This window comes from Pseudoalteromonas tetraodonis, from assembly GCF_002310835.1.
Lineage (GTDB): Bacteria > Pseudomonadota > Gammaproteobacteria > Enterobacterales > Alteromonadaceae > Pseudoalteromonas > Pseudoalteromonas tetraodonis.
The window spans coordinates 230,687-346,029 of sequence record NZ_CP011041.1; the positions used below are offsets into that span (position 1 = coordinate 230,687).

General features: G+C 40.9%; 91 protein-coding genes and 1 tRNA gene (1 of these 92 cut by a window edge). 58 read left to right on the plus strand and 34 right to left on the minus strand.

What is annotated here, in order from left to right; translation table 11 throughout:
* Both cysD and cysG read right to left on the minus strand, forming a co-directional pair.
* Positions 1-337: the start of a sulfate adenylyltransferase subunit CysD gene (cysD, locus tag PTET_RS01115; RefSeq protein ID WP_013463837.1), read on the minus strand. The gene continues 563 nt to the left of window position 1, outside the view; only the first 337 of its 900 coding nucleotides appear in the window; its start codon is at positions 335-337; the stop codon falls past the left edge of the window.
* Positions 338-380: 43 nt separating this feature from the next.
* Positions 381-1,802: a siroheme synthase CysG gene (cysG, locus tag PTET_RS01120; RefSeq protein ID WP_016900055.1), complete on the minus strand. Its 1,422-nt coding sequence runs from the start codon at positions 1,800-1,802 to the stop codon at positions 381-383.
* A 264-nt stretch (positions 1,803-2,066) separates the two neighbouring features.
* On the opposite strand from cysG, the gene deoC reads away from it, so the two are divergent.
* Both deoC and PTET_RS01130 read left to right on the plus strand, forming a co-directional pair.
* A complete protein-coding gene (deoC, locus tag PTET_RS01125; protein ID WP_013463839.1) occupies positions 2,067-2,819 on the plus strand; it encodes a deoxyribose-phosphate aldolase in 753 nt (250 codons plus the stop codon).
* The gene (locus PTET_RS01130) at positions 2,803-3,303 is read left to right on the plus strand and encodes a hypothetical protein (protein WP_013463840.1); all 501 of its coding nucleotides are present in this window, start codon (positions 2,803-2,805) and stop codon (positions 3,301-3,303) included. Before deoC ends, PTET_RS01130 begins: the two co-directional genes overlap by 17 nt.
* Before the next feature lie 56 nt (positions 3,304-3,359).
* Here PTET_RS01130 and PTET_RS01135 read toward each other — a convergent pair whose 3' ends face one another.
* Both PTET_RS01135 and PTET_RS01140 read right to left on the minus strand, forming a co-directional pair.
* A complete protein-coding gene (locus PTET_RS01135) occupies positions 3,360-4,490 on the minus strand; it encodes a CsgG/HfaB family protein (protein WP_013463841.1) in 1,131 nt (376 codons plus the stop codon).
* 133 nt (positions 4,491-4,623) lie between these two features.
* Positions 4,624-8,613, minus strand: coding sequence for a hybrid sensor histidine kinase/response regulator transcription factor (locus PTET_RS01140; protein ID WP_013463842.1), 3,990 nt, complete (start codon positions 8,611-8,613; stop codon positions 4,624-4,626).
* A 165-nt stretch (positions 8,614-8,778) separates the two neighbouring features.
* Here PTET_RS01140 and PTET_RS01145 point away from each other — a divergent pair.
* The 17 genes from PTET_RS01145 (at position 8,779) to modF (ending at position 32,249) form a co-directional block, all read left to right on the plus strand.
* A tRNA-Trp gene (locus PTET_RS01145) sits at positions 8,779-8,855 on the plus strand.
* 130 nt (positions 8,856-8,985) lie between these two features.
* Positions 8,986-9,363 carry a preprotein translocase subunit SecE gene (gene secE / locus PTET_RS01150; RefSeq protein WP_013463843.1) on the plus strand — a complete coding sequence of 126 codons (378 nt, stop codon included), beginning with the start codon at positions 8,986-8,988 and terminating at the stop codon, positions 9,361-9,363.
* A 4-nt stretch (positions 9,364-9,367) separates the two neighbouring features.
* Complete coding sequence (nusG, locus tag PTET_RS01155; protein ID WP_013463844.1) at positions 9,368-9,925, plus strand: transcription termination/antitermination protein NusG; 558 nt, start codon at positions 9,368-9,370, stop codon at positions 9,923-9,925.
* Between the two features lie 217 nt (positions 9,926-10,142).
* A complete protein-coding gene (gene rplK / locus PTET_RS01160) occupies positions 10,143-10,571 on the plus strand; it encodes a 50S ribosomal protein L11 (protein ID WP_008108462.1) in 429 nt (142 codons plus the stop codon).
* 4 nt (positions 10,572-10,575) lie between these two features.
* Positions 10,576-11,280: a 50S ribosomal protein L1 gene (gene rplA, locus PTET_RS01165; protein WP_013463845.1), complete on the plus strand. Its 705-nt coding sequence runs from the start codon at positions 10,576-10,578 to the stop codon at positions 11,278-11,280.
* Positions 11,281-11,600: 320 nt separating this feature from the next.
* A complete protein-coding gene (gene rplJ, locus PTET_RS01170) occupies positions 11,601-12,095 on the plus strand; it encodes a 50S ribosomal protein L10 (RefSeq protein ID WP_013463846.1) in 495 nt (164 codons plus the stop codon).
* 74 nt (positions 12,096-12,169) lie between these two features.
* Positions 12,170-12,532, plus strand: a complete 363-nt coding sequence (gene rplL / locus PTET_RS01175; RefSeq protein ID WP_013463847.1) for a 50S ribosomal protein L7/L12 — start codon at positions 12,170-12,172, stop codon at positions 12,530-12,532.
* Positions 12,533-12,801: 269 nt separating this feature from the next.
* The gene (gene rpoB, locus PTET_RS01180) at positions 12,802-16,827 is read left to right on the plus strand and encodes a DNA-directed RNA polymerase subunit beta (RefSeq protein WP_024602214.1); all 4,026 of its coding nucleotides are present in this window, start codon (positions 12,802-12,804) and stop codon (positions 16,825-16,827) included.
* A gap of 104 nt (positions 16,828-16,931) precedes the next feature.
* Positions 16,932-21,104, plus strand: a complete 4,173-nt coding sequence (rpoC, locus tag PTET_RS01185; RefSeq protein WP_096038092.1) for a DNA-directed RNA polymerase subunit beta' — start codon at positions 16,932-16,934, stop codon at positions 21,102-21,104.
* A gap of 194 nt (positions 21,105-21,298) precedes the next feature.
* Positions 21,299-21,673 (plus strand): 30S ribosomal protein S12, encoded by a 375-nt coding sequence (rpsL, locus tag PTET_RS01190; protein ID WP_002958885.1) that lies wholly within the window; start codon positions 21,299-21,301, stop codon positions 21,671-21,673.
* A 97-nt stretch (positions 21,674-21,770) separates the two neighbouring features.
* Positions 21,771-22,241 (plus strand): 30S ribosomal protein S7, encoded by a 471-nt coding sequence (rpsG, locus tag PTET_RS01195; protein ID WP_010392135.1) that lies wholly within the window; start codon positions 21,771-21,773, stop codon positions 22,239-22,241.
* Between the two features lie 27 nt (positions 22,242-22,268).
* Positions 22,269-24,383 (plus strand): elongation factor G, encoded by a 2,115-nt coding sequence (gene fusA / locus PTET_RS01200; RefSeq protein WP_016900051.1) that lies wholly within the window; start codon positions 22,269-22,271, stop codon positions 24,381-24,383.
* 62 nt (positions 24,384-24,445) lie between these two features.
* Entirely contained in the window at positions 24,446-25,630 is a 1,185-nt protein-coding gene (gene tuf, locus PTET_RS01205) for an elongation factor Tu (RefSeq protein ID WP_013463851.1), read from the plus strand.
* 563 nt (positions 25,631-26,193) lie between these two features.
* Positions 26,194-26,556: a hypothetical protein gene (locus PTET_RS01210; protein WP_013463853.1), complete on the plus strand. Its 363-nt coding sequence runs from the start codon at positions 26,194-26,196 to the stop codon at positions 26,554-26,556.
* Positions 26,556-28,886 (plus strand): fatty acid cis/trans isomerase, encoded by a 2,331-nt coding sequence (locus tag PTET_RS01215; RefSeq protein ID WP_016899318.1) that lies wholly within the window; start codon positions 26,556-26,558, stop codon positions 28,884-28,886. Before PTET_RS01210 ends, PTET_RS01215 begins: the two co-directional genes overlap by 1 nt.
* Positions 28,887-29,005: 119 nt before the next feature.
* Positions 29,006-30,730 (plus strand): response regulator, encoded by a 1,725-nt coding sequence (locus PTET_RS01220; protein WP_096038093.1) that lies wholly within the window; start codon positions 29,006-29,008, stop codon positions 30,728-30,730.
* A 67-nt stretch (positions 30,731-30,797) separates the two neighbouring features.
* Entirely contained in the window at positions 30,798-32,249 is a 1,452-nt protein-coding gene (gene modF / locus PTET_RS01225) for a molybdate ABC transporter ATP-binding protein ModF (RefSeq protein ID WP_013463856.1), read from the plus strand.
* A 6-nt stretch (positions 32,250-32,255) separates the two neighbouring features.
* Here the strand turns inward: modF and PTET_RS01230 are convergent, their stop codons facing one another.
* The 4 genes from PTET_RS01230 to PTET_RS01245 all read right to left on the minus strand — a co-directional run bounded on the left by PTET_RS01230 (position 32,256) and on the right by PTET_RS01245 (position 37,201).
* Positions 32,256-33,134, minus strand: a complete 879-nt coding sequence (locus tag PTET_RS01230) for a TraB/GumN family protein (RefSeq protein ID WP_013463857.1) — start codon at positions 33,132-33,134, stop codon at positions 32,256-32,258.
* Between the two features lie 100 nt (positions 33,135-33,234).
* On the minus strand, positions 33,235-35,169 hold the full coding sequence (locus tag PTET_RS01235; protein WP_013463858.1) for an LTA synthase family protein: 1,935 nt from the start codon (positions 35,167-35,169) through the stop codon (positions 33,235-33,237).
* On the minus strand, positions 35,160-35,531 hold the full coding sequence (locus tag PTET_RS01240) for a diacylglycerol kinase (protein WP_008112748.1): 372 nt from the start codon (positions 35,529-35,531) through the stop codon (positions 35,160-35,162). Before PTET_RS01240 ends, PTET_RS01235 begins: the two co-directional genes overlap by 10 nt.
* A complete protein-coding gene (locus tag PTET_RS01245) occupies positions 35,528-37,201 on the minus strand; it encodes a phosphoethanolamine transferase (RefSeq protein WP_096038094.1) in 1,674 nt (557 codons plus the stop codon). The genes PTET_RS01240 and PTET_RS01245 overlap by 4 nt, the downstream gene beginning before the upstream one ends.
* Before the next feature lie 529 nt (positions 37,202-37,730).
* On the opposite strand from PTET_RS01245, the gene ilvG reads away from it, so the two are divergent.
* From ilvG to PTET_RS01285, 8 genes are all read left to right on the plus strand, one after another.
* Positions 37,731-39,380, plus strand: a complete 1,650-nt coding sequence (ilvG, locus tag PTET_RS01250) for an acetolactate synthase 2 catalytic subunit (protein ID WP_024602119.1) — start codon at positions 37,731-37,733, stop codon at positions 39,378-39,380.
* Complete coding sequence (gene ilvM / locus PTET_RS01255) at positions 39,377-39,619, plus strand: acetolactate synthase 2 small subunit (protein WP_028834467.1); 243 nt, start codon at positions 39,377-39,379, stop codon at positions 39,617-39,619. The genes ilvG and ilvM overlap by 4 nt, the downstream gene beginning before the upstream one ends.
* 102 nt (positions 39,620-39,721) lie before the next feature.
* Complete coding sequence (gene ilvD, locus PTET_RS01260; RefSeq protein ID WP_096038896.1) at positions 39,722-41,578, plus strand: dihydroxy-acid dehydratase; 1,857 nt, start codon at positions 39,722-39,724, stop codon at positions 41,576-41,578.
* Positions 41,579-41,580: 2 nt separating this feature from the next.
* Positions 41,581-43,134: a threonine ammonia-lyase, biosynthetic gene (ilvA, locus tag PTET_RS01265; RefSeq protein WP_013463863.1), complete on the plus strand. Its 1,554-nt coding sequence runs from the start codon at positions 41,581-41,583 to the stop codon at positions 43,132-43,134.
* A gap of 144 nt (positions 43,135-43,278) precedes the next feature.
* Positions 43,279-44,262 (plus strand): ABC transporter substrate-binding protein, encoded by a 984-nt coding sequence (locus tag PTET_RS01270; protein ID WP_033104328.1) that lies wholly within the window; start codon positions 43,279-43,281, stop codon positions 44,260-44,262.
* Between the two features lie 133 nt (positions 44,263-44,395).
* Positions 44,396-45,580, plus strand: coding sequence for a methyltransferase (locus tag PTET_RS01275; RefSeq protein WP_096038095.1), 1,185 nt, complete (start codon positions 44,396-44,398; stop codon positions 45,578-45,580).
* Positions 45,581-45,590: 10 nt separating this feature from the next.
* Positions 45,591-46,256 carry a carbonate dehydratase gene (gene can / locus PTET_RS01280; RefSeq protein ID WP_024602124.1) on the plus strand — a complete coding sequence of 222 codons (666 nt, stop codon included), beginning with the start codon at positions 45,591-45,593 and terminating at the stop codon, positions 46,254-46,256.
* A 1-nt stretch (position 46,257) separates the two neighbouring features.
* Positions 46,258-46,902: an NAD(P)H-binding protein gene (locus tag PTET_RS01285; RefSeq protein WP_028834472.1), complete on the plus strand. Its 645-nt coding sequence runs from the start codon at positions 46,258-46,260 to the stop codon at positions 46,900-46,902.
* 48 nt (positions 46,903-46,950) lie between these two features.
* Here the strand turns inward: PTET_RS01285 and ubiK are convergent, their stop codons facing one another.
* Complete coding sequence (gene ubiK / locus PTET_RS01290) at positions 46,951-47,214, minus strand: ubiquinone biosynthesis accessory factor UbiK (RefSeq protein ID WP_008112735.1); 264 nt, start codon at positions 47,212-47,214, stop codon at positions 46,951-46,953.
* 113 nt (positions 47,215-47,327) lie between these two features.
* On the opposite strand from ubiK, the gene rep reads away from it, so the two are divergent.
* Entirely contained in the window at positions 47,328-49,346 is a 2,019-nt protein-coding gene (gene rep, locus PTET_RS01295) for a DNA helicase Rep (RefSeq protein ID WP_016899315.1), read from the plus strand.
* 13 nt (positions 49,347-49,359) lie between these two features.
* Here rep and PTET_RS01300 read toward each other — a convergent pair whose 3' ends face one another.
* The 3 genes from PTET_RS01300 to elbB form a co-directional block, all read right to left on the minus strand.
* On the minus strand, positions 49,360-51,924 hold the full coding sequence (locus tag PTET_RS01300; RefSeq protein ID WP_013463870.1) for a bifunctional diguanylate cyclase/phosphodiesterase: 2,565 nt from the start codon (positions 51,922-51,924) through the stop codon (positions 49,360-49,362).
* A gap of 174 nt (positions 51,925-52,098) precedes the next feature.
* Positions 52,099-52,491, minus strand: a complete 393-nt coding sequence (locus PTET_RS01305; protein ID WP_016899314.1) for a c-type cytochrome — start codon at positions 52,489-52,491, stop codon at positions 52,099-52,101.
* A 223-nt stretch (positions 52,492-52,714) separates the two neighbouring features.
* A complete protein-coding gene (elbB, locus tag PTET_RS01310; protein ID WP_028834474.1) occupies positions 52,715-53,362 on the minus strand; it encodes an isoprenoid biosynthesis glyoxalase ElbB in 648 nt (215 codons plus the stop codon).
* 510 nt (positions 53,363-53,872) lie between these two features.
* Here elbB and polA point away from each other — a divergent pair.
* From polA to PTET_RS01325, 3 genes are all read left to right on the plus strand, one after another.
* Positions 53,873-56,608 carry a DNA polymerase I gene (polA, locus tag PTET_RS01315; RefSeq protein ID WP_013463873.1) on the plus strand — a complete coding sequence of 912 codons (2,736 nt, stop codon included), beginning with the start codon at positions 53,873-53,875 and terminating at the stop codon, positions 56,606-56,608.
* A gap of 500 nt (positions 56,609-57,108) precedes the next feature.
* On the plus strand, positions 57,109-57,696 hold the full coding sequence (locus tag PTET_RS01320; protein WP_013463874.1) for a YceI family protein: 588 nt from the start codon (positions 57,109-57,111) through the stop codon (positions 57,694-57,696).
* Positions 57,693-58,211, plus strand: a complete 519-nt coding sequence (locus PTET_RS01325) for a DUF1285 domain-containing protein (RefSeq protein ID WP_013463875.1) — start codon at positions 57,693-57,695, stop codon at positions 58,209-58,211. The genes PTET_RS01320 and PTET_RS01325 overlap by 4 nt, the downstream gene beginning before the upstream one ends.
* Here the strand turns inward: PTET_RS01325 and yihA are convergent, their stop codons facing one another.
* Positions 58,212-58,868, minus strand: a complete 657-nt coding sequence (gene yihA / locus PTET_RS01330; RefSeq protein WP_013463876.1) for a ribosome biogenesis GTP-binding protein YihA/YsxC — start codon at positions 58,866-58,868, stop codon at positions 58,212-58,214.
* Positions 58,869-59,149: 281 nt separating this feature from the next.
* Here yihA and PTET_RS01335 point away from each other — a divergent pair, with 281 nt between their 5' ends.
* The 3 genes from PTET_RS01335 (at position 59,150) to PTET_RS01345 (ending at position 61,627) form a co-directional block, all read left to right on the plus strand.
* Positions 59,150-59,782 carry a c-type cytochrome gene (locus tag PTET_RS01335; RefSeq protein ID WP_013463877.1) on the plus strand — a complete coding sequence of 211 codons (633 nt, stop codon included), beginning with the start codon at positions 59,150-59,152 and terminating at the stop codon, positions 59,780-59,782.
* Positions 59,783-60,514: 732 nt separating this feature from the next.
* Positions 60,515-61,099, plus strand: a complete 585-nt coding sequence (yihI, locus tag PTET_RS01340; RefSeq protein WP_013463879.1) for a Der GTPase-activating protein YihI — start codon at positions 60,515-60,517, stop codon at positions 61,097-61,099.
* 12 nt (positions 61,100-61,111) lie between these two features.
* Complete coding sequence (locus PTET_RS01345) at positions 61,112-61,627, plus strand: DUF2489 domain-containing protein (RefSeq protein WP_013463880.1); 516 nt, start codon at positions 61,112-61,114, stop codon at positions 61,625-61,627.
* A 72-nt stretch (positions 61,628-61,699) separates the two neighbouring features.
* Here the strand turns inward: PTET_RS01345 and hemN are convergent, their stop codons facing one another.
* Positions 61,700-63,073 (minus strand): oxygen-independent coproporphyrinogen III oxidase, encoded by a 1,374-nt coding sequence (gene hemN, locus PTET_RS01350; RefSeq protein ID WP_013463881.1) that lies wholly within the window; start codon positions 63,071-63,073, stop codon positions 61,700-61,702.
* Positions 63,074-63,189: 116 nt separating this feature from the next.
* Positions 63,190-63,714, minus strand: a complete 525-nt coding sequence (gene yjgA / locus PTET_RS01355) for a ribosome biogenesis factor YjgA (RefSeq protein WP_013463882.1) — start codon at positions 63,712-63,714, stop codon at positions 63,190-63,192.
* A gap of 145 nt (positions 63,715-63,859) precedes the next feature.
* On the opposite strand from yjgA, the gene pmbA reads away from it, so the two are divergent.
* From pmbA to PTET_RS01370, 3 genes are all read left to right on the plus strand, one after another.
* Positions 63,860-65,209, plus strand: coding sequence for a metalloprotease PmbA (gene pmbA, locus PTET_RS01360; protein WP_013463883.1), 1,350 nt, complete (start codon positions 63,860-63,862; stop codon positions 65,207-65,209).
* 109 nt (positions 65,210-65,318) lie between these two features.
* Entirely contained in the window at positions 65,319-65,798 is a 480-nt protein-coding gene (locus PTET_RS01365) for a DUF721 domain-containing protein (RefSeq protein WP_013463884.1), read from the plus strand.
* Positions 65,799-66,037: 239 nt separating this feature from the next.
* Complete coding sequence (locus PTET_RS01370) at positions 66,038-68,110, plus strand: M13 family metallopeptidase (RefSeq protein ID WP_036955748.1); 2,073 nt, start codon at positions 66,038-66,040, stop codon at positions 68,108-68,110.
* 108 nt (positions 68,111-68,218) lie between these two features.
* Here PTET_RS01370 and mutT read toward each other — a convergent pair whose 3' ends face one another.
* On the minus strand, positions 68,219-68,617 hold the full coding sequence (mutT, locus tag PTET_RS01375) for an 8-oxo-dGTP diphosphatase MutT (RefSeq protein WP_016899312.1): 399 nt from the start codon (positions 68,615-68,617) through the stop codon (positions 68,219-68,221).
* A gap of 70 nt (positions 68,618-68,687) precedes the next feature.
* Positions 68,688-71,396: a preprotein translocase subunit SecA gene (secA, locus tag PTET_RS01380; protein WP_016899311.1), complete on the minus strand. Its 2,709-nt coding sequence runs from the start codon at positions 71,394-71,396 to the stop codon at positions 68,688-68,690.
* 621 nt (positions 71,397-72,017) lie between these two features.
* Between secA and PTET_RS01385 the strand changes: the two genes are divergently transcribed.
* Positions 72,018-72,788, plus strand: coding sequence for a Rossmann-fold NAD(P)-binding domain-containing protein (locus PTET_RS01385; RefSeq protein ID WP_016899310.1), 771 nt, complete (start codon positions 72,018-72,020; stop codon positions 72,786-72,788).
* On the opposite strand, the gene hutH is transcribed toward PTET_RS01385, so the two are convergent.
* Genes hutH through hutC form a run of 3 tightly spaced genes read right to left on the minus strand, consistent with a single transcriptional unit; the run spans position 72,785 to position 76,744 of the window.
* Positions 72,785-74,317, minus strand: coding sequence for a histidine ammonia-lyase (hutH, locus tag PTET_RS01390; RefSeq protein WP_013463891.1), 1,533 nt, complete (start codon positions 74,315-74,317; stop codon positions 72,785-72,787). The genes PTET_RS01385 and hutH overlap by 4 nt on opposite strands.
* Complete coding sequence (hutU, locus tag PTET_RS01395; protein ID WP_036955754.1) at positions 74,314-75,993, minus strand: urocanate hydratase; 1,680 nt, start codon at positions 75,991-75,993, stop codon at positions 74,314-74,316. Before hutU ends, hutH begins: the two co-directional genes overlap by 4 nt.
* A 22-nt stretch (positions 75,994-76,015) precedes the next feature.
* Positions 76,016-76,744, minus strand: a complete 729-nt coding sequence (gene hutC, locus PTET_RS01400; RefSeq protein WP_096038897.1) for a histidine utilization repressor — start codon at positions 76,742-76,744, stop codon at positions 76,016-76,018.
* Between the two features lie 110 nt (positions 76,745-76,854).
* On the opposite strand from hutC, the gene hutI reads away from it, so the two are divergent.
* Both hutI and PTET_RS01410 read left to right on the plus strand, forming a co-directional pair.
* A complete protein-coding gene (gene hutI / locus PTET_RS01405) occupies positions 76,855-78,102 on the plus strand; it encodes an imidazolonepropionase (RefSeq protein WP_096038096.1) in 1,248 nt (415 codons plus the stop codon).
* Positions 78,103-78,161: 59 nt separating this feature from the next.
* Positions 78,162-79,886 carry a GGDEF domain-containing phosphodiesterase gene (locus PTET_RS01410; protein ID WP_096038097.1) on the plus strand — a complete coding sequence of 575 codons (1,725 nt, stop codon included), beginning with the start codon at positions 78,162-78,164 and terminating at the stop codon, positions 79,884-79,886.
* Between the two features lie 6 nt (positions 79,887-79,892).
* Here the strand turns inward: PTET_RS01410 and PTET_RS01415 are convergent, their stop codons facing one another.
* Together PTET_RS01415 and rraA are read right to left on the minus strand one after the other, a co-directional pair.
* Complete coding sequence (locus PTET_RS01415; protein ID WP_096038098.1) at positions 79,893-80,942, minus strand: formimidoylglutamase; 1,050 nt, start codon at positions 80,940-80,942, stop codon at positions 79,893-79,895.
* 1 nt (position 80,943) lies between these two features.
* The gene (gene rraA, locus PTET_RS01420; RefSeq protein ID WP_008115004.1) at positions 80,944-81,441 is read right to left on the minus strand and encodes a ribonuclease E activity regulator RraA; all 498 of its coding nucleotides are present in this window, start codon (positions 81,439-81,441) and stop codon (positions 80,944-80,946) included.
* A gap of 428 nt (positions 81,442-81,869) precedes the next feature.
* Here rraA and PTET_RS01425 point away from each other — a divergent pair, with 428 nt between their 5' ends.
* Positions 81,870-83,750 (plus strand): methyl-accepting chemotaxis protein, encoded by a 1,881-nt coding sequence (locus PTET_RS01425; protein WP_033104303.1) that lies wholly within the window; start codon positions 81,870-81,872, stop codon positions 83,748-83,750.
* 70 nt (positions 83,751-83,820) lie between these two features.
* Here PTET_RS01425 and PTET_RS01430 read toward each other — a convergent pair whose 3' ends face one another.
* From PTET_RS01430 to priA, 5 genes are all read right to left on the minus strand, one after another.
* Positions 83,821-84,195, minus strand: a complete 375-nt coding sequence (locus tag PTET_RS01430) for a gamma-butyrobetaine hydroxylase-like domain-containing protein (RefSeq protein WP_008115008.1) — start codon at positions 84,193-84,195, stop codon at positions 83,821-83,823.
* A gap of 65 nt (positions 84,196-84,260) precedes the next feature.
* Positions 84,261-85,589 carry an HslU--HslV peptidase ATPase subunit gene (gene hslU / locus PTET_RS01435; RefSeq protein ID WP_013463899.1) on the minus strand — a complete coding sequence of 443 codons (1,329 nt, stop codon included), beginning with the start codon at positions 85,587-85,589 and terminating at the stop codon, positions 84,261-84,263.
* 12 nt (positions 85,590-85,601) lie between these two features.
* Positions 85,602-86,120: an ATP-dependent protease subunit HslV gene (gene hslV, locus PTET_RS01440; protein ID WP_008115012.1), complete on the minus strand. Its 519-nt coding sequence runs from the start codon at positions 86,118-86,120 to the stop codon at positions 85,602-85,604.
* An 80-nt stretch (positions 86,121-86,200) separates the two neighbouring features.
* Complete coding sequence (locus PTET_RS01445) at positions 86,201-86,728, minus strand: SPOR domain-containing protein (RefSeq protein ID WP_008115014.1); 528 nt, start codon at positions 86,726-86,728, stop codon at positions 86,201-86,203.
* A gap of 20 nt (positions 86,729-86,748) precedes the next feature.
* Complete coding sequence (priA, locus tag PTET_RS01450; RefSeq protein ID WP_024602143.1) at positions 86,749-88,932, minus strand: primosomal protein N'; 2,184 nt, start codon at positions 88,930-88,932, stop codon at positions 86,749-86,751.
* Positions 88,933-89,162: 230 nt separating this feature from the next.
* Between priA and rpmE the strand changes: the two genes are divergently transcribed.
* Both rpmE and PTET_RS01460 read left to right on the plus strand, forming a co-directional pair.
* Positions 89,163-89,378, plus strand: a complete 216-nt coding sequence (gene rpmE / locus PTET_RS01455; RefSeq protein WP_008115018.1) for a 50S ribosomal protein L31 — start codon at positions 89,163-89,165, stop codon at positions 89,376-89,378.
* A gap of 525 nt (positions 89,379-89,903) precedes the next feature.
* Positions 89,904-91,145 (plus strand): malic enzyme-like NAD(P)-binding protein, encoded by a 1,242-nt coding sequence (locus PTET_RS01460; RefSeq protein WP_013463901.1) that lies wholly within the window; start codon positions 89,904-89,906, stop codon positions 91,143-91,145.
* Between the two features lie 68 nt (positions 91,146-91,213).
* Here PTET_RS01460 and metJ read toward each other — a convergent pair whose 3' ends face one another.
* Entirely contained in the window at positions 91,214-91,534 is a 321-nt protein-coding gene (gene metJ, locus PTET_RS01465) for a met regulon transcriptional regulator MetJ (RefSeq protein ID WP_008115021.1), read from the minus strand.
* 198 nt (positions 91,535-91,732) lie between these two features.
* Here metJ and metB point away from each other — a divergent pair, with 198 nt between their 5' ends.
* Together metB and metL are read left to right on the plus strand one after the other, a co-directional pair.
* Positions 91,733-92,980, plus strand: a complete 1,248-nt coding sequence (metB, locus tag PTET_RS01470) for a cystathionine gamma-synthase (protein ID WP_033104302.1) — start codon at positions 91,733-91,735, stop codon at positions 92,978-92,980.
* A 49-nt stretch (positions 92,981-93,029) separates the two neighbouring features.
* A complete protein-coding gene (gene metL, locus PTET_RS01475) occupies positions 93,030-95,375 on the plus strand; it encodes a bifunctional aspartate kinase/homoserine dehydrogenase II (protein WP_036955953.1) in 2,346 nt (781 codons plus the stop codon).
* A gap of 48 nt (positions 95,376-95,423) precedes the next feature.
* Here metL and PTET_RS01480 read toward each other — a convergent pair whose 3' ends face one another.
* Positions 95,424-97,898 carry a penicillin-binding protein 1A gene (locus PTET_RS01480; protein WP_008115027.1) on the minus strand — a complete coding sequence of 825 codons (2,475 nt, stop codon included), beginning with the start codon at positions 97,896-97,898 and terminating at the stop codon, positions 95,424-95,426.
* 131 nt (positions 97,899-98,029) lie between these two features.
* On the opposite strand from PTET_RS01480, the gene PTET_RS01485 reads away from it, so the two are divergent.
* From PTET_RS01485 to PTET_RS01525, 9 genes are all read left to right on the plus strand, one after another.
* Positions 98,030-99,109 (plus strand): pilus assembly protein PilM, encoded by a 1,080-nt coding sequence (locus PTET_RS01485; RefSeq protein WP_013463905.1) that lies wholly within the window; start codon positions 98,030-98,032, stop codon positions 99,107-99,109.
* Positions 99,097-99,669, plus strand: coding sequence for a PilN domain-containing protein (locus tag PTET_RS01490; RefSeq protein WP_008115031.1), 573 nt, complete (start codon positions 99,097-99,099; stop codon positions 99,667-99,669). Before PTET_RS01485 ends, PTET_RS01490 begins: the two co-directional genes overlap by 13 nt.
* A complete protein-coding gene (locus PTET_RS01495; protein WP_008115035.1) occupies positions 99,659-100,261 on the plus strand; it encodes a type IV pilus inner membrane component PilO in 603 nt (200 codons plus the stop codon). Before PTET_RS01490 ends, PTET_RS01495 begins: the two co-directional genes overlap by 11 nt.
* Positions 100,261-100,797, plus strand: coding sequence for a pilus assembly protein PilP (locus PTET_RS01500; RefSeq protein WP_008115036.1), 537 nt, complete (start codon positions 100,261-100,263; stop codon positions 100,795-100,797). The genes PTET_RS01495 and PTET_RS01500 overlap by 1 nt, the downstream gene beginning before the upstream one ends.
* A complete protein-coding gene (locus PTET_RS01505) occupies positions 100,784-102,874 on the plus strand; it encodes a type IV pilus secretin PilQ (RefSeq protein ID WP_013463907.1) in 2,091 nt (696 codons plus the stop codon). Before PTET_RS01500 ends, PTET_RS01505 begins: the two co-directional genes overlap by 14 nt.
* Positions 102,875-103,321: 447 nt before the next feature.
* Positions 103,322-103,840 carry a shikimate kinase AroK gene (aroK, locus tag PTET_RS01510; RefSeq protein ID WP_008466255.1) on the plus strand — a complete coding sequence of 173 codons (519 nt, stop codon included), beginning with the start codon at positions 103,322-103,324 and terminating at the stop codon, positions 103,838-103,840.
* 29 nt (positions 103,841-103,869) lie between these two features.
* Complete coding sequence (aroB, locus tag PTET_RS01515; RefSeq protein WP_008115047.1) at positions 103,870-104,940, plus strand: 3-dehydroquinate synthase; 1,071 nt, start codon at positions 103,870-103,872, stop codon at positions 104,938-104,940.
* Positions 104,941-106,257 carry an SPOR domain-containing protein gene (locus tag PTET_RS01520; RefSeq protein ID WP_096038099.1) on the plus strand — a complete coding sequence of 439 codons (1,317 nt, stop codon included), beginning with the start codon at positions 104,941-104,943 and terminating at the stop codon, positions 106,255-106,257. It abuts the gene before it with no gap.
* Between the two features lie 53 nt (positions 106,258-106,310).
* On the plus strand, positions 106,311-107,162 hold the full coding sequence (locus PTET_RS01525; protein WP_008115051.1) for a Dam family site-specific DNA-(adenine-N6)-methyltransferase: 852 nt from the start codon (positions 106,311-106,313) through the stop codon (positions 107,160-107,162).
* Here the strand turns inward: PTET_RS01525 and PTET_RS01530 are convergent.
* Both PTET_RS01530 and PTET_RS01535 read right to left on the minus strand, forming a co-directional pair.
* Entirely contained in the window at positions 107,125-107,310 is a 186-nt protein-coding gene (locus PTET_RS01530) for a DUF2970 domain-containing protein (protein WP_096038100.1), read from the minus strand. The genes PTET_RS01525 and PTET_RS01530 overlap by 38 nt on opposite strands.
* 4 nt (positions 107,311-107,314) lie before the next feature.
* Positions 107,315-107,614, minus strand: coding sequence for a hypothetical protein (locus tag PTET_RS01535; RefSeq protein WP_008115055.1), 300 nt, complete (start codon positions 107,612-107,614; stop codon positions 107,315-107,317).
* A 297-nt stretch (positions 107,615-107,911) separates the two neighbouring features.
* Between PTET_RS01535 and rpe the strand changes: the two genes are divergently transcribed.
* From rpe to trpS, 3 genes are read left to right on the plus strand one after another with little or no spacing between them, the layout of a single operon-like run.
* On the plus strand, positions 107,912-108,595 hold the full coding sequence (gene rpe, locus PTET_RS01540; RefSeq protein ID WP_096038101.1) for a ribulose-phosphate 3-epimerase: 684 nt from the start codon (positions 107,912-107,914) through the stop codon (positions 108,593-108,595).
* Positions 108,595-109,260: a phosphoglycolate phosphatase gene (locus PTET_RS01545; protein ID WP_016900316.1), complete on the plus strand. Its 666-nt coding sequence runs from the start codon at positions 108,595-108,597 to the stop codon at positions 109,258-109,260. Before rpe ends, PTET_RS01545 begins: the two co-directional genes overlap by 1 nt.
* A 33-nt stretch (positions 109,261-109,293) precedes the next feature.
* The gene (gene trpS / locus PTET_RS01550; RefSeq protein ID WP_008115060.1) at positions 109,294-110,298 is read left to right on the plus strand and encodes a tryptophan--tRNA ligase; all 1,005 of its coding nucleotides are present in this window, start codon (positions 109,294-109,296) and stop codon (positions 110,296-110,298) included.
* 122 nt (positions 110,299-110,420) lie between these two features.
* Here the strand turns inward: trpS and PTET_RS01555 are convergent, their stop codons facing one another.
* Together PTET_RS01555 and PTET_RS01560 are read right to left on the minus strand one after the other, a co-directional pair.
* Positions 110,421-111,341: a TraB/GumN family protein gene (locus tag PTET_RS01555; protein WP_013463911.1), complete on the minus strand. Its 921-nt coding sequence runs from the start codon at positions 111,339-111,341 to the stop codon at positions 110,421-110,423.
* A gap of 27 nt (positions 111,342-111,368) precedes the next feature.
* Positions 111,369-111,719 carry a hypothetical protein gene (locus PTET_RS01560; protein WP_013463912.1) on the minus strand — a complete coding sequence of 117 codons (351 nt, stop codon included), beginning with the start codon at positions 111,717-111,719 and terminating at the stop codon, positions 111,369-111,371.
* A 284-nt stretch (positions 111,720-112,003) separates the two neighbouring features.
* On the opposite strand from PTET_RS01560, the gene PTET_RS01565 reads away from it, so the two are divergent.
* Positions 112,004-114,148, plus strand: a complete 2,145-nt coding sequence (locus tag PTET_RS01565; protein ID WP_016900314.1) for a winged helix-turn-helix domain-containing protein — start codon at positions 112,004-112,006, stop codon at positions 114,146-114,148.
* Positions 114,149-114,259: 111 nt separating this feature from the next.
* On the opposite strand, the gene PTET_RS01570 is transcribed toward PTET_RS01565, so the two are convergent.
* The gene (locus PTET_RS01570) at positions 114,260-115,321 is read right to left on the minus strand and encodes a hypothetical protein (RefSeq protein ID WP_096038102.1); all 1,062 of its coding nucleotides are present in this window, start codon (positions 115,319-115,321) and stop codon (positions 114,260-114,262) included.
* Positions 115,322-115,343: the final 22 nt, after the last annotated feature.

Sequence of the window (115,343 nt, forward strand, 5' to 3'; positions counted from 1 at the left end):
TTTTCATGATATCGGTATGTTTACCCGAACCATGGGTGAATGGGCCTACACCCATTTCGATGCCTTCAGGGTTTTTGTGTACAATTAAATCAAAGCCATACTCTTTGGCTAAACGGTCGCGAAACTCAATCATTTCACGAAACTTCCAGTTGGTGTCTACGTGTAATAACGGAAACGGAATTTTTGCAGGGTAAAATGCTTTACGAGCTAAGTGCAAAAGTACCGATGAGTCTTTACCGATTGAGTAAAGCATAACTGGGTTCTCAAACTCAGCGGCGACTTCGCGCATGATTTTGATACTTTCAGCTTCAAGTTGCTGAAGGTGAGTTAAAGCCATTGTTGGTCGTCCTACTAAAATGATTAAATTAAAATCTGTTAAACTACGCCACGTCTGTCAGCGGTTGAGCAAAGCTACTGATCTGTGCTTTTTCGCCAAACCAGTGTAATTCTTGATGCAGCGAAGCTACTTCACCAATAATCAGTAAAGCGGGTGAAATAATTTGATGCTGCTCAATGAGCTGTGCTAATTGGTCTAACTGTCCTGTGACAACACGTTGATTTTTGCGTGTGCCGTTTTCAATTATGGCCACTGGTGTTGTTGCTGCTCGCCCATGTTTTAATAGCTCGGCTTGAATATGCGGCGATTTAATTACCCCCATATAAATAGCCAGTGTTTGGTTTTTTTGTGCAAGCGACTGCCAATTAAGTTCTTGTCCTTCTTTTTTGCAGTGTCCGGTAACAAACTGAATAGCCTGAGCATGGTCGCGATGCGTTAAAGGAATACCTGCGTAGGCACTACATCCCGCGGCTGCCGTTATACCTGGCACTATTTGGTAATTTACGTTATTGGCTGCCAGTACTTGGACTTCTTCGCCACCACGGCCATAAATAAATGGGTCGCCCCCTTTAATTCGGCACACTTTTTTACCTTGTTGTGCTAAATCAACCAACATCTTATTTGTATCTTCTTGAGCTACGCTGTGATCGCCTAAGCGCTTACCCACACAGATTAAATCGGCATCGCGACGCACTAATTCCATGATCTCATCGGATACCAAGTAATCATATACCACCACATCGGCTTGTTGCATTAGTTGCAGCGCTTTTAGTGTGAGTAGCTCTGGATCGCCTGGGCCTGCACCGACTACGTATACTTCGCCTTCTGGTTCAACTTTGGCATCTAGCATTTGCTCTAGTTGTTGCTCAGCGCCATGGGTATCACCGGTTTGGACTTTGCTTACTACTGATGAATCAAACACGCCTTCCCAAAATTGGCGACGATCAGCAAAATGTTTAAAGCGTTGCTTTACTTTATGGCGAAAGCCACCGACCAAGTTAGCGAGTGGGCCGATATGCTGGGGAATAAGTGTTTCGAGCTTTTCACGTAAACGTCTTGCTAAAACCGGCGCGGTACCCGCACTTGAAATCGCAATGGTAATTGGGTTGCGATCAACAATAGAGGGGAAAATAAAGGTACATTTAGGTTGATCATCCACCACGTTCACAAACACATTACGCGCATTGGCGAGTTCAAATACGGTGTTGTTTACTTCATCGTTGTCGGTGGCGGCAATAATCAAAATTTTGCCATCAAGATGCGACTCTTCAAAATAGGCATCAATTAATGTTACTTCATTATTATGCGCATGTTCTTTTAATTCTTCGCAAAACCAAGGGGCAACTAGCGTTACATCGGCACGTGCTTTTAAAAACGCACGGCATTTTCGCAAGGCAACCTCTCCACCGCCAACAACCAATACGGGTTTGTTGTCGAGTTTGGTAAAGATAGGTAAATATTGCACTGAATAACGCCCCTAAAAAATAATAAAGTGTTTAACTGAGAAGCAGAATATAGTGGCTATTGATAAGTAAAAAATAATTAAATCTTAGTTGATATTCTTAAAAGTTATATTAATCATGTTTTTTAGGTCTAAATCGTATTTAGTAAGGGGTAGAGTGACATTTAGTATAGAAAACGCGCTTATAGTGTTTGGTTATGAGCTATAGCAAGTTTAAGCTATGATGCTCTTATATAGTTTAAGGTCACACAATTTCATAGGCATAAAATGACAAACAATACTCAAAACGCCACGCTAGCCGTTAGCTTAATGGACTTAACCAGTTTAAACACTGATGATAGTCAAGCCAGTATTAACGCATTAGTAAACAGTATAAACCCTAAGCTAGGCACGCCTGCTGCGCTTTGTGTGTTTAGTGAATTTGTTGATGACGCTAAAATAGCACTTGCTAATCGCTTATTGAGCCATGTAAAAGTGGCCACCGTAACTAACTTTCCCTCTGGTGATGCGCCACTCAATGAAGTACTCAATGAAACCCTGATAGCCATAGAGCGGGGGGCCGATGAAATTGACCTAGTTATTCCTTATAAAGCGCTTTTAAAAGGTGAAGCAGATACCGTGCTGGAATACGTGAGTGAGAGTAAAAAGGTATGTGGCAGCCGTGCTAAGCTCAAAGTGATCATTGAAACTGGCGAGCTAAAAACGGCAGCATTTATTACTCAAGCAACCGAACTTGCCATCCAAGGCGGAGCTGATTTTGTAAAAACCAGTACAGGAAAAGTAGCGGTAAATGCCACGCTTGAAGCGACTGAAATAATGCTTAAAGCCATCAAAAAGTCATCAAAGCGAGTTGGTTTTAAGGCTGCTGGTGGAGTCAATACTGCAGTAGATGCAAATGCTTATTTGCAACTAGCAACCGAGATTATGGGGCATGATTATTTAGCACCAGATACATTTAGGTTTGGCGCTTCATCGCTGTTAAATGACGTTTATAAGGTGTTGAATGAAGCGCAGCAGTGATGCCGAAAAACAACAATTAGAGCACGATGCGGCCAAGTTGTTTTTGCGATGTTATGAACAGCAAACGGGAATTCATATGCGCCATATTTGGCATAATGAACCAAATAGACCCGATGTAAGCTGTTATCAAGAAAATCAGCAACTCGATATAGAGGTGGCGCATTTATACGCCAGTGAAACGGAAGCCATGGCCGTGTTAGGCCGGCCACTGTCGATACAAATGCAGCGTGATTTAGCCGACATGGCGCAACAACCAAGCGAACACCGGTTGCAATCAGCGTTGGAGCGCTTATTAAAACAAAAAGCGACTAAGCGTTATTATTCAAAGCGTACGTGGTTGTTAATTCGTAACGCTAGTACTATTTGGCATAAGAGCGACTTTGAAGCGGCAGTCAAAAAAGTATGTTTTCCAAATACCCATCAATTTGAACAAATATGGTTACTGTGTGATTTTTATCGCGGTGAGTTATTACGAGTAGATTAAAAGCGGCTATAGAGTAGCCGCTTTTTTATTGCTTAATTAAAAATCAAAGGTGCTGATTAGTTAAACTTAAACATGTTGCCTAAGCTTTCTAGCCCTGACTGTTGAGTTTTTGCTAAACATTTTGAGTCATCTAAAGATTTCTTTGTTGTTTCATCGGCAAGGCCCGTTACTTTCAAGCTCTTCTCTTGTTGATACTCGCGCAGTGCTAATACAGTTTGACGGTCGTACTTAACGTCTTCAGTTTCAAACTCTTCATAATTAGGTTGGTTTTTTAAATACCCTAAGCAAACCAAGTTCATACGAGACATAGCCAAATCCATTTTTTCGTAATGTGGCATTCTATGATTCGGCACATCGACAGCGACGGCAGCAGGTGCTGCTTTTTTACTAGTTACTTTTGGCGGCGGTGGCGCTGTATAGCCTGCTGCAAGCGTGTTGTTTTGGTTATAACGATAGTAGGTATCTGGAATTTTAGTTTCTAAAAATTCAACGGCTTTAATTATTACTTCTCGTAGTGCCTTTTCTTTTGGAGTGTCTGACCAACCACTAAGGCTTCCTCCAACGAGTGCGCCACCAAAGTTAGTCGCTGCGCTGGTAAAATCAAAATCTTTGCTACCACCCTCAACGCTAGTAGCGGCCAGAATACGTGAAGTGCGCGTATCAATTAAGCGTAAGTCAATAGCCATATGCGATCCAGAAAAGCCAGCTGAAACAGAACTAAACACATCACCAATAAAGCCGCCTGAACCAACACTTGCCCCTGAACTGTCATCATCAAATTCAGTAACCGCTGCAACGACGACAATCTCAGCGCCTTCAATTTCGCCATACGCAGCACCGGATTGTGCACTCACTCTGCCTGATACAGCTAAATCTTGCTCTGAAAGTACAGCGTCTAGTGCTTGGCGCTCCAATACAATAAAGCGATTAGTGCCAACAAGGGCGGTGGTAAGTTGATCTGCCATACCTTCACCAATTTCTTTTCGCCACCACCTTGAGTTATTCGACTTATCAGTGAAACGTGCCACGGCGATACGTGCTTTAGGGCCATTGTATTGCTGTTTGCTTACTTCATTAATGTCAGGCGAGTTTTGATTTGAAGTAACGTTTGTTGAGGTGCTTTGGCATGCGCTTAAGCTGGTTATTAATGCTGTAGCTAGTAGCGTTTTTTGTATGGATGAGAGCATAGGATTTTCCTTAATTTATGTGCTTAATTACATTTGTAGTTATTTTTTTAGCAATGGCTAATTAAGGTTAATTTAAATAAATCAGTAGCTTAAAAATAGTACTCAGGCGAAAGCTTTGAGTACACACGCGAAGCTAATTACTTTTACATGTTTGTGCTTCTCTGTATTGTTTTGGTGTAAGTGAATATTTGGCTTTGAAGCAACGGGCAAAGTAACTTTGAGAACTAAAGCCGGTGTTATCTGCAACTAAACCTATGGTTAAGTCGCTATCAGTTAATAATTTTGCTGCATATTCTAAGCGGGTATTGCGAATGTAATCGCTGGGTGTAATGTCAAAAAGTGCTTTCATTTTTAATTGCAGTGCACGAGGGCTCAAACACATTGCACTGGCAAACTCTTCCACGCTAAACAGTTCATTTTGGTAATTTTCACGCAAGATTGTTTTTAAGCGTTCTGTAAACGTGTAATCTTTATTCTGCTCTATTTGTGCATCTAAGGTCACAGCATGTGCTTGGGCTGATAACTGTTTTATTAGGTGCTTATTTAACGCATCACGAATGCCTAATAAGCCATGAACCCGACTTTTTAATAATGATGCTTCAAAGGGTTTACACAGGTAGTCATCGGCCAGCAAATCAAGCCCCTTTATTCGACTGCGACTGTCTGCTTTGGCAGAGAGTAATAAAACAGGGATATGATTAATAGAGATATCTGAGCGAATGGCACTGAGAAGTTGATATCCATCCATCGTAGGCATCATTACATCACTGAGCACTATATCGGGCATTTGAGTTTGGCACAGCACTAGCCCTTCTTCTCCATTATTAGCGGTGAGGCAGGTGTAGTTATCACTAAATAATGAAACCAGTAACTCACGCATTTCCTCGTTATCTTCAACAATGAGTAGTTTTTTGTTGTTTTCTACCAGCATAGTTTGAGAGGACGCTAGTTGTTTATCCGTTAATAAGTTATCTGATTCACACAATGGCAACGTGACTGTAAAACAACTTCCTTTGTTTATTTTACTGGCTAATGAAATTTGCCCGTCGTATTGCTCTACAAGTTGCTTAACCAGAGCGAGACCTATACCACTGCCTGTTTGGTTGTGTGTTGCAATACGAGTAAAGCGTTCAAAAATAAGCGCTTGCTGGTGCTCTTCAATACCAATACCAGTATCAGATACCGTTATAACAACATTATTGTTTGTGTTAGAAAGCGTTAGATTAACGGTTCCATCTGATGGGGTGTATTTAAGTGCATTGGTCAATAAATTATCAATAATAGATAAAGTATGTTTAGTTTCTAAATTTATGTAACTAGGCTGTTGCGTCGTGTCGTTAAAGGAAAAATTAATATTTTTTTGGGCAAACAAAATAGCAAAGTCGTCTACTATTTGCGCTATAAAAGGGCTTAAAGAATAAGCGGATACATACTCTGTAGCCGAACTTGGACGCTGACTTAACTGTAATAACTCATTGATTAAATTAAGAAGGCGGTGCCCGTTGCGCTTAATTATAGAAACTTGTTGTTGTGCTTGAGCACCAAGTTGTTGCTGTTGTAAGTTTTCTACTGGCGCTAAAATTAAGCTCAATGGCGTTTTAAGTTCATGACTAATGTTATCTAAAAATTGGGTCTTTAGTTGATTGAGCTTTCTTTCTTGTTGAATGAGTTGCTCTGCGGTTTTAGCTCGATAGCGTGACGCTAAAATTAACCATGTAATAATCAAAACTATTATAAAATAAGCCGCATAGGCTAATTGCGTTTGCCACCAAGGAGGCGTTACTGTCAGCTTTAGCATAGTGTGAACTTTGCTCCATTGCCCGTATTGATCTTTTACTTTTAATTGTAATTGATAGTTACCTGCACTTAGCTGTGAATAGTTAACTTGTCGTTGGCTTGCATCGGTATGGATAAATTGCTTATCTAAACCATTTAGCTTGTAAGCATACTGGTATTGATTAGCCGATGAAGCGTTATTAATGGCGGCATATTTAAAGCCAATGACCCCTTGGCTGGTTGGAAAAGAGAGTTTTTTAGTATGGTTTATTAGTTTTGCGGGCTGTTTTTTATCTTTTAAGTAGTTTTTTGTTTCGCTTGCTTGGTTGTAAATTAATAGCTCAGTTAATACTGGGGTTGGGGCTGAAGTACTCAGTTGCAGTTTACTAGGGTAAAACTGATTAAAGCCATTGATTCCGCCAAAAAATAGCTCGCCATCAGGTGCTTGAAAAGCAGCACCTAAAATAAACGAATTATGCTGCACGCCGTCACGAGGTAAAAAATGCTGCATAGCTTGATTCGTAGGATTATAGCGAGTGAGCCCTTGGTTACTGCTTAGCCATAAGTAGCCTTTACTATCATCTTTAATGGCAAAAATATTATCGTTTAGTAATCCATCATGTTCGGTAATGTAAGAGATTTTTTGTGTTTTTTTATCAAGGCGGTTTAAACCACCAAAGGTACCCACCCATAAAGTATCGTTATTTTGTAGGTGCAAAGAAGTAACCATATTATGGCTTAAACCAGTTTGCGATGCCTGATTGGCGGGGTAATGAGTAAATGATTCATCTTCTATGCTTAGATAATCTAAACCTGCACGCGTCCCGACCCATAATCCGTTCGCATTGTGATCAAAAAGCAAAGTAAATACGGTGTTGTTAGCAAGACTATTAGTCGAGTCGTCGTGCTTGTAATGTTGAACCTCTAAGGTGTCGGGATTAAAGCGTGTTAAACCTTGATTGCTACCTAGCCATAAATTTCCTTTAGGATCGCTCGTTATCGCATAAACACGATCGCTGCTAAGCTGATGGCTTTGCATTGTATAGGTAATAAAATTATCTTCAGTTGGTTTATATTGCAGTAATCCGCCGCCATAAGTGCCAATCCAAAGTCGCTGCTTGTTATCTTCATGCAGGCTAAAGACATTATTATTGGTTAGGCCGCTTTGTAATTTTGAGTTAACTTTATAGTGCTTAAAACCTGTGTCGGTTTGTTTGTTTAAACCGTCACGAGTACCAACCCATAATTGGCCTTGTGTATCTTTGAGTAGAGCGCGAACAAAATTATGACTAATGGTATTGTCATCATCGCTCAAGTGCTGTTGATGCGAAAATTGATTGTGCTTTTTATCATAACGTTGTAACCCATAGCCATCTGTACCAATCCAAATGATACCGAACCGATCTTGATAAAGTGACAATAGGTAATCATTAGCAAGCCCATTTAGTTGCTGCTTATTGTGCGGTATGTGCTGAAAATTATTTTTAGATGTACTTTGCTCTGTTTTGTAAAATAAACCTTTACCATAACTTGTTAGCCACAAGGTATCGGTGTCGTCAACTAAGATATCGGTGATCCATACACCTGCAAACTGAGCAAACTCTAGAAAAGCCTCTGTTTTAGGGTTAAATAGGCTAAGCCCTTGTTTGCTTGCTACTAATAGCTGCCCTTGTGCATTTAATTGCAGCCGCCATAAATTTTTATGACTTCCCGCAATGTGATTAAAGGTTTTATGCTTTGGGTTAAACTTAATTAATCCTTCGTTGGTTGCTAACCAGACATTTTGTTGTGTATCTATAACAATATCTTGTATGACTGTATTAGCTTGCTCGGGGCTAGTATAGCTAAACGACTCTACTTCATTCTTGACTATATTTAGACGCGTTAACTTTCCATGCTCATGACCTAACCAAATATTATTTAGGCTATCTGAAGCTAATGACCAAATGCGGTTATCAGTAATAGCCAACTCAGTGTGCGTATTAAAAACCTTAAATTGGCCGGTTTGAGTATCAAGTAAATTTAAACCATTACTGGCGGTAGAAAACCAAATAGCATGTTGATCGGCAGCAAGACAATCGGTGACCCAGTTTCCTGAAATACTAGCCTCAGTAGGGTGAGACTTGAAGCGTTTAAACTCATAACCATCAAAGCGATTAAGACCGCCTTGTGTCGAAAACCAGTGAAACCCTTGCTTGTCAGTGATACTGCAAGTAATCGAATTTTGCGATAACCCCTGTTCACTAGAGTATGTATCTAAGTGAATAGGGCGCGCGACGAGTGCACTGTGAAATAAGCATAAAACGCTTAGAATCACGATTTTGTAAAGTGTATGAAGTAAATGCACCCGCTTCCTTGTGCTATTAATATTCCTAAAAGTGAAACAATCATAAACTGCTTTTTTATTAATGTTAAGTTTGATTTTGAGTGTGGCCAATGAGATTTTAAGTTATGGGTATCTTTTTACTCTTGTGTTAATGAATTGCGTAAGTATAATAGGCATCCACTTTGCAGGGGCGTAGTTCCAATTGGTAGAACAGCGGTCTCCAAAACCGACGGTTGGGAGTTCGAATCTCTCCGCCCCTGCCAATTTTTACAAAGTGAATAAAGTCTAGAACTAAAAATCGGTTTGAGTAAGCTTGTTTTTAAGTTTAGATTTTAATGGATTAACCCTGTCGACGTGCAGGGTTGTTGTGTCTGTAGTTAAGGTAATAATATTATGAGCACGAATATAGAAACACCATCAAGTGGGATGGAGTCAGTAAAGTGGTTAGTAGCAATTGCGCTACTTGCAGGCGCAGTCGTTGGTAATCATATGTTTGCAGATCAGTCTGTATTACTACGTGCTATTGGCGTTGTGGTTGCAATAGCGGCGGGTTTAGCTATTGCTTCGCAAACTTTTAAGGGACGTACATTCCTTGCTTTTGCTAAAGAAGCGCGTATTGAAGTACGCAAAGTAATTTGGCCAACGCGTCAAGAAACAACGCACACGACATTAATCGTAATGGTTGCAACAGTGATTATGGCACTTATCCTTTGGGGATTAGATGGCATTTTATTCCGCGCTGTAGGCTTTTTAACTGGATTGGAGATCTGATCCCATGTCGGATGAGAATAACGAAAAGAAACTACGTTGGTACGTAGTACAAGCTTTCTCAGGTTATGAGAAGCGTGTTGCTCAAACATTATTAGAGCACATTAAAATCAAAGGCCTAGAAGATAGCTTTGGTGAAGTATTAGTTCCTACTGAAGAAGTAGTTGAGATGCGTGCTGGTCAAAAGCGTAAGTCTGAGCGTAAATTCTTCCCAGGTTACGTACTAGTACAAATGGATATGAACGATGCAAGCTGGCACTTAGTAAATAGCACTGAACGTGTTATGGGCTTTATTGGTGGCACATCAGACCGTCCTGCACCCATTAGTTCTAAAGAAGCTGATCGCATTCTTAATCGCCTACAAGAAAACGCTGAAGCGCCTAAACCAGCAACATTATTTGAACCAGGTGAAGTGGTTCGTGTTACTGATGGTCCATTTGCTGACTTTAGTGGTGTGGTTGAAGAAGTTGACTACGAAAAGAGCCGCGTAAAAGTATCGGTACTTATTTTTGGTCGTTCTACGCCAGTTGAACTTGAGTTTGGTCAAGTTGAACAAGATAAGTAATTGATTTAAAGCGTTGTGTTAAAAGTTTCTTAATTTTTGGCACGAAGCTTGAAAAAGGCCGCTGATTAACTTATAATCAGCGGCCTTTTTGTATTCAGGGAAAACGTTTGTTTAACTGTTTACTAAAAAGTGAGAAACCAATTTTTAAACTGGGAAGCCGCTAGAGTACGCGTCCTCGCGCGCACAAGGCTAAGACCCACCTAATGAGGTATTTATAATGGCTAAGAAAGTTGAAGCTCTAATCAAGCTACAAGTTGCTGCTGGTATGGCTAACCCTAGTCCTCCAGTAGGTCCAGCACTAGGTCAACACGGTGTAAACATCATGGAATTCTGTAAAGCGTTCAACGCACGTACAGAATCTATCGAAAAAGGCGCTCCAGTTCCTGTAGTGATCTCTGTTTACGGCGACCGTTCATTTACGTTCGACATGAAAACGCCACCGGCTGCTTACTTACTTAAGAAAGCTGCAGGTATCAAATCTGGTTCAGGCCGTCCTAACACTGAAAAAGTAGGCACAGTAACTCGTGCTCAACTTGAAGAAATCGTTGAGACAAAGAAACCAGACCTTACAGCTTCTGATTTAGAAGCTGCGGTTCGCACTATCGCAGGTTCTGCGCGTGCGATGGGCTTGAACGTAGAGGACTAAGATAATGGCTAAATTAACTAAACGTATGCGTACTATCCGCGAAAAAGTGGAAGTAACTAAAGATTACGAAATTAACGAAGCAGTTGCTCTTTTAAAAGAATTAGCGACAGCTAAATTCGTAGAAAGTGTTGACGTTGCTGTTAACCTTGGTATCGATGCTCGTAAATCTGATCAAAACGTTCGTGGTGCGACTGTACTACCTAACGGTACTGGTCGTGACGTTCGTGTTGCTGTATTCACTCAAGGCGCTAATGCAGAAGCTGCAAAAGAAGCCGGTGCTGAATTAGTAGGCATGGAAGATCTTGCTGAACTAGTTAAGAAAGGCGAGATGAATTTTGACGTTGTTGTTGCATCACCAGACGCTATGCGTGTTGTTGGTCAACTAGGTCAAATCTTAGGCCCACGTGGTCTAATGCCAAACCCTAAAACTGGTACTGTAACACCTAACGTTGCAGAAGCAGTTAAAAATGCGAAAGCAGGTCAAGTGCGTTACCGCAATGACAAAAATGGTATCATCCATACTACGATTGGTAAGGTTGATTTCACTGCTGAGCAGTTACAACAAAACCTTGAAGCTCTAATTGTTGCGCTTAAGAAGGCTAAACCTTCTCAAGCTAAAGGTGTTTACTTGAAGAAAGTAACTATCTCTACAACAATGGGCGCAGGTGTTTCTGTTGACCAAAGCACTTTAAGCACAGTTGTTGCTTAATTGAGTGTTTACATGGCGTGAAATTTGTACTATAATTTTGCGCCATTTTGTTGATTAATTTAGTTAATCGCAAAGTAAAGAATTCGGGTTGAAGTCCATAATTTCGAAGCGCCTTTGGGCAACGCGATAAATTGGGCTTCCGTCCAAGACCGTAGGCGGCTTCGGCCTTAATATTACCTACGTAGACGGTGTGAATCCCCAGATAGATTTTTCCTAATCTTCTGGCTCTCGCCGTAAAAAGCATCTCCATCTTTATTGATGGGGAAGAGTAAAACAGGGAAGCCGATAAACGGTAACCCATTAAACCAGGAGTAACACCCATGGCTTTAAATCTTCAAGGCAAAAAAGCAATTGTTGCTGAAGTCAACGAAGCAGCCAATGGTGCTCTTTCTGCAGTTGTTGCAGATTCTCGTGGTGTAACAGTTGGTGCAATCACTGCCCTTCGTAAAGAAGCTCGTGCAAATGGTGTTTGGATGAAAGTTGTCCGTAACACTTTAGCAAAACGTGCTTTTGAAGGTACAGAGTTTGAGTGCCTTTCTGACTCATTAGTTGGTCCAAGCTTAATCGCTTTCTCATCAGAGCACCCAGGTGCTGCTGCGCGTATCTTCTCAGATTTCGCGAAAAAGAATGAGCATTTCGAACTTAAGATGGCCGCTTTTGAAGGTAATGTAGTAGACGCAGCTATGCTTGCAACTCTACCTACATACGACGAAGCTGTTGCACGCTTAATGAGCGCTATGAAAGAAGCGTCTGCTGGCAAATTGTGTAAAACAATTGAAGCAGTACGTGTACAGAAAGAAGAGCAAGCTGCTTAATTTTAAGTTGTTTAATCCCTTTCGGTGTAAATTTATTTGGACCTTAGAGTCCGTTAATTATTAGGAAATTTGTAATGTCTGTAACTAAAGACCAAATCCTTGACGCAATTGCTGAAATGTCAGTAATGGACGTTGTTGCTCTAGTTGAAGCAATGGAAGAAAAATTCGGCGTAACTGCTGCAGCTGCTATGGTAGCAGGTCCTGCTGCTGAAGCTGCTGAAGAGAAAACAGAATTTGACGTAATCCTTACTGGCGCTGGCGCTAATAAAGTTGCGGCAATCAAAGCTGTTCGTGGCGCAACTGGTCTTGGCTTAAAAGAAGCTAAAGCACTTGTTGAAGCTGCTCCAACTCCAGTTAAAGAAGGTATTTCTAAGGAAGAAGCTGAAGCTCTTGCTAAAGAACTTACTGAAGCTGGTGCTGAAGTTGAGGTTAAGTAATCTAGCTTTTGCTAGGTTCGCTGCCTGAGAAATCAGGCAAGGGCTGGTGATTATTTAATCACCGGCCTTTTTGCGCTATAGAGCGACTATTCTTATAGCGCAAATAAAATCTGATTTATTCTTTAATTTCAACGCTTTATAGTTTGCTAGTGTTGAGGTGGGATTAAGTTGGAACAACAGTTAAATGTTGTACATCTTGGCATAGATGCCAGTTAAGTCTGTTCTTACTAGAACAGGTCGGGTCAAAGATCAGCAAGCTGAGGAACCCCATGGCTTACTCTTATTCTGAAAAGAAACGTATCCGTAAGGATTTTGGTAAACGTCCACAAGTTTTGGATATACCTTTCTTACTGTCGACGCAGTTAGAATCGTTTAAAAAATTCTTAGTCCCGGACGCTGATGGCGATCATGGTTTGGAAGCTGCCTTCCGTTCTGTGTTCCCAATTAAAAGCTACTCGGGAAATTCTGAGCTTCAATACGTAAGTTATCGTATTGGTGAGCCAGTATTCGATGTAAAAGAATGTCAAATTCGCGGTGTGACTTATTCTGCTCCACTTCGCGTGAAACTGCGTCTTGTAGTAATGGACAAAGAAGCTCCAGGCACAGTTAAAGACATTAAAGAGCAAGAAGTTTACATGGGCGAAATTCCGCTCATGACCGATACCGGTACTTTTGTAATCAATGGTACAGAGCGTGTTATCGTTTCTCAGCTACACCGTAGCCCTGGTGTATTCTTTGATAACGACCGCGGTAAAACTCACTCGTCAGGTAAAGTGCTTTATAACGCACGCGTAATTCCTTACCGTGGTTCATGGTTAGACTTCGAATTTGATGCAAAAGATAACTTATATGTACGTATTGACCGTCGTCGTAAATTACCGGCGTCTATCATCTTACGTGCACTTGAGTACACGAGTGAAGAAATCCTAGATATCTTCTTCGATACTACTGCGTTTGAAATTGCTGACGGTAAAGTTCTTATGGAACTTGTACCTTCACGTTTACGTGGTGAAACTGCCGCTTTTGATATCAAGAGCGAAGACGGTGAAGTCCTTGTTGAAAGCGGTCGTCGTGTTACGGCTCGCCACATCAAGAGCATCGAGAAAAAAGGCATTAATCAATTAGAAGTACCACATGAGTACATCATTGGCCGTGTATTAGCGAAGAACTATGTTGATGAGTCAACAGGTGAAATCATCGCGACTGCAAATGACGAGCTAACGCTTGAAATGATGGCTGAATTGGTTAAAGCAGGTCACACTACTATTGATACATTATATATCAATGAAGTGGACAGCGGCGCTTACATGTCAAATACATTAAACATTGACTCGTCAAGCAACCGTTTAGAAGCACTAGTAGAAATTTATCGCATGATGCGCCCAGGCGAGCCACCGACGAAAGACGCGGCTGAAGCCTTATTTGAGAACTTATTCTTCTCAGAAGAACGCTATGACTTATCAACAGTAGGTCGTATGAAGTTCAATAGCCGTGTTGGTTACGATTCAGACACAGGCCCTGGCACATTAAGCAAAGAAGACATCGTAGCAGTTATGAAAGTATTGATTGCTATTCGTAACGGTGTTGGCGATGTTGATGATATAGACCACTTAGGCAACCGTCGTATACGTAGTGTTGGCGAAATGGCTGAGAACCAATTCCGTGTAGGTTTAGTACGTGTAGAACGTGCTGTACGTGAGCGCTTAAGCTTAGGTGACTTAGACGCGATCATGCCACAAGATCTTATTAACGCTAAGCCTATTTCGGCAGCAGTTAAAGAGTTCTTCGGCTCGTCTCAGTTATCACAGTTTATGGACCAAAATAACCCGCTATCAGAAGTAACGCACAAGCGTCGTATTTCTGCATTAGGTCCGGGCGGTCTAACTCGTGAGCGTGCTGGCTTTGAAGTACGTGACGTTCACGTAACTCACTACGGTCGTGTATGTCCAATCGAGACTCCTGAGGGTCCAAACATCGGTCTAATTAACTCATTGTCTACGTATGCACGTACCAATGACTACGGTTTCTTAGAAACACCTTACCGCAAAGTGGTAGACGGTGTAGTAACTGATGAAGTTGATTACCTATCAGCCATTGAAGAAGGTCAGTTTGTTATCGCACAGGCGAACTCAAACTTAACTGAAACCAATGAGTTTGTAGATGAACTTATTCCATGTCGTCACAAAGGTGAATCAACCTTTATGGGTCGCATGGACCAACAATATATGGATGTATCACCACAACAGGTGATCTCTGTAGCGGCCGCACTTATCCCGTTCCTAGAACACGATGATGCTAACCGTGCATTGATGGGTTCAAACATGCAACGTCAAGCAGTACCAACATTGAAAGCGGACAAACCGTTAGTAGGTACTGGTATTGAGTTAACACTAGCGAAAGACTCTGGTGTAACGATTGTTGCAAAACGTGGTGGTGAAGTAATGTATGCCGACGCAAGTCGCATCGTTGTTAATGTACATGAAGAAGAACGCATTCCTGGTGAAGCGGGCATCGACATCTACAACTTAACCAAGTACACACGTTCTAACCAAAATACATGTATTAACCAAAAACCAACATGCATGGTTGGTGAACCGGTTACTCGTGGCGATGTGTTAGCAGATGGTCCTTCGACTGACTTAGGTGACTTAGCCCTTGGTCAAAACCTTCGCGTGGCATTCATGCCATGGAACGGTTACAACTTCGAGGATTCAATCTTACTATCAGAGCGCGTAGTTGAAGAAGATCGTCTAACGACTATTCATATTCAAGAACTACAGTGTATTGCCCGTGATACTAAATTAGGCTCAGAAGAGATCACAGCAGATATCCCGAACGTGGGTGAATCTGCACTAGGCAAGCTTGATGAATCAGGTGTTGTATATATTGGTGCTGAAGTTAAAGGCGGCGATATCCTAGTAGGTAAAGTGACTCCGAAAGGCGAAACGCAATTAACACCAGAAGAAAAGCTACTACGTGCTATCTTCGGTGAAAAAGCGTCTGATGTTAAAGACAGCTCTTTACGTGTACCTAACTCTGTAACTGGTACTGTAATCGACGTACAAGTTTTCACTCGTGATGGTGTTGAAAAAGATAAACGTGCGTTAGAAGTTGAAGACATGCAGCTTCGCGAAGCGAAAAAAGACTTCAACGAAGAGTTCCGTATTCTAGAAGCCGGTGTTTTAGACCGTGCACGCAAGTTACTTGTGGCAGCTGGTTTCGATGAAGACAACTTAGCGTCACTGAATGCTGAAAAGTTACTAACTCAAAGCCTTGCTGAAGAAGACAAGCAAGCTGAACTTGAGCAACTAGCTGCACAGTACGATGAGCTTAAAGCTGAATACGATAAGAAGTTTGAAAACAAACGTCGTAAAATTACCCAAGGTGATGACTTAGCACCAGGCGTACTTAAGATTGTTAAAGTATACCTAGCTGTTAAACGTCGTATCCAACCGGGTGATAAAATGGCGGGTCGTCACGGTAACAAAGGTGTTATCTCGACTATCGTACCAGTAGAAGATATGCCATACGATGACAAAGGTCGTACGGTAGATATCGTACTAAATCCACTAGGTGTACCATCACGTATGAACATCGGTCAGATCCTTGAAACACATATGGGTCTAGCTGCACGTGGTATTGGTGAGCGCTTAGAAGAAATGATGAAAGAGCAACGCGAGCTTCATGAGCTACGCGAATTCATTAAACAAGCTTATGAGATCGGTGAGTCTCGTCAGGTTGTGGATATTGCTAGTTTCTCTGATGACGAAATTCGTCGTTTAGCTGAAAACTTGAAAGGTGGTTTACCGATTGCTACTCCTGCATTTGATGGCGCGAAAGAAAGCGAAATCAAAGACATGCTAGAGCTAGGCGGCTACCCTAGAAGTGGTCAGGTTACACTTTATGATGGCCGTACTGGCGATCAGTTTGAACGTCAAGTAACTGTAGGTTACATGTACATGCTTAAACTTAACCACTTGGTTGACGATAAGATGCACGCACGTTCTACTGGTTCTTACAGCCTTGTTACTCAGCAGCCGCTGGGTGGTAAAGCACAGTTCGGTGGCCAGCGTTTTGGTGAGATGGAAGTATGGGCACTTGAAGCTTACGGTGCTGCTTACACGCTACAAGAAATGCTAACAGTGAAATCGGATGACGTGAACGGTCGTACTAAGATGTATAAAAACATCGTTGATGGTAACCATAAAATGGAACCAGGTATGCCAGAATCGTTCAACGTATTGTTGAAAGAAATCCGCTCACTGGGTATCAACATCGAGTTGGAAGAAAATTAAGCCAATTAGATGCTGCAGTTAGCGCTGCAGCATCTGTTATGGCTGAATAGAATGTAGGGACGAGAACATCCGTCCTCAAGATTAACTCCGACAGGAGAGCTAAGGTGAAAGACTTACTTAAGTTTCTGAAGCAACAAAATAAGACCGAAGAATTCGATGCAATTCGCATTGGTCTTGCTTCACCAGACATGGTTCGTTCATGGTCATACGGTGAAGTAAAGAAACCTGAGACTATTAACTACCGTACTTTCAAGCCTGAGCGCGATGGCTTATTCTGTGCCCGTATTTTCGGCCCAGTGAAAGATTATGAGTGTTTATGTGGTAAATATAAACGCCTTAAACACCGTGGTGTGATCTGTGAAAAGTGTGGCGTTGAAGTAACACTCACTAAAGTGCGTCGTGACCGTATGGGTCATATAGAACTGGCAAGTCCAGTTGCGCATATATGGTTTTTAAAATCATTACCGTCACGTATCGGCTTAATGCTTGATATGACGCTTCGTGATATTGAACGTGTTCTTTACTTCGAATCATTCGTAGTAACTGAGCCTGGCATGACAACGCTTGAGCGTGGTCAGCTATTAGGTGAAGAAGAATACCTAGATGCACTTGAAGAGCACGGTGATGAATTTGAAGCGAAGATGGGTGCTGAAGCAGTATTAGACTTACTGCGTGAACTCGATCTTGCTCAATTAATTGCAGAAATGCGTGAAGAGTTACCTACAATTAACTCTGAAACTAAGCGTAAAAAGATCACTAAACGTCTTAAGTTAATGGAATCGTTCCACCAATCAGGTAATAACCCTGAGTGGATGATCATGACAGTACTTCCAGTATTGCCACCTGACTTACGTCCATTAGTACCACTAGACGGTGGTCGTTTTGCGACATCTGATCTAAATGACCTTTACCGTCGTGTTATTAACCGTAATAACCGTCTTAAGCGTCTACTAGATTTAGCTGCACCAGATATTATCGTACGCAACGAAAAACGTATGTTACAAGAAGCGGTCGATGCGCTACTTGATAACGGTCGTCGTGGTCGTGCAATTACAGGTTCTAACAAACGTCCTCTTAAATCGCTTGCTGATATGATCAAAGGTAAGCAAGGTCGTTTCCGTCAGAACTTACTTGGTAAGCGTGTAGATTACTCTGGCCGTTCTGTAATCACGGTTGGTCCTACACTTAAGCTTCATCAGTGTGGTCTTCCTAAGAAGATGGCATTAGAGCTTTTCAAACCATTCATCTATGGCAAATTAGAGCGTCGTGGCATGGCTACGACAATCAAAGCTGCTAAAAAGATGGTTGAGCGTGAAGTAGCGGAAGTATGGGATGTACTAGACGAAGTAATTCGTGAACATCCAGTATTACTTAACCGTGCACCAACACTTCACCGTTTGGGTATCCAAGCGTTTGAACCTGTGCTTATCGAAGGTAAAGCGATTCATTTGCACCCATTAGTATGTGCGGCGTACAACGCCGATTTCGATGGTGACCAAATGGCGGTACACGTACCGCTAACAATTGAAGCGCAACTTGAAGCTCGCGCGTTAATGATGTCTACAAACAACATCTTATCGCCTGCTAATGGTGAGCCAATCATCGTTCCTTCACAGGACGTTGTATTAGGTCTTTATTACATGACGCGTGATCGTATTAACGCGAAAGGCGAAGGCGCCGTATTTAAAGATCCTAAAGAAGCAGAAAAAGCATACCGTAGTGGTAATGCCGACCTTCACGCTATCGTGAAAGTACGTATTAGCCAATCAGTTAAAAACGAAGAAGGTGTTGTTGAAGACACTGTAACCGTAATTGATACTACTGTTGGTCGTGCGATTCTGTCTTTAATTTTACCAAAAGGCATGCCGTATGAGTCAATCAACCAAGCCTTAGGTAAAAAGCAGATTTCTGGCTTAATTAATGAGTGTTACCGTCGTCTTGGTCTAAAAGACACAGTTATGTTTGCTGACCAAATCATGTACACCGGTTTCCACTATGCAATGAAGTCAGGTGTTTCAATTGGTATCGATGACTTAGTTATCCCACCAGTTAAAGCAGCAATCATTGAATCAGCTGAAGCTGAAGTAACTGAAATCAACCAACAATTCCAATCAGGTCTTGTAACGGCTGGTGAAAAGTACAATAAAGTTATCGATATCTGGTCACGTGTAAATGAAAACTTATCACGTGAAATGATGGCCAACTTGTCAAAAGACACGGTTATCAATGCAAAAGGTGAAGAAGTAGAGCAACCGTCATTTAACTCAGTGTTTATGATGGCCGACTCAGGTGCTCGTGGTAGTGCCGCTCAGATCCGTCAGCTAGCAGGTATGCGTGGCCTAATGGCACGTCCAGATGGTTCAATCATCGAGACGCCAATCACGGCTAACTTCCGTGAAGGTCTAAACGTACTTCAGTATTTCATCTCAACGCACGGTGCGCGTAAAGGTCTTGCCGATACAGCACTGAAAACAGCGAACTCGGGTTACCTAACGCGTCGTCTAGTAGACGTTGCACAAGATTTGGTAATCAATGAAGACGATTGTGGCACAGAAGATGGCTTAACAATGAAACCGCTTATTGAAGGTGGTGACGTTGTAGAAGCACTTCGCGAACGTGTACTAGGTCGTGTTGTTGCTGAGCCTGTTGTTATCCCTGGTACTAATACAGTACTTGTAGAACGTAACATCATGCTTGACGAAAAACTGTGTGACCTTTTAGAAGAGCACTCAGTTGATGAAGTTCGTGTACGTTCAGTTATCACCTGTGATAACGACTTTGGTGTTTGTGCTAAGTGTTATGGTCGTGACCTAGCACGTGGTCATATCATCAATGCGGGTGAATCAGTAGGTGTTATCGCGGCACAATCAATCGGTGAGCCGGGTACACAGCTTACGATGCGTACATTCCACATCGGTGGTGCGGCATCAAGAGCGTCTGCTGAAAATAATGTACAAGTTAAAACTAACGGTACATTAAAACTTCACAACGCTAAGTATGTATTAAATACAGACGGTAAGATTGTTATTACCTCTCGTTCTACCGAGATCACTATCATTGATAGCTATGGTCGTGAGAAAGAGCGTTATAAAGTACCTTACGGTGCGGTATTAACAGTGCAAGACAATGCAGAAGTTCAAGGTAACGACATCGTTGCTACTTGGGACCCGCATAGTCACCCAATCGTTCTTGAGCATAAATCAAAAGTATCGTTCAGCGATATCGATGATTCAAACACTGAAGCACAGACTGACGAACTAACGGGTTTAACTCGTGTAGTTGTTAAAGATCTTGCTAAAGCGAATGCGAAAGAGCCAAAGCTTATCATTGAAAGTGATGAGCGTGGCTTGCAAGAAACGCGTCTTCCTTCATTCACTACGATTGAAGTAACAGACGGCGCGACTGCAAACCCAGGTGACGTGTTAGCACGTATTCCGCAAGAAGGTTCGAAAACTCGTGATATCACGGGTGGTCTACCACGCGTAGCCGACTTATTTGAAGCACGTAAGCCGAAAGATCCAGCTATCCTTGCAGAAATCACAGGTACGATTAGCTTCGGTAAAGAGACTAAAGGTAAGAAACGTTTAGTTATTACACCAGCTGAAGGCGATCATTACGAAGAAATGATTCCTAAGTGGCGTCAACTTAACGTGTTTGAAGGTGAACAAGTGTCTAAAGGTGAAGTTATCGCCGATGGTCCAGAATCACCGCATGACATCTTACGCCTACGTGGTGTGACTCATGTTGCTAATTACATTGTTAACGAAGTGCAAGAGGTTTACCGTTTGCAGGGCGTTAAGATCAATGATAAGCACATTGAAACTATTATTCGTCAAATGCTACGTAAATGTATCATTCTAGACGGTGGTGATACTGAGTTCTTAGCCGGTGAGCAAATTGAAGTGGCGCGCGTTAATATCGCAAACCGCGACCTTGAAGCTCAAGGTAAGATCCCAGCTAAGTTTGAAATCCAGTTAATGGGTATCACAAAAGCATCACTAGCGACAGAATCTTTCATCTCAGCAGCCTCGTTCCAGGAGACAACTCGTGTCCTAACAGAAGCCGCTGTAAATGGTAAGAGCGATGAACTACGCGGTCTGAAAGAAAACGTAATTGTGGGTCGATTGATCCCAGCCGGTACCGGTTTTGCGTATCATCAAGAGCGTATGGCTCGTCGTAAGCAAAAAGACGTTGTTGAAGAGCAAACGGTAAGTGCGGAAGAGGCAACTCAAGCACTCACTGATGCTTTAAACGCGGATTTATCTGGAAATCAATAAACCGAATCTAATCAATAGATTAGAGTTTCACAAGGCAGTTATCTACTGCCTTGTGAGCGGTTTAGGTTGACAGGTCAATCTTTGCTCATTAAAATTCCGCCACCCATTTACTTGCACGTTTAAAACATGCTGGTAAAACAAGGGCGGATTTTTTATTTTTTTCAGTAGTAATTTTAATTTCAGGAGCTATTTAAATGGCAACTATTAACCAGCTAGTGCGTAAGCCACGTCGTAGCAAGGTTACTAAAAGTAACTCAGCTGCGCTTAAAGCGTGTCCGCAAAAGCGTGGTGTATGTACTCGCGTATATACAACTACACCTAAGAAACCAAACTCGGCGTTACGTAAAGTAGCTCGTGTACGTTTAACTAACGGTTTCGAAGTAACTTCATACATCGGTGGTGAAGGTCATAACCTTCAAGAGCACAGTGTAATCCTAATCCGTGGTGGTCGTGTTAAAGATTTACCAGGTGTGCGTTTTCACACTGTACGTGGTGCACTTGACTGTGCAGGCGTTAGCGACCGTCGTCAAGCTCGTTCTAAATACGGTGCAAAACGCCCTAAAGGCTAATTGTTTTCCGTTAGTAAGGCCAAGCACTAAATATTATTAATTATTGTTTTGGGTGATTGACTCGAAAGAGCAAACCTGAATAAACCGGAGATACAAAATGCCTAGAAGACGCGTAATAGGTCAACGTAAAATTCTTCCAGATCCTAAGTTCGGATCGGAACTTCTTGCTAAGTTCGTTAACATCGTAATGTTAGACGGCAAGAAATCTACTGCTGAAAAAATCGTTTATGGTGCGCTAGACGTGGCTGCTGAGAAATCAGGCAAGTCGCACCTAGAAATCTTTGAAACTGCACTTGATAACATCCGTCCACAGGTAGAGGTTAAATCTCGCCGTGTTGGTGGTTCAACTTATCAAGTACCAGTTGAAGTACGTCCAGTACGTCGCAACGCATTAGGTATGCGTTGGTTAGTAGACGCTGCACGTAAGCGTGGCGAAAAATCTATGGGCTTACGTTTAGCTCAAGAAATCGTTGACGCTGCTGACAACAAAGGCACTGCGGTTAAGAAACGTGAAGACGTTCACCGTATGGCTGAAGCGAATAAAGCATTCGCTCATTACCGTTGGTAATCTGTCCTTAACCTTTAAGAGGATTTTATGGCACGTACAACTCCACTTGAGCGTTACCGCAATATCGGTATTTGTGCTCACGTAGATGCAGGCAAAACCACCACAACAGAACGTGTTCTGTTCTACACAGGTCTTTCTCATAAGATCGGTGAAGTACATGATGGCGCCGCAACTATGGATTGGATGGAGCAGGAACAAGAGCGTGGTATCACAATCACTTCTGCTGCAACAACGTGTTTCTGGAAAGGGATGGACGCGCAATTTGACGACCATCGCATCAATATCATTGATACCCCAGGACACGTAGATTTCACTATCGAAGTAGAGCGTTCTTTACGTGTACTAGATGGTGCGGTAGTTGTTCTTTGTGCTTCATCTGGTGTACAGCCGCAAACTGAGACAGTTTGGCGTCAAGCGAACAAATACGAAGTTCCGAGAATGATCTTCGTAAATAAAATGGATCGCACAGGCGCTGACTTCTTAACGGTTGTCGGCCAGGTGAAATCTCGTCTTGGAGCAACGCCTGTTCCAGTCCAGTTACCAATTGGCGCTGAAGACGACTTTAAAGGTGTTATTGACCTTATCAAAATGAAAGCTATTAACTGGAATGATGAAGACCAGGGTATGACTTTCTCTTATGAGGCAATACCGGCAGAACTTCAGGATTTAGCTGAAGAATGGCGCTCTCATTTAGTTGAAAGCGCTGCTGAAGCCTCTGAAGAACTAATGGATAAATACTTAGAAGGTGAAGAGTTAAGCGAAGCAGAAATTAAAAATGCTTTGCGTCAACGCACATTAGCGAACGAAATTGTTCCCATGACCTGTGGTAGTGCATTTAAAAACAAAGGCGTTCAAGCTGTGCTTGATTGCGTTGTTGAATATATGCCATCACCCACACAAGTGAAACAAATCCAAGGTATCCTCGAAGATGGTACCGAGGAAGAGCGTCCTGCTGATGATAAAGCGCCGTTTGCTGCACTTGCTTTTAAGATTGCAACAGACCCGTTTGTTGGCACCTTGACCTTTTTCCGTGTTTACTCTGGTACTGTTAAACAGGGTGATGCGGTATATAACCCAGTAAAAAGTAAGCGTGAGCGTCTTGGTCGTATCGTTCAGATGCATTCAAACTCACGTGAAGAGATCAAAGAAGTCTACGCAGGCGACATCGCGGCGGCTATTGGTCTCAAAGACGTAACAACAGGCGAGACACTGTGTGATCCGAATTCTATTATTACGCTAGAGCGTATGGAATTCCCAGAACCAGTTATCTCTGTTGCGGTTGAGCCTCGCACAATCGCTGACCAGGATAAAATGGGTATCGCGCTAGGTAAACTAGCGGCAGAAGATCCATCTTTCCGCGTACAAACTGACGAAGAATCAGGCCAGACGATTATCTCTGGCATGGGTGAACTTCACCTTGATATCATTGTCGACCGTATGAAACGTGAATTCAGTGTTGAATGTAACGTTGGTAAGCCGCAGGTTGCATACCGAGAAGCTATTCGTTCAACTGTTGAAGTTGAAGGGAAGTTCATACGTCAATCAGGTGGTCGTGGTCAATATGGTCACGTCTGGCTTAAACTTGAACCGATGGATATTTCGGATGATGAAGCCCCAATTTACGAGTTCGTAAACGAAACCGTAGGTGGGTCAGTTCCGAAAGAATACATCCCTGCGGTAGACAAAGGTATCCAAGAGCAAATGGCTCAAGGTGTACTGGCAGGCTACCCATTACTTGGTGTTAAAGCGACTTTATATGATGGTTCATTCCATGATGTAGATTCGAATGAAATGGCATTTAAAATAGCAGGTTCACTGGCTATGAGACAAGGTGCGCTAGATGCAAACCCTGCACTTTTAGAACCAGTAATGAAGGTTGAAGTACTCACTCCTGAAGCAAACATGGGTGATGTAGTTGGCGACCTAAACCGTCGTCGCGGCATGATCGAAGGCATGGAAGATGCACTTGGTGGCCTTAAGCAAATTAATGCTGTGGTACCACTATCTGAAATGTTCGGTTATGCGACTGCTTTACGATCTGCAACACAGGGCCGTGCCTCATACTCTATGGAGTTTTTGAAGTACGCTGAAGCCTCTAAGCAGGTTGCAGATACAATAATTTCAGCTCGCGCTGTTATATGATTTTAGCTTGTCTGGCTCAATACTGAGTCAGGCTTTAATTTCTTTATTAGGAATTTTTTAAGATGGCAAAAGAAAAGTTTGAACGCGTAAAACCGCACGTAAACGTTGGTACAATCGGCCACGTTGACCACGGTAAAACTACACTAACTGCAGCAATCACTAACGTACTTGCAAAAGTATACGGCGGTGTTGCTAAAGATTTCGCATCAATCGATAACGCTCCAGAAGAGCGCGAGCGTGGTATCACAATCTCAACTTCACACGTTGAGTACGATACACCTACTCGTCACTACGCACACGTAGATTGTCCTGGTCACGCCGATTATGTTAAAAACATGATCACTGGTGCTGCTCAAATGGACGGCGCTATCTTAGTAGTTGCTGCGACTGATGGCCCTATGCCACAAACTCGTGAGCACATCCTACTTTCTCGCCAAGTTGGCGTTCCTTACATCGTTGTGTTCATGAACAAATGTGACATGGTTGATGATGAAGAGCTACTTGAGCTAGTAGAAATGGAAGTTCGTGAACTTCTTTCTGAATACGACTTCCCAGGTGATGACTTACCACTAATTCAAGGTTCTGCACTTAAAGCACTTGAAGGCGAAGAGCAATGGGAAGCTAAAATCGTAGAGCTTGCAGAAGCACTAGATACTTACATTCCAGAGCCAGAGCGTGACATCGATAAGCCATTCATCATGCCTATCGAAGACGTTTTCTCAATCCAAGGTCGTGGTACTGTTGTAACTGGCCGTGTTGAAGCTGGTATCATCAACGTGAATGACGAAGTTGAAATCGTTGGTATCAAAGAGACTACTAAGTCTACTTGTACTGGTGTTGAAATGTTCCGTAAGCTTCTTGACGAAGGTCGTGCTGGTGAGAACATTGGTGCACTTTTACGTGGTACTAAGCGTGAAGACGTTGAACGTGGTCAAGTACTAGCTAAGCCTGGTTCAATCAAGCCACACACTACATTCACTTCAGAAGTATACGTACTTTCGAAAGATGAAGGTGGTCGTCATACTCCATTCTTCAAAGGTTACCGTCCACAGTTCTACTTCCGTACAACTGACGTAACAGGTGACGTACAGTTACCAGAAGGCGTAGAAATGGTAATGCCTGGTGATAACGTTAAGATGACTGTAACGCTAATCGCGCCAATCGCGATGGACGAAGGTCTTCGTTTCGCTATCCGTGAAGGTGGCCGTACTGTAGGTGCTGGTGTTGTAGCAACTATCGTAGAGTAATAATTAACGTTTAAGTTAATTGTTAGAAAAAGGTCACTTAGGTGGCCTTTTTTAATGGCTGCGATTTACATCATGTGAAGGTGGCGCAGTTACCTTAGGCATAGGTGCTTTGTAGCAACTATCGTAGAGTAATAATTAGCCTAGCTAATTAATACGAAAAAACCCGAGCTTAGCCTCGGGTTTTTTAATGCCTGCAATAAAATAAAGGTTTCAGGTGCAAGGTTTAAGGTTTTAGGTAAAGCAGCTCGGTGTAAATTTAACACTGTCACTTGGGTTGAGTTTTATCGCACTTAGAGGGTAAAGCATGAAGGTTCTACACTTACCTTATGCATTGGTGCTTAGTAGCAACGATCGTTGAGTTCTCAATTACTGTAATGCTGCAGGTTTCAGGTTTTAATGAGTGAAGTTTGGCGTTCCTGTTGTTGTCGTAACGAAGTTTAAAGCAGCATTGATACCGCTGCTTAAAAATTAACGAGGCTATTTTAAGGCTTGTTTATCGTTATTTAAGTTGGAACGTTGTTATAATAGGTAATAATTAAATAGTCAGTAGCGCAGAGAGTCCAATGGAACTTGAACAAGATAGCAATTTAACACTTCCTTTATTTATTCTAGATGAAACACTAAGTACCCGTGACTTAGCGCAGCCTGACTTGGAAATTTCAGTTATCTTAAGTGATGAGCTGCTTACTCAACTATGCCAGAACCCCAGTGCTGACAGTAGTATAGGCATTAGCATTGCAGACTATGAGTTGAATATCATCAATTCAAGCTTTGCTACCATAGCGCATAGCGAGCATGACGCTCAATTAACCATAACACAGGGCCCTCTATTAAGCGCTGTGGTGACTACTGTTGAAAACCTAACATTCGTATCACCACAAATCGATATGATGCCTACGTTCGATTTAGGTGATGAGACTGAATAATGAAAAAAAATATTATAGGTACTTTTGTACTGATTATCTTAAGTGGTTGTGCTTACTTAGGTAATGCACATTACAATGAATTATTCGGTCCTGAGAAAACACAAGATCGTATGGTTGCTCATAATAGCGGTGCTGGGGCTGAGTTTTTACAGCAAGTAAAGCCTGTACTCGATAACCGCTGCGTGGTTTGTCATGGCTGTTATGATGCGCCTTGCCAATTAAAACTCTCTTCTCCTGAAGGTATCGACAGAGGCCTCAGTAAAGAGTTGGTTTACGATGGTACTCGGTTGTTAGCCTCAACGCCGAGCCGATTATTATTTGATGCAACCACGACTGAGCAATGGCGTGATAAAGAATTTAGCCCGGTATTAAACGAGCGAGCACAAACTGAAGAAGCCAATTTAGCGGGTAGTGTGTTATTTAATACGCTGGTATTAAAGCAAAGTTCACCCTTGCCAGAAGATGAAGTATTAGATGAACGTTTTGATTTTTCACTTAGCCGCAACCAAAGTTGTGCGACGATGGGTGAGTTTGACCAATTAGCGGATGAGCAACCGCATGCGGGTATGCCTTATGGCTTGCCTGGAGTGACTGCTGCTGAATTTCAGCACTTACAAAACTGGATTAAAAAAGGCGGGAAAATGGCGCACATCAAGCCGCCATCAGCTGCTGAGCTTGCGCAAGTAAAAAACTGGGAAGCATTTTTAAATCAAGATGGTTTGAAGTACCAATTATCAGCGCGCTATATTTATGAGCATTGGTTTTTAGCACACATCTACTTTAGTGATGCACAATCACCTAACTTTTTTAAGTTGGTACGCTCAAGTACTCCCCCTGGTGAAGACATTAAATTAATAAGTTCTCGTCGCCCTTACGATAATCCAAACGTTGAGCGTGTTTATTATCGACTGCTTCACGACCGTTCTACTATTTTATCAAAAACACATTTACCGCTTAAACTTAATGATGAAAAGTTGGCACGTATTTACCAGCAATTTATTGCGCCAAATTACACTGTATCTAGTTTACCAAGCTATGAGCCTACCCTTGCATCAAACCCGTTTAAAACGTTTGAAGCACTGCCTATAGATGCAAAATATCAATTTATGCTCGATGAAGCTGAGCTAATTATTATGGGCTTTATTAAAGGCCCTGTTTGTCGTGGTCAAATAGCACTCAATGTGATTAATGATCATTTTTGGGTGGCGTTTGCTGATCCTAAAAAGGTAGCGACTCCGGCGGTAGGTAAAATGTTGGTGCAACATGAGGATGCATTAGAGTTGCCCGCAGCAGAGGAAAGTAATGCGTTACCGATTTCTAATTGGGTCAAATACTCGGTTCGCGAAAAACGTTACTTAAAAGCCAAGGTAGAGCTTGCTAATAATCTGTTCAAAAACGGCGAGCATTTAACCACCGACTTATTGTGGAAAGGGGATGGGCACAATCAAAATGCGGCACTGACTATTTTTCGACACTTTGATAGTGCAACTGTAGTTAAAGGCTTTATTGGCCAACAACCTAAAACTATGTGGGTGCTTGATTACGCGCTGTTTGAGCGTATTCATTACTTGTTAGTTGCGGGCTTTGATGTGTATGGCAATATTGGCCATCAATTAATAACGCGCTTATACATGGACTTTTTACGTTTAGAAGGTGAGCACAACTTTTTAGCTTTGTTACCTGAAGCTCAGCGAGAGACAATTAAACAGAGTTGGTATCGAAAATCACCACCTAGTTTGTCGACCTTTTTTGAAAACAATCGTGAGTTTAGTCAACCCAGCGGTATTAACTATCAAACAGATGAACCGCAATCAGAGCTATATGGCTTAATTAAAGAGGCATTAGAGCCCGTTTTAAGTCCTCGTTATGACTATAAAAAAGTACCCGCACCATTAAGTGCGATTAATACCATGCCTGCTAAAGCAGTTAACTTACTGCCACAGCTATCGTATGTGCTAGTGAAAGAGCAGGATGGCCACACAGGCTATACGATTATTCACCATAACGCGCACTATAATATTTCGAGTCTACTAAACGAAGATGGACAGCGCGCCTATGAAGAAGATACGGTGACAATTGTTCCGGGCTTTATTGGTGATTACCCTTCTGCAATTTGGTATTTAAATAACGCCCAACAGGTTTCGGCCTTTGCCGAACAGTTACCGCTAATGCAAGTGGAAGCTGATTATCGCGCTTTAAAGTCTAAGTTTGCGATTCGTCGAACTCACCCGCAATTTTGGCAATACAGCGATATTTTACATCAGGTTGCCCGCCAGTACCGAGGTGTTGAATTTGGCATGTTTGATTATAATCGACTAGAAAATCGTTAGGTACACGCTAAACGGTTACAAGAGCCCAGCTTAACTAGCTGGGTTTTTTATATTTAATAATTTAGTAATTAGTTTGCTAAGCTTAGGCTACAGTTAAAACAAAAAAAGTAACCTAGTGTATGTTCAACATTGTTAAGAGTATTCGCAAACGTTACCGTTGGGCTTTAGTTGCTATTGCCTTGTTGGTCAGCGTATCTGCATTACTGATGCAATACTTCTTTTCAGTGCAAAAATACGATGCAAAAATTATCAATATAGCTGGCAAGCAACGTATGCTTTCGCAAAAAATAGCTTGGCATAGCAATGCATTAATTAATCAAACGGATAACCACGCACAACATCTTCAATCGTTAAAACACTCCCTTGAGTTATTTGAACAAGCCCATGAATATTTACTCACTAAGGATGAACAAGGTGACGCAGTTTGTCTAAATACACCTTTATTTGATTTATATTATGCCCCCCCAAGCAACTTAGATGCAGAAGTGTTGGCCTTTATAACGCAAGCTAAAAATTTGGTTTCTCGAAAGGAGCCTATTAATTTGGCTTCGTTTTCTGTGAGCGAAGTTGAAGCATTACTCAAAAAATTAGACACTGCGGTGAGCTTATTTGAGCAACAAGCGGTAAAAAAGGTTGATTGGATCTCTAGTATTGAACTGCTTTGTTGGTTTTTTACTCTGGCATTATTGTTTTTAGAACTTAGATTTGTGTTTATGCCGATGGAAAAACGAGTTCTGCAGACCTTACAAAAGTATCAACAACAAAAAGAATTTGCAGAGCAGGTAAGTAATAACAAAGAGCACTTTATTGCACGAGCCAGTCATGAATTTAGAACCCCATTACAGGGGTTAATTACCTCGATCGATGAGCTAAGAATTCCCACTTCACAGCAGGATATACAGCGCCAAGCTCGGTATTGCTCGGCGAGGTTGTTGGCGATGTTAGATGAATTACAAGATTTACAAGCGCTGAGTTTAAATCGTTGGTCGTTAAACCCGACCTCTGACAACTTACTAACCACCATAAATAAAGTGTTAGTTGTGTATGAATATGGTTGTACTGAAAAAGGGTTAAAGTTAATCAGAGAGTTAGCAGCGAGCTTAGACTGCGCGGTGATTGTAGATCATGCACGCTTACAACAAATAGTTAATGAGCTACTTAGTAATGCATTAAAGTTTACAGAGCAAGGAGAGGTAAAAGTCATCGCTACGCTCAACAATAACCAACTATCGCTGAGCGTCGAGGACACCGGCTGTGGCTTTGATCACCTTATCGAGCAATTAGAATTAGACAGCACTGAGCAAAGTAACCATTTTCAAGGACTCAGAACAGACCTTGCCCGTGTACAATATATTGTTGATGCCTTTAAGGGCGAGATTCGTTTTGAAAATAATCGTCAGCAAGGGGCATCTGTATTTTTAACATTACCATTAGAGATGGATACTACTTTAAGCAAGTCATCGTCAATGCCTGATAACTTACATTGTTTAGTCGTTGAAGATAACCCACTTAATATGCTGGTACTCACTAAGCTATTAACTGCATTGAACATACACGCTGAATGCGCTGAGAATGGCAAAATAGCGTGTGAAATGGTCGCCAAAAAATCTTATGACGTCATCTTTATGGATTTAAATATGCCGGTTATGGATGGGTTTGAAGCCACTAAAATCTTGCATGATAACGATAAAACACTGCCGATTATTGTGGTTACCGCAAACACCTCTGATAGTGATCTTGCTCGCGCTAAAGCTTGTGGAGCAATAGGTCATATTCATAAACCCATAGATCAGCAAAGTATAATCGCGGCGCTAAACGATGCTTTTCTACCTGAGGTTGATTAAATCTCACTTGCTTAATTATTCCTTATTACGTTAGTTTGAGTTTTTAAGCTCTGTTTTGGGATCTAACGTGCGCTCAATTTTACTACAGCAATTTAGTGGTTATTTATCTACCGATGACAGTGAACGGTATTATATCGACGATTTAACTTGGCAAGTAAAGCAGGGTGAACATTGGGTCTTACTCGGGGGTAATGGTGCTGGAAAATCAGCACTCGCAGCAGCGTTAATTGGTGAAGCAAAACAACAAAGCGGGCAACGTCATAGTACCTTTAACAAGCTACAATTAGTGTCAAGTGATCTACAAAAGCAGTTACTTAATACGCATCGTAAAAGTGAAAAGCCACAAAAAGTAACAGACATGCTCTTTGCTGAGCCTCAAATAAATAGCGATTTATGCCAACTGTTAATCACCGCTTTTAATTTTGATGCCTTACTTAATCGTGATTTTACTGATTTATCTACTGGCGAAACGCGTAAATTATTATTAATTAAAGCGCTATCTGCTAACAGTGATTTAGTTGTGCTTGATGAACCATTTGATGGCTTAGACTCTGAATCGGTTGGGCAGCTCAACCGCCTATTACAGCAGTTGAGCGCACAAACCTGCTTTGTGTTTGTGCTAAACCGTGTTGACGAAATTCCAGCGTTTGTTGATCACTTTGCTTATGTGAATAATGGTCGTTTACAACATAGCTTGGCAAAACCGTGTGCAGCAAAACAAGCGGATTTATTCAAATTACTTCATTTAGAGCATACATCATTAAGTATTCCCGGTGCGCCTGAGCGCTGTTTTAAATCAGCGACAAACATGCCACTTGTTAAGCTCACTAATGCTCATGTGCGTTACAGCGAACAAACAATTTTTGAAAATTTAAACTGGACGATTAACCAATATCAGCACTGGCAACTCACCGGGAAAAATGGCTCAGGTAAAACTTGTTTATTAAATTTAATTACAGGTGATAACCCTCAGTGCTATAACAATGAGATTGAAGTGTTTGGTTTTAAGCGTGGCACAGGGGAGAGTATTTGGGATATAAAACAGCACATTGGTTATATTTCAAATACGCTACATTTGCAGTATCGAGTGAGTATTTCGGCGCTTAATACTATTATTTCAGGGTTTTTCGATAGTATAGGTTTATATCAACAAGCCAGTGAGTTACAAACGCGTTTAGCTAAAGAGTGGTTGGCACTAATAGGTTTAAGTGACAAAACAAATAGCGCTTTTACCCAGCTATCGTATGGCGATCAGCGACTATTACTGATTGTGCGCGCAATGGTTAAACATCCTGCTTTGCTTATTTTAGATGAGCCATGTTTAGGGCTTGATGAGGCAAATCGTCAACGCGTTTTACTGCTGATTGAAAAGGTGTGTGCTGCAAAAACGAGTACCGTTATTTATGTAAACCATCATGCAGCAGATACCATTAAAGGGATTGAACACACCTTAAAAATGGAAGATTTTAAACCGGCTCACTATGGGCAACAAGCTGCTCATAGTGAGACGCTTATATAAGCTTGTTTATAACTGAGTAACCTTAAACCCTTGGTCGCGAAGTTGTTTAATTAAACCATGCTGCTCAACTAAGTGCAGAGCACCTACCGCAATAAACACCTTACCTTGTTCAAGTTTAGGCGTGAGCTGAGTGACCCAATTATTATTGCGCTCAATAAGCATCACTTGCTCGCTTTGTTGACCGTATTGGCTGTCATCAAAACTGGTGTGGTAATAGCTGGTTAGGGTTTGCATATCGCCCTTTTTCCATGCATCCACTAGGGTGATAAAGTAGGTATTAATATCGCTTAGTTGCTCAAAAGTTTCTGCCATCATGGCATTGCTTAATGACTCTAAGCCATTAAACATCTGTAGTTGTTGCTCTATGGTTTCAAGCTCCGCAATGTTAATACTGTGCTTTTGCGCGTACTCGAGTATTTGCTTATCGATGCCGTTTTTATCAGAATAGCCCGCGTTTTGAAACTCAATTTGCATCATGGTCAACATGACAGCCCAAGGTTTAAAACTGTTGAACATGGCAATATCAATCGATTTTTTAGCAAAGTAGTCTTTGAGGAGTTGATAATTTTTTTCTGAAAGCTCGCTCTGTAGCGTACGCCCGTTAGTAAGCAGCATAAACGGCATAGAACGTTGTTGCATTTGTAATGGTGATAGTTTACTTATATCCACTTCAACAACAACTTGATTACTGTCATCCAGTGCGTGAGTCACTTTTTGTGGTAGCCCTTTCATGCTGGCATCACCCACATGCACGGTGCCAAATAAATACGAGCTAGCGCCTTGTTTTTCTATTTTGAATAGAGCCGGTGCTGCATAGCCATTGACGCTAAAGGCTAAAAGTAATAACACCATAAATAAATGACTAATACGTAATGACACGTTCATAAAATCCTATCCAAGTTTAAGTCGTTTTATAAATACTAACTTAGTTTACTTTATAGGTAACGTAAAAATGCCTGATTAATCAATCAGGCATTTTTCGGTGTTATTGATACCAATTATTGCTGTAGGCCATGTTGCCATAATTAGCCAGCGCACGAGCTTGCTTGATGAGTGCGCTATCGTTATGTTTGGGGTGTAATTGCTTATTTTTATAAATATAGGTGGTTGCCGGTTTATCTGGCTGCAAAATAACAACGTTATCATTTTGCATGTAAGCAAAGTTTTTATCGTACTGCATCATTGCACGCTGCTTATTTTTGGCCACAGGGCGAGTGAGATCGTGACCAATCATTGGGTGTTCACCGCTGGCGCCAATAAGCGACAGTAAGGTGGTAGGAATATCCAGCTGACTGGCTAATTGATGATCGCGTTTGGGCTTAATACCGTTTCCAAAAATAACCGCAGGAATTCTAAAGTGATCAATAGGTACAAGGCTGGAACCAGACACGCGTGAGTCGTGATCAGCAATCACTATAAACACAGTATCGTCCCAGTAAGATGACTTTTTCGCCTTTTCAATGAATGTGCCTAGGGCATAATCTGCATATTTAGCTGCGTTATTACGGCTTTGCTTTGGTTGCTCAAACAGGGCTATTTTACCGTCCGGAAATTCATAAGGGCTATGATTAGAACTACTAAAAATCAGACTAAAAAATGGCTTTTGCTGTTGTTGTAATTTATTCAGCTCTTTATCTGCTTGAGTAAATAAATCTTCGTCAGATGCGCCCCATGAACCATTAAAGTTAATGTTATCGAAGCTTTCACTATCAACAATATCACTAAAGCCGTTACCCAAAAAGAAGCTACGCATGTTGTCAAAGTGACTTTCTCCACCATAAATAAACTGAGTATGGTAGTCCTGCTTTGCTAAAAAACTAGCCAAGGTAAAAAAGTCACGTTGTGATTTATCGAGTTTTACAACCGCGCGTGAGGGAGTCGGTGTAAAACCGGTTATAACTGCTTCAATACCGCGTACAGAGCGAGTGCCGGTAGCGTATAAGTTATCAAATCCCCAGCCCTGTTGATAAAGTGCATCTATATTAGGCGTTAAGGGTAAGCCACCTAAGGTACCTACATAACGAGCGCCCAAGCTTTCTTGCAGAATAATAACCAGGTTTTTCTTTTTACCTTGGTAGCTTGCCTGATGAAAAGTGCGGGTAGGGGCATTTGGATTATTAAATATTGCTTGAGGATTTTGCATGGTACTGCGTACTGTGGCGAGTAACTCCTCTTGAGGGACCTTGCCATAATATGCCTGACTTGATTGCTCATTGGAGAGCTGTTTTAACGCAAATGCTACGCTATATGATGAATTAAGCGTGAGGTCATTCAGCAAGTGGTCGGTCGAAAATGCCACCATAGCGGGGTTTAATGGACGATGGCCTAATGAATTTCGAGCGCCTAACAGTGTTAGGCTACATATAATAACAGCTAATAGTGATAGTTTTATTGCCCCTAGGGACGAGCGGTTTTGCCATTGCTGAGTAAGAATTTTGTTAGCAAATTTAATGGTGAAAACGAGCGCTAAAACAGCGAAGAGGACTTCGAGTTTGTAACCTGAAAAAATCATTTTAGAGACTTCTTTAGGATAAATAAGGTATTCAATAAATAGGCGATTAGGGCGTAAGTCGTATTCGTTAATAAACGTGGGTGTAATAACCTCAAAAAACACTAACATTGCAGCCATTATTACTAAATACCACTTTACGACTCCTCGAATATAAGCAGTTAATTTGAGAGCATGTGCTGCAAGTGTTAGTAACAAAGCGGGGGTTATGATGTAGCATAATGTTGCTATATCAACACGTAAACCGCCTACAAAAACAAAGTGCCAGGCGCCTTCGGTAAATACACGGCCACTTTGCCACAAACTTAAACCTAATCGCGCAAAAGTTAGCAAGCATAGGAGTGCGAAAAAAAATACCGCTAAAACCCACAATGGCCCCAGTACTTTTTTAGTGCTACTGATTAAGTCCATAGCACAGACCACCAAACTAAAATAGCAATAAGCATGGCGATAAAGACACTGGCGGATGCAATATCTTTAGCTAGGCCTGATAGTTCATGATATTCGCTACCGATGCGATCAACCACCACTTCGACTGCGGTATTGACCAACTCAGCAAATAACACAAACAATAAGCTGGCAATCAAGATTAATTTGCTACTTAAAGTAATTTCTTGCAAGCAGGCAAATACGCCTAGCAAACTAAATAAAACCAACTCTTGCTGAAAAGCAGCCTCAAATCGGCTCATCCATTTTAGGCCGTTAAATGTATGGCTTAAGGTAAAAATTAGGCGCATTAGGCCTTGGCGTTTTATAACGGTTTTATTATTCATATTTTAGTTTCGCTATGGTTAATCGTTTGACATGACGCGAGTAAATCTTCAGAGGTTTGGTAGGTTTTACTCGCAACACCGGTTAAGCTTAAAAGGGTATGAAAAATAGCATCGTGTGATTGCGCTAAAGTGCTATTTAAGTTGTTTAGACACTTGGCTGTAATGCGCTGATTATGCTCATCAGCCCAGATGTAAAGAGGCACATGGGTTTGAGCTGTTGGTGCAAATGCATAGGGAAAGCCATGTAAGTATGCGCCATTTTCACCGAGCGACTCGCCATGGTCTGACACATACAGTAACTGCTTATCAATATTAGCTGGCAGTGCCTTTAACTGTTCAATAACTTGAGCGTTGATAAAATCACTATAAGCAATTGTATTATCGTAGGTGTTAACCAGTTCTTCAGCGCTACAGTTTTGAATATCGCTGCGGTCGCAGGTTGGACTAAACTGTTTAAATTTTTCAGGGTAGCGCTTAAAGTAAGTAGGGCCATGTGAACCCATCATATGCAGCACTATAACCGTATTAGCCTGACTCAAATTGGCAAGCTTGTACTTTAAAGGGGCTAGTAACGCTTCATCAAAACAGTATTTACCATCACATAGTTCAGATGCTTTGGTATCAATATTAATGGTAGGTACGCGCGTGCAGACGTTTTTACAGCCACTGTTATTATCAACCCACAAGACATCTGCGCCTGCTTGTTGTATCAAATCAATTACGTTTTGCTGGTTATCACTGTCTAAACGAGAAAAATTGGCATGAGTTTGCAGTGAAAACATACATGGTACTGACACTGCTGTGGCCGTGCCACACGACGATACGTTATCGAAATAAGTGACATTATGTTTTTGCGTGTATTGGTTGGTATTACGCTCATAGCCTTGGTAGGAAAAATTTTCAGCTCGAGCGGTTTCACCAACCACGATAACAGTAACTCGTGTTGTGCTTGGCGATGCTAAAGTTGGCGTGGTATCAATATTTTTAAATTCAATATCGCTATAAAGTAACTGGTCACGGGCGTATTTGTAGCCACTAGAGAGATATTGAAATGGAATAATTTCTTTTTTAAGAATACGGTTATTACGACCCGTTGCCGCGTAATCGGCGTAAAAGTTAACGACCACTAATGCAATCAGTGCAAAGCTTGCTAAAAGCAGTTTAAGACGGCTAATAACTTCTTTGTATGGGCGAGCGCAGTTTATTTTTATTCTACTCAAAATAAAGACAGGTAATGCGGCAAAAAGCAGTAAAAAGCCAACAAGTTGCAGGTTTAAATAGCTTAACGCTTCACTAGAGTCAGTTTCGACGGTGTTTTGTATCATGGAATAATCAAACACCACACCATAGTTCAATGAGCCATATAACGCCGCACTCGAGAGCACTAGCAGCAAGTAGTTAATGGGTTTTAGTATTCCCCGAATAGAAACCACTGAAAAGAATATGATTAGCAAACAAATCAGTAGTAACGGCACAGAAAACAAAAATAGCCATGAAAATGTGTGCAACGAGGTAATAGCGCTAAACGCACCATGCATAAATGGAATATTAATAACTAAGCCGTAATAACAAGCCATAAAAATAATGAATGCATTAGCACTGCAATTAAAATAAAAGCGTTTTTTAGTATTTTCTTGCGGTTGCTTACTGAGTTTGAAAGTTGGGTTCATAACACGCCTCTTTTTCGTGAACGTTGTTATGCTAGGCTGCCAGACTTAAGAAACTCTTAAGAAATCGATTTATTTTAATTTTGTTAGATAAAAATGAGGTGGCTTACTAAAAATTAATCAAACCAGAATTCAGTGTTATAAGAATAGTGAATTTCCTGAGTTGAAATGAAGGGATAAAAAATCTATTTAACCTGGTTTAATTGAATTTTAAAACCTGAGTAAGCGTGTTTTTATAATTATTTTGAATTGAATTTGGTGTTGACTTACCGCCCTGAGCGCGGTACTAATATAAAAAGACAGCGAAACAAGATGTTCGCAATGACTAAATCTTAAATGGTACTGAATTTTATGCTTAAAAATGCACTTAACCTAGTCCTGATTATTATCGTGGTGATTATTCCCGCGAGGGCTTCGTAGTGCTTTAAAAAACTAAGCATTGAAAAGCCCTCCGCACTTAACCGTCCGGGGGGCTTTTTAGTTTTAGAGTTAAATTTTTAATGGGTTGTCACACAGGAATGAGGATTTACTAATGACAGGCGCAGAACTAACAATCGATTTACTCGCCAAACACGGCGTAGATGAAGTATTTGGCTACCCAGGTGGTGCTATTATGCCCATTTACGATGCCTTGTATGGTGCGCCTGTAAAACATTATCTTACTCGTCATGAGCAAGGTGCAGGGTTTGCCGCCGTGGGCTATGCACGCAGTACTGGACGTTTAGGTGTGTGCTTGGCAACATCAGGCCCTGGAGCTACTAATTTAATTACCGCATTGGCAGATGCCATGATGGACTCAGTGCCTTTACTTGCTATTACAGGGCAAGTACCAACCGCCGCTATTGGCTCTGATGCTTTTCAGGAAATTGACGTGCTTGGCATGTCGCTTTCGTGTACTAAACACAGTTACATGGTTGAGCGAGCAGAAGATTTAGCCGAAATATTACAAGAAGCGATGCATTTAGCACAAAGCGGCCGTCCAGGCCCCGTTTTAGTTGATATCCCCAAAGACATTCAAATGGCGCAGGTGCCTTTTAAACCTTGGTTAGCGGCAGATGAATACTTACCGCAACTTAATTTAAACCAAGTTGCTATCGCCAATCAATTACTCAGTGAAGCCAAGCAACCCGTAGCGTATGTTGGTGGGGGCGTTCATGCCGCTGATGCGCAAAATGAATTAATGCAATTTTTAAATAAAACGCAGATGCCTGCGGTTTCAACCCTTAAAGCATTGGGCAGTGTATTACCTGATTACGAATATGATTTAGGCATGCTAGGTATGCATGGTGGTCAAGCCGCTAATTTAGCGGTGCAAGAATGTGATGTATTAGTGTGTATTGGTGCTCGCTTTGATGACCGTGTAACAGGCAACTTAGCTAAGTTTGCTGCAAAAGCAAACGTGATTCATTTAGACATAGATGCAGCCGAGGTCGGTAAACGTAAACCCGCAAAGGCTTCTTTAATTGCTGATTTAAAAACCTCACTTCCCGCCCTTGAGTGCGTCGTTACGCCAAAAGCGTGGTGCGATCATAATAAACAAATGATGGTTAAGCATGCATGGCGCTACGACTATCCTGGTGAAAAAGTATTTGCCCCTTATTTACTTAATCAACTAAGCCAGCGTATGCCAAGCACCAGTGTTGTTTGCTGCGATGTGGGTCAGCACCAAATGTGGGTTGCGCAGCATATGAAATTTAACCATCCATGCAACCACTTAAGCAGTGGCGGTGCAGGCACCATGGGATTTGGTTTACCTGCGGCAATCGGCGCACAAATAGCGAGAAAAGATGACTTTGTGATCACCGTATCAGGTGATGGCTCAATCATGATGAATATCCAAGAGCTTGCCACTATTCGTCGTAATAATTTACCAGTAAAAATACTGATACTTGATAACCAGCGTTTAGGCATGGTACGCCAATGGCAGGAGTTATTTTTTGAAGGGCGCTATAGCGAAACTAACTTGTCAGATAACCCTGACTTTGTGCAGCTAGCGGCTGTTTTTGGTATTGCGGGGCAAACGATTACTCATGCCAACCAAGTGGATGATGCAATTACAGCCTTATTAAATAGTGATGGGCCTTACATTGTTCATGCTTGTATTGATGATAAAGAAAACGTATGGCCACTTGTTCCACCTGGGGCTGCTAACGATGAAATGATGACGGAGAAAGCACAATGAAACATAGTTTAACTATTGCCTTAAAAAGCCAAAGTGTCGCAATCGAGCGCTTTTTACGTGTCGTGCGTCATCGTGGTTTTGATTTAACTCACTTGCAGCTCAATATGGACGATGGCCAATATAATATGGCCATGACGGTTGATAGCGATAAACCAATTTATTTGCTTACCAGTCAACTAAATAAATTGGTTGATGTGAAACATGTAACGCTACAAAGCTTACAGCAACAAGCTGTATAACAAAAAATTTAACAGATTTTACGAGTAACTGTTCACGTGGTTACTCATCAATTTTAAGAATGAGGAATGCCCGCATTTATTGCGGCAAATACTGAGGTAACTATGGTTAAATTAAGAAGTGCAACGACTACTGAAGGACGTAAACGCGCAGGCGCAAGAGCATTATGGCGTGCAACAGGCATGACCGACACCGACTTTGGTAAACCAATTATTGCTGTGGTTAACTCATTTACACAATTTGTGCCGGGGCATGTGCATCTTAATCAGCTCAGTGAACTAATGGCTGAAACCATCACCCAAGCGGGCGGTGTTCCAAAAGAATTTAATACCATCGCCATAGATGACGGTATTGCCATGGGGCACGGCGGTATGCTTTATTCACTGCCATCGCGCGATTTAATAGCCGACTCGGTAGAGTACATGGTCAATGGCCATTGTGCTGATGCGATGATTTGTATCTCAAACTGCGACAAAATCACCCCTGGGATGATGTTAGCGGCGCTGCGTTTAAATATACCGGTTATTTTTGTATCGGGTGGCCCTATGGAAGCGGGTAAAACTAAATTAGCCAATATCGATATTAAACTCGATTTAGTAGATGCCATGGTTAAAGGTGCCGATGAATCGGTAAGTGATGCCGACTCAGAGCAAGTTGAACGCTCTGCATGCCCTACCTGTGGGTCGTGTTCAGGGATGTTTACTGCCAACTCAATGAACTGTTTATTAGAAGCAATAGGCCTTGCGCTGCCGGGTAACGGTACCACGCTTGCGACCCACAAAGACCGTAAACAATTGTATGTTGAAGCAGGTGCTCGCATCGTTGATTTATGCCGCGAGTATTACCAAAAAGATAACCAAGACGTACTGCCTCGTGCCATCGCTAATAAAACCGCATTTATGAACTCTATGGTGGTTGATATTGCCATGGGCGGCTCATCAAATACGGTATTACATTTACTCGCAGCGGCACAAGAAGCTGGCGTTGATTTTGATATGTCACACATTGATGAACTTTCACGTAAAACCCCGTTTTTATGTAAAGTTGCCCCAGCTACCGCGCAATACCATATTGAAGACGTACACCGCGCTGGTGGCATGATGGCCATAGTACGCGAGCTTGGTAAAGCCGGCTTGGTTGATTTATCGGTTAATCATGTTGCCGGCATGACCATGGGTGAGCTGGTAAAAAAATGGGATGCAACGGATCCTAATAACGAAGTGGCGCGAAAGTTTTACCGCGCGGGTCCCGCTGGTATTCGTACTACTAAAGCCATGAGCCAAGATTGCCGTTGGGACGAAGGGGATAATGACCGTGAACATGGTTGTATTCGCAGTGTTGAACATGCATTTCGTCAAGATGGCGGTCTGGCGGTACTTTCAGGTAACTTAGCGGTTGATGGCTGTATTGTTAAAAGTGCCGGCGTTGTCGATGAAATGCTGCACTTTGAAGGCACTGCTGTTGTTTATGAGTCTCAAGATGACTCTGTAGAAGGGATTTTAAATGGCGAAGTAAAAGCCGGCGATGTAGTTGTAATTCGTTACGAAGGCCCTAAAGGCGGCCCAGGCATGCAAGAAATGCTATACCCAACCAGCTACTTAAAATCAAAAGGCTTGGCTGAAAAATGTGCCTTGATCACCGATGGTCGCTTCTCGGGTGGTACGTCAGGTTTATCAATTGGCCATGTGTCTCCCGAGGCAGCCAGCGGTGGCGCGATAGCTTATGTTGAAAATGGCGATAAAATTATCATCGATATCGCTACTCGAGAAATCACTTTAGCATTAAGCGATGAGAAACTCGAAGCTCGCAGGCAAAAACAATTGGCTCGTGGTAAACAAGCTTATAAGCCGCTTAACCGCGATCGTTATGTGTCATCTGCGCTTAAAGCGTATGCGCTACTTGCAACCAGTGCTGATAAAGGTGCGGTGCGTGATTTAGCCAAACTGGAGGAGCTTAGTTAGGTATGGTTTCTCAAGAACTCGATTATTTTCGCGCTATTATCCAAGCCAATATGGAGCCTTTAGCTAAGGTGACTGAGGTGAGTGAAATGGCCGAATTGAGTGCACGATTAGGTAATCATGTTTGGTTAAAGCGTGAAGATCAGCAACCGGTGTACTCGTTTAAATTACGCGGTGCTTTTAATAAATTAAATAAGCTGCCAAAGGGCTCGGTCGTGATAACCGCATCGGCAGGCAATCATGCTCAAGGGGTGGCGCTGAGTGCTTCACACCTAGGGCATAAAGCCACCATTGTTATGCCCGTAACGACGCCTGAAATTAAGGTTAATGCGGTAAGGGCATTGGGTGGGGAAGTCGTGTTACATGGTCATCAATTTGATGCCGCAAAGGCGTATGCGCTTGAATTAACTGAGCAGCGAAACGGCGTATTTGTCCCTCCATTTGATGACCCCGATGTCATTGTTGGTCAAGGCACAGTTGCCCGTGAACTAATGCAACAGCTGAACGACTTAGACGTGGTATTTATTCCTGTTGGCGGCGGCGGATTGCTGGCGGGTATGGCGGTATACATTAAATCGCTGCGCCCAGATATCAAAGTGATTGGGGTCGAGGCTAATGAAAGCGCTTGTTTAAAAGCTGCCATGGAAGCGGGAGAGCCTGTAGAGCTAGAAAGAGTAGGAAGCTTTGCCGATGGTGTTGCCGTAAAAATAATTGGTAGCGAAACATTTAGACTGGCGCAAAAGTTTTGCGATGAAGTGGTGACCGTGTCAGATGATGAAATATGTGCTGCCATGCAAGATATTTTTGTATCAACCCGTGCTATTGCCGAACCTTCAGGCGCACTTGCAACTGCAGGGCTTAAAAAATGGTCTCAGCAGTCGGGTTTAAAGGGGTTAAACTTAGCGGCTATTTTGTCTGGTGCTAATTTAAATTTTGATCGCTTACGCTATGTAGCTGAACGTACTGCATTGGGTGAGAAGAACGAAGCATTATTAGCGGTAACAATTGATGAAAAACGCGGTAGCTTTAAACAGTTTTGTGCCTCTTTAGGTGGGCGCGCTATTACCGAATTTAACTACCGATATGCGGGGCCTGGCGAGGCGCAAATTTTTGTTGGTATTGCACTGCGCCAAGGATTAGCAGAACTTGAGGAGCTTAAACAAAGCCTAACCGATAATGGCTATTCGTTTTGCGACTTGTCAGATAACGAATTAGCAAAACTGCATGTACGCTATATGGTTGGTGGTAAAGCGCCAGAGCAGCTACATGAACGCTTACTGCGGTTTGAGTTTCCAGAGTACCCAGGTGCATTAGCGCGCTTTTTAGATACACTGGGTAGTAATTGGAATATCACTTTATTTCACTACCGTAATCATGGCGGTTCAACGGGTAATGTATTGGCAGGTTTTGCTATTGAGCCAAGTCAATATGAGATGTTTAATGAGCACTTAAACCGCCTAGGTTACAGTGTTCAAGACGAAACCCATAACCCGTGTTTCACCCAGTTTTTAACCACACAACCTCAAGCAGAAAAGCTTGAAAAGCTCGCCTTAGCATAATCCTATTTTAAGCAGGCATCTTCTGTGGATGCTTGCTTTATCAGCTGCTTTACATATAGTTACGTTAATCACTACGTTTTTTGGAAACTCTCTTTGTTACTTAAAGGAATGATAATTAGCGCCTGCCTTTTTTGTAGCCAGTTAATGGCGCAGGAATCAGTCACACTACAATTAAAGTGGACACATCAATTTCAATTTGCGGGCTATTATATGGCTCAGCAAAAAGGGTATTATGATGAGGCCGGTTTAGACGTTACTATTGTGCCTGCAGATCAAAAACGACCCAATAGTTTTGGCGCGGTAGAGCGTGGTGAAGCCCAGTTTGGGGTTGCGCATTCTGGTATTTTACAGCAGCGTATTGCAGGTAAACCCTTTGTCGCCATGGCTGCCATATTACAGTTTTCTCCTTATTGCTGGATGGTCAAAGAAAGTTCTGATATTTTTCATGCCCGTGATTTTGTCAATAAACGTGTAAGTGAAGTGAGTAAAGAGAGCAATTCTGAGTTGTTAACTATGCTCAAGCGCAGCGGTATAAATACCGAAAAGTTGGCTATATACAAAGGCGATAAATTACAAAAAGCATGGATGGAAAATAAAATAGATGCCATCGAAGTCTATGTTACCGACTTACCTTATTATATGGATCAGCAAGGTATTGCTCATCGACTTATATGTCCACAACGTTATGGTATGGACGTATACGCAGATATTTTATTTACCAGTGATAACATGATTAAGTACCACCCCGATACGGTAGAAAAGTTTTACCAAGCGAGTTTAAAAGGGTGGCGTTATGCGGTAATGAATATGGATGAAGCCATCGCCATTACTCAGCAGTTTTATGCCCCTGAACGTAGTTTTCATCAATTAGCTTATGAGGCCGAAGTGCTAAAAGACTATATTGCGCCGCCAAGCACCAATGTGGGTAATATGTCGATGGCCAAATGGCGTTTAATTGCTGATTTATATGAGATTGACCAAACAAAGTTTGACGAAGTAAAAGCCGATTTTATTTATAAATATAAAAAACAAGAAACGTTGCAGCTTTCTTGGATGCTGATTGCGGCCATTATTATTAGTATTATTTCTATTCCCCTTTATTTACGGTTAATGTTCAAAGCACGCTAATGGCTAATTTAACCAATAGAAAAGGTGGGAAAGTTAAGTAATCCCCTTGCTCTGCGAGGTTAAAAAAATAACCGCTTAATTAGGCGCGAGTGTACTGGTATAATTTATTGCCTTTTTAATATTTTAAGCTGTTATGACCTTAACTGAGCAATTTACTGCCCTCGATTCGTTACTGATGAATACGCGCTCGTATTGGCAATGTACTGCGTTTGATTTTGACTGTTTACCGTGGCCTGAGTTACACGACCCCCTAACTGCTTTAACTGATCTGGACGTTGCTGAGTTAGATACTGATCAAGCGCAACTTTATCAGTTTTTTTCACCTTACATACCCGGTATTGAGCAATTAAGCCAATTAGCTTCACTCCCTGTCATAACAAGCAGTCGAACGGATTATCCGTTTTGGATTAGTAACGGTATTAAAGGACGAAAGTTTACACAGCTACAAGACTTTGTTGGTGCGCTACCTGCCAATGATCAGCCTATTTTAGAGTGGTGTGCAGGCAAAGGCCATTTAGGACGAATGTTAGCTTTTAATGGTGCGCCGAGCGTGCACAGTATTGAGCTACAATCTCACTTATGTGAGCAAGGACAAAAAAGTGCGCAGCAACAGGGGCTTGCTATGCAATTTAGCCAAGCTGATGTACTCACAGATAACACTCAGGATTTTTTTAACCCACAAACCCATGCCGTTGCTTTACATGCCTGCGGTGCGTTACATCAAACTTTTATGCATCAAGCCAGTGCGGCCAAAGTAACACAAATTAGTTTTTCACCTTGTTGCTATCACTTGTTTACCGAGAATAATTATCAAGCAATGAGCGAACAGGCGAAGCGAAGTGCGCTTAATTTAACTCATCGAGATTTAAAACTCGCCTTGCAAGAAACCGTCACGGCTCCATCGCGAGTGGGCAAAGTACGAAAAACAGAAGTTGAGTGGCGACTCGGGTTTGATGCTTTAAGAAAGTCACTCACCGGTGAGTTGGCGTATGTTAGTGTGCCCTCAGTGAATAAAGCAATATTTTCAGATTCGTTTGAATCATTTTGTAAGTGGGCGGCAGATAAAAAAGCCTTAAAACTGCCAAAAGATATTGATTACAATAAATTTTTATTGATTGGGCAGGCGCGAAAAAAGATAACCGAGCGAGTTGAACTGGTTCGACATGTGTTTAGAAGAGCAATAGAAGTTTGGCTTGTGCTCGATCGTGCTTTATATTTGCAACAGCAAGGCTATAACGTCAGTGTTAGTACATTTTGTGAGAAGCAATTAACACCCCGTAATATTTTAATTTTAGCCAGTTTAACGCCCTCGACCTAAAAGAGATGTAATGAGAAATTTAAATAACCTACTAGAAAATAATAAACGCTGGGCATCTAGAACGAGCGAAGCTAATCCCGAATTTTTTAAAATTTTATCGATGCAACAAAATCCAGAATATTTATGGATTGGTTGTTCTGACTCACGAGTTCCTGCTAATCAAATTGTTGATTTATTACCAGGTGAATTGTTTGTGCATCGTAATGTTGCCAACGTGGTAGTGCACACAGATCATAATTGCTTATCGGTTATGCAGTATGCGGTTGAAGTATTAAAAGTTAAACATATTATGGTTGTTGGCCACTACGGTTGTGGTGGTGTACAAGCGGTATTAAACGAAGATCGCTTTGGCTTTATTGATAACTGGCTACGCCATGTTGGTGATGTAAAAGAAAAGCATTTAGAGCAACTTAATGCTCTACCAGAAAAACAGCGTCTTGATCGTTTAATTGAGCTTAATGTGATTGAGCAAGTGCGTAACGTATCGCGCACTAGCATTGTTCAAGATGCTTGGTTACGAGGTCAAGAGCTCACAGTGCATGGCTGGGTATATGGATTAGAAAACGGTCACCTGCATGATTTAGAGTCGGTAGTTAGCTGCGCTGAAGAAGAATGCACTAGCTATAAAAAGGCAGTACACCATGTACTGAACAAGTCAGCGGGTAGTCACGCTTAATATGGCTAAAACGGCGTTAATAATCGGCAGTACCGGCTTAGTGGGCAGCCAGTTATTACAACAGCTGTTAGCATCTCCTTGCTATACGAAAGTAGTGAGCTTATCGCGCCGCCAATTAGACTTTTCTCATCCTAAATTAACTAGCCATGTTATTGATTTTGAGAACCTGACACATTACGTTGAGTTATTCAAAGGTGACGTGTTTTTTTCCTGCTTAGGCACCACGTTAAAGCAAGCTGGAAGCGCAGCAGCACAGCGTAAAGTTGATTTTGAATACCAATTTATTTGTGCGCAAATGGCGGCCAATAACGGTGTTCCTCATTATTGTTTGGTGTCATCAAGTGGCGCAAATGCGCATAGCATGAGCCGTTACCTAAAAATCAAAGGGGAACTTGAGCAGCAGGTAAAGCAGCTTGGTTTTTCGCGCTTGAGTATATTGCAACCGTCTTTGTTAGTCGGCGAGCGATCAGAGCTTAGAATTGCAGAAAAGTTAGGTGAGGTGGTACTGCCACTGTTAACGCGTTTTGGCATCTTCAAACGGTATAGACCAATAACCGGTGAGCAAGTAGCTAATAAATTGCTAAGGGTGAGCATAGAGCAGCAACAAGCAACGGGTTACTATGTGCTCGACGAGCTATTTGAATAACTGAGTGATTAGCGCCATAAAGCAGGTTCGTCTATGGCGTTATATTTATTATTCTGCGTCTGTTTTTGCCGATAATTGCTGTTCAAGTATCGCTACTTTTGCTTCTAATTCAGTTAGCTTTTCACGGGTGCGGATCAGCACTTGGCTTTGAATATCAAACTCTTCACGGCTTACAAAGTCCATTTCGGCAAGCTTATTTTGTAACACTTGCTTGGTTTTACCTTCAAGTGTATCAGCCAGGTTTTTTACACCTTGTGGCATGTTATTAGTGATCTGTTTCGCAATTTCTTCAAGTTTTGCTGGGTTAATCATAGTCGTCCCTTGCCTGTTGCCTAAAATGATAATAACTAATATTACCTTATTGGCTAGGCGTATTGTAGTGATTACGTTAAAATTGCCCGTCTTTTTGCAATCAGCTGGTCGTTATGAAACTCAATCCTAAACAAGATGAAGCGGTAAAGTACATTAGTGGTCCTTGCTTAGTATTAGCTGGCGCAGGCTCGGGTAAAACACGAGTTATCACCAACAAAATTGCTTACTTAGTACAGAAGTGTGAGTATCAAGCGCGTAATATTGCGGCGGTTACCTTTACCAATAAAGCGGCTAAAGAAATGCGCGAGCGGGTTTTGCAAACCTTAGGAAAGCAAGAGTCTAAAGGTTTATGGGTCTCTACATTTCATACACTCGGGCTTGAAATCATCAAAAAAGAGTTAAAAACACTGGGTTTTAAGCCTGGTTTTTCGCTGTTTGACGACCAAGATACGAATCAACTACTCGGTGATTTAACCGAAGATGAGCTTAAAAAAGACAAAGACTTACTTAATCTACTTAAAATGCAAATTGGTAGCTGGAAGAATGAACTCATTTTACCAGAGCAAGCTATTCGCGAAGCCAGAGAGCCACAAAAAGCCTTGTTCGCTCAATTGTACGCACGCTATCAAAACCAACTTCGCGCTTATAATGCACTCGACTTTGATGATTTAATTATGATCCCCACGCTGCTTTTAAGCAGTAACGCCACTTCACGTGAACGTTGGCAGCAGCGTTTTCGGTATTTACTGGTGGATGAATACCAAGATACTAATACCAGCCAATACCAATTAGTAAAATTGCTGGTTGGTGAACGTGCACGCTTTACTGTGGTAGGAGATGACGATCAGTCAATTTACTCTTGGCGTGGTGCTCGCCCACAAAACTTGGTGCTATTAAGTAAAGACTATCCAGGATTAAGATTAATAAAACTAGAGCAAAATTACCGTAGTGCAGGGCGCATTCTTAAAGCGGCTAATATATTAATTGCAAATAACCCCCATGAGTTTGAAAAAAAGCTCTTTAGTGAACTTGGCTATGGTGAGCAAATTAAAGTCATTGGTTGTCGCGATGAAGAGCATGAGTCTGAGCGTGTGGTTGCAGAGATTATTTCTCATAAGTTTATGAAGCGCACCAGCTATAAAGATTACGCGATTTTGTACCGGGGTAATCACCAAGCGCGTGGTTTTGAAAAGTCGTTAATGAGTAACCGTATACCTTATAAAATTAGCGGCGGGATGTCGTTTTTTTCACGTTCTGAAATTAAAGATATCATGGCTTACTTACGTCTTTTAGTGAACCAAGATGATGACAATGCCTTTTTAAGAATCGTGAATACGCCACGGCGTGAAATAGGCACGGTGACGCTTGAAAAACTAGGCACCTTAGCCAATGAAAAACATCAAAGCTTGTTTGCCACCTGTTTTGATAACGACTTAGGATACAGACTAAAAGGACGTGGTTTTAATGCGTTAGCTGGGTTTGCCCGTTGGGTGGTTGAGCTGTCGGATAACGCAGTACGCAGCGATACCTTAGAAGCGGTCAAAGATTTAGTGCGAAATATTAATTATGAAGCCTATTTATATGAATCATCACCGAGTGCCAAAGCCGCCGAAATGCGGATGAAAAATGTCTCGGAGCTGTACCGTTGGATCACCGATATGCTGACTGGCGATGCCGATAATCCGCCAATGACGTTAGCTGAAGTGGTTAGTAAATTGACCCTGCGCGATATGCTAGAGCGTAACGAGGAAGAAGATGAAGCAGATGCAGTACAATTACTTACGCTGCATGCTTCAAAGGGACTCGAGTACCCTTATGTATTTATGGTAGGCATGGAAGAGGGGCTATTACCACACCAAGTAAGCATTGATGAGGATAATGTAGATGAAGAGCGCCGCCTTGCCTATGTAGGTATTACCCGCGCGCAGCAAGAGCTAACCTTAACGTATGCTAAAATTCGTCGTCAATTTGGTGAAACATCGCAAACGGAGCTCAGCCGGTTTGTGCAAGAGCTACCACAAGATGACTTAGCCTTTGAAAACAAAAAAGCGCCTAATACTCAAGCTGAACGCATGGAAAAAGGCCAAGCTCGGGTTGCAAATTTAAGGGCAATGCTAAAAAAACCACAATAGCATGTGTTTAGCGTTATTTTGATTCTGAGCTTATAAGTGTTGAACGTATCGCGCTTTTAAGTGGGTGCTGTTTGGCAACAAACAAGTTCAAGCCATGCTTATCTAAAAGGGCTCTGAAGTTTAATATTGACGGGCCTTTAGCAATCACTTTAATGTGTTTAAGTTTAGTGATAGCCAGCAAACCTTGTAGCTGCAAGTCATAGCATTCCTGCTGCAATATTCGTTTACTGAAAGTGGAGCTTAATAGTAAGTAATCAAATTCTATCTCGGTCACTAAATTAAGCTCGCATTTATCCTTTGCGAAATTATTTAGACCAATAGAGTAGCCCAGCGCTTTAAGCTGTTTTAAGTTTTCTAGTTGCAGCGCACTGGCGTAACGTAATTCTTGATCATCAAACAACAAACAAAGTGGATCAATGTTTAATGGCTGCTTTAGTGCAGCAGTTAATAAAGAGAACTCATGCTTTTCTAAAAGCAGACTTGAGCAAGGCAGAAGAGCAACGCTTATTTCAGAGTCTTTCGCTTGTTGATACGCTTGTAAAATCAGTTGGAGTTCTACTTTTATATGCTGTTCTTTATCACTTGCAAATTTCTTTAAAATATCAAAACTAGTAAAGCCAAGTACAGGGTGTTCACCAAACGCTTCAAATAATGAGGCATATTGATAATGCTCATCCATAGAAATAATATCTGAGCTACGAAACGTCATAGGTAATACATCAAGATGGTGCAATGTTTGTGACTCATGTTGCAGCATTGGCTCTGTGAGTAACGGGTGAAATAATTCGAAGCGATTTTTACCAGAGTTTTTAGCGTAATACATTGCGGCATCAGCATCTCTAATAATTTCATCTGTATGTTTATAGCTTTGTTTTGAATAAGTGATACCAATACTCGCGCCGCTTTGCACACAAATACCTTTTGTACAAAAAGGTTTTCGCATGATGTTGATGATTCGATTTGCAACATCTTCAGCTTGGTTTGGCTCGGTTAAATGAGTGAGTAAAATTACAAATTCATCTCCCCCTAAGCGTGCTAATAAATCATGCTCACGGATACATTGAGAGAACAACTGACCCACGCTAATTAAAAATTCGTCTCCGGCATGGTGCCCAAGCTGGTCGTTTATATCTTTAAATTTATCAAGGTCAATAAACAGTACCGCAAAGTGCTCATCAGGGTGACGTTGGTAAAACTGTAGCGTTTTTTCTAGCTGCGTTAAAAATAAATTACGATTAGGCAAGCTTGTTAATGAGTCATGGTGCGCATCGTGATACAGCTGCTGCTCTATTTTTTTACGCTCATCAATTTGCATCTGTAAATGCAAATTTGCTTGGCTTAGCTCTTTGGTTTTTTCGTTTACTCGAGAAGCGAGCTCTTGGTGGCTCTTTTTCAGCGCCTGTGAGGCTAATTTTGTTTGTAATACCGTGGCAATTTGATGCGATACAAAGGTTATGAGTTCTGCATCATCTTGTGTGAAAAGGTGTTCATTATTATAAGCTTGGCAAACAATTAAACCTATAACTCCTTGCGATGTTTTTAGCGGAGCGCCAAGCCAGCTGGTGGCTCTTCTAGATTCATCAATTGGTTTTTCACGCTCTACAATGCCACTATCTAATAACTCTTGTGCTCTTTGCGGGTGAATTATTTGTGTTTCTTCGGTGCTGATCACCAGCTCACTGTACCCTTTTGCAAAGCGCCTTGGTTGGGTGCTGCCTTGAAATTCGTCAACACTGTAAGGAAAACTAATCCAGCCCGTTTCTTTATCATACAAGGCAATATAAAGATTTTTTGCGTAAGTGATGGTTTTTATTATTTCGTGTATTTGAAAATAAGCATCATCTAGGTTTTTAGCTTGAGTTGTCAGCTCTGAAATTTTAAATAATATTTGCTGGCGTTGCAGGGCGCTTTTTCGCTGTTGTATTTCAACATTTAAAGCATCATTGCTTTGCGTTAATGCACGGGTTCTTAGTTTTACTTCTGATTCGAGCAACTCTCGTTTCTTAACGCGTTCAATAGCTGTCGCTAAATAAAGTGACATTGCTTCAAGTAGGTTTATTTGTTGCGAACTATAACCTTGCTCAGTGTCGTAACTTTGCGCTGCTAATACGCCAATAATATTTTTTTCTTGATAAACTGGAACGCCTACCCAGTGTTCTGCAGGTGTACCTAATGCTTTAAATAAGCCTTGCTGTGCAGCATCATGCATTTGTTGCTTAGTGAAATAAGTGGTCTTTCCTTGCTTAAACACATAACCCGTTGCGCCTTCTTCAAAATTATTCTCCCGATTAAGTGGTACAGAAATTCCATCTTTTTCATCAGAAAAATAAGACAGTTCCAACTGTTGTGATTGCGGCTCAACAAGCACCACATAAAAGCTTTTACTCGGGACATACTTTTGTAAAATGTCATGAATAGCTGGGTAAAGTAAGGTTAATTCGGCAACAGTACTTGCTTGCTCTGATAGCTGTATCAGGGCATTGTGGAGGTGGTAGGCATGTTTGTACTTTTTCAATAGTGCTTTTAGTCGTTTATTTTGGCGCACTACGCTACTCGGTACAATGAGTTTATCTTCCAATGATGTTTAACCAGTTATAATTTTTTGTATAGTTATTAATCATTATAGTTCCACTTTTAACATTTTGCGTCAAGTAGATATTTATCTTAATTATGCTGCGAAAAATCGATAATTAGAAACAAAAAAGGCTTACTGTGAGTAAGCCTTTCATTTATAGTTTTAGCCTGACTGATTTTATTTAGCAGTCATAAAGTCGATTGCTGCGCTTATTTCATCATCAGAACAATCCATACATGTACCACGTGGCGGCATTGCATTGAAGCCGTTGATTGCATGATCTAATAAGGTATCTTTTCCTTTAGCAATACGAGGAGCCCAATCGTCAGCTGATTTAGGAGCGCCTAAAGCACCTGTACCATGACAAGCAAAACAGGCCGCTTGATATACTTGCTCGCCTGAACGAGGCCCTGTTGGTGCAGCAACCGCTACTTTTTCACCTTCAAGGTAAACAGCACCGATAGGCGCTAAACGTTTTTTAATTGCATCTTCAGTCATAGAGTTATCATATGGCTGTGCGTATGCGGTGGTTGCTAGCACAAGTAATGCTGCAGCTGATAGTTTTTTCATTTTGCCTTGCCCACTTCAATTTGAACGTGATCAATCACGATTTTAAATGACGGAATTTAAACCAATTATAACTCCACTAAGTCATTTATAAAATGCTCAGAGTCGATTTTATTTAGAAATACGACTAATGATTGTCTTAACTCAATAAAATTACATGGTTTAGCGCATAGTTAAATTATAAAACGGGATCATCACGCCTTTAATGCGATCAAAGCCCTTACGACTAACTCATAGCTAATACGTTACGCACTAACTTATCGATTCCTGCATCTGCATCCATAATAGACTGTGCCAACATATAGGCCGGTGTCGTAACGAGTTTATTGCTTTTATCAATAACAATATCATCCACTTTACACTCTACGTGTTCAGCGCCTAATGTGCTAAGAGCCTCGGCTGTGTCGCTATCATTACCAATAGTAAGCTGAGGTTTATGATAAATAAAAGGCAATAGAGCCGGTGCAATACACATGTAACCCGTGGCTTTTTTTGCATCCGCAAACGCTTTACAAGCGCTAAGTACTGCCTCGTTTACTTTAGCGTTAGTGCCATTAATAGCAAAGTCAGATAGATTTTTAGCTACCCCGAAGCCCCCAGGGACAATGAGTGCATCAAATTGTGTAACGTCTAATTCAGCGAGTGACTTTATATTGCCACGGGTGATGCGAGCTGATTCAACTAATACATTTCGCGGCTGTGCTATTTCTTCACCAGTGATGTGATTAATGGTGTGGTACTGCTCTATATCAGGTGCAAAGCACTGATACTGAGCATTATTTTTTTCAATGTGTAATAAAGTCAGTACCACCTCATTAATTTCACTACCATCAAACACACCACAACCTGCTAAAATTACAGCTATATTTTTCATATCATTTCGCTCCATTAAAGTCTCTTAAATAAAGTTTAACACGATGAATCAGCCGATTTAAAAATTTATTTGCTCGTTTTTTAGGCGCAAAGCACGTTGTTATGCGCTATATGCCATTTAGTGATTAGTAGCCATGAAAAAAATTATAAAGGATCGCTATGATCTTTGATCCATTATGCTAGAATGCTCATCCAGTTATTTAAATGGACGTAAATAATTAAGGTGGGTTATAAAATCAGTGACGGTATAAATGCTTTTTCCACATTAATAAAAAAATAATAAAAAAGAACCTCGAATTATCTTTTTTTAAACAAAACAATAAATTACAAATTAATCTAGGCATTTCAAGGTGCTTCGGATGAATTGCTTGTGGGTGTTATCTACATAGTTATCCACAACTTACTAAAAATGTAGCGCGATTACTCACATTAATTCACAGTCGTTTTATTTACTGCCTTATGGCATGCTTACACTCATATTACTTTTTTGTATTTAGGATCCAATTTTACCATGGCTCAGATCCCCGAAAACCCGCTTATTTTAGTTGATGGCTCTTCATATTTGTTTCGTGCTTATCATTCACCACCACATCTAACCAACTCTAAGGGTGAGGCCACCGGTGCCATTTATGGCGTGGTAAACATGCTTAAAAGTTTAATCAAACAATATGATCCCTCACATATGGTGGTGGTATTTGACGCCAAAGGTAAAACCTTCAGAAATGATATGTACAGTGAGTATAAAGCGAACCGTCCGCCAATGCCTGATGATCTGCGTACTCAAATAGCGCCGCTGCACAGTATTATCAAAGCAATGGGTTTTCCGTTAATTAGTATTGAGGGCGTGGAAGCCGATGACGTAATCGGTACTTTTGCACGGATTGCCTCTGAGCAACAACGTCATGTGCTGGTATCGACTGGTGATAAAGATATGGCGCAGTTGGTCAATGAGCATGTAACCTTGATTAATACCATGACCGACAGCATTTCAGATCCCGAAACTGTGGTTGAAAAGTTTGGTGTTGGACCTGAACTTATTATCGACTATTTAGCTTTAATGGGCGACAAAGTAGATAATATTCCTGGCGTTGAGGGTTGTGGACCTAAAACAGCGGTTAAATGGTTACAAAAGTACGGATCGCTTCAGGGCGTAATTGATAATGCTTCTGATATAAAAGGTAAAATAGGCGAGAAACTGGCAAAAGCGATTGATCATTTACCGTTAAGCTATGAGCTTGCCACTATTAAATGTGATGTTGAGGTTGAATCTGATCTTGATACTTTTAAATTACAAACACCGAATAAAGACGAATTAATTGCCTTATACGGTGAATGTGAGTTTCGTCGTTGGCTAGCTGAATTGCTAGACAACCCAAAAGATGCCGACACACATTTAGCAGTCCCAACGCAAGAGAATGAGCTGCCAAAAGTTGAAGATGCGCACTATGAAACTATTTTAACTGAGGCCCAATTTGAGACATTAATAGAACAGCTTAATGAAGCTGAGCTATTTGCTTTTGATACAGAAACAACCAGTTTAGAGTATATGAAAGCGCAATTGGTCGGTATGAGCTTTGCGGTTAAAGCAGGGGAAGCGGCTTATTTACCAATAGCACACGATTACCCCGGTGCGCCCGAGCAGTTAAGCCTTGAATTTGTGATGCAAAAGTTGGGGCCGATATTAGCAGACGAAAATAAAGCTAAAGTAGGTCAAAATCTAAAATACGATAAAAGCGTGCTTGCCAATGCAGGCTATGAATTAAATGGTATTAAGTTCGACACTATGTTGGAGTCTTATGTATTTAATAGCGTAGGCACCCGTCATGATATGGACTCGTTGGCGCTTAAATATTTAGGCCACAAAAATATTAGCTTTGAAGATATTGCAGGTAAAGGTAAAAAGCAGCTTACATTTAATCAAATAGAACTTGAAAAAGCAGCGCCTTATGCCGCTGAAGATGCCGATATTACTTTGCGTTTGCACCAAGTGTTATGGCCGAAACTTGAAGCGGATGAAAAACTAAAATCGGTGTTTGAAGATATAGAAATGCCACTAGTAAGTGTTATTTCTGATATTGAGCGCACCGGTGTTGCTATCGACAGCAACATGTTGGCCACGCATAGCCAACGTTTAGGTGAGCGATTACTTGAGCTTGAAAAAGAAGCGTTTGAAATCGCGGGCGAACCGTTTAACTTAAGCTCACCAAAGCAACTACAGGTGCTGTTATTTGAAAAGCTCGAATTGCCCGTTATCAAAAAAACACCTAAAGGCGCGCCCTCTACAGCAGAAGAAGTACTACAAGAGTTAGCGCATGATTACCCATTGCCTAAAGTGATTATTGAGCATCGTGGTTTATCTAAGCTCAAATCAACCTACACCGATAAGTTACCCTTGATAGTCAATGAACGCACGCAGCGAGTGCATACTTCTTATCACCAAGCGGTAACAGCAACAGGTCGATTAAGCTCAAGCGATCCTAATTTACAAAATATTCCTATTCGTTCAGAGGAAGGGCGTCGTATTCGTGAAGCGTTTATTGCCGCAGATGGGTATAAAATTGTGGCTGCCGATTACAGCCAAATAGAACTGCGTATTATGGCGCATCTCTCGCAAGATAAGGGATTACTAAGCGCATTTGCTAATGGCTTAGATGTTCACAGTGCCACGGCTGCTGAAGTATTTGGGGTTGAGCTTGAAGAGGTAACATCAGATATGCGCCGTAAAGCTAAAGCGGTAAACTTTGGCTTAATTTATGGCATGTCAGCATTTGGCTTAGCACGTCAACTTGATGTACCACGCCATGAAGCGCAGCATTATATTGATAAATATTTTGAGCGTTTTCCAGGTGTTTTAGAATACATGGAAACAACGCGTGAGAAAGCGGCCGAAAATGGCTATGTAGAAACAATTTTTGGCCGTCGCTTACATTTACCAGAAATAAATGCGCGCAATGGCGCTCGTCGCAAAGGCGCTGAGCGCGCAGCAATTAATGCACCGATGCAAGGCACTGCGGCTGATATTATTAAAAAAGCGATGTTAAGCGTGCATGCTTGGGTTAATCAGCAAGCACCTAATACAGTTAAGCTGCTCATGCAGGTACACGATGAATTGGTATTTGAGATTAAAACAGAATGTACTGAGCAATATACCAAACAGATTTGTGAGCTGATGTCACAAGCGGCGCAGTTAGATGTACCACTTATTGTTGAAGCTGACGAAGGTGATAACTGGGAACAAGCACACTAATTTAGCGCTACTGTACTGGTTTTAATATAGGCCAAATACAGAGTCAAAAAAGAGAATCATAAAGCGCCGCTAGGCGCTTTTTCTTTATCTTGCAGGTTAAAAAAAAGTTAAATTAAACAGCAGTTTGTATTAAATCGTTAGAGGTTCGTCAATTCGCTACGATTATCAATAATATGCTTGTATTTTTACACTTGCTTTTGGTAAAGTGCCGCCCGTCCTCATCCTGTAGGACATCCTGTTGATGATGCATCGTAAGATGCAACGTATTAATAGCTTCTCCCCAGTTTGCTATATCGGCCTATCATATATTTGATGGGCCGTTTTTTTATTGTCTTGCATCCAAGCGTTAAATTTATTCTCTAATTGCACTTAGCGTTTCAAGTGATACCATCAGTCTACTTAGCATTTTCGATTTACCACACAGTAACTAATGATTTTCAGCTGGGCTGATCAAAGTATTATTTTTACCGGTATAAGTCTTTTTATTTTAGGAGTGCATTATGTTTAAAACGTTAGCTATCGCAGGTTTATCTTTATCATGTTTACTAGTTTCAGGTGCTGCATCGGCAAACTGGCAACTATTGAACGATAAAAGCCAATTAAGTTTTGTATCAATTAAAAAAAATAGCATTGCTGAAGCAAGTCACTTTACTCAGTTAGCTGGGCAGCTGAGCGATCAGGGTCAATTTAGCGTAAACGTTGATTTAACCTCAGCCGAAACCTTTATCCCTATCCGTAACGAACGTTTAAGTAAGATATTGTTTGAGTCTGACACGTTTGCAAACGCAGTATTAACCGCTGACTTATCTGATAAGTTGTCACTTATTAAGCAACCAGGGCAGTACGTATTAAAAGGTATTAGCGCTGAGCTAGACTTTCATGGTCATAAAAAGCCACTTGCTGTTGATGTACTCGTAAGCAGTGCGGCCAATGGAGATTTAAGTGTGGCATCATTCACTCCTATCATTATCAACAGTGATGACTTTAAGATCACCGAAGGGGTAATGCAGTTACAAAAATTAGCCGGATTACCTTCAATTGCTACTGCCGTGCCAGTTACTTTTGCACTGACATTTAAAAAACAGTGATTTCACTTAACGAGCTTAGCAAGCAACTCAGCGAGCCAAGCAAACCTTTTGAACAATGGCAGCCCGCTCACTGCGGGCAGTTACCATTATTGATTGATGAGCAAGGTAAATGGTTTTACGCAGGTAGTGAAATTACCCGTCAATCAATGGTGAAACTTTTTGCCAGTGTATTATGCAACGAAGATGGGCAGTTTTACTTAAAAACACCCGTAGAAAAAATCGCGATTGAGGTGAAGGATGCGCCTTTTATTATTGTAAATTGGCATAGTGAAAAGACATCAGAGGGAAGTGTTATTTGTTGTATTGATAACTTAAACCGCACATGGCTATTAAGTCGTTCTGAGTCACTTTATATCAATGACTACAAAGGTGCGGCTGTGCCTTATATGCAGTTACCCTACGGCTGCTTTGCGCGAGTTGCGCGAAATGTGTTTTATCAGTGGGCTGAAATAGCCGAAACAGATGAGCTCGGCTATTTTATTACCTCCGCACAGCAGAAATTTTACTTACAGTAATTATTCGCTATCTGGCGCTACTAAATCAGCAGGTGGAACGGCCACGATTGGGCCTAAATACCACTCATCTAGCTTTTTAGCGACTTCTGGTAAGCCGGTGCCTTTAAGTGATGAAAATGCATGAACCGTAATATCGCCATCTAATTCACTTAACTCACGACGTACGCTAAGAACTTGTGATTTACGCGGACCTTGCTTTAGCTTATCGGCTTTAGTTAATAGTGCCAATACCGGAATTTCACTGCCTACAGCCCAATTAATTAAGTCGCGGTCTAAATCTTTTAATGGATGACGAATATCCATTAATACCACAATACCTTTTAAACTTTGACGTTTTTGCAGGTATTCGCCTAGCGATTTTTGCCATTTCTTTTTCATTTCAATCGGCACTTTTGCAAACCCATAGCCAGGTAGGTCAATTAGGCGCATATTATCTACATCGGCAAGTTCAAAGGTGTTGATCAGCTGAGTACGGCCGGGTGTTTTACTGGTTCGTGCTAACTTTTGATCGGTTAGGGCATTTAGCGCACTTGATTTACCTGCATTAGAGCGACCGGCAAACGCGACTTCAATTCCCGTATCAGCAGGTAATTTAGTGATGTCTGGCGCGCTTGTAACAAAAGACGCAGTGTTATACTTGATACGAGATTTGAGCACAGGCTCTCCTAAAACTTAAAAAAATAACATTGGGTAAACCAAATTCACCCGTGGCGCGTATTTTATACTATAAAGTAGCTATTAAAAAGTGTATTTGAGCATGTAAGATCATTGCTGACAGTACATTTTAACTGGCTTAGCGTTTAATTTTACTCAAAACCCTATAATTTATAGGTTTAATGTGTGTAGAAAACGTGCCAGAGAATTTAATATCGTGTAGAATATAAAAATCACAACATCCATATTGTAGATGATACAGGGTCGGAAACAGAGAATTCACCATGAAAAAAATAGCACTATCTTTAACTATATTGCTTGGTGCGTTGTCAGCAAGCAACGCAACAGCATTTGATGGCGATGTAAACGCAGGTAAAGAAAAATCAGCAACGTGTGCGGCTTGTCACGGCCCAGACGGTAATGCGCCGGTTAACATCTACCCAAAAATTGCAGGCCAACACGCAGATTACATATACAAGCAACTTACTGAATTTAAATTAGGTATGACTTCGGGCGGTAAAGAAGGTCGTATGAATCCAGTAATGAGCGGTATGGCAATGCCATTAAGTGATCAAGATATGAAAGACTTGGCTGCTTACTTTGCTTCTTTGAACATGTCTGAAGGTGCTACACCGAAAGATGTTCAAGAAACAGGCGCAATGTTATATAAAGCAGGTGATGCTGAGCGCGGTATCCCATCATGTGCGGCTTGTCATGGTCCACGTGGTAATGGCTCTTCACTTGCTAAATTCCCAAAGATTTCTTTCCAACATCCAGAATACATCAAGTCACAACTTGAACAGTTCAGAGATGGTGTTCGTAATAACGACCTAAATGGTGTTATGCAGGACATTGCAAAGAAACTAACAGATAAAGACATTGAAACACTCTCTAAATACCTTGGTGGTCTACACTAAAGTCGTATTTATTTAGATGTTGTTAACATAATATAATGTTAATTAGTGAAAAAGGCAGCTTTAGCTGCTTTTTTTGTGCCTGCCGTGACCGATAAAGCTCCTTCTCTTGTAAGACATTGACCATACTTTGGTGTAAGAAAAATCTCATTTTATTTTTATTTTTTAATGTAACTTATTGTAATTTATATTTTTTAGTGTTTTTTGTCATATGTAGTACAAGAAAAAAGATATAAATTAGTTGTAACAAAATTATTAACGAGTAAATTAACCCCTGTCGCAAAAACAATAACAAATAGGAAAACGTTATAAGGATAGTAGCGCGGCACGACTGAATAGCACATAGAGTGTGCTACCAAAGGAAATATCAAAAAAGTGTTAGGAAGACCGAAAATAATAAAATACTCATGGAAGTTTAATAATAAAAACAAAATGGAATGCTACACGGAAGATAAATAATAAAAATACGGATAGAAAATAATAATAAAAACAATAAAGACTAAAAAGTCGAAGGGAGAAGTGTCCATATAATGGCGCTCAGATTAGTAGGCGGTAGAGATGTTTTCTCTACCGCCTTTTTATTTGTCCTGTTACAATACCCCCCGTTTAAAAAAAGCACCTTAACTGTGCTTTGGCGCGCAAAACGCCCAAACTGAATTCTCCTGGCTAGGCCAGCACCGCGATGCCCATTGAGTTGCGCCTCGCTCAAAACCTCTTAAGTGAGACGATCAAGATATGAGTAGAAAGAAAAAGTCACGTAAAATTCCATCAAATGGTCCCGTTCGTTTAAGTCAAGATAAGCTTAAAGAAATGCGCGCATTGAAAGAGCAACGTGTTAAAAAAACTAAGGGCGCTAAGCCTGGTTCACGTAATGCACCGGATGCATTGAGTAATGACACTCAAAAAGCAGGTTCGGCTGCTAAAGATAAACGCGTTGGTAGTAAAAAAGCAGTGCCATTGGTTGCACCTGCTGCTGAACCAAAAATCGAAATGAAACGTAACCTTAAACCTGTAGCAGAGCTTAAAAAGGCTGTTGAACCAGAATTAACGCCTGAACAAGAGTTAGAAGCCCTTGAAAATGATGAGCGCTTACTTAAATTAGTTGAGCGTCATGAGCAAGGTGAAATGCTAACGGGTAAAGATGCAAAATACTTTAATAGCCGCATAGCGCGTCACCAAGTGCTTTGTAAATTATTAGGCATTGAAGATGAAGAAGAGTTTGAAGATGACTTCAGCGATGAAGACAGTAATTCAGACTTTGATCAATACCTATCAAACGATCTAGCGAATGAATGGCTAGATGACGACGAAGATAAGTAATAAGGACACGCAATGAGTACAGCAGTGATCTTAGCCTTAGTTGTAGGTGCTGCTATTATAGCGGGCTTGGCATTTTATGCGGGTCAGTTGCTCTATAAGCTAAATGTGCAAAAAAAGCTAATTAGCAAAAAACAGACAGAGCAACAGCAAAAGCTAAAACAGTCGCGTTTAAAGCGTAATGCGAAGTTAGCCGATAGTATTCATTTAATTGCACGTGCTATGAATGAAAAGCAATGTGATTACTCTGAGGGGTGCTTACGTATTTGGGTGCTTATGTCGCAATATAGTTTTGATACTGAGCGCGACCTAACGAGTGCATACCCGGGTATTTATAAAATGTACGACGTGGTAAAAGAAATGCCAACCCATGATTCGCGCAAAAAGTACGCTAAAAAAGAAATTTTTAAGCAAGACACGGCGCGCTGGCGCGCAGAAGAATCACTGAGTGATGAAATTGAAGCTGACTGTAAAAAAATTATTGTTGAGTTTAAAGCAGCCCAAGGCAGCGAAAACGTGGTTTTTAACTAGCGCTTAGATTTTACGGCATATATAAAAAAAGCAGACCTTGGTCTGCTTTTTTTTATGCGTGCTAGTTTTAAATTATATAACGCGTGAGAAGCGAGTGGCATTTATCTGTTTTTGTAAATGCGCATCAAAGCACATACAAATAATACGAATAAATAAATTCCCTTTTGGTGTTACGCTAATTAGGTTGTTTTCTATTGTTACCATTTCATCGGCAATTAATGGTGCGAGTGCCTCTAAAGCATCTTGAAAGTAGTCATTAAAGCTGATTTTATGTCTGTTAGCGAATACGCTCATATCAAGCTCAAACTGGCAAATAAGCTGCTTAATCGCATCGGCGCGAATAAGATCATCTTGGGTTAAATGCATGCCTTTATTAATGGCACTGCCTGCTTGCTCATCAACTGCTTGATAATAATGTTTTAACTCTTTTTTATTTTGTAATATCGCTGTGCCTATTTGTGAAATAGACGAGACACCTAAGCCCAATAAGTCGCACTCGCCATGAGTGGTGTAGCCTTGAAAATTACGATGCAGCTGATTCGTATTTTGTGCAATGGCTAGCTCATTATCAACTTTTGCAAAGTGATCCATACCTATAAATTGATAGCCCGCCTGCGTCATTTGCTCTAGGGTATTTTTAAACATGGTGAGCTTATTATGCGCACTGGGTAAATCGGCGTCTTTAATTTTACGTTGGGCGGCAAAACGTTCTGGTAAATGAGCGTAGTTAAATACTGAAACGCGGTCAGGGTTTAAGGCAATAAGTTGCTCAATCGTTTGTGTAAAGCTCTCAGGTGTTTGTAGTGGCAGGCCATAAATCATATCAGCATTAATTGATTTAAAGCCCAACTGTTTTGCTTGGGTAATTAATTGCTTTACCTCATCAACATGCTGAGGGCGATTAACAGCCAGCTGAACCTGATCATTAAAATCTTGAATACCAAATGACACACGATTAAACCCCAACTCGCTTAAATCAACCAGCATATTGTCAGCCAGTGAGCGAGGGTCGATTTCGATACCGCGCTCGCAGGTATCGCTAAAGTTAAAGTGTTGCTCTAGTAGCGTTACTAAGCGCGTCATTTGCGCTGCGGTTAAAAAAGTTGGTGTGCCGCCCCCCAAATGTAATTGCTCAACCCGATAATCTTGAAACAGCGGCGCTTGTGCTGCAATTTCTTTAGCTAAAAAGTCTAGGTAGGTATCGGCTTTAGATTGGTGGCGAGTAATGACTTTATTACAGCCACAGTAATAACAAAGCTGACTACAAAAAGGAATATGAATATATAAAGACAACGAACGGGTTTGCGATGATTCAATAGCGCTAATCAAATCTTGTTGCTGATAACCATCAGCTAACGAAAGCGCGGTCGGGTAAGACGTATAACGCGGGCCCGATACATTGTATTTGTTTATTAAAGTTTGATCCCATTGAGGAAGTTTAATCATCACGCGCACCTTATCTTTTAAGTTGCTGCGTATTGTAAAAAAGCAAAGAGGAGGAGGTTTTGATCTACAACAAAAAAAGGTGCCGCAGCACCTTTTTAATATATAACGCGGCTGCGTTACATTATGGCGTCTTTTAAGTACTGAAATAACTCTTTGTAGCTTCTCGCTGGTTTTTCGGCTTTTACTTCTTTGGCAGCATTACGCACCATTTGGCGCATTTTTTGGCGCTCAAGAGCTGGATATTGTTCAATTGTTTCGTTGATTAAGTCATCGCCTTGTTCAATTAAATCACTGCGCAGTTGCTCAATTTTTTTGATCATAACCTCAGCTTGGTTATTTTTATTAAGCATGACATCAATGATCGCTTTAATTTCTTCAATATTTTCTACTGTACGAAGGGTTTTTGCGATGTAATTTAAATGTCGGCGGTAAGCATCACTTTTATTACTTATTTTATCAGCAACCACCATTGCTTCTTTTAAGTCATCATTGAGCGGCAGGCGTTCACGCTGCTTTTTACCCATTTTGGCAATTTCAGATCCTAACTGATGAAACTCTTGCGCTTCGCGCTTAAGTTCACTTTTTGATACATATATAATTTCTTCTTCAATTTCAGCAGGCTTGCCTTTTTTCTTCGCCATGGGGTGCTCTTAAATAAAAATAACTTCATCTATTATACGCGATTCTTTTAGTGATTAATATTAGCTGATGTGGTGCAGTGAGTGTGTTAGCATTTAAATATAAAAAATGTGTGCAATATGGCCTTCAGGGCTCAGGACAGAATTTATGAAAAGCCAACACCAAGATCCAATTTATTCGCAAATCTCTCAAGTAAAAGACGCTGTATCAGAAGTACTTGAACATGCTAAAAAACTAGGTGCTACCGCTGCAGAAGCTGCTATGTCTAGCACTTCGGGGCTGTCGGTAAGTACGCGCATGGGGGAGGTAGAAACCATTGAGTTTAATCAAGACGGTGGTTTAGGTATTAGCGTGTATGTTGGCAATAACAAAGGCTCGGCATCAACGGCTGATTTAAATCCTAAAACATTACGTGCTGTGGTCGAAAAAGCCATCGATATTGCTAAATTCACTTCAGACGATCCATGTAATGGCATTGCTGATAAAGAACTGCTTGAGTTTGCCCCTAAAGATCTAGACTTGTTTCATCCTTGGGATGTAAGCCCAGAGCAAGGGATTGATTTATGTCATGCCGCAGAGCAAGCCGCATTAAACGCCGATGAGCGAATTGTGAATTCAGATGGCGCTAGCTTTTCATCGCATCAAGGTTTGCGAGTATATGGTAACAGCCATGGTTTAATTGCCGGCTTTCCACGTACTCGCCACAGCATAAGCACTATGGTGATAGGTAAAGAGGGCGAGCATATGCAGCGCGACTCAGCCTACACGATTTCTCGCGATCAAGCGGGGTTAAAAGATGCTGCAAGTGTTGGACTTGAAGCTGCAGCAGAAACCCTAGCAAAACTAAACAGCCAAAAACTAGGCACCATGAAAGTGCCGGTTATTTTTAGAGCCGATATTGCTAATTCATTGTTTGGCCATTTGGTATCAGCAATTGGTGGTGGCGCACTGTATCGTAAATCCAGCTTTTTATTGGATAGCTTAGGCACGCAGGTATTTAGCAAAACCGTTAATATTTCAGAGCGTCCGCACTTACTTAAAGGCTTAGCATCATCGCCATTTGATAGCGAAGGGGTTAAAACTCTCGACAGAGAAATAATTCACGGTGGCGAGTTACAAACGTATTTATTAGCAAGCTATGCTGCACGTAAAATGAATATGACCCCAACAGGGCACGCTGGCGGTATTCATAATTGGTTAGTAGAACAGACGCATCAAGATTTAACTGCATTATTAAAAACCATGGGTACGGGCTTATTAGTTACAGAATTGATGGGGCAGGGCGTGAATACCGTAACCGGTGACTACTCTCGCGGTGCGGCTGGTTTTTGGGTTGAAAATGGGGAAATACAATACCCAGTAAGCGAAATTACGATTGCTGGTAATTTAAAAGATATGTTCAAAGGTATTTCCGCTATAGGTGGCGATATAGAGCGTCGCGGCGGGATTCAGACTGGTTCAGTACTGATTGAACAAATGCAAGTAGCAGGTGCTTAATACCCATCCGCAATAATATTTATTTCAGTGAATTGGTATAAACCCACTTTGCTTGCTTAAATTAAGCTTAATTTAAGCAAGCTTTCTTTTGATGTTTCTAAGGTGTGATATGGCTAAAGATAGATATGCGCCAAAACCGTTAACCGATATTATGGCTGGGCTGAACAACCGCTTAGCAGCCTATGCGGGAAAAAGCCAAGCACTGGATACACAGCAACAATTGTTGCGCGATTTCTTAGGCCCTAAGTTAGGTGAAAAGTGCCGAGTAAGTAATTACCGTGACGGCACCTTAATGATAGAAGCCGTTTCTGCACCTATTGCCCTTAGGCTTAATTATTTAAAAATGGACATGCAATCGCATTTTAGAGCCGCGGGTATGGCCGAGCTTGGGCAAATAAAAATTACTGCCAATCCACAGGCAACTCAACGGTTAAGCACTCGACTTAAAGTGGCTGATGGCAAACCAACGAACTCCCTTAAAATGAGTGAACAAACGGCTGATTATTTAAATGCGATCGCCGATTCTGCTCCACCGTCATTAAAAGAAAAGCTTCAACGCTTAGCTTTACATGGTAAAAATAAACCTTAATTAAATACCATTTAACACCTTGCTCGGTTTGTTTTGCTGGCTTTAAAATACTTTGTTACATATTCGATTTTATTGTTATTTAAATCAGGTTTATGATGCCTAGTTAGTACTTCCTAAATTAGGTTGTAGCTGATGCGTATTTCATTAAGCAGATAATAGACTGCATCCTATTGTTGTTTTTTTGAGTTATCAAATCTTAATGAAATGCGTATTTATTCTAATTAATATACGGAATTCTTATGAAAAAAATAACAATGACTGCCGCCAGTATTGCATTGGCGTTAGGTTTGGTTGGTTGCGGCGAAAAGCCACAAGAAATGCAAGCAGAAGCAACAACAGTAACCGCACCGGTAGCAACCCCTGGTGCCTTAGGTGTTGATTTACAAAATATCGATAAAAGTGTTCGTGCACAGGATGATTTTTACTACCACGTAAACGGTAAATGGTTAGAAAAAACTGAAATCCCTGGCGATAAGTCAAACTATGGGTCGTTCTCACAGTTATATGATGAATCGCAAAAAGCAATGAAAACAGTACTAGAAAATGCCAGTACCAATAGCAGCGCAAAGCCAGGTTCAGATGAATATAAGATCGGCGCATTTTATACTAGCTACATGGCTGAAAATGCTCGTGAAGAGTTAGGGATGTTACCACTTGAGCCAGCTATTAAAAGCATTGATACAGTAAAAGATAAAGCCGCGTTGGTCACACTGATGGCACAGCTACAAGTTAAAGGCGGAGATCTTCCTTTTGGCTGGTATGTTAATAATGACGCTAAAAACTCAAGTGAAAATGCGCTTTATGCCTATCAAGCGGGACTTGGTTTACCTGACCGTGATTATTATTTAAAAGATGATGAAAAATTCACAAAAATTCGCGCGGCATATCAAACCTATATTACCGATATTTTAGCTAAAGCTGGCGTTAATAATGCCGCTGATGCAGCCAAAGCGATACTTGCCCTTGAAACGACACTTGCTGATGCACAGTGGAGTCGGGTACAAAGTCGTGATGCAACAAAATCATATAATAAAATGTCAGTAGCTGAAGCTAACACGTTAATGGGAGATTTTGATTTAAGTGCTTACTTTGAAGCCGTTGGTGTTGATGCCCAAGAGTTGATTGTGCGCCAACCAAGTTACTTTGAAAAATTTGCAGACATTTTCAAAAATACAGACTTATCGGTTTGGCAAAACTACTTAAAATTCCATTTCGTTAGTAATTACGCGCAGTTGCTAAATAAAGACTTAGTGGATTTGAAATTTAATTTTTACAGCACCACATTGCGCGGTGTTGAAGAGCAAGCGCCACTTTGGAAGCAAGCCGTTGATGCATCAAACAGTGTACTGGGTGAAATTTTAGGTAAAGTCTACGTTAAAGAGAACTTCCCGCCAGAAGCGAAAGCGCGCATGGAAGAATTAGTTGATAACGTGATTAAAGGCTATTCAGTGGCAATTGAAAACCTTGAGTGGATGAGCCCTGAAACAAAAGTTGCGGCGCAAGAAAAGCTGGATAAGTTTACGCCTAAAATTGGTTACCCAGATAAATGGAAAGATTATTCAGATTTAGTAATTAATCCTGATGAACTAGTAGGTAACTATATTCGCTACAGTGAGTGGGCTTATGCAGATATGATTGCTAAATTAGGTAAGCCAGTTGATCGCTCTGAGTGGCATATGACGCCACAAACAGTGAATGCTTACTACAACCCAGTGAATAACGAAATAGTATTCCCTGCGGCGATTTTGCAGCCTCCATTCTTTAATTTAGAAGCAGATGATGCGGTTAACTATGGTGCTATTGGTGCGGTTATTGGCCATGAGTTAGGCCATGGCTTTGATGACCAAGGTGCAAAATACGACGGTGATGGCAATTTACGTAATTGGTGGAGCGAGTCAGACCTTAAGCAGTTTGAACAGCGAAGTGCTGCCTTAGTTGCGCAGTATAATCAATATAAACCGTTTGAAGATGCCAGCGTTAATGGTGAGCTGACACTGGGTGAAAACATTGGTGATTTAGGCGGCTTAACCGTCGCTTATAAAGCGTATCAATTATCGCTGGGTGATTCTAAAGCGCCCATTATTGAAGGCTATACGGGCGACCAACGCTTCTTTATGGGCTGGTCGCAAATTTGGCGTCGTAAATACCGTGATGAAGCATTGCGCAATCGTTTAATGACCGATTCACATTCACCGAGTCATTATCGCGTGATTGGTATTTTGTCGAACATGCCGGAATTTTACCAAGCGTTTGATGTTAAAGAGGGCGATAAAATGTATATCAAGCCTGAAGATCGCGTAAAAATTTGGTAATTTAAGCTGAAATTAGCTTAAGCGGTTAGCCCCACTAATCGCAAAATAAAAAGCCAGTGAGCATGATGCCCACTGGCTTTTTAGTTACTTTTATACCTGATGATAAAACTAGCTATATTTCGTTTTTATGGCGCTGATAATCTCGACATTGGCTGCAGGAAAATCATAGTTATCAAGTTCGTCTATACTTACCCATTCGCTTGGTTGCCCTTCTGCGCCATGAGCTTGACCATTAAAGTTACTGACCACGTGTACATTAAGTCGTACGCATTTATCGCCATAGTCGTGCTCTATAGTGACAAGTTCGCTTGAGCTATGAATAGTCAGTCCTACTTCTTCAAATAATTCACGCTTCAGTGCTTGAAAAACACTTTCTCCGGCTTCAACTTTTCCGCCTGGAAATTCCCATAAGCCACCTTGGTGCTGTTCATCTGCACGTTTACAAATAAACACATTGTTATTTTTTTTAATTACACCCACAGCAACATTGATGATTACTTTAGTCATTACCTCTCCCTTAAATAGCATAAAAAAAGCGACGCAAGCGTCGCTTTTTATCTAACGTAACAAAGTGGTGTTATTTTAATTTACCACAACATTGTTTGTATTTTTGACCTGAACCACATGGACATGGATCGTTACGACCCACTTTTGGCTCGCTACGCGCCATAACCTGAGCGCTTTGTGGTGCTTCACCACCTACATGCTCTGCTTCTTCATGTTGATATTCGCGAGGGGCATTTTCACTTTTACGGTGTTGCTCTTCTACTTTTTCAACATCTTCTTCGGCGCGAACTTGCACTTTACTTAAAATACCGACGACATCGACTTTTAAGTTTTCTAGCATTTCAGAGAACAATTCAAACGACTCACGTTTGTACTCTTGCTTAGGATTCTTTTGTGCATAACCACGTAAGTGAATACCTTGGCGTAAGTGATCCATTGCAGCAAGATGGTCTTTCCAATGTTGGTCAAGACTTTGAAGCATAATGGCTTTTTCAAACTGGCGCAGTACAGAATCGCCGACCATTTCTTCTTTTTGCTTGTAAGCTTGTTCAACCGCTTCTTCAATACGCTCACGCAGTTTTTCTTCGTACAGTTTATTGTCATCAGCTAACCACTGCGAAAGTGGTAACTCAATCAAGAAGTCTTGTTTTAAGCGTTCTTCAAGCCCTGGGATATCCCACATTTCAGCCAAGCTTTGTGGGGCAATGTATTGATCAATCACACCCGCGAGCACATCACCACGGATAGCGGTAATCGTTTCTGAAATATCACCTTCTTCAAGCAATTCGTTACGTTGAGAATAAACAACACGACGTTGATCGTTTGCTACATCATCGTACTCAAGTAGCTGTTTACGCACATCAAAGTTACGTGCTTCTACTTTACGCTGGGCGTTTTCGATTGCGCGGTTTACCCATGGATGTTCAATGGCTTCACCACGTTGCATACCTAGTTTACGCATCATGTTAGTCATGCGCTCACCGGCAAAAATACGCATTAACGCATCATCCATCGATAGGTAGAAACGGCTTGAACCGGCATCACCTTGACGGCCAGAACGACCACGTAACTGGTTATCAATACGACGTGATTCATGACGCTCAGTACCAATAATGTGTAAGCCGCCAGCATCAATTACCGCATCATGGCGAATTTTCCATGCTGCTTTTATTTCAGCAATTTGTTCGTCAGTTGGGTTCTCAAGTTTTTCAACTTCGCTGTTCCAATTACCACCAAGTACAATATCGGTACCACGACCGGCCATGTTGGTGGCAATGGTGACTGTGCCTGGTAAGCCCGCATCAGAAACAATGTCTGCTTCTTGTGCGTGGAATTTAGCATTAAGTACGTTGTGCTTAATTTTTTCTTTGCGTAAAAACTGCGATAAGTACTCAGAGCTTTCAATTGAGATAGTACCTACAAGTACCGGCTGACCACGTTCTTGACAGTCTTTAATGTCTGCTAAAATCGCTTCGTACTTTTCTTCTTGAGTTAAGTAAACTAAATCAGCGCGATCATCGCGGATCATTGGTTTATTGGTTGGCATAACCACAGTGTCTAAACCGTAGATAGACTGAAACTCAAACGCTTCTGTGTCGGCTGTGCCTGTCATACCTGCTAGCGTTTCGTACAAGCGGAAGTAATTTTGGAACGTAATAGAGGCTAATGTTTGGTTCTCGTTTTGAATTTTCACACCTTCTTTTGCCTCTACAGCTTGGTGTAAACCTTCTGACCAACGACGTCCTTCCATAGAGCGACCTGTGTGCTCATCAATAATGATGACTTCGTTTTCTTTAATAACGTAGTCAACATCTTTTTGATAAAGCTTGTGCGCACGAAGAGCTGCATAAACATGGCTAAGTAGGGTAATGCTCGCTGCTGAATATAGTGAGTCACCTTCTTCAATTAGGCCGCGCTCGGTAAGTAACTCTTCAACTTTTATTTGCCCACGCTCAGTAAGATGAACTTGCTTAGATTTTTCATCGATGGTGAAATCGCCATCACCTTCAATTCCTTCCTCGTCTTCTTTTTCTTGTAATTCAAGTAGAGGAACGATGGTATTTATTTCAGTGTATAGCTCAGAGCTATCTTCAGCGGGACCAGAAATAATCAGTGGCGTACGTGCTTCATCAATAAGGATTGAATCCACTTCATCCACTACAGCATAAAATAATGGGCGTTGTACGCGCTCATCAATACTAAATGCCATGTTGTCACGCAGGTAATCAAAACCAAATTCGTTATTGGTACCGTAAGTGATGTCAGCTGCATAAGCTTGTTTTTTCTGTTGTGGCATCATGCCCGGAACATTACAGCCTACGGTTAACCCTAAAAATTCAAATAATGGGCGATTGGTTTCAGCATCACGTTTGGCCAAGTAGTCATTCACGGTAATGACATGAACACCTTTACCTGTTAGACCATTTAAATAAGCCGGCAGTGTCGCTGTGAGTGTTTTACCTTCACCGGTACGCATTTCTGCGATACGACCTTGGTGTAAAACCATACCACCTAATAACTGCACGTCGAAATGACGCATACCGTTTACACGTTTTGATGCTTCACGTACCACTGCAAATGCTTCTGGTAGAATATCGCCTAAGCTTTGTCCGTTATCGTAACGCTCTCTAAACTCGGCTGTTTTAGCTTTTAAATCTTCATCTGAAAGCGCTTCTAGCTGCGTTTCAAGTGCATTGATCAGTGCGACCGTCTTTCTTAGGTTTTTAATAGTGCGGTCATTGCGACTACCAAAAATCTTGGTAAATAAATTAGATATCATGATAAAACCGTTACAATGTGTTTTTTTGCTAGCCGTGCATCGGCTAACCCATTTTTTACAATTGATAATTAATGTATTCTTTAAATTAACCTTTAGGACACATTAATTAGCAATTTTGTATTAAGCTGCTTAAAAAGCACTGTTTATTACCTGCGCTACTATACCAGACTCTGCTAAACATCAAACTACCTCAATAAAAAGATCTTCATTTAAAACAGAAAAATGAGATCTCGCTCATAAAAATAGCGTTATGTAACGAAACTTGATTAAAACTGCAGATAAACAGACCCTAAAGATATGGTGCTGAATAAATTAAAAACAAGAGCAAAGCGCTTAAATTTCACCCTTAAACACCTTGTTAGCAGCCATCGTTTTTTAAAGCTTAAATTGAGCAATCGTTTTATATATTACTCTCGATAAGTCACTTAAGTCATACGCTTTATCTGCAGGTATGTAATGAATGGTTGCGGTATCATTAAAGAGATTACTAATTGCAAAAAAAGCGTGTGTTAATATCTTCTGCAACCAGCGTTTGCTAATATTATTTTTAGTCGCATAAAGTTAATTATATTTTTTATCGCTATAAAACGCGTTGATTGAGTTTTAATAAGGGTAAATAAAGTGCAAACCAACAAAGATAATTTAGTCGTTCTTGGCGCTGGCTGGCTTGGCCAAGCCTTATGTATTGATGCACAAAAACAAGGTTGGCAAGTGCAAGGAACTCATCGTAGTGACACTCATCAATTTGATTTTGAACGTCAGTTTGTTTTACAAAACGGTGAGTTGCAGCACCAAGTAGATTTACAAAATGCGTATTGGGTCTGTGCAATCCCGCCTCGCAGTCGAGATAGCGAAAGTGATTATCCGCAAGTGCTTGAGCAGGCGTTAAAGCTGGCAACTGAGCTTAATTGCAAAGGCTTTTTATTGTGCTCATCGACTGGGGTGTATGATCAAGAACCTGGCGTTTATAGTGAAAGCAGCGATATATCAGGCACTAACGAGCGACAAATAAAGCTGTATGACGCTGAAGAGCAAGTGCTTGAACAGCAAGGTAAAGTGCTTCGCTTAGCCGGATTGTTGGGGCCAAATAGAGAGCCTGGTCGTTTTGTGGCGGGTAAAGAACTCAATACCTCTAGTCAGCAAGTGGTGAATATGGTGCATCAACAAGATGTGATCAATGCTATTTATGCGGTCCTTAATAACTGGTCGCAAGGACAGAGCATTTATAACGTGGTGAACCCAGCGCACCCGACCAAAGCAGATTATTATGCACAAAAGTGTGAGCTGTATGGCACACAAATGCCGAGCTTTAGTAGTAATGAGGTCGCTGAGCGCAAAGTTATTGGCTCAGCGATAGAAGCACTGGGTTTTAGTTATCAGTATGGTATTTAATAAGAAGGTAAGGGGGAGTGGCTTATGAAGTCACACAACTTACCTTCACTTAGTAGCGTGTTGGCCGCTTCAATATCGGGAGCAAAATACCGGTCTTTGTCGTAATAGCTAACATGTTGGCGTAGCAGTGCTTTGGCACTTTCTACTTTATCACACGCGCGTAGTGGTGCTCTAAACTCAAGCCCTTGGGCAGCACTGAGCCATTCTATGGCCAGTACGCCTTGCGTATTATTAGCCATATCAACTAGTCGTCGTGCTGCAAACGTTGCCATAGAAACATGGTCTTCCTGATTTGCTGAAGTCGGTAAGCTATCTACCGAAGCAGGGTGTGCTAAGGATTTGTTTTCAGAGGCCAGTGCAGCTGCGGTGACTTGAGCAATCATAAATCCTGAATTTACCCCACCGTTTTTTACTAAAAATGGCGGTAATTTAGATAAATTAGAGTCAATCAATAGAGCAATACGTCGCTCAGCTAAGGCGCCAATTTCAGCAATAGCAATCGCCAGGTTATCAGCGGCCATAGCAACGGGCTCAGCATGAAAGTTTCCGCCTGAAATAATATCCCCTACATCGGCAAATACGAGAGGGTTATCGGTTACTCCGTTTGATTCACACAGTAGTACTTCGGCGGCTTGACGTATTTGGGTTAAACATGCACCAAGAACTTGCGGCTGGCAGCGCAGGCAATATGGGTCTTGTACTTTTTCACAATTAATATGTGAGTCACTAATTTGTGAGTGGCTATCGAGTAATTCTCTAAATACGTGAGCCGTATCTATTTGCCCTTGCTGACCACGAATGTCATGAATACGCGCATCAAATGGCGCGCGACTGCCCATGGCCGCTTCTATACTGATAGAGCCAATAACACAGCTTTGTGCGTACAAGTCTTCGGCTCTAAATAAGCCTTGTAGTGCAAATGCAGTGGATGCTTGGGTGCCATTCAATAAGGCTAACCCTTCTTTTGCAGCTAATGTTAGTGGCTCAAGACCTGCAATTTTTAGCCCTTGTGTAGCGCTTATCAGCTCACCTTGATAACGCATTTTACCCTCACCTAATAAAGGCAAACACATATGCGCAAGCGGTGCTAAATCGCCCGATGCACCCACTGAGCCCTTTTTAGGCACGCAAGGGTAAACTTCACTTTTAAGCAGCTGCATAAAAAACTCAAGCACAGCTAAGCGAATACCAGAATAACCGCGCGATAAAGAGTTTATTTTTAGTGTGATCATCAATCTAACGGTGCTGTCATCCATTAACTCACCAATACCTGCGGCGTGTGAAAGCACAATACTGCGTTGTAATAGTTCGAGTTCATCGTCAGCGATTTTAGTATTGGCCAATAACCCAAAGCCAGTATTAATACCATATACAGTGCGATGTTCGTTTATCACGTTTTGGACTGTTTGAGCACTGGCAGCTATTTGCGCCTGTGCATCATTGGCCAGAGTTAAGTGTATGGCTGATTTGTTAATTTTTCTTAGCGTGTTTAAGTCAAGCTGACCCGGTTTGAGTGTATATGAAATCATGACTTGTCCTCATTAAGCATTGGTAGGTCTAGCTGCTGCTGTTGCGCACAGTTTTTTGCAATTTCATAACCCGCATCAGCATGGCGCATTACACCGGTGGCGGGATCGTTCCATAATACTCGAGCAAGACGCTGCTCTGCTTCATCAGTACCATCGGCAACAATCACTACGCCTGAGTGCTGGCTAAACCCCATGCCTACACCACCGCCATGGTGAAGTGATACCCAAGTAGCACCGCCTGCGGTATTAAGCAGGGCATTTAATAGTGGCCAATCGGAGACCGCGTCGGAGCCATCTTTCATACTTTCAGTTTCACGGTTAGGGCTGGCAACTGAGCCTGAGTCGAGATGATCCCGTCCAATAACTACCGGCGCTTTAAGCTCACCGCTTTTAACCATATCGTTAAAGGCAACAGCAAGGCGCGCTCTATCTTTTAAACCGACCCAACAAATACGTGCAGGCAAGCCTTGAAATTGAATTCGCTCACGCGCCATATCAAGCCAATTATGCAGGTGTTTATCATCTGGAATGAGCTCTTTTACTTTTGCATCGGTTTTATAAATATCTTCAGGATCGCCAGATAGCGCTACCCACCTAAATGGACCAATACCTTCACAAAATAATGGACGAATATACGCAGGCACAAACCCAGGGAAATCAAATGCATTACTCACGCCTTCTTCTAGGGCCATTTGACGAATATTATTGCCATAGTCGGTTGTTGCTGCGCCCGCTTTTTGTAGTGCCAGCATCGCCTTTACTTGGACTGCCATTGACTGTTTAGCCGCTTTTACAACTGCTTGTGGGTTATCGATTCGCATTTTAGCTGCGTATTCCATACTCCAATCTTGTGGCAGGTAACCGTTAAGTGGATCATGAGCTGAGGTTTGATCGGTAACTATATCGGGAGTAATACCACTCTTTACCAAGGTACTAAACACATCGGCGGCGTTACCTAGTAACCCCACAGAAAGCGCTTCTCCTTTTATGCAAGCATCTGTTATTAATTTTAGTGCATGCTCAAGATCTGTGGCTTTTACATCGACATATCCTGTTTTTATCCGAAAATCGATACGGCTTTCATCACATTCCACCACCAAGGCACTAAAGCCTGCCATAGTAGCCGCTAATGGTTGTGCGCCCCCCATACCTCCAAGGCCACCCGTTAATACCCACTTACCTTTAGCATTACCAGCAAAATGCTGTTTTGCCATAGCCACAAACGTTTCGTAAGTGCCTTGCACTATGCCTTGAGAGCCAATGTAAATCCAAGACCCAGCGGTCATTTGGCCATACATCATCAAGCCTTTTTTATCTAACTCGTTAAAGTGCTCCCAGTTTGCCCAGTGCGGTACTAGGTTTGAATTGGCAATTAACACACGTGGTGCATTGCTATGAGTTTTAAATACACCCACCGGTTTGCCTGATTGCACTAATAGAGTTTCGTCATCTTCTAGGCGTTCAAGCGTTTCAATTATTTTGTCATAGCTTGGCCAATCACGGGCAGCACGGCCAATCCCGCCATACACCACCAAAGCTTGAGGGTGCTCGGCAACATCAGGGTCTAAATTATTCATTAGCATGCGTTTAGCCGCTTCGGTTTGCCAGCTTTTGGTGGTTATTTGATTGCCATGTTGCGCGCGTATTGTGCGCTGTGTGTCCAGTCGATGATTCATTGTTCACTCCTGTTAAATAGTGTTATGCGTTATGCGCTTTATTATTATTTTTAAATGTTAATTGTCCGCCCAAGCGGTACTTACTGCCCGGCGATATAAGTCGTGCAAAGCTAACAATCCCGTTAACCGACCAAGTGCGGCGTATTACTTGTAAACAAGGCTCTTCGTTATATAGGTTAAGCCATTGACACATTTCACTGCTTGGTGTAATAGCCTCTACGGTATGCCTTGCTTGTGTTAATGGGGCAACTGTTGATAGGTATTCGTGTGGGGTGAGAGCGGTAAAATCTTGTTGTAAATAATCCTTGGCAAGTAACGGGTTTACAAAGCGTTCTTCAACTTGCAAGGGGCTGTCATTTTCGTTATGAATAATGACACTTCGGTACACCACACTATCTACCTCAACACCTAAAGCAATAGCAATTGGCGCCACGGCATTGATTGATTCCAACACCTGTACTGTGCAGCTGTAGTTTCCGTTTCGCTCTTTGACTTCATGTGCAATGTTTTTTATTTCGAGTAATGATGACTGCGACTTAAAGCTTGCGACAAAAGTACCTAGCCCTTGGCTACGGGTTAAAATGCCTGTATCAGTTAGCTCACTTAACGCTCGACGTGCGGTCATTCTGCTTACCGCAAACTGCTTTGCCAGTTCATTTTCTGAGGGCACGCGTTGGTTTTCAAGCCAAAGCCCACTGCGTATTTTGTCCACAATAAACTGTTTTATTTGTGTAAATTTAGGTGTTGGCATAAACGCTTTTGGTGTATTAAAAATAAACAATACTTAATAAGATGGCATAATTACCTTGTATATACAAGATGTGTTGTTAAACTCGTTTGAACATTATCGCGGAGAAACTTATGCAAGCCACAGAATCTACAGAACAGTTAAATGATATCGATTTATTGCTCACAGATGCCAACATTGCGACCATGGATAGCAATATTGATGCGCCTTATGGGGCGATAGAAAATGCGGCGCTAGCTATTAAAAATGGCAAAATAGTGTGGCTAGGTAAACAAGCTGATTTACCTAATTTTGATGTGTTAGCCACCCCGATATTAAGTGTAAAAGGACAATGGTTAACCCCAGGCTTAATTGATTGCCATACACATTTAGTGTTTGCCGGTTCTCGTGCGCAAGAGTTTGAGCAGCGTTTGCAGGGCGTGAGCTATCAGCAAATAGCCGCGCAGGGAGGGGGAATAGCAAGTACAGTTAAAGCAACCCGAGAGGCTGACCACGAACAGTTATTTGTAGCAGCAAAAGAGCGTTTAAATGCATTGTTAGCTGAAGGGGTGACGACGGTTGAAATTAAGTCAGGGTATGGGCTTGATATAGGCAATGAGAAAAAAATATTGGAGGTGGCTAGGCTGTTAAATCAACATCACCCCATTGAAGTAGTTAACACCTTTTTAGGGGCACATGCGCTACCTTTGGAGTTTAAAAACCGCAGTGATGATTACATAGATTTGGTATGCAATGAAATGCTAAGCACGCTTGTTGAAAATGACCTAGTAGATGCCGTTGACGTATTTTGTGAAGACATTGGCTTTAGCTACGCACAAACTCAACGCGTATTTGATGCAGCTAAAAAACAGGGTTTGGCAATCAAGTGTCATGCCGAGCAATTATCAAATCAACACGGTGCAGCGCTGGTAGCACAATACAATGGCCTGTCGGCTGATCATTTAGAATACCTTGATGAAGCAGGCGTTAAAGCTATGGCAAACGCAGGCACTGTGGCGGTATTACTGCCTGGGGCTTTTTATTTTTTAAAAGAAACGAAATACCCACCAATTGAGCTGTTAAATAAATACAAAGTACCCATTGCGATCGCCAGTGACTTTAATCCCGGCACATCACCCTTGTGTTCGTTGCAATTAATGATGAATATGGCCTGCACCTTATTTAATTTCACCCCAGAGCAGGCATTAACTGGCGTAACAGCACATGCGGCTCGTGCTTTAGGTTTTACTGATAGAGGGGTATTAAAAGTTGGCGCTCGCGCAGATATCGCTCATTGGCAAATTGACCACCCTGCACAATTAAGTTATCAGTTTGGGGTAAATAAACTGTTAAATCTATGGATATTGGGTAAACTTAGTTAGTTTGTATAAAATTAACTCTTAAACCTATGTTTTATTTAATGTCAGTGAGTACGTCAGCTATGGATGGAACGTTATTGAGCTACAGCAATTTAGCTATTTTTTTAAGTGGTGCACTTTTAATGGCAATGGTTGCCACGCTATTAACCGTTAAAAGTAACGTAATGAGACTCAGCTTTTTATGTACTGGGCTCATTGGCTTAGCTATGGTCAGTAGTGCAATACCTTGGCTCGCTATTTTACTAGCGCTAGGTTTTGGTTTTAATTTATATCAAGCGAAGTTACAAAAGCAAAAAAAACCGCTTCTTATCAGTGCCTGTGCAAGCGCATTTCTTGTTTTATTATTAATAGGGTATCTCTTTTTTACGCTGCATTTAGCGTGGTTGCTCATGGCTATTTTACTGCTCTCAGTCAGTGGTTTTTTAGCTGATAATGAGCCTAAAGCTACTGCGCCTTTAAAGCCGCAAACCGAGCCTGAGGTGTATGTTGAAAACTCACCCTTAGCCAGCTTCCCCGATAAACAACAGTTACGTCAAAAGTATAATGAGCTTACCAATGAAGGTTCATTCAGAGCCGCACTTATTGTATTAAGGCTAGAGGGGTTTGCGCAGGTAAATCAGCATATTGGACGAGATTTTGGTGACTTATTGTTGTCGCAGTCGGCAAATCGAATAAAAGACTTACTAGACAGTGATGAAGTGTTGTTCCTTGCTCCGCATGCTAAATTAGCGCATTTAGGCGGGTTAAATTTTGCGTTTATTTGTGATCTACAAAGCCATAATCATTTACATCAACAGCTTATCAAGCAAATTATTGGCGCTACATTAAAGCCCTTTAACGTGGCTAATTGCACTATTGAAGTAAAGGTAAGAGCCAGTTATGTTCATTGCGATCAACAAAGTACGAGCTTTGATGATTTAATTAGTTATGCGTATTTGGCACTTGATAGTCAGCCAAGTAAACAAATAGTGGCTTATCATCAACAAATGACGGTTGAGCATTTAGAGCAACAAGCGCGATTAACAGAGCTTGCGAATATCAGCTTTGCTGATGAGTTTGAGCTGTTTTTTCAACCCGTTATTCGCAACGGCGATGGCCAAATTGAATTTTTAGAATTGTTATTACGTTGGCAACACCCCACGCAAGGCACCTTATCGGCAAGCCGATTTATAAATGATATTAGAATTGCAGGGCTTGGTTATTCACTGGCTACCTTTGTTATAGAGCGTGCTGGCGAATTAGCCATGGCACTTCGCATGGAAGGGATGTCGGTACCTTTGAGTGTTAATTTATTTGGCCCAGAAATGCTCAATGAAGAGTTTGTTGATTTTGTTTACGGAGTCATTGGTGAGCATCAACTCAGGCCAGGCGATTTAATTATTGAATGTCCGCTTCATGTTTTTACCAGCCTAGATGATAAAGGCAGAGCCATGATCGCAAGGCTTAACAGTTTAGGTTTAAAAGTATGCGTTGATGGCTTGGGAGATAACCCCGTATTACTGTCTAAATTACCAAGTTTAGCGGTGGAGTATATTAAGGTATCTCCTGCCTTAACTGCTGACTTTAGTAATCAAAATAATATACGCAGCTTAGTAAGCGGTATGGTAGAAATGCATAATCAGCAACAAACAAAAGTGATTTTTGAAGGTGTTGAAACACTGGACCAACTTAAATTTGTGAAAAGTTTGAAAGCTTATGCCTCACAAGGCTACTACTTCGGACACCCTTTAAGTAGTTTAGGGTTAATGAGTTGGTTTAAACAGTGGTTACAGGCACAAGAAGACTAGGGAAGATTAGATTTTTTGCTTTGTTTGTAGGTAGGTATTTACTAAGGCGCTGATAACTTGACCACATTGTAATGTACCTGCAGCAAGAGAGTGAGGATGTTGCGACGGTGCTGCTTCGCATAAATGTAAATAAGCACTGTGATGATTACTTGCAGCTAAATAAACATAATGCTCGCCATCGCTAACATCAAAACCGCAATAATTAAATGCGCTTGCAGGCATGTTGGTTAGGCTATCTAAATCAACTTCTATTCCTAACGGTGCGTTATCAAATGCGTTTAGTGCATTGTTAGTTGCTTCCGTTAAACTTGTTTCTCGCCTAACATTAATCGCTTGATAGCTGGTGAAACTAAATTTTGCACTTTGCATCGCATTAAAAATTTGTTGATTATTTTTAAGCTCATGTAAGCCAATTACATGGTAACTGTTAAGGTGCTGCTCTTGATAGGCGTAGTGAAAACCATTGCCACTGTGTCTGCCTTCACACTCTCTAAAGTCGGCATGGGGGTCTAAATTAATGGCGTTAATTGCGCTGTTTTTATATTTTGCAAGCGAGCGAATAATACCTAAGCAGTTGTTATGTCCGCCACCAATAATGATGGGTTCAAGACCTGCTTTAAAAATCATGCTTAAAATTGCTTCAACCCGCACATCAATCTCAGCGCACAACTGACGTAATTGGTCTAAATCGAGAGGATTTTGGTTATCAAGCGGGTGTGCTTGTTCCATTAAGTCATCGAGGTTTACTTCGCCAAGCAGTAACAATTTTTGCATGGCAATAGCGTGATTGTGAGGTTGGTTTAAAAAGTGTTGTAAAAAAGCGGGCCAAGCATGCTGTGCTCCGCCTTTACCTAAATTGGCTCTAGGTCCAATGTCTTCGCAAACGCCCAGTAAAACAAAGCGCATACCAAACTGTGCAGCATCAGTAAGCGCTTGTTGTATATTAACGTTTGCGTCAAGTAATGCCACTGACTGCCACGCTTTTTGTTCACCTACACGGTTAGAACAAATGCCCTTGAGCGTGCTTTCGTTATATACTTTAAGGTGTGCTGTCACGCTACAGTTCTATTATTTCTAGCTCTAATTCTTCAGCAGAAAGTACAATACCTGTACTGTCGGCATAAACAAAATCATCATCGAAAAATGATACACCCGCAAAGTTAACGCCTATGCCGCTTTCACCCGCGCCTTCACTGTCAGCTGCAACCGGAATTGATCCAATGGCTTGAATTCCTAAATCCAGTTCTTCAAGTTCATCAACATGGCGCAGTGCACCATATACAATAATACCTTGCCAATTGTTTTCAAGTGCCAGCTCAGCCAGTTCAATATCAATTAAGGCTCTGCGAGTGGAGCCACCACCATCAATAAGTAAAATCTGATCTGTACCATCTTGAGAAAGCAATTGACGGATCAGTTCATTATTTTCAAAACATTTTACCGTTTTAATGCGGCCACCAAAACTGTGTCGACCACCAAAGTTGATGAACATAGGTTCAAGCACGTCAACCACATCAGCGAAATGGTCACATAAATCAGAAGTGCTGTAATCCATTATTTTATCCTCAAAAGATACATAAGTTAGTAACTTAGTATACCCTCCTTATATTCAATAACAACGACTTAATTGCAGTAAATTTAGCCAGAAATAGAACTAAATCAATAACACGACTCATAATTTTTTAATTAAATTGTCATCTTTATAAATAAATATTTTTAAAGCTATGGGGTGAGCGCTTATAAGTGCGAGAGATTTAAGTTCTGATTGGCGAGACTGATAAAATTAAACAATACTGTGATTAGGCCGATGATTATATTGTCCATTTGTATAAAGGGAGTTTGTTAATGGTTAAATTTTACTGGTAGCCCTTTTTTATGGTTTTTAATGATAGGCATTATTGTTTATTTCATGTAACAAAATTATGTTAATACAAGAAAGCATCACGTCATACTGAACTGGCAAATTTAATATAGGTATTTACAATGAACTTTTTACAGAATCTAACGATTAAACGTCGTTTACAATTTAACGCATTAATCGTTGGCTTAGCCATGATTGTTATGCTGTGCATCATCATTTATGAAGCACGTATTATGCTTAAATTAAATGAAACTATTCAGTACGCTGAAGAGCTAGATGTGCATGAGCTTTCGATGCGTAAATACGAAAAAGACTTTTTGTTTTACAAAGATGAGTCTAGTTTAGAGCTATTTGCACAAGAATATAAAAAACTACAATTTAAACTAGAAAAGCTATCTGTTTTATCTGCAGATTTAAATATTGCTACGGCTCAGGTCAATCAATTTTCTACGTTAGCCCAACAGTACTATGACGACTTTCAAAATGTTGTAAAACTACAGCGTAAAATCGGGTTGCACCCAAAAGACGCTTTATATGGCGAGCTGAGAGAAGCAGTTCATAAAATAGAAACATTGCTTAGTGAGCAAAATAATTACCAATTACTCACCACTATGCTACAGCTGCGTCGAGCTGAAAAAGATTTTATGCTACGTTTAGATACCAAGTATTTAGATCGATTTAATAAATTAGCAAGCGAGTTAAAACAACAAGTAAATGCTGCAGAGTTACCCAATAATACACGTAATCAATTAGCCACGTTAATGACCAACTACCAAAATAAATTTACTGCATTGGTAGAGGCGCAGGTGGAATTAGGCGTCGATTTAAATTCGGGTGCTCTAGGGAAAATGAGAATAAGCGTCAAGAAAAGTGATGAAGTGGTCACTTTGATCACTAATGCGACTAAAGAGCAAGTAACTGAAACGGCGCAGCAGGCGCAATTATTAGCAATAGTCATTTTTATAATTGCTAGTATCATCGTTATGCTACTTGTGTACTTGACCAGTCGTTCAATTATCCAGCCTATTGAAAAAGTTTATCAAGCAATAGATAAGATAAGACAAAACAATGACTTAAGCTTGTTTATAGAGCATAAAGGGAAAGATGAAGTAACGAGGATGACCATAGACTTTAATAGTTTAATTAGTGACTTTAAAGATCTCATCTACGAAGTAAATACGGCTCTAACAACGCTTAATATAGCAACAGGGAACCTATCTGAAACAACCTCAGCGACTAGCTCTGGTATGCAAGAGCAATTGCATGAAGCGGATATGGTAGCAACCGCTGCTACAGAAATGCAGGCAACGATTCAAGATATTTCACACAATACTGAAGCCGCCGCTAAAAAAGCTGAATCGACCAATGTAAGCGCCCAGCAAGGTCAGGTTGAAGTAGAGTCAACTATTAAGCATATTAATGCCTTATCCGATTCACTTGGTAAAGCTTCCAGCGTGGTGTCTCAGCTAGAAAAAGATGGTGAAACCATAGGTTCTGTACTTGATGTGATACGTGCGATTGCAGAGCAAACTAATTTACTTGCTTTAAATGCTGCCATTGAAGCGGCGAGAGCGGGTGAACAAGGTCGTGGCTTTGCGGTTGTTGCAGATGAAGTGCGCTCACTTGCACAGCGTACGCAAGAGTCAACCAGCGAAATAGAGGGCATTATTAACACCCTACAACAGCGTACTCAAGAAGTTGTGAGTATCATGCACCAATGTCGTACTCAAGGTGGCGAAAGTGCTACACAAGCAACAAAAGCGGGTGAGCTGCTAGGATCAATTACCATTGATGTGCAAACTATTATGGAAATGAGTACACATATTGCTACTGCTATTGATGAGCAAAGTCAGGTGGCTTCTGAGGTAAATAAAAACGTGGTCCGTATTCGAGATATTGCAGAGGGGGCTGCGGCTCACTCACAAACTAATGCGCAAACCAGTGAAGAGGTCTCTGAGCAAGCAAGGGTACTTCATCAAGCGATTTCAAAATATAAGGTTTAACTACTAACAGAAAAAAGTGGCTTAATTGCCGCTTTTTTCTCATTCACAGAGTATAAGTTCAGACTAAATACTAGGGGACAAACTTTATGGGTACGCTGTCTTTGTTGTTTTCATGTTGTTTAACACGCTCTAAATACGTATCCCATAAGCTTGTTTGTTCAGCTTGTAATTTAGCAAAATATTGCCAGCTGAACAGCCCGCTGTTATGGCCATCGTCAAACTCTAAACGTAACGCGTAATGCCCTACCGGCGTAATGGTTTTAATGCCCACTGCTTGTTTATTTAGTACTAACTTCATAGGCTCAGATCCATGGCCTTGAACCTCTGCTGAGGGAGAGTGTACCCGTAAAAACTCAGCGCTAAATATAACTTCAGAGTTATCATCAAAATAAACATCTAAATTTTTACTCACACTATGATAGTGCACTTTTGTAACTTGTTTCATCGTCATCTCGCTTACAAAAAAGCCTCCATATTGGAGGCTTTTAGTATAACTGTTTGTGTTTTCAATTAAAGAATAAAACGACTTAAGTCTTCATCTTCAACTAGCGCACCTAAGTGTTTTTCAACGTAGGCGGCATCGATAACAAGGCTTGAACCCGCTTTTTCAGAAGCGTCATATGAAATCTCTTCCATTAGCCTTTCCATAACTGTATGAAGGCGACGCGCACCGATATTTTCGGTTTTTTCGTTTACTTGCCATGCTGCCTTAGCAATACGCTCAATTGCGTCGTCGCTAAATTCAATAGCGACTTGCTCTGTTTTGAGTAGCTCGCGTTGTTGCTCAGTAAGTGACGCGTGTGGCTCAGTTAATATACGTTTAAAGTCATCGGCTGTGAGTGCTTCAAGTTCAACACGAATAGGTAAACGGCCTTGTAACTCAGGGATCATGTCTGATGGTTTAGACATTTGGAATGCGCCTGAGGCAATAAACAACATGTGGTCAGTTTTTACCATGCCGTGCTTAGTATTAACGGTAGAGCCTTCAATAAGCGGAAGTAAATCACGTTGTACACCTTCACGACTTACATCTGGGCCTGAGGCTTCACCACGTTTACAAATTTTGTCTATTTCATCAATAAACACAATGCCGTTTTGCTCTACTGCAAAAATGGCCTGTTCTTTTAATTCTTCAGGATTAACCAGTTTACCGGCTTCTTCTTCAGTAAGTAACTTAAACGCTTCTTTAATTTTAAGCTTACGCTTAGTGCGTTTATCACCACCCATGTTTTGAAACATTCCCTGTAACTGGTTGGTCATTTCTTCCATACCAGGAGGAGCCATAATTTCAATATTAGGTTGAGCTTGGGCTAAATCAATATCAATTTCTTTGTCATCTAATTGGCCTTCGCGTAACTTTTTACGAAACGATTGGCGTGTCGATGAATTTTCATCGCGCTGAACTTCACCGTATTGATCTTTCGCTGGAGGCAGTAATACATCTAATATACGTTCTTCAGCCGCTTCTTCAGCGCGATGTTTGAACTTTTTAGTTTGTTGCTCTCGTGTCATTTTAATTGAAACATCAACTAAATCACGGATGATAGTTTCAACTTCTTTACCGACATAACCTACTTCTGTAAATTTAGTGGCTTCAACTTTAATAAAAGGTGCGTTGGCAAGCTTTGCTAAACGACGAGCAATCTCAGTTTTACCTACACCCGTAGGGCCAATCATTAAGATATTTTTTGGCGTTACTTCTGCGCGTAAGTCTTCGTTTAACTGCATACGGCGCCAGCGATTACGAAGGGCAATAGCAACCGCTTTTTTCGCTTTAGCTTGGCCAATAATATGTTGGTCTAGCTCATGAACAATTTCTCTTGGGGTCATATCAGACATAGCGAGTTCCTATTACAATTCTTCGATAGTTTGGAAGTTATTCGTAAATACACAGATGTTGCCAGCAATTGTTAGACTTTTCTCTACAATTTCACGAGCACTTAAGTCGGTATTTTCTAATAAGGCGGTTGCAGCTGATTGCGCAAAGTTACCGCCGCTGCCAATTGCGATTAGGTCGTTTTCTGGTTGCACCACGTCACCGTTGCCGGTGATAATTAGCGAAGCTGTTTCATCAGCAACAGCAAGTAAAGCTTCAAGTTTACGCAGGGCACGATCGCTACGCCAATCTTTAGCCATTTCTACAGCAGCTTTAGTGAGGTTACCTTGGTGCATTTCTAGTTTGCTTTCAAAACGTTCGAAAAGAGTAAAGGCATCAGCAGTGCCGCCAGCAAACCCAGCGATAACTTTGCCATTATAAAGGCGTCGAACTTTTCGGGCATTGCCCTTCATTACTGTGTTACCAAGAGATACTTGGCCGTCACCACCAATAACAACTTTGTCATCACGGCGTACACTTACGATTGTAGTCATGTTATTCCTCATCATCGCGCTGCAAGAGGCAGCGCGTAAAAAACGATTATGAAGAGGTTATATGGGTGAATGGTTTAAATTCAAGTCCAGCCCCAAATTCCGCAGCCGACAATATTAATTCGTTTAAGTTTGTTCTTGTCACTTTCTGCATGACGCTTGGTTTCATAAGGCCCTAAACGCACTTTGTACCAAATACCATTGCTGCCTGTGGTTTTTTTGATTTCTGAAATTAATCCGGCAAAGGCTATTTTAGCTTTTAAGGTTTCAGCTTGCTGATGGGTTCTAAATGAACCACATTGCATGACATAAGGGCCTTTTTGTTCAAGTTCTTTTACTTCAACCTGAATCTCATGCTCTTTAATTTCTTTAATAAATTTAGGTGGCCGCGGTTTAGCTATTTCTACTTGTTTTTCGGGTGTTGGATTTGCTTGCTTTTCAACAAGCTCTGGATCGGCATTGTTTTTAACAAACCAGAGTCCGTATGCAAAACCACCGATTAGTAACAAGGCAATAATGATTAACAAAAACGGGAAGGGTTTTTTAGCCGGCTCTTGTTTAGTGTTTTTTCTATTTTTTGGTTTTTTATTAATATAATCGTGCTGTGCCATGGTGTTATATGTGGCCTTACCTAAATCATGTCTGTAGGGTCTACGTCTAAACTCCAGCGAACTTTTTGTGCAAGTTTGCTAGTGCTGAGATAATCAACCATTTGCGCGAGATACTGATGTAGTATGCGTCGATCTTGCGCTTGAATATGTAATTGAAAACGATACATTCCCGCAATTTTTTCTAAAGGCGCGGGGATCGGTCCGAGCAATTGTATACCAGATACCCCATTGACAGGAACCAAATCCGTTAGAAAGTCGACGACTTGCTTTATGTTATGCCCTTGTGCGCGAACAATTGCCATACTCGTAATGGGTGGCAACTGTGCATCACTTCGCTCAGTGAGTGCAAAGCGGGCAAAATCTTGATAGCCATTATTAACTAAGTCTTGTAATAGCGGGTGCTCAGGAAAGTGCGTTTGTAATAATACTTCACCGGGTTCGCCAGAACGTCCCGCGCGTCCTGCAACTTGTGTTACTAATTGTGCTAAATGCTCAGTAGCCCTAAAGTCACACGAATACAAACCACTATCGACATCTAAAATAAGTACTAAGCTAACATCAGCAAAATGGTGACCTTTTGCCAGCATTTGCGTACCAACTAAAATACGTGCGCCGCCTTGGTTTATTTCATCCAGTGCTTTTTCAAGGCTACCTTTACGCCGAGTTGAATCACGGTCGATACGGCTGATCGGGGTGTCTGCAAATTCACTACTCAAAAACTCTTCTATTTGCTCGGTGCCCTTGCCGTTAGGAAAGATTTGCGTACTACCACAGTCAGGGCATTGATGTGGTACATGATATTGATCGCCACAATGGTGGCAAATCATTTGGCCTATTGCCTTATGAAAAGTCGCACTGGTGCTGCATCGGCTACATTCACTCAACCAACCACATTCATGACAAATCAAAGTAGGAGAAAACCCACGGCGATTTAAAAATACCATCACCTGCTTTCCCCTATTCAGGTGCTGGCGCATTATTGCAAGACTGGCATGCGCAATACCGGCTCTATCAGGCTGACCTTTCATGTCGAGCAGCTTAAACTGATTATCGGTGGCGGTTTGTGCGCGCTCACTTAATGTAAGCAACTGGTATTTGTTATTAATAGCTTTATGCAGTGTTTCTAGTGCTGGCGTGGCGCTACCTAAAATAAGTGGAATTTGATGCTGATAGGCACGATACGCAGCTAAATCACGGGCATGATAGCGTAAAGTGTCTTGTTGTTTAAATGAGGCATCATGCTCCTCATCAACCACAATCATCCCGAGCTTTAAAAATGGCAGAAAAATACTCGAACGGGTACCTATAACAATGGCGCAACTGCCTTTTTCACAAAAGCGCCATGTTTGCAGACGCTCGTTATCGGTTAATGCCGAGTGCCATAACATAATAGGGGTGTCAGGAAAGCGACGTCTAAAACGATTGACCGTTTGAGGCGTTAGCCCGATTTCAGGAACGAGCACTAACGCCTGTTCGCCACGTTTTAATACTTCTTCTAGGCATTGCAGGTAAACTTCGGTTTTTCCGCTGCCAGTGACACCTTCTAGCAAAAAGCTATTAAACCCCGTACTTTGATTAATTGCAGTGCAGGCAATGGCTTGCTCTTTATTTAAACGGGGTTTGCTGCCAACCGTTGGCGAGGTATGTTGCCATTGATTGTCGTGCTCAATGGTTTGAATTATTAGCTCTTTATCTAAAAGGGTATCAATGGTTTTTTTATTAAACCCGAGGGCTTTGAGTTCGGTTAATGATGATTTACCGGATGCTGATAATTGCTTAAGCAAATTAAGCTGTGTTTTAGCTTTTAAAGACGGTAAAAGTGCCCCCTTTTCGCTTAATGTCACCATGTTTATACTGGTTTTATCAGGGCACTCACCTTGGCGCAGTGCACTGGGCAATGCAATATGAATAGTTTCACCGAGTGGATAGCAATAATAACGCGCTGTAAATTTCAGTAGCTCTAAATGCTGCGCAGATAACACCGGTGAGTCGTCAATAACTTCAATAATAGATTTTATTTTGCCTTCGGGGACTGCTGTTTCCGCTTTTAAGCTAAGAATAACCGCTACTTTACGTTGATTACCAAAAGGGACTAACACGCGCATACCAGGCTGTAATTGAGTCAGCGGTACTAATTGCTCATCCACTTTATAATCAAAGGTGCGAGGCAAGGGGACTTTTATTGCAACTTCAGCAAAACGCATAACAACTCAACCAATTAACGTAATGGTTTAATGTACTAAAAATAGCATTAAAAGCCTACCGACAAATCAGTAATGGATAGGTGTTTGCCGACTTTTTAGCAAAAAGGGTAATTAAAGCTTGTGTGCGTGCGGGTTGTTGGATAAAATTCGCGACCAATAAATTTGTTTTAACGACGTATGGTGCCAGACTTCGGGTTTGGAGAGCGATGCGGCCTTAACTAGAGGTTCCTATGAAAGAAGGTATTCACCCTAAGTACGAAGTAATTTCTGCAACTTGTTCATGCGGAAACAAATTCGAAACTCGTTCTACTCTGTGTAAAGACATTCACTTAGACGTATGTTCTGCGTGTCACCCGTTTTACACTGGTAAGCAAAAGATTTTAGACACTGGCGGCCGTGTTGATCGCTTCAACAAGCGCTTCGGTGCACTTAGCAGCAAAAAATAATTTTTTGTTTCTATGTAAAAAAAAGCACCTTAGGGTGCTTTTTTTGTGGCCAAAATTTACTTTCCTACCTGCTTTCTTAGCAATTTTGTATTTATTTTTTTTGCATAACTATTTCCTGTTCTTATTCTGAGTATGCATAAACATTTGCAGACAAAACAGCCAATATTCTCTATATTTTTATTTGTTAAACTTTAAAGATGGTACTCAAATGCAGGTAACGTGAGGTTATTTGTGTTTAAAGTTAAATAAAATTCGGTATTTCACTATTTTAATTTAAGACTAAAAAATACGCTTTATAAAAATAGAACAAGGGCAAAAAGTACCTGTGTTTTTCATTTTTATGACGAATTTATATTTTAAAAATGTCAGGATAATCTAGGGAAGTTGCTGATAAATCACTTAAAATTAACAGTTCTAGCATATAACAGGATAGACCTGATATTGCTTGGAATTTAAAAATAATAAAGGTATCGTAGATTAAAACTACCTCTCACTTTAACTTAAATTGCAGGATATAATCGCGTTATGTCAGATTTTCGTGAACAAGCACTACATTACCATGCCCATCCCGTTCCAGGTAAAATCAGTATTGAGCTGACCAAGCCCGCTGAGACGGTTAAAGACCTCGCGCTCGCATACAGCCCCGGTGTCGCAGAACCTGTTCGTGAAATTGCCGCTGATCCAGCAAATGCCTACAAATATACTGGTAAAGGAAATATGGTTGCGGTTATTACTAACGGCACCGCAATTTTAGGCTTAGGTAATTTAGGTCCACTGGCTTCAAAACCCGTTATGGAAGGTAAAGCGCTACTATTTAAGCGTTTTGCAGGGTTAGACTCTATAGATATTGAAGTTAAGCACCGTACTACCGAAGACTTTATTAACACGGTGGCTAATATTGCCGACACTTTTGGTGGAATTAATTTAGAAGATATTAAAGCGCCCGAGTGTTTTGAAATAGAAAAAGCGCTTATAGAGCGTTGTAGCATTCCTGTTTTTCATGATGATCAGCATGGTACGGCTATTGTAACGGCTGCGGGTATGCTAAACGCGCTGGAAGTACAGGGCAAAGCAATTGAAGATGCAATTATTGTATGTTTAGGTGCCGGCGCTGCAGCTGTTGCCTGTATGGAGCTTTTAATTAAATGTGGCGCGTTGCGTGAACATATTTATATGTTAGATCGCAAAGGAGTTATTCATACGCGTCGTGATGACTTGAATGAATATAAGCAATTATTTGCAAACAATACCGATAAACGTACTTTACAAGATGTAATTGAAGATGCCGATGTGTTTGTGGGTGTATCGGGCCCTAATTTATTAGCCCCTGAAGATTTAAAATTAATGGCTGATAGACCCGTGGTATTTGCTTGTTCAAACCCCGATCCTGAAATCGATCCGCAATTAGCACACGCTGCACGTAACGATTTAATTATGGCTACAGGTCGCTCTGATTATCCGAATCAAGTTAATAACGTATTGTGTTTTCCGTTTATTTTCCGTGGTGCGTTAGATGTACGTGCCAGTGAAATAAACGACGAGATGAAAATTGCTGCTGTAGAAGCAATTCGTAGTATTGCTAAAGAGCCCGTACCGACTGAAGTGCTTACTGCCGCAGGTATCGACAAATTAGAGTTTGGTGCTAAATATATTATACCAAAACCAATGGATCCACGTTTGTTACCACGTATAGCTAAAGCGGTTGCGCAGGCGGCGGTAGACTCTGGCGTTGCACAAATTGATATGCCAGAAAACTACATGGCGTAATTGTTAAGTATAAATTAGCGCAAAAAAAACCTCAGCATTTGCTGAGGTTTTTTTGTATAAAGACCCTTCTAGTCTTCATTTAAAATAGGCACTTCTAGTCCCATTTCTTGCATTATTTTCTTCACTTCTTCAGGTACTTTTTCTGCGTTATCTTTACGCAAATCATCATCATTAGGCAGCGGTTGCCCGGTAAACGCATGCAAAAACGCTTCGCATAAAAGCTCGCTATTTGTTGCATGACGTAAGTTGTTTATTTGACGACGAGTACGTTCATCAGTTAATACTTTTAATACATTTAGCGGGATCGAAACGGTGATCTTCTTTACTTGTTCGGATTTTTTCCCGTGTTCTGCGTATGGGTGAATATATTCACCATTCCATTTAGCCATAAGATGTATCGTTGCCTCAGATTATAAATTGCTCACACAGCATCAAAGCGTGTAAATATGCGTGAAATTCTATCGGTTTAAAAAAGATAGTCAAATACTAGTTATTTAGCTATCTAGACATTTAAATGTTTTGACATCTTAAATTGCATGCGCTACCTTTTAGACGTCTAAACATCCAAATTAGTAAAGGTAGCGAAAATGAGTGAAAAAAATAAGGCAACAATTGCTGTTCGTAGTGGAATAGAAGCCGACAAACAGCATGGTGCGGTTGTTCCACCGCTTTATTTATCAACAACTTACTCATTTGCTGACTTTGATACAAAGCGTCAATATGATTATGGCCGCAGTGGTAACCCTAATCGTGACATTTTGGCTGAGGCGCTCACGGAGCTTGAAGGTGGCGCTAAAGGCATTATTACCGCAACAGGCATGGCAGCCGTTCACCTAACAACACAATTACTTAATAGTGACGATACGTTAGTGATCCCTCATGACTGTTATGGTGGCAGCTATCGCTTATTTACTTCGCTAGAAAAGCGCGGCTTATTAAAACTAGAAGTGGTCGATTTTACCAAAAGCGACAGTTTGACACGCATCCTTGCTATTAAACCTAAGCTGATTTGGATTGAAACACCTAGCAATCCTATTTTACGCTTAACAGATATTAAAGCGGTAACTGATACAGCTAAACAGTGTGGTGCACTGGTTGCCGCCGACAACACATTTTTATCGCCAGCATTACAAAACCCGATTAAGTTTGGCGCTGATATTGTGGTGCACTCAACCACAAAATATATCAATGGCCATTCAGACGTTGTTGGTGGCGCGGTTATCGCAGCGACTGCTGAGTTAGGTGAAGAGTTAGCGTGGTGGGCAAATAACATTGGCATCACCGGCGCGCCATTTGATAGCTATTTAACGCTCAGAGGCTTACGTACTTTAAACGTGCGTTTAAGGCAACACCAAGAAAGTGCACTCGCCATTGCACAGTATTTAGAACGCTCCCAGTTTGTTGCCCAAGTTTACTACCCAGGTCTTGAATCACACCCTCAACATGCGCTAGCTAAGGCGCAGCAGCTTGGCTTTGGTGCTATGGTTAGCTTTGATATAAAAGGCGATATAAACGATGCTGCAGCGTTTTTAACGCGCTTAAATGAATTTAGCTTAGCGGAATCATTAGGTGGAGTAGAAAGTTTGATTTGTCACCCTGCGACTATGACCCACGCCGGCATGGACGCAACCGCGCGTGCAGAAGCCGGAGTAGGCGACACGCTTATTCGTATTTCGGTGGGTATTGAAGATGTAAATGATTTACTCGCTGACTTAGACAGGGTATTTAATTTGGTGCGCCCAGGACAAGCCGATCCCGGCCTATCGGCAAAAAGTGGTGCTAGTGAATCATTTGGTTCAGCAAAGTTAAACGCGGCGCATCCGGCGTTATGGTAGTGCATACCAATCTTCAAAATACAAAACATAAATGCGAGTCGGTATTAATATGGTAAATCAGGTTCATAAATTTGGTGGTTCGAGTTTAAGCTCAGCGGATCGCTTTAAAAGTGTCGCAAATATTATTTTAACTCATGCTCAAGCTGGGGATTGTGTGGTGGTATCGGCTGCCGGTAAAACCACCGATACCTTAGTTAAACTGTGGCAAAGCTATCAACAGCAAGACACTCAAGCTATTGCTGATATTGTATTGCTATTGAGTAACCATCAAATAGCTCTGATTGAGCAATTATTAATAGCTAACGCTAAGCACCATGCGCTTGATTTACTTGAAACTGAGCTCAGTATTATTACCAAGCAGGCTAAGCAAGGAACATTAGCTGAAGCTGCGTTATTAGCACATGGTGAATTGTGGTCTGCAAGGTTACTAAGCGCTTACTTAGAACAGCTTAACGTTAGCGCTTGTGCCCATGACGCTAGGCAGTTATTTACGTTAGATGCCGGACAGCTGCAGCATGCTAATAATCAGCAGCAGTGCTTAAAAGCCATACAGACGAGTAAAATTAATGTAGTTACGGGGTTTATTGCGGCTGATTTACATGGTGAAACAGTGACCTTAGGGCGAAATGGCAGTGATTACAGTGCCACTTTATTAGCGCGGTATTGCAATGCTAAAAAAGTCTCTATTTGGACTGACACTCAAGGTGTTTTTAGTACTGATCCGCGTAAGGTTGCTAATGCGGTTAAGTATGCGCGAGTGTGCCGTGATCAAGCTAATTTATTAGCGAGGTTAGGTAATCCAGTATTACACGCTAAAACATTATCGCCATTAAAAGATACCGATATAGAATTAGTTGTTCGCAGTAGTTACGATCCTCAAGGCAGTCATACCGAAATAGTTAAACTAGGAATGAGTAAACAAAAACGCTTTTTAACCACAGTAAATAATGTGGATTTACTCATTGTTGATGATCTGAGTGAAGGCGAAGTAGCACATGTTAGCCAACTTATTCAGCATAGTTTGCATCACTTTGAACACGAAGGCGAAATCTACTTACTAGTCCCTGCGTCAGCGACACATCAGGTGGCTAATTATTTTGCTGGCCGCGCCAATATTAGTGAGTCAAACTTAAATGGGGTGGCGATTATTGCACCTGATCAAGAGGTAGCGCCGCTTGGTAAGCAAAGTGAAGCCTTATTACAAACACAATCTATCCAGCCTCGGTTTACCCATTACGGTGAGGGATATACGTTACTATTAACCGATCAAGTACTTGAAAGTGATGTGCTGAGCCTGTTACATGACAAGCTCATTAATAAAGCACAAGAAATAGCTTTAATTATTGCAGGACTTGGTAATGTAGGTGCTGAGTTTATGCGCCAATTACCTGCTCAACTAGCACGCTTATCAACTGATTTTAACGTCAAGTTAGTAGCGCTTTTACGCTCAGAGCAGATGCTGGTGAATGCTAATGGATTAGACTGTGAAAGCTGGCAACTTCAATGGGAAAACCATGCAAGCTCCTATAGACAAGCCGATTTATTGTCATACATAGATACTCTTGAGTATGAACATAAAATAGTGATCGACATTACCGCCAGTGAACATTTTAGTCAGCTTTATAGTAAGTTAGCTGAATTAAACTGCCATCTAATTAGTGCTAATAAATACGCGGGAACCGCGTCGCTTTCGTGGTATCAAACACTACGTGAAAGCCTTGCTCAACGTGGCTTACATTGGCGTTATAATGCAAGTGTAGGGGCCGGACTACCGATTAATTTTGCCTTGGCTGATTTACAAAATAGTGGCGATAAAATAACGCGAATAGAAGGCGTGTTTTCAGGCACGCTGTCATGGTTATGCAGTATGTATGATGGCAGTAAAGCGTTTTCAGATTTAGTTCTAGAAGCGCAAGCTTTGGGGTTCACAGAGCCGGATCCTCGAGAAGACTTATCTGGACGAGATATGCAACGTAAGTTGCTTATTTTAGCGCGTGAATTAGGTATTGAATTGGAACTTGATGACATTTCTTTATCCGCTTTGATGCCCGATGAGTTAAGTGCAGGCAGCTGGAATGACTTTATTGATAATAAGGCTCGTTTAGATGCATTTATTGAGCAGCATGCGCAAGCGGCTCAGCAACAAAATGCTGCACTGTGCTACACTGGGTTATTAGAGTTTGAAAACAACACGCTAAACGCTAAGGTAGGGATTACCTATGTACCAAAAAGCGAAGCGGTTGCGAATTTGACCCCTGGCGATAATATTTTTGTGATTAATACCCAGTGGTATAACCAAAACGCATTAGTGATACAAGGCCCCGGTGCGGGTAAAGAAGTGACTGCTGCTGGCGTTCACTCTGACTTATACTGGTTGGTACAAAATATTAGTTAGATCATCAAAAAGGCCGCTAATTTGCGGCCTTTTTACTGTTCGCTATATTTAAAATAGCTCTTCTTCAGTTTTAGTGTTTTCTTCAAATATATCATTTGGTTGTGATAACACATATTTGGTAGGAGCGGTGCCTTTTTCAAAGTATTCAAAACGGCTGGTGTAATCGTTTTTATGACTTAATAATCCGGTTTCTAAATCAATACGAATAGAAACTAAGCCTTCAGGTGGTTCGATGGGCGCAGCAGGTTTACCATCCAGTGCGGCGCGCATAAAATCAACCCATGCAGGCTGAGCTGTTTTTGCGCCTGACTCAGCACCTGATATTTGACCACTTCCTAAGTTGTTATTGTAGGTTGAGCGTCCCAGTGTATTACCTGGGTTATCAAAGCCAACCCAAACTGATGTCATCACATCGCGGTTAAAGCCACTAAACCAAGTATCTACAGAATCATTAGTCGTGCCTGTTTTACCAGAAAGATCGCGACGTTTTAGCGCTTGTGCACGCCAGCCTGTTCCACTCCAACCGGTTTTATGTGACCAGCTACCGCCACCCCAAATAGCACTATTCATTGCGCTGGCAATTAAAAATGCATTTTGTTTAGAGATGATCTGCGGCGCACAATTTGGTGCTACTTGCTCACCTAGCATTAGCGAGCTAGGTGTTGTCGTTTCATCATCACAAATAATGGTGGGATTGGTTTTAAATAACGTATTACCCATTGCATCTTGGATTTGTGAAATAAAGTACGGCTCAATTAGGTGACCGCCATTAGCAAAAGCACTCATCCCACGAGCTAATTCAAGCGGCGTAATGGATGCACTGCCTAATGCCAGTGACTCACTACGATTTATATCTTTATCGTCAAAACCAAATTTTAATAAATGATCGGCTGTTCTTTGCAGTCCAACGCCCCTTAATAAACGTACGGAAATTACATTCTTAGATTGGGCTAAAGCACGACGAATGCGAATTGGGCCATTATAAATAGCTGGGCTGTTTTTTGGTCGCCATGCAACGCCTTGGCTCTTATCCCATTGATTTATAGGAGCATCATTTAAAATTGACGCTAGTGTGTAGCCTTTTTCAAGCGCAGCTGAATATATAAACGGCTTAATATTTGAGCCTACTTGGCGTTTAGCTTGTACAGCTCGGTTATATTGGCTTTGTTCAAAACTATATCCACCAACAATGGCTTTTATGCGCCCGTCTTGTGGGTCTAAAGAAACAATGGCGCTCGCCGCTTCAGGTATTTGACTTAAAATATAGCTATTATCGTCATTTTTGCGCAGCCATATTTGCATGCCTGGCGTTAGTATATCGCTTGCTGTTTCAGGCGCAAAGCTTTGGCGATAGCGTGTAATAAACTTACGTGCCCATTTTAGGTTATCCCAAGTAAGGGTTGTGCGCTCGCCGCTTTTAAGTATAACTTCAGCGCTTTTATCGCTCACGCTTAACACCGCAGCCGTTTTTAAAGGGCCAAATTCATTAACAGCTTTTAAAGTATTTAATAATTTCGACTGCGTTAATGGCGGCTCTGTTTGCGGATCCCACAATATGGCTTCAGGGCCTCTAAAACCATGGCGCATATCGTAGGCATGCAGGTTATTAACTAGAGCTGTTTGTGCTGCTTTTTGAACATCTGATTCAACAGAAGTGTACACTTTAAACCCTGAGTTATAGGCTTTATCTATACCGTAGCGTGACACCATTTCTGCTCGTACCATTTCTGAAATGTACGGCGCATATAAGTCAATTTCAGCTCCATGAAAATATGCGGTAATTGGTTGGTTAGTGGCTTCATTATACTGCGCTCTTGAAATATACTTCTCTTCAAGCATTCTTCCTAACACCACATTTCTTCTTGCTTTAGCACGTTCTGGATTACGAATAGGATTAAGTGCCGAAGGAGCTTTTGGTAAACCAGCAATCATTGCCATTTGCGCAAGAGTTAACTCTTTTAGTTCTTTACCATAATAAACTTGAGCCGCAGCACCAATACCAAAGGCACGATTTCCTAATTCTATTTTATTTAGGTAAAGCTCAAATATTTCATCTTTTGAGAGGAGGTTTTCGATATGAATGGCAATAAATATTTCTTTTACTTTACGAATGTAGGCTTTTTCTCGTGTTAAAAAGAAGTTACGAGCTAATTGCATGGTAATAGTACTGGCACCTTGCTTTTTCTCACCAGTAGAAATAAGTACCAGCGCTGAGCGCACAATACCAATTGGATCAATACCGATATGATCGTAAAAGCGGTTATCTTCAGTTGCCAAAAAAGCCTGCAATAAAGGCTGGGGAATTTGGTCTATAGTTACAGGGATCCGTCTTTTTTCACCAAATTGGTTGATTAAAAGCCCATCTTTAGTAAATACTTGCATAGGCGTTTGTAATTGCACGTTTTTTAAAACTTGCACGCTGGGAATATCGGATTTAACGTAGTAATAAAGGCTGAGCAATGTAATTAGTGCAAGTAATGCACAAATGATCAAAAATTGTAAAGTTCTTTTTAATAAAATCACTGATATTTCCCTAAACGGACTCCCAATTACAGGTTGAGACTGCTAGTATATATTGATTAAAAATTGAATAATATTTTTTAAGATATAAATTATAACTTGTTTATTATTAAAACAAAGGCAAAGTTGCAAACATGCTAAGTCAACTAATAAAAAAACCATCACCAATGATGGTAGGTATTGATATTGGATCGCACTCTATCAAGGCCGTACTTTTAAGTGAAACAGAAACTGGGCTTCGACTAGAAGCACTTGCAATTGAACCTATGCCAAAAGGCGCTATGAGCGAGCGTAATATTCAAGATATTGAAGCAATTGGTAATGTGATAATCAAGTTAAAACGAAAGCTACCAAAGTCGCTAAAATTCGCGTCTGTTGCCGTCTCTGGGCAAACCGTGATTACTAAAGTTATTTTCATGGATGTTTCCTTAAGCGACGCTGAATTAGAGTCGCAGATTGAAATTGAAGCCGACAGCTTAATTCCTTACCCACTAGATGAAGTGAGTCTTGATTTTGAAAAGCTCTCTACAAATAGTGCTGACCCGAGCAAAATAAATGTACTGCTCTCTGCCGCTAGAACCGAAAGCGTTGAAGCCAGAGTCGGTGCGTTAAGTGCTGCGAATTTAACCGCAAAAGTAGTGGACGTTGAAAGCTATGCGCTAAGTCGCGCTATGGATGTTTACTACCAACAGTTACCATCAGATGCATATGACAAAACGGTTGCAGTGGTTGATATTGGTGCTGTACTCACCTTGGTGAGTGTAGTGCAATCTGGTGAGACAATTTATACCCGTGACCAAGTATTTGGTGGCGACCAATACACAAATAGTATCGTTGCTTACTACAACAAAGGCTTTGATGAAGCTGAAATTGGCAAAACAACCGGTGATTTACCTCCAAACTATACATTTGAAGTGTTAGCACCTTTTCAAACATCGTTACTCCAGCAGGTTCGTCGTGCTGTTCAAATGTTTTTAACCACCACAGGTAAAGAACAATTGGACTATATTGTATTGACGGGCGGCTCAGCGATGATTAAAGGCATTGATAGATTGCTGATTGAAGAATTAGGAATACACACAGTTGTTGTTGAACCATTTGATAAGATGGAAATATCCCCTAGAGTTGATCGTAATATAATACAGCGCCACCGCACTCAATTTGCAATTGCGACTGGCCTGGCGTTGAGGAGCTTTTCATCATGCCACATATAAATTTATTACCTTGGCGTGAGCTACAGCGTGAGCAGTCTAAAAAGAAATTTATAACACTTCTTATGGCTGTGGTTATCGTCTGTTTTGCTGGTATGTATATGCTGAGTGTGTTTTATGGTGCTCTAAAAGAAGGGCAAACGTTAAAAAATAATTATCTTAGTTCAGAAATTACAACGCTCGACAATAAAATTCGCGACATACGTGATCTAGACAAGAAAAAAGAAAACTTACAACAACGTATGCGTTTAATTGAAGAGTTACAAAGTAGCCGTAATTTAGGCACCCAAATAATGGATGAAGTGGCAAAAATAGTGCCTGCAGGGGTTTATTTAACCAAGCTGGAGCGCAAAGGTAATCAAATTCATGTGTTAGGCAAAAGTGAGTCTAATAATCGTTTATCTACTATGCTCAGACAGGTACAAAGCTCTTACTTATTAGAGCGCCCGACTATGCAAGGTATTGTTGCCGGCGATCAATCTTCACGTTTACTCAGCGATTTTAATATGGAGTTTTACGTAAAACCATTTGGCAAAATAGGTGAGGTACGTAATGAACCTTGATTTTAAATCGTTTACAGAAATCGATTGGAATGAAATCGAGCTCGATAACATCGGTGAGTGGCCCGTTATTGTAAAAGCAATATGCGGAACTTTTGTAGCTTGTTTGGTGTTGTTTTTTAGCTACAGCTTATTAGTGTCGGATGAAATAGACAGCTACCACAATGCCGTTGCTAAGGAAATTGAGTTACGCACAACCTACCGAACTAAATATGCAGTTGCCAGTAAGCTTGATATTTATCGTGAGCAAATGGTTGAGATGGAAGATAAATTCTCTCAATTATTAAAACGCCTACCTACTTCAAATGAGACGCCAGGATTATTGGACGACCTTTCTTATGTGGGTACAACCAGCGGGTTAACATTTTTAAAAATTGGTTGGTTGCCAGAAGTTGAAAAAGAGTTTTATACCGAGTTGCCAATTAAAATTGAAGTGGTAGGTACTTATCATGAGTTTGGCGAATTTGTAGGGAAAGTGGCTCAACTACCAAGAATTGTCAGTTTACATGACTTTTCTATTTTATCATCTGGCGAAAAGCAGCTAACATTCAGTGTAGTAGCAAAAACTTACCGTTATGAAGAGGGGGTGAGATGATGAAGCAGCTTCTCTTTTTAACCACTGCGATGTTTTTGCTCAGTGGCTGTAACGAGGATACATCGGAGCAAAAAGAATTTATTGATCAGGTTAAGGCAAATACCACGGCACGTATTGAAAAAATACCTGAGCTAGTTAAGTTTGAGCACTTTGAGTATAACGCCAAAGACTTACGTAGTCCTTTTGTAGCGCCAGAACCAGAAATTATTCAAAACAAGCTAACACAAGTTAAAAACTGTCTTCACCCAGATCCAGAGCGTGTTCGTCAGCCACTGGAGAAGTACCCATTAGATAATTTAGCAATGAGGGGCACAATAGGATCGAACGGCAAAACATGGGCGCTCATTACAGCTGCTGATGACACCTTGCACCGAGTAACAATAGGAAGCTATTTAGGCACCTATGACGGAAAAGTAAGCAGTGTTAATAGTGACTATATTGAATTAGTAGAATTAATCCCTGATGGGTCAGGTTGTTGGAAAGAACGTTTGACCAAATTAGAAATGTTAGAGGCGGCAACCAATGGCGCAAATTAATAAGAAAAAAGGTATACCCTATATGCACAAAGGTGAGTGTTCGCATCATCGTATTTTATCTGCTTTATTGTTTGTTTTTTTACTACTAATGACAAAAGCCGTAAGTGCAGCCCCTTTACTCTATGACGTTCGATATAATCCATTGCTTAAAGGTGAAACCGAATTACAGCTAGTTTTTGATGAAGAGTTGCAGCAGCAACCAGCAGTACAAGTTTTTAATAGCCCTGCAAGAATAGAGCTACTATTTGATGGGGTAGAATTAGATGAAGGGTTGACGAATATCGCTATCAACCAAGCTGGTATCAGTAACATCACGAGTATGATGACCAGTGCGGGTTTAAAAGTGACCATTAACTTGGACCGATTAAAAATTTATGAGACTGAAGTAAACAATAATTTAGTTTCTATTAGAATTTCTGATAACCCACTCACAGAGCAAATTTTAACAACCAGCGAAGATAAGCCTGCTTACACGTCTAATTATATTAACGGTATTCAAGCAATTGACTTTCGACGTGGAGAAAAAGGTGAAGCGAAAGTACTTGTTTATCTACAAGATACTCAGGCAGCTGTAGAGGTTCATGAAAGCGGTGGAAAAATCATTGCCGAGTTTCATCATACCGATATTTTAGATGATTTATTGTATGAATTAGATGTACTTGATTTTGGTACTGTGGTGAGCAGTATTGAAACGTTTAAAGAAGATAACCTTACACGTTTAGTGATTGAACCAAACACTGCATTTGCCTATACCTATCAGCAAATTGAGAATATTTTTACCTTAACGGTTGAGAAAGATGAAACGCAAAATGCCTACTTAGATGGGGGTAAAGAGTACTTGGGTCGTCCTATGACGCTTAATTTTCAAGATATCTCTGTTCGTGCTGTGTTACAGATTATTGCCGGTTACAATGATTTTAACTTGGTAACAAGCGACTCAGTGACAGGCAATATTACTCTTCGCCTTGATGGGGTTCCGTGGGATCAGGCGTTAGATGTCGTGCTTAGAATAAAAGGCTTAGACAAACGCATGGACGGTTCTATTTTAATGGTTGCACCATCTGAAGAGCTGGCTGCCCGTGAAGCAAAAGAGTTAAAAGCTAAACAGCAAGTTGAGGATTTAGAGCCACTTTACAGTGAATACATCCGCTTAAATTATGCAAAAGCAGAAGATTTTGCCGACTTATTAAAAACAGATACCAACAGTATTATTACAGCCAGAGGGAGCGTGTCTGTTGATCAACGTACTAATACGTTATTAATGAAAGACACTGCAAAAAGTATTGAAAGTGTTCGTCGTATGGTCGAAACTTTAGATATACCGGTTAAACAAGTGGTTATTGAAGCGCGTATGGTAACCGTACGTGACAACGTAACTGAAGACTTGGGGGTACGTTGGGGGTTTAGTGATCAGCAAGGCTCAGACGGTGTTTCTGGCACATTAGAAGGAGCTGAAACGATTTCTAATGGTAATATCCCTAGTCTTTCTGATCGACTTAACGTTAATTTACCAGTGGCGAATCCATCGGCGAGTATAGGTATGCACATTGCTAAATTGGCTAACGGAACATTAATTGATTTAGAATTAACCGCCCTTGAAGAAGAAAACAAAGGTGAAATCATTGCAAGCCCACGCATTACTGCTGCTAATCAGCAAAAAGCGCGTATTGAGCAAGGTACTGAGATCCCTTATGTGGAGTCAGCTTCAAGTGGTGCAACAACCGTAAGTTTTAAAAAGGCGGTACTAAGCCTAGAAGTGACACCTCATATCACACCCGATAACAAAGTTATTTTAAATTTAATCATTACTCAAGATACCCGAGGGGATACGGTTCAAACAGGTACAGGCCCAGCGGTTGCCATCGATACGCAACAAATTGAGACTCAAGTACTCGTTGAGAATGGACAAACGGTAGTGTTGGGTGGTATTTTCCAACAGCAAATTATTAATTCGACCAAAAAAGTACCTTTATTGGGCGACCTTCCTTACGTAGGAAGACTATTTAAAAGCACAAGCGAGTTCAATGAAAAGCGCGAACTGCTGATTTTTGTCACACCTAAAATCCAAATAGACTAAATATTTAAGCTATCTAGGTTGAATACCAGCTTAGATAGTATGGGTATGTAATTTAGTTATCGTGGTGTGAACACTCCCTATAAATGTACAATAAGACAGTATATAATTTTGATCATGTACTGTACTGCGGATGTATTTAAGGCTGCGTTTATGTTGTTTGTAATTCAGGCTCTTGTAAAGTTACCATGCAAAAGCTTTCATGAAGCAACAATGTAGTAACCTTAATTGCATAAATTTTAACCCTAGAAGATAAACTTGCCTATAATAAGGTGCTTTTTTGTTAACCAGTGGGTAATTATTTAGTTTAATTGCTCGTTATATGGCTTTTTATCCTAATTGACTTGAAATACCCGACCGATTACTGAGATAATCCCTTTCTTAATTTTGGGGCCAGGTCGTTAGGCGGGGTTTTATTTCAAATTTTAGAGTTCGTTTGTACTAAAAGATATGGCTGAGAAACGTAATATATTTCTAGTTGGCCCCATGGGGGCTGGCAAAAGCACGATTGGTCGTCACATTGCTGACCAATTACACCTTGAATTTGTTGATTCTGATCAAGAAATCGAACGTCGCACGGGCGCAGATATTGCCTGGGTATTCGATCTTGAAGGTGAAGAAGGCTTTAGACTTCGTGAAGAATCTGTTATTGGTGACTTAACCGAAATGCAAGGTATTGTACTTGCAACCGGTGGTGGCTCAGTAATGAGTAAAGAAGTTCGAAACAAGCTTTCGGCTCGCGGTATTGTTGTATACTTAGAGACACCGATTGAAAAGCAAGTTGCACGTACGCAACGCGACAAGCGTCGCCCATTACTGCAAACAGAAGAAGCACCTCGTGATGTACTTGAGCGCTTAGCAGAAGAGCGTGAACCATTATATAAAGAAGTAGCTGATTTTGTTGTACGCACTGATGAGCAGAGCGCGAAAGTTGTTGCTAACCAAATCATCGAGAAATTGGATTTTTAAAAGCCAGTATTAAAAAGGACTAACCCAGCATGCTTGAATTAACTGTTAATTTAGACGAGCGAAGTTATCCTATTTATATTGGCCAATCTGCACTTCAAGATACAGGCCGTCTAATCCATCACATTGGTGATTGTCGGCCTATCATCATTACTAATGAAACGATTGCACCGCTGTACCTTCAACAGTTGCTTGATTCATTAGCACAGCTAAACCCACTGCATTTTATTATTCCAGATGGTGAGCAATATAAATCACTCACTTGGTTTGAAAAAATTTCGGCATTCCTACTTGAGAATAATTGCGGCCGTGACACCTGCTTAATTGCATTAGGTGGTGGCGTTGTAGGTGATTTAACTGGATTTGTTGCTGCTTGTTATCAGCGTGGCGTCCCTTTTATCCAAATACCAACCACTTTATTATCTCAAGTTGATTCTTCAGTTGGCGGCAAAACAGCGGTTAATCACCCGCTAGGTAAAAATATGATTGGGGCTTTTTATCAACCCCAAGCTGTATTTATTGACACACGTTCGTTGCATACCTTACCAACACGCGAGTTTGCTGCAGGCATGGCTGAAGTTATTAAGTATGGCTTGATTTACGATACTGAACTGTTTGCTTATCTAGAGCATAACATCGCTAAATTACAACAATTAGACGAGACGTGTTTACAGCACATCATCTTCAGATGCTGTGAAATTAAAGCGCTCATTGTTGCACAAGATGAAAAAGAGCAGGGCCTTCGTGCGTTGTTAAATTTAGGGCACACGTTTGCGCATGCTATTGAAGCACAAATGGGTTACGGTGTTTGGTTACATGGAGAAGCAGTCGCAACAGGTATGGTGCTTGCTGCAAAGCTTGCTTATACTCGCCAAGATTTAACACGAGAAGATGTAGAGCGTATTGCTGCATTAATAGCGCAATATAGCTTACCAATCGAGATACCTAGCGATATGACCAGTGAGCACTTTTTACTGCATATGCGAAAAGATAAAAAGAATAAAAAAGGGACTATCCGATTCATTTTACCCACCGAATTTGGTCAATGTGCATTAGTTGATGATGTGTCTGATGATCAAGTCAGAGCATTGATCGAGCAATAAATGCAGTCACAAATTTTACCGAGCCGTGCGGCTTTGGTGGATAGAATCGCATTGCAATTTGAATATGGTCAAAACCTAATTGTTTTGTTGGGCACTTCTGGTTTAGGTAAAAGCTATTTGCTTGAAACCTTCATCACTGATAAATATAACGATTTTAATAAAGCGTTTGTGCAAGTTGGCGCTCAAATGACTGATGTGCAATTGATGACTCAATTATTAGAGCAAAGCTTTAATGCCCCTTTAATTGATCACAACCTGAGCTTATCACAAAACTATTATCAATTAGCGAAGCAACAACAATGCGGCGCGTGTTTATGGGTTATCGATGGCGGCAGGCACCTATCTGAAGAACTAATTGCAGAGCTCGAGCTGTTATCAAAAAGTGCGCCCAATGTGCTTTACATTATGATTGCATCGCAATCTAAATTGCCGTTTAAAGAGGCAGTTAATATTCATTTAGAGCCATTAAACTTGGTTGAAAGTAAGCAGCTAATGGGATGGTACTTCACGGCGCTACCTTATTATGAAGACCCTGTATTTAAAACCTTTTTAGTTGAAGCCCAAGGTAACCCAAGTCTTTTATTAGCCTGGCAGCCTAGCGAACAAGTTGCTGATATTATCGTAAAAGACAAAGTATCTTGGCGCTTACAGTTGCTCACACTATTACTCATAATTATGTTATTGATTATTGGCGTTGTATACAAAGCTGATATGACCCAATGGTGGAAAAATGCTAATAGTCAAAGCGATGAGCAAGTCCTCACAACCGCTATTACAACCGAGCAAGCTATTCAAAATAAACAACAACCGGTTAAATCACCAACCCTGTTTACTTCGCCACAGCCTATAACTAAAGAGCCAACTACAGATGAGAGTGCCCACAATGACGTGCCAGCAATTGTAGGAAGTTTAACTGAGCCATCGACTTTAACTGAACAAGAAAAGCCAGCACCGCCGCCGGTTGAAGAAGCGATTAGCGTACCTGAGGTGGTAAAGCAGCAAAGCCAAATAGTAAAAATACCCAGTAACTGGTACCTAGAACAACCTGAAGATAATTTTGTTATTCAGCTATTAGCCGTAACTCAGCAGCAGGTAGGCAATGAGTTTATTGCTGAACATAAGCTAGAAAGTATTACTAATACATACCAAACTAAACGAAATGGTAAAATGTGGTGGGTGGTAACAACAGGCAGTTTTGCTAACTTAAATGAGGCAAAACAAGCACTGCAAGCACTCCCTGCTGGAGTAAGAAAAAATAAACCTTTCTATAAAAAAATTAGCAAAATAAAACAAGAAATTGCACGAGTTGATCAGTAAACTCAGTGACTTTAGTGTAAAATCGCGCAACACCGAATTGAAGTAAAGAGCCAATGCAGCAAAAGAGTAGAGCCTTCCTTAAATGGGCTGGCGGAAAATACAGCCTCGTTGAAGATATTAACGCGCGACTAAATCAAGCAAGTAAACATGCAGATACCTTGGTTGAACCTTTTGTTGGTGCGGGCTCAGTGTTTTTAAATAGTAATTTTAAACACTATGTACTTAACGATATAAATGCTGATTTAATCAATTTATATAAAGAGCTTAAACGTTCGCCGGATGAGTTTATTAGCGATGCAAAAAAACTATTTGTTGATTTAAATAACCATCCAGATGCGTATTACGATTATCGTGTGCAGTTTAACCAAAGCAGCGATGTGTATGAGCGAGCTATTTTATTTTTATATATGAACCGCCATGGTTATAACGGATTATGTCGATATAACTTAAAGGGCATTTTTAATGTGCCTTTTGGTAAATATAAAAAGCCTTATTTTCCTGAAAAAGAAATGTACTTTTTTGCCAACAAAGCACAAAAAGCAACATTTACCTGCTTAGGCTACGATGATGTATTTAAACTGGTCCCTAAAAATGCGGTGATATACTGCGATCCGCCCTATGTGCCATTAAGTAAAACCGCATCGTTTACCTCTTACGCTAAAGGCGGATTTAATTTAGATGATCAGGCTAATTTAGCTAACTTGGCTGAGCAAGCGGCATTTGAGAATAACACGCCAGTCCTTATTTCAAACCACGATACCGTGTGGACACGCAAAATTTACAGTCAAGCATCACTGGATAAAATTCAGGTTAAACGTACGATTAGTCCAAAGGGCGGTTCACGAAATAAAGTGGATGAGCTAATGGCTATGTATTTAGCACCGAAGTCACGGTTGCATAAATAGCCAGTACAAATAATACAAACAGTACTACGGCAATAGCTATTAGCGTAATTGGAGAGTGTTGCTTAAAGTCTGTTTTGCGCTTATCTTCAGATTGAACACCAAAAAATGCAGCCAGTACGCTTTGTAACGCGCTAAAAAAGTGCTGCATTTAATTAAAATAATGGCTTGATTGAAGAGGGCTTGTGTTTGTCATCAGTACCCGTTAACAACTCTAGCAAGTCTAAGTAATGAAACTGAGCGCTACGACTATCGCCTGTTAACCAAGAGGCCCAAGACGAATCTTCTTCAATTTGAATGCAACGGGTTGCGCTATTATTAATAGCGTTGGTTTGCTCTTTATGAAGACAAATGTTGGCTGAGCCTAAATCTTGCTCAGTATTTGAGCAAAGCGATGTTGCTCCAATAATAACACTTACCGACGTGATTAATAATCCAATTTTAAAAGCACGCATAATATAAACCTAATAATTTAGTTCTTTGCCCAGCATAACAAAAACTGCTTAAATAATACACTTTATTTTTGTTATTGTTTATTTGTATTGTGTTTTAAATACTGAGTGGCCCCCGCTTAAAAACTGATTCTTTTTTTAATTATAAAGCCTACATCCTCAGCAGGTTATTCTTTTTCATGAATAGCCACAATAAGGCTTTAACATTACTTATTTGGCGCTATTTTTAAAGGTGCTACTTGGGTAACTTCGCTAATTAAGTTACATTAACGGCATAAATTATTCATTAACGGATTAGCGATGCTCAACTGTGAACAAAAATACTTAATAGCGCCCTCAATATTATCTGCAGACTTTGCACGATTAGGCGAAGATGTCGACAAAGTGTTAGCCGCAGGTGCTGATGTCGTTCATTTTGATGTAATGGATAACCATTATGTACCTAACTTAACGATTGGCCCAATGGTATGTAAAGCACTTCGCGACTACGGGATTAAAGCCCCGATTGATGTGCATTTAATGGTAAAACCGGTAGATAGTTTAATCCCACAATTTGCCAAGGCGGGTGCATCAATTATTACCTTTCACCCAGAGGCGAGCGAGCATATTGACCGTACTTTGCAATTGATAAAAGATGAAGGTTGCCAAGCAGGCTTAGTGTTCAACCCTGCAACGAGTTTAAGTTACCTCGATCACGTAATGGATAAAGTAGATGTGATCTTATTAATGTCAGTAAATCCTGGGTTTGGTGGGCAAAGTTTTATTCCACAAACACTCGAGAAACTGCGAGAGGCAAAACAACGCATTGTTGAATCTGGACGTGATATTCGTTTAGAAGTAGATGGCGGTATTAAAGTAGATAACATAGCAGCGGCGGCTGAAGCGGGTGCAGATATGTTTGTTGCAGGCTCAGCTATTTTTAATCAGGCTGATTATAAAACGGTGATTGATGAGATGCGTCAGCAATTAGAAAGTGTTGAATAATGAAATATGATGCAGCGTTTTTTGACTTAGACGGCACCCTAGTTGATAGCGTGTACGACTTGTATATGGCTTTAAATTTAACACTTAGCGATTTAGCGTTTCCAATTGTCAGTCAGCGATTAGTTGAAAGCTGGGTAGGTAATGGCATTGAGGTGTTAGTGAAACGAGCCCTTTGCGGCGATATGCAAATTAGTGAGCACCTCGATGAGGCTTTAAGCGAACGAGCTATCAATCTGTTTTATCAACATTACAGTGAGCAGGTCGGTGAATACAGTGTGTTATATCAGCATGTTGAAACTGGTCTTGCTGCTCTCAGTGGTATGCCTAAAGCACTTATTACTAATAAAGCACGCCGCTTTACTGAAATGCTTTTAGATAAGCTCGCTATTCGCAGTCATTTTGAAGTGATTGTTTGCGGTGACGACATGGCAAAAAAACCGTCACCTGAGCCGCTATTATTTGCTTGCGATGCATTAAATATAACGCCTTATAAAGCGATTATGATTGGTGATTCAAAGAGTGACATACTCGCAGCGCAAGCCGCTAACATTGACGTGATAGCGCTCACTTATGGGTATCACCAGGGAGAGCAGTTAGCGGATTATAATCCGCAGTACCTATGCGATAACTTCTTAGCTATAATACCGACACTAACACAGCGTTAAGCATTTTTAATTAAGTAAAAATAAAGGAAAATCATGAGTAAACCAGTAGTATTAAGTGGCATGCAGCCAACCGGTGGTATGACAATAGGCAACTATGTTGGCGCTATTAACCAGTGGGTTAAGCTACAGGAAGAATATGATAGCTACTTTATGCTTGCAGACTTGCATGCAATTACCGTACGCCAAGACCCTGAATTATTGCGTGCTCGTGTACTCGATGGCGTTGCGTTATATACGGCATGCGGTATTAACCCAGAAAAAGCGGCGTTATTTGTACAATCTCAGGTACCTGAGCATGCGCAACTTGGCTGGGTATTAAACTGTTATGCGCAAATGGGTGAGCTTAATCGCATGACCCAGTTTAAAGATAAGTCGGCAACGCATGCTAATAATATTAATGTGGGGTTATTTGCTTATCCGGCTTTGCAAGCGGCTGATATTTTACTGTACCAAGCAGACAAAGTACCTGTAGGTGAAGATCAAAAACAGCATCTTGAACTAACGCGTGATATTGCAACTCGCTTTAATAATGTTTACGGCGATATTTTTACGCTGCCAGAACCGTATATTCCAGAATTTGGTGCGCGAGTCATGAGCCTGCAAGATCCACTGAAGAAAATGTCTAAGTCAGATGAAAATCCAAATGGCTTTATTATGATGTTAGACGAGCCGAAAAAGATTGAGAAAAAGCTTAAAAAAGCAGTTACCGATTCTGACGAGCAAGCGCGTATTTACTTTGATCGCAAAGAAAAGCCAGGTGTATCTAATTTACTTACGCTACTAAGTGTGGCAACTAAGCGCTCAATTGAAGAGTTAGTCCCTGAATACGAAGACAAAATGTATGGCCATTTGAAAAAAGACACCGCAGCAGCTGTTGTCAGCATGATTGAGCCAATTCAAACACGTTTTAAAGAAATTCGTGAAGATCAAACACTTCTCAATGACATCATGAGAACAGGGGCTGAAAAAGCAAGCGCGCGTGCAGAAACTACATTAAAAGCAGTTTATGATGCGGTTGGGTTTATTCCACGCCCATAAGCGCGTTTATTTGCAGATACAAAAATGCCGCTAATTTAGCGGCATTTTTTATATCACGCTGATTAACATTAAAAAGCCAAATATAAATAGAAGTGACATTGCTTGCTTGTCTGTTTTATCCATCAATCGGCCTTAGCAGTTGTTTTGGAAGTTGTATTGTTAATATCAACTAAAGATACTTGGTAGCCTTTATTCTCAAGTAATGTCAGTAAGCTATCTTCTCCGGCGAGGTGTCCTGCGCCCACAAGTACAAATTCACTTTTATCGTTTTTAAACATTTGTTCTAGTTTAACTAGCCAGTTATTGTTTCTATCGGTCATTAATTGTTTATAAGTTGCAGGATCATTTTTTTGCATCGGTTCAAGTGCTACTGTATAGAGCGATTGTGTATCACCCTCACGCCAAGCTGAGAGTAATTTTTTAAACATCACACCGTAATTGTCAAACCCAGCTAAATTATTTTTGATAAAGTCATTTTCGTTATGTTCACCCATAGTCTTAAATAACTCTAACTGAAATGCCATCGTCTCTAAGTATTGTTGTTCTTTATTATCTAATGTCGCTTTTTTAGTAAAGTAAGCGTCAACGCCTTCACCCATTAAATTTTGTTTTTGCAACTCCATCGACATCAGCACAATACTAACCATTGCTGGGCGAAAGTTATCTAATTTATTCAGATTTGCACCAAATTCAGCCAGCTTGTTTTCTAATGCGAGCTTTACCTCTGGAGTTAGCTTTTGGCTCAATGTTTCATTATTTTTATAGGATAGTGCGCTCAACATTTTCATTTGTGCTTGTGCATCGCTAGGATCAGGTATTGGTGCTTCTAATACAATAGTATCTGCTTGTTTATAGGCGTGGTTAAACTCCACTGGTAGAGGCATTTCTGATTTCGGTAAAATGTGTACTGTGCCGCCAATAAATAATGAGTCATTTCCTTTGCTTACCTGCCACACTGAGCTTTGTGCTTGCACAGTCGTTGCTAATAAACAGCTGCTCAATAATACAGTTGCTGAAAATACTTTTTTAGTAAATGCGTTCATAACACTTCCTTAATGAAATTTTATTTATTATTGATTGGTTAAAATAGTGCTTATATAAGTTGTTAGTGATGACGTTATTTTCGAAAGGTTGCTATCAATTTTTGCGTTCATCTTGTTTATAGAAGATTCAAAGTCGGCCGTTATTTGATTCTCTATACTAGTAAATAATGTTTCAGTGTTTACTTCATGCTTAATGAGTGAATCGGTGTTTGTAGCATAAATTATTTGATTGCTATTGATAACTATTTCACCGGCTGCACATTGCCCTGAATTAGCTAATAGCGTGTTGCTTTTGCTTTCTGTAGCGACTGCAGAGGCTGTACTAAATACTGTTGCTAATATAATTACGGGTAATACTTTTTTAGTTGCGTTATTCATAATGAAACCTTTTTTATGTTTAAAAGTCAGCTTAATTAACATTTAAAAGTCGTGTTCAGTAAGCTGCTTGTTGATGACGTTTTAAAGAATATCGCTGAATTTACCGAGAGTCGCTTATCTAGATGTGAGTGATTTATTTATAAGAATTTTTATTGTTTTTATTGTTTTAAATTAAAGTGTTAGCCTTAAACCTTATCTGCAGAAATAAGGTTTCTAATTCACCTAACTATATTAAAAAGTGTACCTGTGATAGGGTTAGTGAAAAATAAAAATACGTAAACACTATGAATTATCAAATCGGACCTTGGCAATTTATTAGTAATCGCTGTGTGATTACTTCAAACAACATGGAAAGGGAATTAGACCCACTTTTAGTAAAGCTGTTACTGTATTTTATAGATAAGCCTCAACAAATCGTTTCCCGTCAAGCGCTAATAGAGAGTGTGTGGCAGCAAAGCTTTGTAGACGACAATGCGATTAATCGTGCTATTTCAGAGTTAAGAAAGCAGCTTGCTCACCCCATTGAAAAAGCGCCGCTTTTGAAAACGCATTACCGTAAAGGATATAGCCTAACAGTCATACCAGAGCGCTTAACGCAAGCAAACGCTTCTGAAAAGCCTGCAAACTTTTTGCCTGACTCACCGGATATTTCTGCAAAAAATGAAGAGGTAGTGACTGCAACTACTTCTCAACCGGTTCAAAGAACGAATAGTAAAAAGCTTTTGATCTATTCTTTAGTCGTCATTATTTTTATATGCTTTTTAGTATGGTTTGGGTTGTTTTTTATTAATGCACCTTCTAGCGAAAAGATTAAACAGATCACGGTTAATAAGGTAGCAAGCACGTGGAATATTGGCAGTGAAGTTCACCCTGAATTATCCTCAGATAAACAATATTTAGCTTACACCAATATAGAACCTGAAAATGACGTAATGCATGCATTTGTTAAGCGTCTTTCAGATCAGCGAGAGATTGAAATTACCTATCCAGGCTTTCAGGTGTCTATTTTATCATGGCAGTTAAACCAGCACTCAGTGCTATTACAAGCTACCAATTTAAAGCAGCAAAAGTGCGAAATGGTACTTGTTGATTTAAGCCAGTTTCCTGTTATAGGGGAGGCTACCTCTATTAAAAAGTGTGACCTTAGATATACAGGTTATGCGCAAGTAGACGAAAGTGGTGAACATATTTATTACACCGAATATAAAAATGAGCATGAAGGTTCAGGTTTATATAAATTTGATTTAGAACTTAAAAAAGAATTCATAGTGATCCCACCACCAGGGGTAATGTATGGCGTAATCATGCCGCGTTTATCTCATTCTGGTAATAAAATAGCATATATACTTAGTCAAAAGGGTAAGCCTTTTTCTGTATTTAGTTATAACTTTGAGACCCATGAAACCAAGCGGTTATTTAAAGCAGAAAAAAGCACGATTAGCTTTGCATTTGATTGGCTTGCTGACGATAAAGGCGTGATTGTATTTGAAGGTTCTGAGCTTTCAACCATTATGTTTGATGAAAAAAACATTGTTAAACATACGCTAACAGTAACCCCAAAGATAACTCCTTATTATATAGCGGTTCACTCTGCCAATAGTCTTTTTTATTCAGAGAATAAAACCCAATCATACTCGCTAATTAAAGCAACAGACCCTTTTGGCGATACACCTAAGTATGAAACGCTCTATAAAAGTGATAAAGACGACTACAACATTATTGAAATAGTTAATAAAGAAGGGCCTGCGCATGTTTTCGTATCTGAGCGTTCTGGCAGCAGTCAATTATGGCTCTCTCAAAATGGTTTTACAAAGCAACTTAGCTTTTTTAATTATGATGATGCCCCTTCGATTTTTGCATTAGGAATGCTCAGAGCTTCTCCCAATAAGCAGCGCATAATGTTCATAAAAAATAAAAGCTATTCACTTTATGACGTAAGCGCTCAAAAATTTTATCCGTTAGAAGAATTTAATAAGCATAAAATAATAAGCTATATTTGGTCAAAAAATAACGAAAGCATTATTTATATTAAGCGACTTGGTTCAAAAAATATATTGGCAGAGTTTAATTTACTCACTCGCGATACACGCGTGATAGAAGGAGTAAAAGCGAATAAACTCATTTCAGATAGTAAAGGTAACGGATACGTAACCAATGATAATCAATTAATTCGCCTTTCAGATAGGCAAAGCTGGGAATTACCTAAAAATGCCAAAAAGTCAGTTGCATATGGCATTAGCAAAAACTATTTCTATTATTCAGATTCTATTTCTAGAATCGCTAGGCTAAATTTACAAGATCAAACCATACAAGATACACACGTGGACTTTCGACCTATTGGTTTTGAGGTAAACGAAAGCAATGAAATATTGTTTACGGGATCTAAGTATAAAGATATGCAAATAGTACAAATTAGTTGGGGCGAATAGCGCTATTCATTATGCTGAAAAAGCCAGCGCGCGTGAAGAAACTACATTAAAAGCAGTTTATGATAAGGGTGGGTTTATTCCACGCCCATAAGCGCGTTTATTTTTTATACTTTAATGTTTTGTAGCAGAAATACCGGCAGACTCACAGGCTCTAACTATAAATTGATAACCGTAAGGCATGCTTTGATCAGGCGTTATTTCAATAATTTCGTAATCATTGAGCTCGATTGACTTACTCTCTGTTGATTTCTTACAACGTGAATAACTGTCTGCTTCATAACTATAGGCAAACATGGCAATTAAGCGCTTACTACGTTCAAAGTAGCCTTTAGTATCTAAAAACTGTCTAACCGTTTGAGTGTTCTTATCTTCGCCTTCTAAGCGAATACCAAATGTTTTTGTCTGAGCGCCGTCATTGTCTGAAGAGGGGAGTTTTTTCTCTATTTGCTCACTCAATTTTTCTATGGCTTGCTCTTGCTCAGCGGGGGATTTATTTGCGAGCGATTGGCTATTTTCAAAGCTATTTACTATATCGTTTAATACTTTTTCAGGCGGTTTTTCATCAATAAATGCAATCAGACTTACAAACACTACCGTCGCTAAAAAAAAGCGGGTTAATGCAGTTAGAAGTGGTGAGTAGCTTTGGCTAATAAACTTTATGCGATCAGATCCAAATGGCTTGATTAGTAATAACACTATGATGTAAAAAGGCAAAATAAGTTGTAAGCCGAGCAGTGTTGCCAGAGTTATTCCTAGTGTCCAAGGCGGTAAATATAATAAAGTGGCAAAGTTATGAGTGTAATTAAAGTGATTAGCTGATACCTGAGTGACTTCATTTACAATGCCACTAGCACTTGCTAAAACAAAGTTAGCAATACTGGCATAAAATACCAAAATAAGTGCTTTACCGGCGAGTGAATTCCATAGTTGATTAAACTTAGGCCAAAATTCTATGATCAGCGCAATAATAGTAATAGTGGCACATAGCCACGTTAACTTAAAAATGGCTAGGGTTATAAACGCAAGCAGATAAAGTTTTTGCGCGGTGTTAAGGTTAAACCATATGCTTTTTATATGGCTAAGCAGTTTAACTTGGTGTGGTTGCCAGCTTTTTTGCTGTTGCTTAAACTGCTTATTAGCACGCCATTTTGCAATTTTTAAATACCTTAACACCGACTTTCCTTATCTAAAGCGT

What these genes read in the sequence shown, in the direction of transcription:
- deoC (WP_013463839.1), top strand. Translation starts at nt 2,067, where the DNA reads ATGACAAACAATACTCAAAACGCCACGCTAGCCGTTAGCTTAATGGAC.
- PTET_RS01130 (WP_013463840.1), top strand. Translation starts at nt 2,803, where the DNA reads ATGAAGCGCAGCAGTGATGCCGAAAAACAACAATTAGAGCACGATGCG.
- PTET_RS01135 (WP_013463841.1), bottom strand. Translation starts at nt 4,490, where the DNA reads ATGCTCTCATCCATACAAAAAACGCTACTAGCTACAGCATTAATAACC.
- secE (WP_013463843.1), top strand. Translation starts at nt 8,986, where the DNA reads ATGAGCACGAATATAGAAACACCATCAAGTGGGATGGAGTCAGTAAAG.
- nusG (WP_013463844.1), top strand. Translation starts at nt 9,368, where the DNA reads ATGTCGGATGAGAATAACGAAAAGAAACTACGTTGGTACGTAGTACAA.
- rplK (WP_008108462.1), top strand. Translation starts at nt 10,143, where the DNA reads ATGGCTAAGAAAGTTGAAGCTCTAATCAAGCTACAAGTTGCTGCTGGT.
- rplA (WP_013463845.1), top strand. Translation starts at nt 10,576, where the DNA reads ATGGCTAAATTAACTAAACGTATGCGTACTATCCGCGAAAAAGTGGAA.
- rplJ (WP_013463846.1), top strand. Translation starts at nt 11,601, where the DNA reads ATGGCTTTAAATCTTCAAGGCAAAAAAGCAATTGTTGCTGAAGTCAAC.
- rplL (WP_013463847.1), top strand. Translation starts at nt 12,170, where the DNA reads ATGTCTGTAACTAAAGACCAAATCCTTGACGCAATTGCTGAAATGTCA.
- rpoB (WP_024602214.1), top strand. Translation starts at nt 12,802, where the DNA reads ATGGCTTACTCTTATTCTGAAAAGAAACGTATCCGTAAGGATTTTGGT.
- rpsL (WP_002958885.1), top strand. Translation starts at nt 21,299, where the DNA reads ATGGCAACTATTAACCAGCTAGTGCGTAAGCCACGTCGTAGCAAGGTT.
- rpsG (WP_010392135.1), top strand. Translation starts at nt 21,771, where the DNA reads ATGCCTAGAAGACGCGTAATAGGTCAACGTAAAATTCTTCCAGATCCT.
- fusA (WP_016900051.1), top strand. Translation starts at nt 22,269, where the DNA reads ATGGCACGTACAACTCCACTTGAGCGTTACCGCAATATCGGTATTTGT.
- tuf (WP_013463851.1), top strand. Translation starts at nt 24,446, where the DNA reads ATGGCAAAAGAAAAGTTTGAACGCGTAAAACCGCACGTAAACGTTGGT.
- PTET_RS01210 (WP_013463853.1), top strand. Translation starts at nt 26,194, where the DNA reads ATGGAACTTGAACAAGATAGCAATTTAACACTTCCTTTATTTATTCTA.
- PTET_RS01215 (WP_016899318.1), top strand. Translation starts at nt 26,556, where the DNA reads ATGAAAAAAAATATTATAGGTACTTTTGTACTGATTATCTTAAGTGGT.
- PTET_RS01220 (WP_096038093.1), top strand. Translation starts at nt 29,006, where the DNA reads ATGTTCAACATTGTTAAGAGTATTCGCAAACGTTACCGTTGGGCTTTA.
- PTET_RS01230 (WP_013463857.1), bottom strand. Translation starts at nt 33,134, where the DNA reads ATGAACGTGTCATTACGTATTAGTCATTTATTTATGGTGTTATTACTT.
- PTET_RS01235 (WP_013463858.1), bottom strand. Translation starts at nt 35,169, where the DNA reads ATGGACTTAATCAGTAGCACTAAAAAAGTACTGGGGCCATTGTGGGTT.
- PTET_RS01240 (WP_008112748.1), bottom strand. Translation starts at nt 35,531, where the DNA reads ATGAATAATAAAACCGTTATAAAACGCCAAGGCCTAATGCGCCTAATT.
- PTET_RS01245 (WP_096038094.1), bottom strand. Translation starts at nt 37,201, where the DNA reads ATGAACCCAACTTTCAAACTCAGTAAGCAACCGCAAGAAAATACTAAA.
- ilvG (WP_024602119.1), top strand. Translation starts at nt 37,731, where the DNA reads ATGACAGGCGCAGAACTAACAATCGATTTACTCGCCAAACACGGCGTA.
- ilvM (WP_028834467.1), top strand. Translation starts at nt 39,377, where the DNA reads ATGAAACATAGTTTAACTATTGCCTTAAAAAGCCAAAGTGTCGCAATC.
- ilvD (WP_096038896.1), top strand. Translation starts at nt 39,722, where the DNA reads ATGGTTAAATTAAGAAGTGCAACGACTACTGAAGGACGTAAACGCGCA.
- ilvA (WP_013463863.1), top strand. Translation starts at nt 41,581, where the DNA reads ATGGTTTCTCAAGAACTCGATTATTTTCGCGCTATTATCCAAGCCAAT.
- PTET_RS01270 (WP_033104328.1), top strand. Translation starts at nt 43,279, where the DNA reads ATGGCGCAGGAATCAGTCACACTACAATTAAAGTGGACACATCAATTT.
- PTET_RS01275 (WP_096038095.1), top strand. Translation starts at nt 44,396, where the DNA reads ATGACCTTAACTGAGCAATTTACTGCCCTCGATTCGTTACTGATGAAT.
- can (WP_024602124.1), top strand. Translation starts at nt 45,591, where the DNA reads ATGAGAAATTTAAATAACCTACTAGAAAATAATAAACGCTGGGCATCT.
- PTET_RS01285 (WP_028834472.1), top strand. Translation starts at nt 46,258, where the DNA reads ATGGCTAAAACGGCGTTAATAATCGGCAGTACCGGCTTAGTGGGCAGC.
- ubiK (WP_008112735.1), bottom strand. Translation starts at nt 47,214, where the DNA reads ATGATTAACCCAGCAAAACTTGAAGAAATTGCGAAACAGATCACTAAT.
- rep (WP_016899315.1), top strand. Translation starts at nt 47,328, where the DNA reads ATGAAACTCAATCCTAAACAAGATGAAGCGGTAAAGTACATTAGTGGT.
- PTET_RS01305 (WP_016899314.1), bottom strand. Translation starts at nt 52,491, where the DNA reads ATGAAAAAACTATCAGCTGCAGCATTACTTGTGCTAGCAACCACCGCA.
- elbB (WP_028834474.1), bottom strand. Translation starts at nt 53,362, where the DNA reads ATGAAAAATATAGCTGTAATTTTAGCAGGTTGTGGTGTGTTTGATGGT.
- polA (WP_013463873.1), top strand. Translation starts at nt 53,873, where the DNA reads ATGGCTCAGATCCCCGAAAACCCGCTTATTTTAGTTGATGGCTCTTCA.
- PTET_RS01320 (WP_013463874.1), top strand. Translation starts at nt 57,109, where the DNA reads ATGTTTAAAACGTTAGCTATCGCAGGTTTATCTTTATCATGTTTACTA.
- PTET_RS01335 (WP_013463877.1), top strand. Translation starts at nt 59,150, where the DNA reads ATGAAAAAAATAGCACTATCTTTAACTATATTGCTTGGTGCGTTGTCA.
- yihI (WP_013463879.1), top strand. Translation starts at nt 60,515, where the DNA reads ATGAGTAGAAAGAAAAAGTCACGTAAAATTCCATCAAATGGTCCCGTT.
- PTET_RS01345 (WP_013463880.1), top strand. Translation starts at nt 61,112, where the DNA reads ATGAGTACAGCAGTGATCTTAGCCTTAGTTGTAGGTGCTGCTATTATA.
- hemN (WP_013463881.1), bottom strand. Translation starts at nt 63,073, where the DNA reads ATGATTAAACTTCCTCAATGGGATCAAACTTTAATAAACAAATACAAT.
- yjgA (WP_013463882.1), bottom strand. Translation starts at nt 63,714, where the DNA reads ATGGCGAAGAAAAAAGGCAAGCCTGCTGAAATTGAAGAAGAAATTATA.
- pmbA (WP_013463883.1), top strand. Translation starts at nt 63,860, where the DNA reads ATGAAAAGCCAACACCAAGATCCAATTTATTCGCAAATCTCTCAAGTA.
- PTET_RS01365 (WP_013463884.1), top strand. Translation starts at nt 65,319, where the DNA reads ATGGCTAAAGATAGATATGCGCCAAAACCGTTAACCGATATTATGGCT.
- PTET_RS01370 (WP_036955748.1), top strand. Translation starts at nt 66,038, where the DNA reads ATGAAAAAAATAACAATGACTGCCGCCAGTATTGCATTGGCGTTAGGT.
- mutT (WP_016899312.1), bottom strand. Translation starts at nt 68,617, where the DNA reads ATGACTAAAGTAATCATCAATGTTGCTGTGGGTGTAATTAAAAAAAAT.
- secA (WP_016899311.1), bottom strand. Translation starts at nt 71,396, where the DNA reads ATGATATCTAATTTATTTACCAAGATTTTTGGTAGTCGCAATGACCGC.
- hutH (WP_013463891.1), bottom strand. Translation starts at nt 74,317, where the DNA reads ATGATTTCATATACACTCAAACCGGGTCAGCTTGACTTAAACACGCTA.
- hutU (WP_036955754.1), bottom strand. Translation starts at nt 75,993, where the DNA reads ATGAATCATCGACTGGACACACAGCGCACAATACGCGCGCAACATGGC.
- hutC (WP_096038897.1), bottom strand. Translation starts at nt 76,744, where the DNA reads ATGCCAACACCTAAATTTACACAAATAAAACAGTTTATTGTGGACAAA.
- hutI (WP_096038096.1), top strand. Translation starts at nt 76,855, where the DNA reads ATGCAAGCCACAGAATCTACAGAACAGTTAAATGATATCGATTTATTG.
- PTET_RS01410 (WP_096038097.1), top strand. Translation starts at nt 78,162, where the DNA reads ATGGATGGAACGTTATTGAGCTACAGCAATTTAGCTATTTTTTTAAGT.
- rraA (WP_008115004.1), bottom strand. Translation starts at nt 81,441, where the DNA reads ATGGATTACAGCACTTCTGATTTATGTGACCATTTCGCTGATGTGGTT.
- PTET_RS01425 (WP_033104303.1), top strand. Translation starts at nt 81,870, where the DNA reads ATGAACTTTTTACAGAATCTAACGATTAAACGTCGTTTACAATTTAAC.
- PTET_RS01430 (WP_008115008.1), bottom strand. Translation starts at nt 84,195, where the DNA reads ATGAAACAAGTTACAAAAGTGCACTATCATAGTGTGAGTAAAAATTTA.
- hslU (WP_013463899.1), bottom strand. Translation starts at nt 85,589, where the DNA reads ATGTCTGATATGACCCCAAGAGAAATTGTTCATGAGCTAGACCAACAT.
- hslV (WP_008115012.1), bottom strand. Translation starts at nt 86,120, where the DNA reads ATGACTACAATCGTAAGTGTACGCCGTGATGACAAAGTTGTTATTGGT.
- PTET_RS01445 (WP_008115014.1), bottom strand. Translation starts at nt 86,728, where the DNA reads ATGGCACAGCACGATTATATTAATAAAAAACCAAAAAATAGAAAAAAC.
- priA (WP_024602143.1), bottom strand. Translation starts at nt 88,932, where the DNA reads ATGCGTTTTGCTGAAGTTGCAATAAAAGTCCCCTTGCCTCGCACCTTT.
- rpmE (WP_008115018.1), top strand. Translation starts at nt 89,163, where the DNA reads ATGAAAGAAGGTATTCACCCTAAGTACGAAGTAATTTCTGCAACTTGT.
- PTET_RS01460 (WP_013463901.1), top strand. Translation starts at nt 89,904, where the DNA reads ATGTCAGATTTTCGTGAACAAGCACTACATTACCATGCCCATCCCGTT.
- metJ (WP_008115021.1), bottom strand. Translation starts at nt 91,534, where the DNA reads ATGGCTAAATGGAATGGTGAATATATTCACCCATACGCAGAACACGGG.
- metB (WP_033104302.1), top strand. Translation starts at nt 91,733, where the DNA reads ATGAGTGAAAAAAATAAGGCAACAATTGCTGTTCGTAGTGGAATAGAA.
- metL (WP_036955953.1), top strand. Translation starts at nt 93,030, where the DNA reads ATGGTAAATCAGGTTCATAAATTTGGTGGTTCGAGTTTAAGCTCAGCG.
- PTET_RS01485 (WP_013463905.1), top strand. Translation starts at nt 98,030, where the DNA reads ATGCTAAGTCAACTAATAAAAAAACCATCACCAATGATGGTAGGTATT.
- PTET_RS01490 (WP_008115031.1), top strand. Translation starts at nt 99,097, where the DNA reads ATGCCACATATAAATTTATTACCTTGGCGTGAGCTACAGCGTGAGCAG.
- PTET_RS01495 (WP_008115035.1), top strand. Translation starts at nt 99,659, where the DNA reads ATGAACCTTGATTTTAAATCGTTTACAGAAATCGATTGGAATGAAATC.
- PTET_RS01500 (WP_008115036.1), top strand. Translation starts at nt 100,261, where the DNA reads ATGAAGCAGCTTCTCTTTTTAACCACTGCGATGTTTTTGCTCAGTGGC.
- PTET_RS01505 (WP_013463907.1), top strand. Translation starts at nt 100,784, where the DNA reads ATGGCGCAAATTAATAAGAAAAAAGGTATACCCTATATGCACAAAGGT.
- aroK (WP_008466255.1), top strand. Translation starts at nt 103,322, where the DNA reads ATGGCTGAGAAACGTAATATATTTCTAGTTGGCCCCATGGGGGCTGGC.
- aroB (WP_008115047.1), top strand. Translation starts at nt 103,870, where the DNA reads ATGCTTGAATTAACTGTTAATTTAGACGAGCGAAGTTATCCTATTTAT.
- PTET_RS01520 (WP_096038099.1), top strand. Translation starts at nt 104,941, where the DNA reads ATGCAGTCACAAATTTTACCGAGCCGTGCGGCTTTGGTGGATAGAATC.
- PTET_RS01525 (WP_008115051.1), top strand. Translation starts at nt 106,311, where the DNA reads ATGCAGCAAAAGAGTAGAGCCTTCCTTAAATGGGCTGGCGGAAAATAC.
- PTET_RS01530 (WP_096038100.1), bottom strand. Translation starts at nt 107,310, where the DNA reads ATGCAGCACTTTTTTAGCGCGTTACAAAGCGTACTGGCTGCATTTTTT.
- PTET_RS01535 (WP_008115055.1), bottom strand. Translation starts at nt 107,614, where the DNA reads ATGCGTGCTTTTAAAATTGGATTATTAATCACGTCGGTAAGTGTTATT.
- rpe (WP_096038101.1), top strand. Translation starts at nt 107,912, where the DNA reads ATGCTCAACTGTGAACAAAAATACTTAATAGCGCCCTCAATATTATCT.
- PTET_RS01545 (WP_016900316.1), top strand. Translation starts at nt 108,595, where the DNA reads ATGAAATATGATGCAGCGTTTTTTGACTTAGACGGCACCCTAGTTGAT.
- trpS (WP_008115060.1), top strand. Translation starts at nt 109,294, where the DNA reads ATGAGTAAACCAGTAGTATTAAGTGGCATGCAGCCAACCGGTGGTATG.
- PTET_RS01555 (WP_013463911.1), bottom strand. Translation starts at nt 111,341, where the DNA reads ATGAACGCATTTACTAAAAAAGTATTTTCAGCAACTGTATTATTGAGC.
- PTET_RS01560 (WP_013463912.1), bottom strand. Translation starts at nt 111,719, where the DNA reads ATGAATAACGCAACTAAAAAAGTATTACCCGTAATTATATTAGCAACA.
- PTET_RS01565 (WP_016900314.1), top strand. Translation starts at nt 112,004, where the DNA reads ATGAATTATCAAATCGGACCTTGGCAATTTATTAGTAATCGCTGTGTG.